The following is a 111,485-nucleotide window of genomic DNA, read 5'->3' on the forward strand; positions in this document are numbered from 1 at the left end:
ATCCGCCCCCGATCAGCGCTGCCATGGTGGCGGAATGGTGCGGCGTTCGAAACGGTCTGCGGTCCGAGAGCTTACCGCCCGATAATTGGCCGGCGATGGAATGGACCATCGACACCTCCAGCAGTTCCGCCGCCTCCAGTGGCGGCAGGATGGAAGGCAGCCGAGCGGCGAGCATGGACTTTCCCGAACCGGGCGGCCCGACCATCAGCAGATTATGACCGCCGGCAGCGGCCACCTCCAAAGCGCGTCGGGCGCTTTCCTGTCCCTTGATATTCATTAGATCGGGAAGGTTGACCGGATTGGTCCGGATGGCGGGCACGGGGCGCGAAAGCAGCTGCGTGCCGCGAAAATGATTGGCGAGCGCAATGAGGCTGCGCGGAGCGAGAATATCGATGCCGGCCCCGGCCCAGGCGGCTTCCGGCCCACTTTCAGCCGGGCAGATCAGACCCTTGCCGAGGGCGTTGGCACCGATCGCCGCCGGCAGCGCGCCGGAGACCATGCCGATGGTGCCGTCGAGATTGAGTTCGCCGAGAACCACATATTCGCCGAGCGCCTCTGCCGGTATGGCGCCCAAAGCGGCCATTAGCCCGAGAGCAATGGGAAGATCGAAATGCGATCCTTCCTTTGGCAGATCGGCAGGCGCGAGATTGACGGTCACCTTTTTTGCCGGGAGCGCCAGACCCGAAGCATGCAGCGCCGCCTGCACCCGCTCCCGGCTCTCCGCCACTGCCTTGTCCGGCAGGCCGACAATCTGGATGCCGACCTTTCCGGGTGCGACCATGACCTGCACCTCAACGGGCACACCCTCTATGCCCTGAAATGCAACCGTATTAACCCGTGCCACCATGGCCTGCCCCGCAAACCGGCCGCATCAGCAGAGCTTCATGCCCTATCACGACCACCCGCAAGCAACGTGCCACAGAGCAAAGAATAAAACAAGAACATCTGCAGAACAATTTCTCGCAGTCGATGTATTTTAGTTGTATCGAGTTGTACGCGCGGAACAAATCGGGAGCGATTGGAATCGCCTTAGAAATCCTGAGCGTCGCGTTTTTTCTCGATCGCGTCCCACAGCAGGCTCGCCACATCGGCGCCGCCGAATTTACGCACTTCGCGAATACCGGTCGGTGAGGTGACGTTGATTTCCGTTAGATAATCGCCGATCACATCGATACCGACGAAGAGGAAACCGCGCTCGCGCAGGGCAGGACCGATGCGGCGGCAGATTTCCTTTTCGCGCGCCGTCAGTTCCGTCGGCTCCGGCCGGCCGCCGGCATGCATGTTGGAGCGGGCATCGTTTTCTGCCGGCACGCGGTTGATCGCGCCGACCGGCTCGCCATCCACGAGGAGGATGCGCTTGTCGCCCTTGCGAACGTCCGGCAGGTATTCCTGAGCGATATAGGGTTCGCGGAACATCTGGCCGAACATTTCCAGCAGGGAAGAGAAATTGCGATCATCGCGTGCCGAATGGAAGACGCCTGCGCCGCCATTGCCATAAAGCGGCTTGAGGATGATATCGCCCATTTCGTTGCGGAAGCGGGCGATCTCGGAAACGTCCTTGGTAATCAGCGTCTTCGGCATCAGATCGGCAAATTCGGTGACGAAAATCTTTTCCGGCGAATTGCGCACCCAGGCAGGATCATTGACAACCAGCGTCTTGGGATGAATACGCTCCAAGAGATGGGTCGAGGTAATATAGGCCATATCGAATGGCGGATCCTGACGCAGATGGATGACATCCATGGTCGAGAGATCAACCCGCTCCGGCTCCGACAGGGAGAAATGATCGCCGTTGATATCACGCAGTTCCATCTGCTCGACGGTCGCGTAAATCTTGCCATCGCGCATGGAAAGGCGGTCGGGGGTATAGTGAAACAGCCGGTATCCGCGGGCCTGCGCCTCAAGGCTCATGGCGAAGGTGGAGTCGCCGGCAATATTGATGCCGGAAACATGATCCATCTGGATCGCGACGTTCTTGATCTTCGCCATGCACAGGTCCCTCTTGCAGCATGCGGACGCTTCGCCTGTCCGCCGTGCCCATTGCTCCGTCTTTTCAAGCTTCCCGGCAGGACCGGAAGAGACCCGGAAATGCTTCAGAAAACCCTGAAGATGTAGGGCAGCGACCATTCAAACGCAACTGCTGCAAGCGGTGGTTTGTGTGAGTTTTATTGAACCTTCACAATTCCGCCGGCGGAGCAGCATTGGCCCGCCGGCCGGAGGTGAAATCAGGGTTCAGGCCGCCAGCTTGTAGGAGCGGCCAGCAAACAGCTTGTTCTTTACACGATAGGCCAAAGCCAGTGCCGTGGGGAACGGACGGCGCATGAAGGCGACCTTGCGGACATAATGATCGACCCGCCAGGTGGCCCATGTTCCAGCGGGAAAATAGGCGACATCCCCCACCCTGAGGATGCTGACCGAACCGTCTTCGGAGGTGACATGCACCTCGCCTTCCAGAATATAGACGGTTTCATCCCAGCCGAAGAACCAGCGGAATTCACCCGCGGTGCAATCCCACATGGCAGTGCTGGAGGCGCGATCGCCACTTCGGGAGTGATCCGCAGCGCGTGCCTCAGGGTTGCCGGAGATGATCCATTCCGGATTGATCGGGGCCGGTTGAAGCCGCAGATCAGTGCAGGAGGCGCTGACGACCGCCTCGTCTTTTCGTCTGCGCAGGTAGGCCGGCAATATCGGCATCGTCCGGATTGCCATGGTTGCGGCCGCCGCGAACATCATTTTGAACGACATATAAGAAAACCCCCGTGAAATATTGGAGATTTTCTATCATCGGGATTGTAACAAAGCGGTTTTGACAATCGGCGCAATTTTAGTCATTGCGCCGATTTCTGCGATGCGCTCAGGCCGTCGCCAGCTGAGCGGCCGGCACACTAAGCTGCTCCGCTTTGCCGGCAATACGCTTGCCGGTTTCGCTGGAGAAGAAATGCAGCTTTTCCGGCGCGATCGTCACCGAAAGCGTGGCGGGAACGTCAACATCCGGCGGGAACGCAATCGTCAGGGTCTGGTCGCCGATCATGCCGTGGATGAGGCGCTGGGAACCCAGCTCCTCGACATAATCAACCCGGAGTGCAAAACACTGCTCACCTGCCGCAGCCAGTCGGAAATCCTCTGCGCGCATGCCCACCGTCACCGGCCCTGAGGTAGGCGCAAAGCCATTGAGCGCAAACAGCGACGGACCGATGGCAAGGCTATCGCCATGCAGTTCGGCCTTCAGCAGGTTCATGGCGGGGGAGCCGATGAAGCTCGCGACAAAGGTCGAGGCAGGGGTGTGATAGACATCGAGCGGCGCGCCGATCTGTTCGATGCGGCCACCATTCAGCACAACCAGACGATCCGCCAGCGTCATCGCCTCCAGCTGGTCGTGCGTGACGTAGATGGAGGTGGTGCCGAGGCGCTTCTGCAGACGCTTGATTTCACCGCGCATGGAAACGCGCAGCTTGGCATCGAGGTTGGACAGGGGCTCATCGAACAGAAAGGCGGCCGGCTTTCGCACGATGGCGCGCCCCATGGCGACACGTTGCCGCTGACCGCCGGAAAGGGCGCGAGGCTTGCGGTCCAGATAGGGCTCGAGTTGCAGCATGCGGGCGGCTTCAGCCACACGCGTATCGATCTCCGCCTTCGGTGTCTTGCGGTTCTTCAGCCCGTATTCCAGGTTTTCGCGCACCGACATATGTGGGTAAAGCGCGTAGTTCTGGAACACCATGGCGATATCGCGATCGGCTGGATCGGTCTGGTTGACGACCCGGTCGGCAATCTTCACCGTACCCTCGGAGATATCCTCGAGGCCGGCGACCATGCGTAGAAGCGTGGACTTGCCGCAACCGGAGGGACCGACGAGAACGATGAACTCGCCGTCCTTGATGTCGATATCGACATGATGCACGGCGCGTACGCCACCATGGTAATCCTTGCAGACCTGACTGATTTCTATCGCGGCCATTTCGGTCTCCTTATTTATCGCTTTCGGTGAGGCCCTTGATGAACCAGCGCTGGAAGATCACGACGATCAACACAGGCGGCAGCATGGCCAGAACGGCGAGCGCGAAAGCTTCGTTGTAATCGGGGATTTGCGAACCGACCCAGACCTGCAGGATCGACTTGATACCGCGCATCAGGGTGAAGAATTTCTCATCCGTCGTCATCAGCATGGGCCAGAGATACTGGTTCCAGCCATAAACGAACATGATGATGAAGATCGCCGCCATCATCGTGCGCGAGAGCGGGATGATGATATCGATGAAGAATTTGAACGGTCCTGCCCCGTCGATGCGGGCCGCCTCGAGCAATTCTTCCGGAATGGATTTGAAAAACTGCCGGAAATAGAAGGTGCCTGTCGCGGATGCCAAGAGCGGCACGATCAGTCCCGTATAGGAGTTCAGCAGACCGAGTTTGCTCATCACCTCGTAGGACGGCATGATGCGCACTTCGAGCGGCAGGAGCAGCGTGGTGAAAATAATCCAGAAGGCGAGCGTCGCAAAGCGAAAGCGGAAATAGACGATCGCGTAAGCAGCCGTCATCGACAGGACGATCTTACCGACGGCAAAACCGATGCCGAGGATGAGCGAGTTGATCACCATGTTGATGCCGGTGATCTGCCCCGTGAAGCCGCCCTTCTGCGTCAGCACCTTTTCATAGGTTTCGACGAAATTATCGCCGGGAACGATCGTCAGGCCGCTGCGGTGGATTTCCGCCGCCGTATGCGTGGAGGTCATGAAGGCCACGATAACAGGCAATATCAGGAACAGTGCGCCAATGATCAGCACCAGATGGTCGAGGGGTTTTGTCTTGTACATCGTCTTCTCCCTCAATTGTAATGGATGCGCTTCTCGATGAAGCGGAACTGGATGATGGTGAGGACGAAGACAACCAGCATCAGGATGACGGACTGGGCAGATGAACCGCCGATGTCATTGCCGCGGAAACCGTCCAGGAACACCTTATAGACCAGCGTGATCGGGTTGTTCGCGGCCTTGTCCTTCACCATCACGTCGATGACGCCGAAGGTATCGAATAGCGAATAGGTGATGTTGATGATGAGCAGGAAGAAGGCCGTGGGAGCCAGGAGCGGCATGATGACGGTCCAGAACCGGCGGAAGCCCGAGCGGCAGTCGATGGCGGCGGCTTCCCGCACGGAGACCGGAACGCCTTGGAGACCGGAGAGGAAGAAGATGAAGTTGTAAGGAATCTGCTTCCAGACCGCGACAACGATCATGGCAAAGGCCGTGTCGACATAATTGAGGCCGACCTTCATGTCCCAACCGAGAAACGCGGCCATCTTCACGAAGGGGCCGATATGCTGGTCGAAAAACATCATGCCGATCAGACCGGCGACCGGCGGCGCGATGGCGTAAACGGAAATCAGCACCGTCTTGTATGTCGAACTTCCGCGAATGACCGCGTCAGCCTTGACGGCGAGCAGCAGGCCGAGCGACAGCGAAAAGAAGGTGACCAGCACGGTGAAGACCACCGTGAATTTGGCGATGCTGAGATATTCGGGGCTGAAGATCGCATCCGAATAATTGGCAAGTCCGACGAAGGAAGCGCCGAAGCCGAACGGGTCTTCAATGTAGAATGACGAATGTATGGCCTGAACCGACGGCCAATAAAAAAAGATAAAAATCACCGCCAGCTGCGGCGCCAGAAACAGATAGGGCACAAAGGACGAGGAGAACTGCACGCGCTTCATGCCGGCTTCAGCAGCCTTCGCCGGTTTTCCCACCTTGTTGGATCGGCCAGCCAACAATGGGCTTGGTTGAGAGGATGTATGGGCCACGCTTGCGCTTCCTTATCCAGAAGCGAGCCTCCCTTCCGCAGAAAGGAGGCTCGGCAACTATCATTGATTTCAAACGAGGTTGATCAACCAGCCGTCTTGGCGAAGCGTGCCAGAAGGTCGTTGCCTTCCTTCTCGATGATCTCGAAAGCAGCCTTTGGCGTAACTTCGCCGGAGAAGATGCGGTTGTATTCGCGTTCCATCACGGCGCGGATCTGCGGGTAGAAGCCGAGGCGATAACCCTTGGACCATTCGCCGCCCGGCAGGGACAGCTGCTGGATGCCGACTTCGGCGACCGGCTTTTCCTTGTAGTAACCCTCAGCCTTGGCCTTTTCGTAAGCGGCCTTGGTGATGGCGACGTAACCGGTTGCCTTGTGGTAGAAGACCTGGATTTCAGGCGAGGTCAGGAACTGGAAGAAGTCCGCCACGCATTTGTTTTCGGCTTCAGACTTGCCCGACATTGCAAAGAGGGCAGCACCGCCGATGAAGGAGTTGGTGCCGGCACCCTTGATGGAGCCCCAGTAGGGGAGGAAGGTTGCCGAGAACGGCATGGTCGCCGTCTTCTGCAGGCCGCCGAAGGAGCCCGAAGAACCGATCCAGAACGCGACCTTGCCTTCTTCGAATGGCTTCTGGTTGTCGTTCCAGCCGGCGCCGTAATAGGCGAACAGGCCCTTGTCCTTCCAGTCCTTGAGCTTTTCGAACATCATGACGAGGTTCGGGTCGGTGACCTTGAGCTTGGTGTCGGTGACGCTGTCGTAACCATTGTTATTGGTGGCGAACTGGATGTTGTTGCGGGAGAAGAAGTTCTCCGTGAACTGCCAGGTCAGCTGCGCCTGTACCAACGGAATATAGCCGGCTTCCTTCAGCTTCGGCGCAATCTTTTCGAACTCTTCCCATGTCTTCGGGGCTTCAACGCCGGCCTTCTTCAGGGCTTCGTCGTTGACATACATGATCGGCGCAGAGGAGTTAAAGGGCATGCCGACGAACTTGCCGTCAGCGGCAGCGTAGAAATAACGCACACCGTTGATGAAGGCGTCACGGTCAAACTTGTAACCGGCCTTGTTGATGAGGTCTTCGGCCGGGATCACAGCGCCCTTGGCGTTGATGATGGTGGCGGCGCCCGCATCAAATACCTGGAGGATGTTCGGCTGTTCGCCAGAGCGGAAGGCCGCGATGCCGCTGGCCAGCGCTTCTTCGTAGGAGCCCTTGGAAACCGGCGTCAGAGCGCATTCCTTCTGGGCTTCATTGAATTTCTGCGAGACTTCGTTGATGACTTCGCCGTTACGGCCGCCCATGCCATGCCACCAGGTGATATTGGTCGCGGCCATGGAGGACGTTGCCGACATGCTGACGGCCACAGCGGCCATGGAAATCTTCTTGAACATTATTAGATCCTCTCCACCATTTATTGGGGTGAGGATGCGAATAGAGGGGTTCCATGACGCCTCTTTAACAGTTTCATGTCAGATTTATTACACCGTCTGCCGATAAACGCCGGTTCCTCAAAAATGTATTTCTCCGGCGTCCTTTCGCATTATCAGACGGGCCGGATTTCCAACCACCGTAGCGCCCTGCGGTACGTCGCGCGTCACCACCGAACCGGCACCGATGGTGATGCCCGCCAGAATGATCGCACCGCCGCCAATCCACACATCACGGCCGATCATGACAGGTTTTGCGATCTCAATCCCCTCGGCGCGCGGAACCGGGTCCAGATGGTGTTCGGCACAATAGATCTGCACGGTGGGGCCGAGCATCGCGCCGTCGCCTATTGTGACTTTCGCGGAATCGAGAATGGTGCAGCCGGCATTGAGATAGACATTCCTCCCCAGCTTGACGTTGAGGCCATAAGCGCAATGAAACGGTGCCTCTATAAATACCCCTTCACCAACAGAGGCAAAAAGTGCACGCAACAGCGGCCCGATAGCGCCGCGCTCGTCCGGCGGCATGGTATTGTGCTGGTGAACCGCCCGGCGCGCATGCCGGCGCAGCATATCCAGCTCGGCATCCATGCAGCTGTACCATTCGCCCGCGGCCATTTTTTCCCGCTCGGTAGACATTGCTTTCCCTCTCCCGCTCAAAAAGCGTCGATAAAGTGCTGCGGCAGACGTCGCGGCAAAACGGCGACAATATCGAAACGCAGAGAAAAGCGGCCGGCATCCTTGCGGCGGGAAAGCCAGAGATCGGCAGCCGCCCGGATGCGCTGCTGCGAATGGAAACCGACGGCATTGACCGCGCTGCCACCGGAAGCGCGGGCCTTGACCTCGATGATGGCGACGAGGTCCTTTTTGCGGGCGATGAGATCGATTTCTCCCAGTCGGGTTCGATACCGAATGGCAAGGATGCGATATCCCTTCAGCAGCAGATAAAGCGCGGCCCAATATTCGGCAGTATGGCCGCGCCGCTCGGCTTTGCGCCTTTTGTTGCTTCGCCCGTCAACGACCATCCGTTTCCTTCATATCCAGCAGCCTCTGATAAAGCTCCTTGCGCGGCAGGCCCGTCAGCTTCGCGGCTTCGCCGGCAGCCTTGGCGGCGGACATGGTGGCGACGAGATCCTTCAGCAGTTTCTCGACATCCTCGATATCGGGAATTTCGTCATAGGAGGGCGGTTCCACCAGCAGCACGATCTCGCCCTTCACCACGCGGTCGCCATCGTAATAATCCGCAAGCTCGCCCAGCGTACCGCGCCGGAACTCTTCGAAAGTCTTGGTCAGCTCGCGGCAGACAACGGCCCGGCGATCACGGCCCAACACCTCCGACGCCACCTTGACGGAGGCACTTATGCGATGCGGCGATTCAAAAAAGATCAGGGTCGCGGGGATTTTCGCCAATTCAGCAAATCGGTCGCGCTTGCCGCGATCCTTCACCGGCAGGAAACCCGCAAACAGGAAGGCATCGCTCGGCATGCCGGATCCGACAAGAGCGGCAAGCGGCGCAGAGGCCCCCGGCACCGGCACGACACGATGCCCGGCCTCGAGCGCCAGCTGGCCGAGGCGATAACCGGGATCGGAAACCAGCGGTGTTCCGGCGTCCGAGACCAGCGCCACGGATTTTCCGGCCGCCAGCGCGGCGATGAGCTTCGGCCCCGCTTCGTTGGCATTGTGTTCGTGATAGGAAAGCGGACGCGTGCGGATACCATAACGTTCAAGCAGGATGCGGGTGACGCGGGTATCTTCGCAGGCGAGAACATCGGCCGAGGCCAGTGTTTCCAGCGCGCGGAGGGTGATATCGCCGAGATTACCGATGGGAGTGGCGACGAGGTAAAGCGCCGGTTCCAGCGGCCGGGCCGGAATGGTGGCCGCTCCGATCCTGAATTCCTTCGCTGCCTGTCTGGCATCACTGTTCGATATTTCCTGCGTCACACGGCTTCCAATCATTCTGGCCGATCCCTGCCGGCCGGTCGCTCCGGTTTTCCCCTTTATGGGCAATAGAAAACCGGCGAACAAGCTCCATCGGCGCTCCCAACCTGTGGATCATGTTGTATAGCAGCAAAATGAGCCGAGGCAGATGCACTCGGCTCTTGCATTTTCTCCAATAACTCTGCCATTTTGCCCGTCCACATTGTCCGGCTTTTGCCGGTGAAGACTCTTCTTGCCGATCCGGCGGTGGCCGGTTCGCAACGGTTGAAAGCGGTAGCGTCCATGCGTATTACTCTTGAGCGGTCGAACCTTCTGAAATCGCTGAACCACGTCCACCGGGTCGTCGAGCGACGCAACACGATCCCGATCCTGTCCAACGTTCTGCTTCGCGCATCCGGCGCCAATCTGGACATGAAGGCGACCGACCTCGATCTGGAAATCACCGAAGCGACCCCGGCCATGGTGGAGCAGGCGGGTGCCACCACCGTTCCGGCACACCTGCTTTATGAAATCGTGCGCAAGCTGCCGGATGGTTCGGAAGTGCTTCTGGCGACCAACCCGGACGGTTCCTCCATGACCGTTGCCTCCGGCCGCTCGAAATTCTCGCTGCAATGCCTGCCTGAAGCGGATTTCCCTGACCTGACCGCCGGCACCTTTAGCCATACCTTCAAACTGAAGGCGACCGATCTGAAGATGCTGATCGACCGGACGCAGTTTGCGATTTCGACCGAAGAGACGCGTTATTACCTGAACGGCATTTTCTTCCACACCATCGAAAGCAATGGCGAGCTGAAGCTGCGCGCCGTCGCCACCGATGGTCACCGTCTGGCGCGTGCAGACGTGGATGCCCCCGCGGGCTCCGAAGGCATGCCGGGCATCATCATTCCGCGCAAGACCGTGGGTGAATTGCAGAAGCTGATGGACAATCCGGAACTGGAAGTCACCGTCGAAGTCTCGGATGCGAAGATCCGCCTGACGGTCGGCTCGGTCGTTCTGACCTCCAAGCTCATCGACGGCACCTTCCCGGACTATCAGCGCGTGATCCCCACCGGCAACGACAAGGAAATGCGCGTCGATTGCCAGACCTTCGCCCGGGCCGTGGACCGTGTTTCGACGATTTCTTCCGAGCGCGGCCGCGCCGTGAAGCTGGCGCTAACTGACGGCCAATTGACGCTCACCGTCAACAATCCCGACTCAGGAAGCGCTACCGAAGAAGTCGCCGTTGGTTACGACAATGATTCGATGGAAATCGGCTTCAATGCCAAATACCTCCTCGACATCACGTCGCAGCTTTCCGGCGAGGATGCAATTTTTCTGCTGGCAGATGCCGGATCGCCGACGCTCGTTCGCGACACGGCGGGCGATGATGCACTCTATGTTCTGATGCCGATGCGCGTTTAAACGGCTGTTTTTTGCCAATTCAATCAAAAACGCCGGTGGATTGCTCCCCGGCGTTTTTTGATTCGAGTAACGCGCATTTCAAACGAAAACCGAATTTTTCCAGTTACGACATTTTGCCTTGTTTTTGCGCCAAATGAGATCAACAGTGCGTAACCGTTTTTTGACAATGACCAAATTGTATCCGAGGGGAATCATGGCACTCAACCTGAAGCAACGCTTTGAACAGAAATTTGAGGAAGAAATTCGCTTCTTCAAAGGCATGGTCAGCCAGCCAAAAAAAGTCGGCGCCATTGTCCCGACATCGTCGATCACGGCCAAAAAAATGGCGAGTGTCATCAATCCCCATTCCGGCCTGCCGGTTCTCGAACTCGGTCCTGGCACCGGCGTCATCACCAAGGCCATTCTGGCGCGCGGCATCAAGCCGGAGAGCCTGACGGCCATCGAATATTCGACCGACTTCTACCATCAGCTGCTCAGAAGCTATCCGGGCGTCAATTTCGTCAATGGCGACGCCTTCGATCTCGATGCGACACTTGGCGAGCACAAGGGCCAGATGTTCGACAGCGTCATTTCCGCGGTACCGATGCTGAATTTTCCGATGGCTGCCCGCATCAAGCTTCTCGACGAATTGCTGAAGCGGGTACCGCACGGCCGCCCCGTGGTGCAGATATCCTACGGTCCGATTTCCCCGATCGTCGCGCAGCCGCATCTCTACCATATCCGCCATTTTGATTTCATCGTCCGCAATATTCCGCCGGCGCAATTGTGGACATATACGCGGGCCTGATCGCGTCTGCAGAATGAACAAGGCCGTCATTTCCCGGTCGTGACGAATGGTTAGGGTGTTGATTTGCCCTTTCCATCGCCCTTAAGGACCGATTGCCATGCATGCGCTTTACATCACCCACCCTCAGGTCAAGATCGATCCGACGGTTCCCGTTCCTGAGTGGGGACTTTCGGACAGGGGTGTCGAGCGGACGCGGGAGGCGAGCCACCTGCCTTGGGCGCGGGCGTTGCGGCGCATCGTTTCCAGCGCTGAAACCAAGGCGATCGAAACCGCGCGTATCCTTGCCGAAACATCCGGCGCGGAAATGGAGATCGTCGAGGCAATGCATGAAAACGACCGGTCGGCCACCGGCTTCCTGCCACCGCTGGAATTCGAGAAGGCGGCGGACTGCTTCTTCGCTCATCCTGAGGAGAGTTTTCACGGCTGGGAGCGGGCAATCGATGCGCAGGCGCGGATCGTCGGGGCTGTCAAAGCCGTTCTCGACCGACACGACCCACGGCAGCCGGTTGCCTTTATCGGCCATGGCGGTGTGGGCACGCTTCTGAAATGCCATATCGAGGGCCGTGGCATCAGCCGCGCCGAAGACCAACCGCCGGGCGGCGGCAATCTTTTCCGCTTTTCCATCGCCGAGTTTTCACTTGCAGCCGCGTCCCCCACATGCGACTGGACGGCAATGGAAACATGGCAGGGATAAGACAATGACCGCGCGCGAAAAACTCATCGTCGGGCTCGATGTTCCGACTGTGCAACAGGCCGAAGACATCGTTTCGAAAATCGGTGACGAAGTCCTTTTCTACAAGATCGGCTATCAACTGGTTTTTGCCGGCGGTCTCGAATTCGCGCGTGACCTTGTCCAGAGCGGCAAGAAGGTCTTTCTCGACATGAAGCTGCTCGATATCGACAATACCGTCGCCTCGGGTGTCGAAAACATCGCCCGCATGGGCATGTCGATGCTGACGCTGCATGCCTATCCCAAAGCCATGCGTGCTGCCGTCAAGGCGGCAGAAGGCTCCGGCCTCTGCCTGCTGGGTGTCACCGTGCTGACCTCGATGGACGACAGCGATCTGGCGGAAGCCGGTTACGCGTCCGACGCGCGGTCGCTGGTGCTGCGTCGGGCTGAACAGGCACGCGAGGCCGGTATGGGCGGTATTGTCTGTTCGGCGGAAGAATCGACCGCTGTGCGTGAAATTCTCGGCCCCGACCTTGCCGTGGTCACCCCCGGCATTCGCCCCGCCGGCGCCGATCTTGGCGATCAGAAGCGGGTAATGACGCCCTATGACGCCATCAAGGCCGGTTCGAGCCATCTGGTTGTCGCCCGCCCCATCGTCAGGGCGGAGGACCCGAAAGCGGCGGCCCGCGCCATTCTGGACGATATGCTGCGCGCCAGCTTTCCGGCCAATCAATAACAGCAACTGGAGGGAACAACATGCCCAAGGGATATTGGATCGCCCGCGTCGATGTGCGCGACGGTGAGCGCTACAAGGACTACGTCACCACGGCAAAGCCTGCTTTTGAGCGGTTCGGCGCCAATTTTCTGGCTCGCGGCGGTTCAGTGACCGAGCTGGAAGGCAAGGCGCGTGCGCGCAACGTCATCATCGAGTTCCCATCTGTCCAGCATGCAATCGACTGCTACAACTCCCCCGAATACCAGGCGGCGGCCAAAATCCGCCAGGAAGTCGCGGATGCGGAGATGATGATCGTCGAAGGAATCTGACGGTCATCAACCGCATTTCGCAAACTAGCCGCAGGCCTTGCGACAACCTCTCTTCACGTGCGCGTGGCTTTGGGCTAAGAGACTGAAAAACGCTTTATCGACAGCTTCTGAGGAGCCTCCCATGACCTTGGCCAACCTTCCACCCCTCGTCACCGTTTTTGGCGGTTCGGGTTTTGTCGGGCGGCATGTCGTGAGAATGCTCGCCAAGCGCGGTTATCGCATCCGCGTCGCCGTCCGCCGCCCCGATCTTGCCGGCTTTCTGCAGCCGCTCGGCAATGTCGGCCAGATTTCCTTCGCGCAGGCCAACCTGCGTTATCGCGATTCCATCATCAAAGCCGTCCAAGATGCAGACCATGTGGTCAATTGCGTCGGCATTCTCACCGAAAGCGGCCGCAACACTTTTGACGCCGTGCAGGAATTTGGCGCCAAAGCCATTGCCGAAGCGGCCCGCGACGCCGGCGCAACGCTGACGCATATCTCTGCCATCGGCGTGGAAGCAAATTCTCATACCGGTTATGGCCGCACCAAGGGCCGTGCCGAAGCCGCCATCCATTCCGTGCTGCCAAGCGCAGTGATACTGCGTCCTTCGATCATTTTCGGACCGGAAGACGATTTCTTCAATAAATTCGCCAAGATGGCCCGCAACCTGCCGTTCCTGCCGTTGATCGGCGGCGGAAAAACCAAATTCCAGCCGGTGTATGTCGAAGATGTTGCGGAGGCCGTTGCCCGCAGGGTCGATGGCAAGCTGAAGCCCGGCGCTATCTATGAACTCGGTGGTCCTGATGTGATGACCTTCCGTGACTGTCTCGAGGCCGTTCTTACCGCGACCTACCGCGAACGCCCATTCATCAACCTGCCTTTCGGCGTGGCCTCTATGATCGGCAAGCTCGCGTCTCTGGTGCCACTGATTACGCCACCCCTGACGTCCGATCAGGTGACCATGCTTAAAAAGGACAATGTCGTTTCCGCTGATGCCGAAAAGAACGGACTGACGCTGGAAGGCATCGGCATAACCCCCGTTCGCGTCGCTTCGGTTCTGCCATCCTACATGGTGCAGTATCGCCCGCATGGACAGTTTTCGAACGCCGGCAAGGCTGCCTGAGGTCAGGCACTTGATGGAAATCAAAAGCGGGAGCACATCCCGCTTTTTTTATGCATGTTATCGCAACCAAACCGCTTTCAATGCATTTTTACTGCCAAATGGCGTGGGAGGAAAATCAAGAACACAAGCTGCAGGAGCAGCGATATGGTTAACGGCGAAGCGCCGAAACCGGTAAGCGTGGCACAAGCGCAACTGTGGAAAAGACTTCGCATTAACCCGGTATTCAGCAAGCTCGTTTATTGATATTCGCCACATTCCAAACATATCCCGAACCCTCAATTCACACACGGCGGCACGATCCGCGCGAACGAACGTCTGAAAGGCAATCATAAAATGGGCAGATCTATCGCACTCTTTTTTGCGTGTGCGGCTTTGGTGGTTCTGGCGGGTTCTTTCATGGCGCCGGGTACGGTTGCAGCGGGCAAGAGCGGCTGCGCTCCCGCTTATGGCGTCGACCCTTGCGCAACGGCTTCGATCAGCGCCAACTGATCAGCCTTATATCTTTAAAACAAAAAAGCGCCTCCGGTCTTTCGGGGCGCTTTTTTATTTGGTCCGCTTGATTGAAGTCAGCCCATAACGAGCAGTGCGACGAGCCCAACTGCACCGATGACGATGCGCCACCAGGCGAAGGGCGCAAAACCGCGCCGAGAGACGAAATCCAGCAATGAGCGCACAACGAAGAGGCCGGAGACAAAGGCCGCGATGAAACCCACAGCAATCAGGGCGCTGTCATCAAAGCTCAGCGCATCACGGTTTTTGTAGAGATCCAGCACAAAAGCGCCAAGCATTGTCGGCATCGCCAGGAAGAATGAGAATTCAGCCGCCGAGCGTTTGTCCGTCCCCATCAGCAGCGAGCCGACAATGGTCGCACCCGAGCGCGAGGTGCCGGGAATCATCGCAAGGCACTGAAAAAGGCCGATCTTGAAGGCAAGGGACGGCGGATATTCCATGATGTCGGTATATTTTGGCTTCAGCGGCATACGGTCGACGGCAAGCAGAATAACGCCGCCGATGATGAGCATGACGCAAATCAACATCGGCGTTTCAAACAGCACCGTCTTGATGAAGTCGTGCGCCAGAGCCCCGATGATGGCTGCCGGCAGGAAGGCGAGGAAAACGGCCAGGACAAAGCGCCGCGCCTTCGCGTTTGTCGGCATGGCCATAGCGATCGAGACAAGCTTTTGAAAATAAACGAGAAGGATAGCCAGGATCGCGCCGAGCTGAATGAGAACGGCAAAGGTGTTACCCGGCGATTTAAAGCCAAGGAAATGCCCGGCCAGCAGCACATGCGCCGTGGAGGAAACGGGAATGAACTCCGTCAGACCCTCGATAATGCCCAGCAGAAGCGCGCTGATGATCGATTGGTCACCCATGAGATATCCTTTTTTCAGGGGGAAGCGGGAAGGGAAAGCAATTTCGTTAAACTTGTTTTAAAGTAGCCAAGCTCTTATAGCGTCTTGATGAAGCGAAACTGAAAAAGTTTTCCGGCAAATGCCGATCATAACAACCAATCGTAAAAATTGAGTACCGATGCCAACTCTCTACCACTCCCCGATGTCGACCGCGTCCCGGTTCGTTCGTCTGATCCTTGCGGAATACGGCTTCCAGACCGATCTCGTTGAGGAGCAGCCGTGGGAAAGACGGAGGGAGTTTCTGGCGCTCAATCCGGCCGGCACCCTGCCGGTCTATCTTGATGATAACATGCGCTCGCTCAGCGGCCCTTATGTGCTGGCTGAATTTCTGGACGAAACGCATGGCGTGTTGAAGCGCGACCGGCGGCTTCTGGCCGAAGACCCGTTTCAACGCGCGGAAATCCGCCGCCTGACGGAATGGTTTCTGCAGAAGATGGAAAATGACGTGACCCGGCCGCTGGTCCGCGAACGCGTTTACAAATTGCAGATGACGGCGGCGCAGGGTGGCGGACCGCCGGATTCCAAGCTGCTGCGCACCGCCCGCAACAATATTCGCCAGCATATCAAATATCTGGAATGGCTGGCGGGTTCGCGCACATGGCTCGCCGGTGACAGGCTGAGCTATGCCGATCTTGCTGCGGCGGCCGGTGTCTCGGTGCTGGATTATCTCGGCGAGATCAACTGGCTTGAAGCGCCGATTGCCAAGGAATGGTATCAGCGGGTGAAATCGCGGCCGTCCTTCCGGCCATTCCTCAGCGAGCGCATTCCGCGTCTTGCCCCCTCCTCCCACTATGCCGATCTAGACTTCTGAGGTCGGGCCTCCCGACTATTTGCTGTGGCCTGCGGCTCCGCCTATATATTTCACGGAATAACCCGCAGGAGGCACTATCATCGACGTTGCCAGCGACAAGCAGCGGATACGCGCACGCAAACTGACGGATTTCGTTCGTCAGGAGGCGCTTTCGCTTGGCTTCGATCTCTGTCGCATCACCGCGCCCGACAGTATTCCGCTTGCACCCGATCGGCTGCGGCAATTTCTCGACAATGGCTATCACGGCACCATGGCGTGGATGGCGGAAACCGAAGCTCGCCGGGCGGAGCCGAAAACACTCTGGGGCGATGTACGCTCCATTGTCATGTTCGGCCTCAATTACGGTCCCGATGAAGACCCGCGCGATCTCCTTTCGAAACCGGACAAGGCAGCAATTTCAGTCTATGCCCGCAATCGCGATTACCATGACGTTATCAAGGGGCGACTGAAGGAAATTGCCACGCGCTTTGCCGCCCGCGCCGGCGAGGATGTGAAGGTCTTTGTCGACACCGCCCCGGTGATGGAAAAACCGCTTGCCGCCGCCGCCGGTCTCGGTTGGCAGGGCAAGCATACCAATCTGGTCAGCCGCACCCATGGCTCCTGGCTGTTTCTCGGCAGCATGTTCACCACCGCCGAACTCTGTCTTGACGAGGCAGAGAAGGACCATTGCGGTTCCTGCCGCGCCTGCCTTGACGCCTGCCCCACCGCGGCCTTCCCTGCCCCCTACCAGTTGGACGCGCGCCGCTGCATCTCCTATCTCACCATTGAGCACAAGGGACCGATCCCGCACGAATTCCGGCCGATGATCGGTAACCGCATCTATGGCTGCGACGATTGCCTGGCCGCCTGTCCATGGAACAAATTCGCGGCCAGCGCTTCCGAGATGAAGCTGCAGGCGCGCGAAGATCTGAAGGAACCGTCTATCGCATTCCTGCTGACGCTGGATGATACCGCCTTTCGCAGCTTTTTCAGCGGCTCCCCCGTCAAACGCATCGGTCGCAACCGCTTCATCCGCAATGTGCTCATTGCAGCCGGAAACTCTGCCGACCGGCAATTTGTGGACCAATGCAAGGCACTTGCGGCGACCGATCCTTCGCCTGAGGTGCGGGGGATGGCCGCATGGGCACTGTCACGGCTTATGGACAGGGACGAATTCCGTACATACTCTGCCGGTCGCGCACCGGAGACTGATCCGGATGCGGAAATGGAATGGCAACTGGCAGAGGCATGACGCATGCATGTGATGATTTTCGGCGCGGGATATTCAGGGAAAGCCATTGCCAACGCGCTGAAAACCGAGGCTACAAGTATTTGCGGCACAACACGCAGCAGGGACAAGTTTGAAAACCTCGGTGCCGCAGGCATGAGGCCGTTGCTCTTCGACGGCGCCCATCTCAATGACGATCTCATCGCCGCAATGGGGAATGTCACCCATCTCGTACAATCCATCGCCCCGGGCAAGGACGGTGACCCGCTGCTTGCGCTTCTGGGCGACGACCTAAAAAAGCTCCTGCCCAATCTGAAATGGGTGGCTTACCTTTCCACCGTCGGCGTTTATGGCGACCATCAGGGCACCTGGGTAGACGAAACGACACCCTGCCGTCCCGTTTCCGCACGCTCTGTCGAGCGGGTGGCGGCTGAGGCCGCGTGGACTGGGGCAACCGAAAAAGCAGATGTGCCGCTTTCCATCCTGCGCCTTTCCGGAATTTATGGCCCGGGACGCAATACCTTCATGAATTTCGAGAAGGGAACGGCGCGAAGGCTGGTGAAGAAGGACCAGGTGTTCAATCGTATCCGGGTCGAGGATATCGGTGCGGCACTTGCTTTTTTGACGCAGAAAAATGAACGCGGCATCTTTAACGTGACGGATGACGAACCCTGCCCACCGCAGGATGTCGTAAGCTTCGCAGCTGAAGTGATGGGTGTTGAACCACCGGCTGAGCAGGATTTCGAGACCGCCGATCTGACGCCCATGGCGCGTTCGTTTTACGGCGAGAACAAGCGTGTTTCCAATGCCAAAATACGGGAGCTCGGCTTTGATTTCCACTTCCCGGAGTACCGGCAGTCGCTCCGACAACTTTGGAAAAATGGCCTCTGGCGCGGCTGAAAACAGCACCACGGAAAACGATGAAAAATCCATCCAACGGCGTTTTTGCGGATGGTTTTCATTGAATTTAAGCGAATTAAGACTTAATTAACTACGCAGAATCACTAAAATCCTAGTCATTGGAAAAATATTTCACTCACATTTCGTGAGGTAGATTCACGAAGGCGTGAGTTGCAATGACATTTCCATTCCGCATTGATTCTGCGGCATTTTTTTCAATTGTCTACACTGAGCTGTGTTGGGTGACTTTCCGGCTAACGATCACGAATATTACAGAATGTAACAGTTCGTGATTTGAGATCAGCTTTTTTTCGCCATTTTTCCCTCGCCCTACAATCTCGCATTAAAAGGCGTTCAGACCAGTTCATGGTCGTTTAGCAAGGGCACAATCAATCGGCGCGGGGCCGATTTTCAGGGAAGTACAGTTTGTTGAATATCCGTCGTATAACTTTCACCGCTGCAACTATTGCCGCCTGTTCCATCATTGCGCCTCTTCAGGCGAATGCGGCAAATGGTTGTGGAGGCGCATCGTGGTATGCGTTGTCCTCCAAGACTGCTTCAGGCGAGCGTATGAACGCCGCCAACCTGACCGCCGCTCACCGCTCCCTGCGGTTCGGCACCAAGGTCAAGGTAACCAACGCCCGCAACGGCAAGGCCGTCGTGGTGCGCATCAACGACCGCGGACCATTCATCAAGGGTCGCGTTCTCGATCTTTCCAAGGCTGCCGCCAAGAACATCGGCATGATCAGCTCCGGCACTGCCAAGGTCTGCTACGAGGTCGTCAAGGCCGATTGAGCCTTGCCCTCGCCGCCATTCGCGTCTACCAACCGGGCTAATCAGCAAGAAGAGGTAGACAATGCGTTTGGGCGGGCGTTTGGCCGGAGCAATCGAAGTATTGGCGGATATTGAGGGACGCAGGCGTCCCGTTGCCGATGCGCTGAAAGATTGGGGCCTCGCCCATCGTTTTGCCGGGTCCGGCGACAGGGCTGCCATCGGCAACATCGTCTACGACGCGCTGCGCATGAAACTGTCGCACGCCTGGTTGATGGATGACGATAGCGCCACCTCGCTTGGTTATGCTGTCCTGTTGCGGCAATGGGGCAAAAGCTTTTCGGAACTTTCGGCGGAATTCGACGGCGACAAGTTCGCCCCCGCCGCGCCCGACGCGGAAAGGCAGCAGGCCTTTCTCTCCCGTTCCCTCGACGATGCGCCGACCCATATTCAGGGCGACATACCCGAATGGGTTCAATCTTCCCTCGAAACGGCATTCGGAGAGCGCTGGCTCACTGAAGCGCAAGCGCTCAACGAGCGACCGACCCTTGATCTGCGTGCCAACACGCTGAAGGCGACCCGGGACAAGGTTCTGAAGGCACTTGAGGAAAGCCGCGCGGAAGCCACGCAGATTGCCCGACAGGGCGTTCGTATTCCCGCCGGCACAGGCCCCTCCCGCCTGCCGAACGTGACTGCCGAACTCTCCTTCCAGAAGGGCTGGTTCGAGGTGCAGGACGAGGGGTCGCAGATCGTCGCCGATCTTGCCGGTGCTCATGAAGGCGAACAGATCCTCGACTTCTGCGCCGGCGGTGGCGGCAAGACGCTGGCCATGGCCGCCAGCATGAACAATAAAGGTCAGGTCCACGCCTTTGATGCCGACCGCAAGCGGCTCGCGCCGATCATCGAGCGGCTGAAGAGGGCCGGTACGCGCAATGTGCAGGTGCATGACCGCGCCTCCGGCCTTGCCCCGTTCCATGAAAAATTCGACCGCGTTCTGGTCGATGCCCCCTGCACCGGCACCGGTACATGGCGCCGCCGTCCCGACACCAAGTGGCGGCTGACAGCGCGCAATCTGGAAGAACGCGTGCAGCAGCAGGGCGAGGCGCTTTCGCAGGCCAAAGGTTTCGTGCGCCCGGGTGGCGAACTGCTTTATGTCACCTGTTCGGTTCTGCCCGAGGAAAACGAACAGCAGGTCAAACGGTTCTGCGCGGAAAACCCGGAGTTTTCGATCGGTTCGGCTCTGGAGCGCTGGCAGTCGATTTTCGGCGGTAACGCCAACAAGCCGCATTCTTCCGATGGCAAAACAGTGACGCTGACGCCTGCAACCACAGATACGGATGGTTTCTTCTTCTGCTTGATGAAACGCAAAGCATAAAACAGGTTTTGCACGCAGCGATTTTACTTGGGAAATACCGAGCCGGCTTGTTTCAAAGCATTCTAAACTAGAATATTTGACACAAGTTTGTGATTGGGTCAGAACTCGCTGGCCGCAGCCTGAAGTCTTTTCATGGCTGCTCAAGGAGAGGGATCATGATCCGCAAAACAATTCTTAGCGCGTCTTTCGTGCTTCTGGCCGCATCGGCGGCTTTCACCGCGCTTCCCGCGCAGGCGGCCACCGACGCTGCCGCCGTTATCAAGCATTATGCCGATGTCGCGCATGCCAAATATGAGGATTCGCTGACCACAGCGAAGAAGCTGGACAAGGCCATCGATGCGCTGATTGCAACGCCGAGCGAAGAGACCCTCAAAGCCGCGCGCGAAGCTTGGATCAAGGCCCGCGTTCCCTACCAGCAGTCGGAAGTCTATCGCTTCGGCAATCCGCTTGTCGATGCCTGGGAAGGCAAGGTCAACGCCTGGCCGCTGGATGAGGGTCTGATCGATTATGTCGACCCCTCTTACGGCACGGAAAGCGACGAGAACGAGCTTTACGTCGCAAACATCATCGCCAATCCGAAGATCAAGATCAGCGGTGAAGAGGTCGATGCCTCCAAGATCACCCCGGAACTGATCGAAAGCCTGCACGAGGCGGGCGATGTCGAAGCCAATGTGACGACCGGGTACCACGCCATCGAATTTCTGCTCTGGGGCCAGGATCTGAACGGCACCGGGCCGGGCGCAGGCAACCGCCCCTACACCGATTATGACAAGGCAAAATGCACGAACGGCAATTGCGACCGCCGCGCCGATTACCTGAAATCCGCCTCCACCCTACTGATCAAGGACCTTCAGGAGATGGTGGATGCCTGGGCGCCGGAAGGTGAGGCCACGAAGACGGTGGAAGCCGATCCGAAGGCAGGCCTCACCGCTATTCTGACCGGCATGGGCTCCCTCTCCTATGGCGAGCTTGCCGGCGAGCGCATGAAGCTTGGCCTGTTGCTGCACGATCCGGAAGAGGAGCATGATTGCTTCTCCGACAATACCTATAATTCACATCTCAACGACGCCATCGGCATCGCTTCTGCCTATACGGGCGACTATACCCGCGTGGATGGTACGAAGATGACCGGCGCGTCGTTGTCGGAACTCGTTGGCGCGAAGGACAAGGCGCTGAACGACGAAATGACGGCGAAGCTGAACAAGACGCTCGACGCCATGCATGCAATGGAAAAGCGCGCCCAGACGGTCGAGGCCTACGACCAGATGATCGGTGAAGGCAATAAGGAAGGCAATGCCGTGGTTCAGGCGGCTATCGACGGTCTCATTGACCAGACGAAGACCGTTGAACGCGTCATCGCGGCACTCGATCTTGGCAAGATCGAACTCGAAGGCTCCGCGAGCCTCGACAATCCGAACGCCGTCTTCAAATAAGCGGCAAGGCGGGCCGCGATCCACTGTGGCCCGCCTACCAAATGTGCTTTCCGACTCCATGGAATTGTCGCTGTCGCCGATCCGCAAGCCGTTTTTCTTCGCCGGGGCAGTGTGTCTTGTGGCGTCGGTGACGCTTGCCGCGCCACTGCGTGACGACCTGACGGAGAAAGACCGAAGCCGCGTGCTGGCTGTCACTGCGCCGACGACCGATTTTACGAAGCCGGAGCCCTTCGAGGCTATGTCCGGCGGCGCGACCACCAGCACCGGCAAGGCCGATGGCAACGCATTTTCCCAACCTTCCGCCACAATGCCCTTCGAGCGGAAGCAGGATTTCAAGCTCGGCAACGCGCTGTTCCAGAAGCTGTGGGTCTCCTCCCCCTCCTCCACCCAGGCCTCGGACGGGTTGGGACCGCTTTATAATGCCCGATCCTGCCAGACCTGCCATGTGAAGGACGGCAGGGGTCGCCCGCCACTTGCCGGCGAAGACCCCGTTTCGCTGTTTCTGCGGTTGGCGCGACCGGCCCGGGACTGGAAGGAACGGGCAGCGATTGCGCGCCATGAGGTGCTGAATTTTCCCGATGAGACCTATGGCCGGCAGCTTCAGAACCTCGCCATACCTGGCCTTGCCGCCGAGGGCAGACCGGTCATCACCTACACTGAAAAGCCTGTGCGCCTTTCGGATGGCGAAGTGGTGACGCTACGCCAGCCCGCCTATTCCGCAGCGGACCTGAAATATGGTCCGCTAGGCGCCGATACGACGCTTTCAGCACGGATCGCCATGCCTACTCTCGGACTTGGCCTGATCGAGGCGATCAGCGAGGCCGATATTCTCGCCAACGCAGACCCCGATGACAAAAATGGCGATGGCATTGCCGGGCGGCCGGCATGGGTCAAGGACCATCGCACCGGTGAAGTGAAACTTGGGCGGTTCGGCTGGAAGGCGCAGAATGCAAGCGTGCGCGACCAGAGCGCCTGCGCCTTTTCCAACGATATCGGCATTTCCACGCCGGATGCGCCGAATGCCTATGGCGATTGCACCGAGGCCCAGAAGGACTGTCTGGCCATGCCAACAGGTGTGCAGCCACGGCTGGGGCCGGTGGAAGCGCCGGACCCGGTTCTTGATCTCGTAACTTTCTACGCGGAGAACCTCGCCGTGCCGCAGCGGCGCGATGCCGGCGATCGAACTGTTCTTCAGGGCAAGCAGCTTTTCTATACAGCCGGCTGCACGGCCTGCCACACCCCGAAATTCGTCACCCGCCGCGATGCCGCCGATCCCATGCATTCCTTCCAGCTGATCTGGCCCTACTCGGATTTTCTCCTGCATGACATGGGAGAGGATCTTGCCGATGGCCAGCAGGTGGGGGAAGCCAGCGGTCGGCACTGGCGCACCCAGCCGCTCTGGGGTATCGGCTTGACGCAGCGCGTCAATGACAACGGTTTTTACCTGCATGACGGGCGGGCGCGCAGCCTGACGGAAGCCATATTGTGGCACGGCGGTGAAGGGCAAAAAGCGCGCGATGCCTTTGCCGCCTTGCAAAAATCCGACCGGCAGGCTTTGCTGGCCTTTCTGGAGTCCCTTTGATGAAGATTTCCATGCGAAAAATTCCCGGCGTCATCTCCGTTCTGCTGCTTCTCACCACGCCGCCGGCAAGGGCGCAGGATGTGGAGCTATTACCGCCGCCGCCGCTTGACCCCGCGCAGGTGCGGGGCGTGATGGAAAAGGCGGTGAACGGCTTCATCCGCCCCGGTTATGACCACTTCCGGCAGTCGGCGCAGACTCTTGAAAGCAGCATGAAGGCCTTCTGCGCCGCACCCTCCAAAACGACGGAGGCAGCAGCGCAGGCGGCTTTTACTGAAACGGTCTTGAACTGGTCGACAATCGAGATCGTGCGTGTCGGCCCGGTGATCGAGAAGAACCGTTTCGAACGCGTGCTCTATTACCCCGACAAGAAGGGTCTCGGACTGAAGCAGGTGCAGCGTTACCTTTCGGAAAAGGATGAAAGCGTTACCACCGCAGACGGCCTGAAAGGCAAGAGCGTCGCGGCACAGGGGCTTGGCGCGCTGGAGTTCGTGCTTTACGGCACAGGCGCGGAAGAATTGCGCGACAAGAAAGGCGATTTTCGCTGCCGTTTCGGCGCCGCCATCGCCGGTAACATCGCCAACGTGGCGACGGAGCTTTCCGATAGCTGGAACGCACCTGACGGTGCGCAGAAAAACTGGACACAGCCGGGACCGGACAACCCCGTGTTTCGTGATGAGCGCGAGGCGCTGGTCGCCCTGCTCGGCATCCTCGTGCACGGCGCAGAGGCAATCCGCGACCAGCGGATCGAGACTTTCTACAAGGGACCGGACAAGGCGAAATTTCCCCGCACCGCCATTTACTGGCGTTCCGGCCTGACCTGGAAGAGCATTTCCGCCAACATCAAGGCCGTACAGACCCTCCTGCACACGGCCGATATGGTCGAACTTGTACCGCCCGATCAGCGCTCCATCGTCAACTCCATCGATTTCATCGCCAAATCGATGATCCGCGTTGCGGCAACGATCGACACCGATGTCGAAAAGGCACTGGACAAGGACGCCCAGCGTGCCAAGGTAGATTACCTGCTGCTCAACGGCAAAGACCTGATTTACCGCCTCAACGACCAATATGGCAGCGCCATCGGCCTGAGTTCCGGCTTTTCCTTTGCTGACGGAGACTGACTGATGATGTCAGGCAGCAAGCGGATGCTGATCGACCGGCGCAGCTTCATCAAGGCGGCGGGTATTCCCTTCCTTGCCGCCCTCGCCCCACGGTCGCTGCATGCGCTGGAACGCACAGACGCCGTCTTTGCCTCCGCCTTCCGCGGTCGCGACGGATCATACGGTATTGCGACGGTGAGCGAGCGCGGCGAGATCATCGATCGCGTTGCGCTTCCCGCCCGCGCCCATGGAATGGCGACGAGCCATGCGACGGGCATCACAGTGGCCTTTGCGCGCCGTCCCGGCACTTTCTTCATGGCCATCGATCCCGTGCGTCGTCAGGAACCTGTGGTGATGCACGCGCCGGAGAACCGCCATTTTTATGGCCATGGGCAATTCTCACCCGATGGCACAATCCTCTACGCGAGCGAAAACGATTTCGACGGCAATCGCGGTGTTATCGGGATTTATGACGCCCGCAACGGCTTTGTCCGCATCGGCGAATATGACGCACATGGTATCGGCACACATGACATGACGGTGAGCGATGACGGGCGGCTCATCGTGATCGCCAATGGCGGAATCGAAACCCATCCGGATTTCGGGCGCACAAAACTCAATATCGACACTATGCAGCCCTCGCTTGTCCTGCTGGATGCGGCGACCGGCCAGCTGATACAGAAACACGCCATGCCGGATCGGCTGCGACAGCTTTCCACCCGCCATGTCGATCTCGCTGATGACGGCCACATCTGGTTTGCATGCCAGTATGAGGGACCACGCAACGATCTTCCGCCGCTTGTCGGCCATTTCTCCCGGGGGGAGGATGTGACCTTCGTGGATTTGCCGGAAGAAACGACGATACGCCTTGCCAATTATGTCGGGGCCATCGCGGTCAACCGACGTGAAGGGCTGGTAGGCCTGACCTCGCCCAACGGCAACGCCGCCGTGACGCTCGATGCGAAATCCGGTCGTGTCGTTTCCGAGACGACCTTGCGCGAAGCGGCGGGCGTGGCCGCGGCAGCCAAGGGCATTGCGGTTTCCTCCTATGATGGATTCTTTCAATCCCGTCGCAGCGACGTGGCGTGGGATCAGCATATCGTGCGCATCGCGGGCTAAAATATTGAAAAGGCTTGGGAACAAAAGTCCGGGCCGCGCATTGGAGGCGTCATGAAAAACATCACCGTCTACATTGTTTTTATCGTCGCCGTTGTCGCCATCGGCGCTCTCATCGGCGTCAACAATGTGCCTGGTGAATGGTACCAGTCTCTGCAAAAGCCCTTCTTCAATCCACCGAACTGGATTTTTGGTCCGGTCTGGACAACGCTTTATGTGCTGATCGGCATCGCCGGCGCACGCACCTGGATCAGAAGGCCCACTGGCACGCGCATGCGGCTGTGGTTTACGCAGATGGTGCTGAACTTCCTGTGGTCACCGATCTTTTTCGGCATGCAAAGCCCCGCTGGCGCGCTCATCATCATCATTCCCATGCTGATCTGCGTCATCGCCTTTATGGTTCTGACCTATAGCCGTGACCTGACATCCACCTTGCTCTTCGCGCCCTATGCCCTGTGGGTTGCCTTTGCCACAGCGCTCAACGCAAGCATCGTCATGCTGAACTAATTGCCGCACTACCCTTGCCTTGCCTGCCGCCACGCGCCATGTCAGTTTGCGATGGGACTTAAAGCAGGCAGGTAGGCCATGGAGATCACGGATCCCGGCGATTTTCGTCAGCGGATAGAAAGAAGCTTTGCGCGGCAAGGCGTGGTGCAGGCCATCAATGCCGAGATAAGCCGCATCGAGCACCGGCTGGTGGAAATCGAGCTTCCCTTCCATGAAAAGCTGACCCAGCAGCACGGCATATTGCATGCGGGCGTGATAGCCGCCGGTCTGGATACTGCCTGCACCTATGCCGCCTACACGATAATCGAGCCGGAAGCCTCGCTTTTGACCATCGAGTTCAAGGTCAACCTGATGTCGCCGGGACGTGGTGAGCGGTTCCTGTTTCGCGGCGAGATCATCAAGCCCGGAAATAATCTGATCGTCGCCGATGGCCGCGCCTATGCGCTTTCGGATGGGGGGCCGGCGAAGCTGATCGCCTCCATGACGGGCACGATGATGGTGGTAAAAGGGCGCGAGGATATTACCGGATGAGCTACCGGCTTTCGCATGTTGCGGATAAATCCATTCTTTTCGTCATGGCGGCCTCCGCCGAATACGGCCCCCACCTGCAGGCGCGCATTACGCCCCTGATGACCGGCGTCGGCCCAGTGGAAGCTGCCATTTCGGTTACGGCCATTCTTGCTGGTCTCGATGCGGCTGACCATCTGCCCGACCTCGTCGTTTCGCTCGGTTCCGCTGGTTCACGGACATTGCAACAGACGGGCATCTACCAAGTGGCTTCGGTTTCCTATCGAGATATGGATGCATCCGCCTTTGGTTTCGCGAAGGGGCGCACGCCGTTTCTCGATCTGCCCGCCGAAGTTGCCCTGCCACTCCGGATACCCGATATTGCAGAGGCGAGACTCTCCACCGGCGGCAACGTCGTTTCCGGAGAAGCCTATGGGTTGATCGATGCCGATATGGTGGAAATGGAAACCTTTGCGGTCTTGCGAGCCTGTCAGCGCTTCGGTGTGCCGCTCATCGGCCTGCGCGGTATTTCCGATGGCAAGGCCGATGTGAACCATGTGGACGACTGGACGGAGTATCTTGATATCATCGACGAAAAGCTGGCAGACGCCGTCGACCGGCTCTGCCGCGCCATCGAGGACGATGTGATTGCCCTTTGAAACCTTGCGATTTTCGCAAATTTCCGCCGTTTGAAGCCCGCTTCCGGGTTGCCTAAAGCCCCGCTTTTCTTTAAAGGCTCGCCATGACCCAGATAGCCCATCCCGACAGCATTCTCATCATCGATTTCGGCAGCCAGGTGACGCAGCTGATTGCGCGCCGCATCCGCGAAGCCGGGGTCTATTGCGAAATCCACCCGTTCCAGAATGCCGCAGAGGCTTTCGAGAAGCTTCAGCCCAAGGGCGTGATCTTCTCCGGCGGCCCCGCATCTGTCACGGCGGAAGGCAGCCCGCGCGCACCGCAGGCGGTGTTCGACAGCAAGGTTCCGATCCTCGGCATCTGCTACGGCCAGCAGACGCTCTGCACGCAGCTCGGCGGCGTGGTCGAAGGTGGCCATGCGGCGGAATTCGGCCGGGCCGATATCGACATCAAGAAGGCGAGCCCGCTGTTCGACGGTTTCTGGGAACAGGGCAAGAGCTATCCTGTCTGGATGAGCCACGGCGATCGCGTCACGAAGCTGCCGGAAGGTTTCGAAGTTATTGCAACTTCCGAGAACGCACCTTTCGCCATCGCAGCCGACGAGGCGCGCCACTACTACACCACCATGTTCCACCCGGAAGTGGTGCACACGCCTGATGGCGGCAAGCTGCTCTCCAATTTCGTGCACAAGATCGTCGGCCTCAAATCCGATTGGACGATGGCCGCCTATCGCGCCGAAATGATCCGCAAGATCCGCGATCAGGTCGGCACAGGCCGCGTTCTCTGCGCGCTTTCCGGCGGCGTCGATTCCTCGGTTGCGGCCATCCTCATTCATGAGGCAATCGGTGACCAGCTAACCTGCGTTTATGTCGACCATGGCCTGATGCGGCTTGGCGAAAGCGAGCAGGTCGTCGGCATGTTCCGCGATCACTACAATATTCCGTTGGTGCACGTGGACGCCGCCGATCTCTTCCTCGGTGAACTCTCGGGCGTTTCCGACCCGGAAGTGAAGCGCAAGACCATTGGCCGACTGTTCATCGAGGTCTTCGAGGCCGAAGCGGCCAAGATTGCCGCCGATGGCAAGGGCGCACCGAAGTTCCTGGCGCAGGGTACGCTTTATCCTGACGTCATCGAAAGCGTGTCCTTCTCCGGTGGCCCCTCGGTCACCATCAAGAGCCACCACAATGTCGGCGGCCTTCCAGAGCGCATGAACATGCAGCTCGTCGAGCCGCTGCGTGAACTCTTCAAGGATGAAGTGCGCGCGCTTGGTCGCGAACTCGGCCTGCCGGAAAGCTTCATCGGTCGCCATCCCTTCCCCGGCCCCGGTCTGGCGATCCGCTGCCCCGGCGCGATTACCCGCGAGAAGCTCGATATCCTGCGCAAGGCGGATGCGATCTATCTCGACGAAATTCGCAAGGCTGGTCTTTACGACACCATCTGGCAGGCCTTTGCCGTGCTGCTGCCGGTGCAGACTGTCGGCGTCATGGGCGATTACCGCACCTATGACTTCGTCTGCGCGCTGCGCGCCGTAACTTCGGTGGATGGCATGACGGCGGATTTCTATCCCTATGACATGAACTTCCTCGGCCGCGCGGCGACCCGCATCATCAACGAAGTGCGCGGCATCAACCGCGTCGTTTATGACGTGACGAGCAAGCCACCTGGCACCATCGAGTGGGAATAGAATCATACTCGATACGGTGACGTTGCTGCCGCAACGCCACCGTATCGAAGGCAGTTTTAATGATGACGTCGCGACTAGTTCGCGGCGTTTCTGTTTTGTCGTGTGAGATAGATCACCTGGGCGGTCAGCCCGACCACGAGGATTGCCAGCAATCCCGCCTGAGCGCCGAGAAGCAGCGGCGATTTCAGGTCCGTAACTATCGGGTGACCATCGGGGACGCGACGTAGAATTTCGCTAACGGTTGGCACCATCAACAGAAACGCAGTGATGCTGAGACAGATGGTTTCAATATATCTGGCGATACGCGTTGAACCCAGGACGCGTTCTATTCCATAGCCCGCAAGCAGGAACAGGATAGTCAGGACGCCAACGCCGTAGCTGACCGGCTGATGCGCCACGAGGAAGACCGTTGCAGCGCCAATCAGCATGGAGACGAAATAGATTGCACCCGGCGTGGATCGGGGAACGATTCGACCGTGACGGGCAAACATGTAGATGGCCACAGGAATTGCCGGCAGGCTACCGAGCGTGTGGACCCAGCCGAGCGGAGAAATACCGAACATGCGAATTGCCTTTCTTTTCCGGGAGATGGGTGGTGCGGGACGCAGATTGTCATCGACATATCTACGAGCATAACGTCGTCAGTTGATTGGTGGGCACCTCGCTCGGGTCATGCGTCCACGCCCTTTACGAGGTGCAATTTCAAGCAGTAATGCGCTCCAGCATGGGGCGCGTTATCGCGGCAAAGGTCGCGGGATCGCCGTGCGCACGTGCCGAAAGCATTGCCCCGTGCACTGTCGCCATAAAGATTTCAGCATTGGCCCGCGCTGCTCCGGTCAGTACGACACGCCCCTGGGCAACGCCGCGCTGCAGGACGGCGGTAAGCCAGTCCGAGAGACCTCGGAAATGTGCGCGTATTTCAGTAACGACCGTTTCAGGGAGAATCGGTATTTCGCTGGCAAGAAGCGCACAGACGCAGAAGGGATGGGTCGCATCGGCGATGCATCCCTGCCAATAGCCTATATAGGCGCGAAGCTGTTCCAACGGATCGGAGATGTTTCGCTCCAGCTCGGCGATACCGGCTTCAGCCTCCAGCCTGTATTGCGCGACCAGTTTTTGGACCAGATTCGATTTGCTGGGAAAATGGTGGTGAATGCTTGCATTGCGAATACCCACCACGTGAGAAATATCGGCATAGCTGAAACTATTGTAGCCCCCTCTTATAATCAGCGTGCGCGCGCACTGGAGAATATCATCGGCTTTGCTTTGCGAAATTTTCATGCGCTTTACCTACCAACTAGTAGGTAGCGTGTCAACCGGGGTTATTTTGGGTGATTTTCCCTCTCCATTGCAGAACTGAATTGCCCGGCACTTGCGTAGTTTGTTCTATTTTTGTTCTTTTAATTTTTCGCGGCGATGATAATATCGCGGCCTTGGCATAGGCCGTGGAGCATCGTCGTGGATTTGGAGTTGACGGATAAAGGAGGGTCAAGGCAGCTTTTCCTTGAAGGGTTTGAGCTGGAGAAACCGCGCCGGATCAACCCACGATTCAGCAGCAAGGTCTTGATTGTGCTGAAACCGCCAGCAGCCTTGGCGGAGAGGATTTTCACCGATGCATCGTGCCACGCCGCAGGGCGGACAAAGCGTGAGGCCTGTCCGGCGGCGCTTCTGCATATCACCCTGCTCTGTATCGGATGTTTCGACACCGTTCCTCACGGCCTTGTAAACCGGATGAAAGCGGCACTGGGGGAGATAAGGGCGCGGCCGGTTCCGATCACGTTCGATGGGAGTTCGCTTTTCGGCAATCGCAACTGTCTGGTGCTAAACAGCCGCCGGGAGATGCTGGAGCTTAAAGCCTTGGCGAAGATGGTCCAGCGCGCCCTCTGGCGGGCAAATCTTCCCTATGTCGCCGCGTCACCATTTACGCCGCACCTGACCGCGATCTATGGCTGCGGGAAAATAGAAACCATGCCTGTTGAAAAGCCCTATAGCTGGCTGGCGGGCAGTTTCGAACTCATCTTCAGCCATAATGGGGAAACGCGGCACGAATCTCTCGGACGCTTCGGACTTTCGGCGAAAGCGGAGCGCTACGAGGAGCCCGAGAATCAATTATATCTACCGGAGAAAATATTCAGCATGCCGAAGCGGCAAATCCGCAAGATAGCGGCTCGATAAAGCGGGCCTGAAACAGCATGGCATCGATGCCTAAACTATCTGCTGCGTACTGAATGCCGTAGGCATGCGCTTGTCTGCAACAAGGGCGCAGTTCACATCACCGCAGCACCTGTCGAAACCAAGGGGATTCCGCTGCCCAGCGCAAGCGAGGCGATTTCGCCTCGCTATAAACGATAAGCAGCTTAGAGCTGGACCTTGTCGAAAGCCTTGCCGTCGATGCCGAGAGCTTCGAGATCGGCACGGGCGGGCTTGCGATGTGCGCGAACAGCGGCCGAAACCGAGAGCGCTGCACCGAGAACGGCGAAAGTTTCACCGAAGAAGTTACGCGATGTCTTTGCAACCTGACGCATTTTAATCTCCATCTTTGTTGTCCAGATAATGGGGATTTCATGCCTCTTCCACAACTCTTGATGTAGCAGGGAAGCCATGCAGCTTTGCTCGCGCTCGTTTGGATGCCAGCCACCTCGATTTTGCATAGCTCGTGCACGACGTTTGATCAATCGACCCAAGGCACCTCAGCCGCGGCTTGAATAAGACGGATATTTTGTTATGCCGGAAGGCTTGAAGACAAAGAGGCGATAGCATGACGGTCACGATTTACGGCATCAAAAATTGCGACACGATTAAGAAGGCGAGAAGCTGGCTGGAGTTGAACAACGTCGATTATTCTTTCCATGACTACAAGGCAGCCGGTATCGACCGCGCCCATCTGGAAACATGGTGTGATGCCGCTGGCTGGGAAACGGTTCTCAACCGGGCCGGCACGACCTTCAAGAAACTCGACGACGGCCAGAAGGCCGATCTTACGCGCGAAAGGGCCATCGGCCTTATGCTCGAGCAGCCCTCGATGATCAAACGTCCGGTGCTGGAAGCGAAGGGCGAGATAACGATCGGCTTCAAGCCGGACATCTACCAGACCCTTTTCGCCTGAACGCAGCCTGCCATGTCCAAAACGACCCGCGCCACCCAGATGCTGACGAAGGCCGGTATTGCCTTCACCGCCGTTACCTATGACTACGACCCGAATGCCGATCGCATCGGCCTGCAGGCGGCCGAGGCGATTGGCGAGCCGCCGCATCTGGTGCTGAAGACGCTGATGGCGGAGCTGGACGGCAAGCCCGTCTGCGTCGTCGTTCCTTCGGACCGCGAGGTCAGCATGAAGAAGCTGGCCGCCGCCTTTGGGGGCAAATCCGCCAGCATGATGAAACCCGCCGATGCCGAGCGGGCGACCGGCTATCATGTCGGCGGCATCAGCCCTTTCGGACAGAAGAAGCAGGTGCCGACAGCCATTGACGCCGAGGCCATGGCCCATGATTACGTCTACATGAATGGCGGGCAACGTGGTTTGCAGGTGAGGCTTTCGCCCCGCGACGCCCAGAGAGCGCTGAAGGCCATTGTCGCACCGCTGGTTGCGGAATGAGGTGCAAGAGGCGCTCCTGAAAGCATTTGGCTTTCGGAAGGAATGAGCTATGGTCGGCGCCTCCTATTGAAATAGACGAAGGCAGATCATGACCGTTTCCCCCATCGATCCCGTCAAACTGGAAAAACTCGCGGAAGTCGCCGTCAAGGTTGGTCTGCAATTGCAGAAGGATCAGGATCTGGTGATCACTGCGCCGCTGGCAGCCCTGCCGCTCGTCAGGCTTTTGACAAAACATGCCTATATGGCCGGCAGCGGGCTGGTTACCACTTTCTACTCCGACGAGGAAACCACGCTTTCGCGCTATCGTCATGCGAGCGACGCGAATTTCGACCGGGCTTCCGGCTGGCTCTATGAGGGCATGGCGAAAGCCTATGCCAACGGCGCGGCGAGGCTGGCGATTGCTGGCGACAACCCCATGCTGCTGGCAGAGCAGGACCCCGCCAAGGTGGCGCGCGCCAACAAGGCCAATTCCACCGCCTATAAGCCGGCGCTGGAAAAGATTTCCAACTTCGATATCAACTGGAACATCATTTCTTACCCCAATCCTTCCTGGGCAAAGCAGGTCTTCCCCGGCCTCACCGAGGATGAAGCGGTGCGCAAGCTCGCGGATGCCATCTTCGCCGCCTCACGGGTGGATGTGGCCGACCCCGTCGCCGCATGGGCGCAGCACAACGTCAATCTCGCCAAGCGCTCCGCATGGCTGAACGGCGAACGTTTCTCCGCGCTGCATTTCACCGGCCCCGGCACGGATGTGAAGATCGGTCTGGCAGATGGCCACGAATGGCACGGCGGCGCCTCCACGGCCAAGAACGGCGTGACCTGCAATCCGAATATTCCGACCGAAGAAGTCTTCACCACACCGCACGCCCTGCGTGTTGAGGGTTACGTTTCCAGCACCAAGCCGCTGTCGCATCAGGGAACATTGATCGATGATATCCAGGTGAAATTCGAAGCGGGTCGCATCGTTGAAGCCAAGGCTTCCAAGGGTGAAGCCGTGCTGAACAAGGTCCTCGACACCGATGAGGGCGCGCGGCGTCTCGGTGAAGTGGCGCTTGTGCCGCATTCCTCGCCGATTTCGGCGAGCGGCATCCTGTTCTACAACACGCTGTTCGATGAAAACGCCTCGTGCCATATCGCTCTCGGCCAGTGCTATTCGAAATGCTTCCTTGACGGCGCTTCGCTGTCGCAGGACCAGATCAAGGCGCAGGGCGGCAATTCCAGCCTGATCCACATCGACTGGATGATCGGCTCCAATAAGGTGGATATCGATGGCGTGAAGCCGGATGGCTCCACGGTACCTGTCATGCGCAAGGGCGAATGGGCCTGACGGCCCCCTACCTCGGCAACTGACTGCGCTGACTGAGCCAGATGCTGAAAAGTACGGCGATGAAACCGGCCATCTGCGCTGGCGCTAGGCTTTGACCGAGCGCCAGCCAGCCCAGTAGAGTTGCAACGACGGGGCTTAAGAAACCGAGCGATGCGGCCGCGGAAGGTTCGATGCGGGCAAGCCCACGAAACCACAGAAGGTAGGTAAGTGCCGCACCGATAAGGCCGAGATAGGCCATACCGAGAACATTGGCCGCCGTTGGCGCCGGCAGGGCCGGCTCAAGAAGATAAGCGACCGGCAAAAGAAGAATGCCCCCCGCCGTCAATTGCCAGGCGGTGAAGGTGAGGTTCGAGACCGGCGGGCGCCATTTGCGGGTCAGCACCGTTCCGAAGGCCATGGAGACGGCACCGGCAAGACCTGCGGCGACGCCGACACCATCCAGTGCCGCGCCGGGGGTCAGCACCAGAAGCGCGACGCCGGCAATGCCGAGAAAACCGGCGACGATGGCGAGCGGCCGCACCGGCGCAGCAAGAAACAGCCGCGACAGCCCGATGACGATGAGTGGTTGCACCGCGCCCACCGTCGCCGCGACACCGCCGGGCAATCGATAGGCCGAAACGAAAAGCATCGCCCAGAAGAACGAGAAATTGAGCGCGCCGAGAATGAAGCTGCGCGGCCACCAGATGCCCTGCGGCAGCTTTCGGACGAGAAGCAGCAGCAGGACACCGGCCGGCAAGGCGCGCAGCATCGCGACATGCAGCGGATATCCCTGCGGCAGGAATTCCGTGGTGACAAAATAGGTGGTTCCCCAGATGGCGGGAGCAAGCGCTGTCGCCAGCACATCGGCGACGTAGGTGGTATTTTTCTTCATTTCAAGAATCTCTATATCAAGATAAATTCAGCTTAGTCAATTTTATCTTGACGTCAAGATATCAATTGTTATGCCTTGGTGATGAGCAAGGAACCCATGGACCACGTCGACCATATTCTCACGCAATGGCGTAACGAACGACCCGATCTCGATGTCGGCCCCATGGGGTTGCTCGGCCGCCTGCACCGGCTCAGCACGCATCTTGGCCGCGAGGTAGAGGCGGTGCTCTTGAAACACGGCCTCTCCTCCTCCGCTTTCGACGTGTTAGCGACATTGCGACGCGCGGGCTCACCTTATCGGCTTTCTCCCGGCGAACTGCTGGCTATGACCATGGTCAGTTCCGGCACCATGACAAACCGGATCGACCAGTTGGAAAAAGCCGGATTGGTGGAGCGTATTCACAATCCGCAGGACCGGCGCAGCGTCTTGATATCACTGACGGATCGCGGCTTTGCCGTCGTCGAGGAGGCGGTTGGCGCGCACGTCGAAAACCAGCATCGTCTTGTCGCCCATCTCAGCGAAGAGGAGCGCGCAGCGCTTGACGGGCTGCTGAAGCGGTTCCTGCGAAACTTCGAGGACTAGTTTACGCTGCTGATGGGACCAGCGATCAAGCGGGCATGGGCGCTTGTTTCCGCAGAAAAAATCCTGTAAGCAATTTTCCATAAACCTGTACTACAGGTTGGAGGAAAAATGTTAAACGCCATTTCGCATGAATCCGGCCTCGTCAGCAGCACGATCGGCGCGATCACCCGTCATATCAGAGAGAACGAGCTGGCGCCTGGTGCGAAGCTGCCGAGCGAGCTTTCGCTCTCGCAACAACTGGGTGTCTCACGCACAGTCGTTCGCGAGGCGTTCCGCTCTCTATCCGCCATGCGGTTGATCGATGTCAGCGCGGGAAAGCGCGCCACCGTGGCGACGCTGGATCATGGCGCGATGTCGCTGATGTTCGAACATGGCATTCACACCGAGCAGATCAACATTCAGCAAATCTACGACGTCCGACGCACGATCGAAGTCAGAACCGTGACGCTCGCGGCACTAAGGCGAACGGATGCGGAAGCCCTTACGATCCTCGACCATGCCAACAATATGGAGCGAGATTTCGGCGACAATGATAAGGTGATGGAGCACGACCTTGCCTTTCACCTTGCTGTTGCCAAGGCCTCGAAGAACCCGGTTTTCGAACTCATTCTCGGCGCCTTCCAGAATGTGACGCGTCAGACCTGGCCGATCGGCTGGAAAAGCCGCACTTCCGACGCGCAGCGCCACGCCGCCGGTGAACTTCACATCGCCATCGGACAGGCCATCGCTGCGGGAGATCCACAAACGGCCTCGACGCTGATGGCGCGGCATTTCGATGAAAGCGTGCACGCGCTTCTGGCTGCTGGCATCGCCTGATTTTTCAATGCAGTTCCCGAGGGAACGCGACCTGCCTCTGGAGGAGACACTTCATGAAAATTACGAAACTCGAGACCGTCCGTGTGGCGGAACGGGCAAACCTGCTCTGGATTCTGGTCCATACGGATGAAGGCATCACCGGGCTTGGCGAAACCTTTTATGGCGCCGAGACAGTGGAAACCTATGTGCATGAATATATCGCACCCCGGGTGATCGGTCGCGATCCGTTGCAGATCGATCTTCTGGCGCAGGATCTTGTCGGTTATCTCGGTTTCCGCTCATCGGGCGCGGAAGTGCGCGGCAACTCGGCCTTCGATATCGCGCTGTGGGATATTTTCGGCAAGGCCACCAACCAGCCTATAGCCCAGTTGCTCGGCGGCTTCAGCCGCAGGGAAATCCGCACCTACAATACCTGTGCCGGCACCGAATACATCAAGAAGGCAACCGGCCAGCAGACAGCCAATTACGGCTTGTCCGGCGGCAAGGACTATGACGATCTGAACGGCTTCCTGCACCGGGCAGACGAGCTTGCCCATTCGCTGCTGGAAGACGGTATCACCGCCATGAAGATCTGGCCCTTTGATGCCGCAGCGGAAAAGACGCGCGGGCAATATATCTCGATGCCGGACCTGAAAAGCGCGCTCGAGCCGTTTGAAAAGATCCGCAAGGCGGTGGGCGACAAGATGGATATCATGGTGGAGTTTCACTCCATGTGGCAGCTTCTGCCAGCCATGCAGATCGCCAAGGCGCTTACCCCTTACCAGACCTTCTGGCACGAAGACCCGATCAAGATGGACAGCCTTTCCAGCCTGACCCGTTATGCCGCCGTGTCGCCCGCCCCGATTTCCGCGTCCGAAACGCTCGGCTCCCGCTGGGCTTTCCGCGATCTGCTGGAAACCGGTGCTGCCGGTGTTGTCATGCTTGATATCAGCTGGTGCGGCGGGCTTTCTGAAGCACGCAAGATCGCCTCCATGGCGGAAGCCTGGCATCTGCCGGTCGCGCCACATGATTGCACGGGCCCGGTGGTGCTCTGCGCCTCCACACATCTGTCGCTCAACGCGCCGAATGCGCTGGTGCAGGAAAGCGTTCGCGCCTTCTACAAGACCTGGTATCGCGATCTCGTGACCGCTTTGCCGGAAGTGAAAAACGGCATGATCACCGTGCCGCCGGGTGCCGGCCTTGGCATGGAGCTGCATCCAGATATCGAAAAGAGCTTCACCGTCAGCCGCCGCTTTTCGGATGCGACGTCGATCTGATCAGAACAGGCTGCCCTGGTTGCCAGGGTCCGAAGGAGCCGGCTTGACCGGCTTCTTTTTGGGCGCGACGGTGGCTTCCGGAGATGACGTCCCCTCTCCCGTCGTGATGGCGGAGACGCGACCGTCGGCAAACTCCATAGATACGACAGCGCCTGAAGCAATAGCTGCCGCGCGGGTCAAAGGCCGGTTCTCCTCGTCACGGATCACCGCATAACCGCGATTCAGCACGTTCTTGTAGGACAGCGATTGCAGGATACGATCATGGGCGGCGAGACCGGAACGGTTCTGCGCCATGCGGTGTAACACGGCGGTATCGGCCCGGCGCGACGCGGTGACGACCCGTTCCTTCTGCCGCTCCAGCTGGCCGAGCAGGCGGGCGGGGAGCGAACGCAATGCGGAATCGAAGGAATCAACGCGGCCTTTGCCCTGCAACAGGCGGCGCTCCACCAGGGTCTCGGCCCGGTGAATGCGCTCGGTAATCCGCTGCCTGTGATGTTTGAGACCGTTCAACAGGGTTTCCGGTCTGAGACCCGAGGCAGAACGTTCGAAGGCACGGCGCTTGTTCAGCGTCGTCAGTTCCAATCCACGACCAACACCGCTCGCGGCCTCGTCAAACCGGCGGCGCGGCAAAGCCAGAAGCTGATCGAGTGACGGCAGCGCCCGAACCAGAGCGCGCACGCCCTGACGGCGATTGTCCATCTGCCGCAAGACAGAACCGGAAAGGCGGGCAGCGAGGCCGGACAGCTGCGCTTCGAGTTCAGCCCGCACCGGCACCGCCATTTCGGCGGCTCCCGTAGGCGTCGGCGCGCGCACGTCGGCGGCATAATCGATCAGTGTCGTATCGGTTTCGTGTCCGACCGCGGAAATCAGCGGAATTTCGCTCTCGGCAGCGGCGCGCACGACGATTTCATCATTAAAGCTCCAGAGGTCTTCGAGGCTGCCGCCGCCGCGCGCAACGATCAGTACATCGGGGCGGGCAATCTCGCCACCGGGCTGAAGCGCGTTGAAGCCGCGAATGGCGTTCGCCACCTCTTCGCCCGAACCTTCGCCCTGCACCTTGACCGGCCAGACGACGACGTGGACCGGAAACCGATCCGAGATACGGTGAAGAATATCGCGGATGACCGCACCCGTGGGCGACGTGACGACACCGATGACACGCGGCATGAATGGCAGGGGACGTTTACGAGCAGGATCAAACAATCCTTCCGCCGCCAGCCGCCGACGTCGATCTTCCAGAAGCGCCATCAGCGCGCCGGCACCGGCAGGCTCCAGGCTTTCGATGACGATCTGGTATTTCGAGGAGCCGGGAAAAGTGGTGATCTTGCCGGTGGCGATCACTTCCATGCCCTCTTCCGGGCGGAACTTCAGGCGCGAGAAAGTGCCTTTCCAGATCACCGCATCGATGCGGGCGCGATCATCCTTCAGCGAGAAATAGGCGTGACCGGAAGAATGCGGACCACGATAGCCGGAAATTTCGCCGCGCACCCGCACTTGTTCGAAAGCCGTCTCCACCGTGCGCTTGATGGAACCCGACAGTTCGGACACCGAAAATTCGGCAAGATTGCTCAATGCGGCGTGGGAGAAGATATCACTCATGCCCTTTTGTAACCAAAAGTGGTCGATTCGGAAATGCCGGCCCAGCCCACCGATTTTAACGACGATGAAACCATATCCTCAACTAACGAGTTAGGAAAACAGGGATCAGAGGAGAAAACAAGGGTTCGTTAGGGAAGGAGACGCTACGTCTTGTTCCAGACCCGGCAACCAAAGAGGAGGCGGCATCATGATATTTCTAACCGCCACAGTGCTCGGCGTAACCGCAGTTGCGTTGCGTTCTGTCTTCAGCATCATTTTCATCTGCATGATGATCATCGGCGCTTACGGTGTCGCGATGGTGCTTTCTTCCACGGCCGTGCCGCTGGTGTCGCTGCTGCTGGCACTCGCCGGTTATAATTTTGGCGTCGTGGGTGTTGTTATAGCCCTTCTGGTGCTGCAGCGCCCGCGCTCCACACAGCCGACGCTTTAAAAGCCTGCACCCTTGAGACTTTCGCACTTCGCGCTGGCCGAGATTTTCGGATTGGCCGTCGATCTTGCCGTCACGTGCCTGCTTATTTTCTATCTCGGCGTCGATTCGCTGGCAGCCCGTTTGCCGGGTGCCGCTGCAGGACTTGCTACGAGCTTGCGGCTGAACCGTTCGAATGGCGACGAGCCGAACGGCTTTCTGAGGAATGCCTTCACGCTCATCTCCCGCATCGTCGGCGTTGGCATATTTGCTCTGCTTTTATGGCGCAACCCGCTGCTGCAACCACTCATCCCGCTTACCCTTTCGGCGATAGCAGCGCTTGTCCTGGCGCTCTACGGATATTTGCGGCTGCAAAGGCACCGGCGGGGTCCGGATTAAACGGTTTCCCACCCGTCCTTTTCCGCCGCCCGATAGATGGCGTCGATGAAAAGCTGGTTCTTCCTGGAATTTTCCAGAGTGACGACTTTGCCCTCGCCCGTCACCGCACGGGCAAAGGCCTCCGCCTCCAGCTTGTACTGTCGGCTATCCTGAAACCGGAAGACCTGCGACTGGTTATGGGCCTGATTGGTCAGTTCGACCTCTTCCGCACCCCAGCGATTGGCATTGAACGGTGATTTGACCTCGATGTAACCGTCGGTGCCATGAAAAACCATCAATTGACGGGCGGCAAGCTGGGTCGCCAGATAAAAGCTCAGCTCGAAACCGCCGAAATCGGCCCGGACGCTGGAATAGATATCGGTGCCGAACTCCCTGTCGCGCTCAACCGTGGCCTGCACGCGCTTTGGTTCGGCGCCGGTGGCAAAGCGGGTTACGATAGTCGGATAGACGCCGATATCCGGCAAGGCACCGCCGCCGAGTTCGGGAATATTACGCATATTGCCTGGATCACGATTGAAATAGCTGAAAGCGCCCTGCACATGTTTCAGCGTGCCAATGGCCCCCGACGCCAGCAATTCCTTCACCTTGGCCCAAACAGGGGAATAGGTGACCATGAAAGCTTCGGACACGATAACACCATTGCGGTCTCTCGCAGCAATGAGCGTATCGATCTCTTCTGCTTTCAACGCAATCGGCTTTTCGCAGAGAACATGTTTGCCGGCATCCGCGGCCTTGATTGTCCACTCCACGTGCTGCGCCGTAGGAAGCGGAATATAGACCGCATCGATCACATCCGATGCCAGCATCTCCTCATAGGAGCCGAAGGCGTGGGGCACGGAAAAACGCTCGGCAACCGCACGGGCTTTGGCGTGATCGCGGCTGGCAATGGCGCTGACCACGCAGTTCTGCGCATCCTGTATCGCCAGAATGACGTGGTCCTGAGCGATTTTCGCCGTCGAGATTATTCCGAAGCGCAGCATTCCATTCTCCCACTCTGCCATTCACCGGAACTTATCACCATCGTCCGGGCTGGCAAGCCGCCGGCACGCAAGAAATAAATTATGGCCGGATTTGTCCGTCATTTGTCGGGCTGTTTGCTTTTCTCCATACAAGAAAAGGAGAATTATGCTATTCATGAACTCACAGGAGAAACATGAAATGTCCTCTTCCAACACCGCACTTCTCGTCATCGACGTTCAGGAATCCTTCCGGCACGCCCCCTATTTCGAGGAAAGCGGGCTCGCCGCCTATCTGGAGAAGCAGCAGGCGCTGATCGATGGCGCCAAAGCTGCGGGTATCCCCGTCGTGCAAATCTTCCATGTCGATGGCGACCGTGCCTTCTCCAAAGACAGCGGCTATATCCGCGCGCTAGAGGGTGTGCGGATCGCCCCCGACGTGACCTTTCACAAGAACAGGCACTCGGCCTTCGCCGGCACCGGCCTCGAAATCTGGCTGACGCAGAGAGGCATCAACCGGCTGATCGTCTCCGGCATCCGCACCGAGCAATGCTGCGAAACCACGACGCGGCACGCCTCCGATCTCGGCTACAGTGTCGACTATGTTACCGAGGCGACGCTGACCTTTCCGATGACCCATGCCTCCGGCACCGTATTCAGCGCGGATGACATCCGCAAGCGGACCGAACTGGTGCTGGCCGGCCGCTTCGCGCGCATCGCCACAGTGAGCGACGCGCTCGCACCGTTGAAGGCAGCAGCCTGATGCAAAAAGACGGCACACGCGTCGTTCCCTTTTTCACGCTTGTGCCGCCGCATGCGTTACTGCTCGATATTGCAGGGCCTTTGCAGGTGGTCCGCTATGCCAATGACGAGCAGAGCGATATCTTCTTCGACTGCCGCTACATCGCGGCACAGGAGAAACAGCAATCCTCGATCGGCCTTGGCATTTGCGGGCTGGAGGCCCTGCCTGCCACCCTGCCGGACAATGCGTTTCTGCTGATCTCCGGCAGCACGTCGCGCTCCGGGAGCGAACCGGAGACCCGGCGTGAGCGGCAGGTACTGGCGGCATGGCTGCGCCGCGTCGTGCGTGTCGACACCACTGTCATTTCCATCTGCTCCGGCGCACTGCTGGCGGGCGAAGCCGGGCTTTTCGACGGACGGAGCTGTACGACACACAGCGACTGCATCGATGCGCTCCGCCGCATCGCGCCCCTATCCCAGGTCGCCGAAAACCGCCTGTTCGTCGAGGATGGCAACCGCTTTTCCAGCGCAGGCATCTCCACCGGCATCGACCTCATGCTGCATGTGGTTTCGCGGCTGACATCACCTGCCGTCGCGGCGCGCATTGCCCAAACCATGGTCGTTTACCTTCGGCGCAACGGCAACGATCCGCAGATTTCTCCCTGGCTCACCGGCCGTAACCACATGCATCCCGCCATTCACCGGGTGCAGGATCGGATCATGGCCGAACCCGGGCGGGACTGGTCGCTGGAACGGTTGGCCGATATCGCCGCACTCAGCGAAAGGCATCTGTCGCGCCTGTTTCGCGAGCATACCGGCATCAGTGTCATTGATTACGTCAATCTGACACGGGTCAACCTGGCTCGCGACATTCTTGCAAATAGCCGTCTCGATATGGAAGCCATCGCCGAGCGAGCGGGCTTTGCCTCCGCCCGGCATCTGCGACGCGTCTGGCAACAGCATAATCGTTATCCACCCAGTCACTATCGCGGCTTTCAGGCCTGATTTCGCGACCATCGCCTGCGGCCTGATGAGTACCATCAAATGAATTGAATGGTTATGCCGACGGGCAGTTGCTAACCTGCCGCAAAGTCAGCAACAGGAGCATTCCCGTGGAAAAACGAAGCCTTGGCCGGACCGGCCTCTCCATTGCGCCAATTGTCTTCGGCGGCAACGTATTCGGCTGGACGGCGGACGAAAAGACTTCCTTTGCGCTGCTCGACGCCTTTTTCGATGCAGGGTTTAACGCCATCGACACGGCGGATGTCTATTCCGCATGGGTGGACGGGCATGTGGGCGGTGAATCCGAGGTGATCATCGGCAAATGGCTGAAGCAGTCGAGCGTCAAGCGCGAGGATGCGGTTATCGTCACCAAGGTCGGGTTCGACAATCGAGGCCAGAAAACCGGGCTCAGCGCCAAATGGATCGCAGAGGCAGTCGATGCTTCACTGAAGCGGCTGCAAACCGACTATATCGACCTCTATCTCGCTCACAAGCCGGATGCCGACGTGCCGCTGGAAGAGACGCTTGCCGCCTTCGCAAAGCTGAAGGAACAGGGAAAAATCCGCGCCATCGGTTGCTCCAATTATTCCGCGAGCCAGCTTCGGGAGGCACTGGACGTGGCTTCGAAGAACGATCTGCCGCGTTATGATGTGCTGCAGCCCGAATATAATCTCTATAATCGTGCGGATTTCGAAGGTCCTCTTGCCGACCTTTGCATCGAGGAAGATATCGGCGTCATCAATTATTACAGCCTCGCCGCCGGCTTCCTGACCGGGAAGTATCGTGCCAAGGGCGATACGGAAGGTGTTGCCCGCAGCTATCGGGTGGGTGAATACGTCAACACACGCGGCCTAGCCGTTCTGGGGGCTATGGATGCGGTGGCGGCGCAGACCGGGGCGAAGCTCGCCGATATCGCGCTTGCCTGGCTGTTGCGGAAAAAGGCGATAACCGCGCCGATCGCCAGTGCCACCAGCCTGTCGCAGCTTGAAAGTTTCAAACGTGCCGTCGACCTGAAGCTGACGGATGAAATGATGGCCCTTCTCGACAAGGCTGGCGCATAAGATGGAGCTCACAATTCGCGACGCGCAGCAGTCCGACCGGGCAGAATGGCTGCGACTCTGGAACGATTACCTCGCCTTTTATGAGGTCGATCTTGCCGATGAGGTGACCGAGCATACCTGGGCGCGCATTCTCGATCCCGCATCCCGTGTTTCCATGCGGGTGGCCATGCTCGGCGACCGCATGGCCGGTTTCGCCATTCACCACTTCCATGATTCCACCTGGGTAAAGACGCCCGACTGCTATCTGGAGGACCTGTTCGTCGATGGCGAAATCCGCGGCAAGGGAACGGGCCGGGCGCTGATGGACGATCTGGTCACCATCTGCAGGGACAAGGGCTGGTCACGGTTGTACTGGCACACCGGCGACGACAACCACCGCGCCCAGAAGCTCTATGACAGCTACGTGAAAAGCGACGGCCATATCCGCTATCGCATCAAGTTCTGATCAACTCCTGAAGCGGAAAAAATCCACGAAAGCCCTCAGCGCCGGGCGCATTTGCCGGCGCGAGGGATAATAGATATAAAAACCATCGAAGGGTGCGCACCAGTCCTCCAGCACGCGGATTAGCCGGCCTTCCCTGATATCGTCTTCGACGCGCTGCTCGAAAACAAAGGCAAGCCCTGCGCCATCTATCGCCGCCCGACGGATGAGGCTCTGATCTGACAGGATCAGCGGTCCTTGAACATCAACCACCAGCGCCTTGCCATTTTTCTCCAGTTCCCAGCGATAGATAAGGCCACTGGCGAAGCGCCGGCGAATGCACCGATGCCGAATGAGATCCCTGGGATCGCGTGGCGGTGGATTTTCCGCAAAATAGGACGGAGAACCAATAATTGCGCCGCGCCATGCGCCGCTGGCCTTCACCGCAATCATATCCGCATCGAGGTGCTCCCCGAGCCGCAGACCGGCATCGAAACCCTTTGCGACAATGTCTTCGAAACGATCATCCGTTGAGATTTCGAGCGAAATATCGGGATAGAGCCGCAGGAACTCGCCCAGCCGCGGCACGATGAGATCCTCGGCGGCCAGTCTCGGCAAGGTGATGCGCAGTGGGCCGGCTGGTCTTCCACCATGCTCGGCAAGGGTCTCGATGACCGCGTCGATATCGGCAAGCGCCGGCCCCAGTGTTTCGAGAAGCCGTTTGCCCTCCTCTGTCGGCGAAACGCTGCGGGTGGTACGATGCAGCAGACGCAGGCCAAGGCTTGCCTCGAGCGATGAGACGGCATGGCTGACGGCGGAGGGCGCGATGGCGAGTTCAGCCGCAGCCTTGCGAAAGCTGCGGCCTTCGGCAACGGCGGCGAGAACGGCCAGTTGGGAGAGTTGCACACGGTTCATTGTTCTAAATTATAGAACAACCCACGCGGATTTGCAGCGATTATTTTCGTCACCGTGAGACGCTATTTTCTGATCACGCCCTGATGACGGGCGGTTCCTTATGGAAGGACTAACAAATGAAAAAAAGAACCCTTGGAAACAACCTATCCGTTTCGACGCTTGGCCTCGGCTGCATGGGAATGACCCATGCCTATAGCCCGACCGGCGATGAAAGCAGCGCAATAGCGACGCTGCACCGTGCCGTCGAACTCGGCGTCACGTTTTTTGATACGGCAGAGGTTTATGGGCCTTACAATAATGAGATTCTCGTCGGCAAGGGCTTGAAGCCCTATCGCGATAAGGTGGTCATTGCCACCAAGTTCGGTTTCAAAATCGACCCCACCAAACCCGCAGGACAGATGATGGTGGGCACCGACAGCCGGCCGGAGAATGTGCGCGCCGTCGCTGAAGCCTCGCTCAAGCGTCTTGACGTCGATGCCATCGATTTGTTCTACCAGCATCGTGTCGATCCAAATGTGCCGATCGAAGAGACGGTAGGCGCTATGGCGGAACTGGTACGGCAGGGCAAAGTGAAACATCTCGGGCTGTCCGAAGCAAGTGCTGAGACGCTTCGCAAAGCCCACGCCGTTCATCCGATTGCCGCCATTCAGAGCGAATATTCGCTGTGGACCCGTGACGTGGAGGAAAACGGCGTGCTGGATACCTGCCGTGAACTCGGCATCGGTTTCGTCCCCTTCAGCCCGCTCGGGCGCGGGGCTCTGACGGGCGCGCTGAAGTCACTCGACGGCCTCGCCGCCGATGATTTCCGTCGCGGCCTGCCGCGCTTCCAAAGCGAGAACTTCGACGCCAATCTGGCACTCATCCAGCTGCTGGAAGACATGGCGACGAAGAAGGGCGTTACCGCCGGGCAACTGGCGCTCGCCTGGGTGCTGGCGCAGGGCGATTTCATCGTTCCCATCCCCGGCACCACAAAAATCGCCAATCTGGAGAAAAACGTGGCGGCGGCGGACGTTTCGCTGACGACGGAGGAAGTTGCAAGCCTCGGTGCCCTGCTTTCGCCGGCAAAGGTTGCGGGGGAACGCTATCCCGAACGCATGTCGCAGATGGCCAATCGCTAAAAACAAAAAGCCGCGGTGGTTGCCGCGGCTTTTTCATTGCGTCATCGGGTGTCAGGCGCGCAGAACGCCACCTGTTGATTTCTCGACATTGCCGACGATCTTCGCCGTCAGCGCCTCGAAATCCTCATCGGTCAGCGTCTTGTCGACCGGCTGGATCTGAACTTCGATGGCAACGGACTTGCGGTTTTCGCCGAGCGATGCGCCCTCGAAAATATCGAAGACATTAACGCCGGTGATCAGCTTGCGGTCGGCGCTTGTTGCCGCCTTGATGATGGCACCCGCTTCCACCGACTTGTCGACCACGAAGGCGAAGTCGCGCTTGACCGCCTGGAAGGGTGAAAGCTCCAGCGCAGGCTTGGTGCGGGTTGCCTTCTTCTTCGGCTCCGGCATGGCGTCGAGATAGATTTCGAAACCACAATAGACACCGGAAACATCCAGTTCCGACAGAGTCTTCGGGTGGAACTCGCCGAAGTAACCGAGCACGACCTTCGGGCCCATCTTGATGGTGCCGGAGCGGCCGGGGTGATACCAGGAGGGCGCCCCGGCCTCGATCTGCACATTGGCCATAGGCAGGCCGCAGGCTTCGAGCACAGAAAGCGCATCGGCCTTGGCGTCATAGACATCCACCGGCTTGCCGCCACCCTTGGCCGCATTGGACCACATGCGGCCGCTGCCCGCCAGCGAGGCCGTGCCACGGCGAACACCGCCGGCAACCCGGCGCTGCTTATCAGGCGTATCACCCTCATAGGTGCCGGAAACCTCGAAGATCGCGACGTCACCATAACCCTTGTCGGCATTGCGCTGCGCGGCGGTCAGCAGGCCGGGCAACAGCGAAGGCCGCATGTCCGACATATCGGCAGCAATCGGGTTGGCAAGCTTCAGGGCCGGCGAACCGCCGCCGAATAGCTTCGCCTGCGCTTCCGGGATGAAGGACCAAGTGACGGCCTCCAGCATGCCACGGCTTGCCAGGGCACGGCGCGCGGTGCGGGTGCGGATCTGCAGCGTGGTCAGTATCCGACCGTTGACGGCACCGAAGCTTTCCAGCGGTTCCGGCTTGATATTGTCAACGCCATGAATGCGCATGACCTCTTCGACCAGATCGGCCTTGCCATCGACATCCGGCCGCCAGGATGGCACGGTGACGGATACGCGCTCGCCCGTTCCCTCGACGCCAAAACCGAGACCCTTGAGAATGGCGAGACTCTCCGCCGCCGAAACTTCCAGACCTGTCAGGCGCTTCACTTCCGCAAGCGGGAAATCCACGACCTTAGGCTCATAACCCTTGTAACCAACGACCTTCGCTTCGCCTGCAACGCCGCCGCAGAGTTCGAGAACCAGCTCGGTGGTGCGCTCAAGACCCGGAACCATATATTCCGGATCAACGCCGCGCTCGAAACGATAACGCGCATCGGTAATGATGCCGAGCGAGCGACCGGTCTTGGCAATGTTAATCGGATCCCAGAGAGCGGATTCGATCAGCACATTAACCGTGTTTTCGTCGCAGCCGGAATGTTCGCCACCCATGACGCCACCGATGGACTCAAGGCCTTTTTCATCGGCGATGACGACATTGTTCGGGCCGAGCTTATATTCGCGCTGGTCGAGCGCGAGGATCGTCTCGCCCTCTTTCGCGCGGCGCACGGTGAGATCGCCTTGGACCTTGGCGGCGTCGAAGACGTGCATCGGCCGGCCCTGATCGAAGGTCATGTAGTTGGTGATATCGACCAGCGCGTTGATGGGGCGCAGGCCGATCGCCAGAAGACGCTGCTGCATCCATTTCGGGCTTGGGCCATTCTTCACACCGCGCACGATGCGCAGCGAGAAGCCGGGGCAAAGCGCCGGATCATCCAGTTCCAGCTTAACATCGACGGGCGTTTCGCCTTCTACCTTGAAGGACGGCGCAGGCTTCGTCTTCAGCTTGCCCAAACCGGACGCGGCGAGATCGCGGGCGATGCCATAGATAGAGGTGCAGTCGGGGCGGTTCGGCGTCAGATTGATCTCGATGACCGGGTCGTCCAAGCCGGCATAGCTGGCGAAGGACGTGCCGACTGGTGCATCTTCAGGCAAGTCGATAATGCCGTCATGATCGTCGGAAATGTTGAGCTCCTTTTCGGAGCACATCATGCCGTGGCTTTCGACTCCGCGAATCTTGCCGACGGCGAGGGTGACATCGATGCCTGGGACATACACGCCTGGACGCGCCAGCGCGCCAACCAAGCCGGAGCGCGCGTTCGGTGCGCCGCAGACGATTTGCACCGGCCTGCCGTCACCGGCATCCACCATCAACACCTTGAGGCGGTCGGCCTCGGGGTGTTTTTCGGCGGAAATCACCTTGGCAATGACGAAGGGCTTGTAGGCCGCCTTGTCGTCAACGTCCTCGACCTCAAGGCCGATTGCCGTCAGCCGCTCGCAAATCTCGTCCAGCGTCGCATCGGTATCGAGATGCTCTTTCAGCCAGGAAAGAGTGAATTTCATGTCTTTGCTCCTTGGCTAACCGGATTAAACGCTCAGACCGCCGAACAGCGTCGGCATGTCGAGCGGGCGGAAGCCGTAATGGGTCATCCAGCGGACATCGGCGTTGAAGAAATCACGCAGGTCCGGCATGCCGTATTTCAGCATGGCGATGCGGTCGAGGCCCATGCCCCAGGCAAAGCCCTGATATTCATCCGGGTCAAGCCCGCCAGCACGCAGCACATTGGGGTGCACCATGCCGCAACCGAGGATTTCCATCCAGTCCGTGCCTTCGCCGAACTTCACGATCGGGCCGGAACGGTCGCACTGGATGTCCACCTCGAAGCTCGGCTCCGTAAAGGGGAAGAAGGACGGGCGGAAGCGCATCACGACACTATCGACCTCGAAGAAGGTCTTGCAGAACTCTTCCAAAACCCAGCGCAAATTGCCGACATGCGCCTTCTTGTCGATGACAAGGCCTTCGACCTGATGGAACATCGGCGAATGGGTCGCGTCGGAATCCTGGCGATAGGTCTTGCCGGGAATGACGATGCGGATCGGCGGCTTCTGGCTTTCCATGGTGCGGACCTGCACCGGCGAAGTGTGCGTACGCAGCACCTTGCGCTCACCTTTTTCATCCGGCTGGAAGAAGAAAGTGTCGTGCATTTCGCGGGCCGGATGGCCTTCCGGGAAGTTCAGAGCCGTAAAGTTGTAATAATCGGTTTCGATATCGGGGCCTTCGGCGATCGAAAAACCCATATCCGCGAAGATGGCGGTGATTTCATCGACGATCTGGCTGATCGGATGAATACGGCCACGCTCGGTCGGAGACTGGCGAACCGGCAGGCTGACATCAACGGTTTCGGCCTTGAGGCGCGCAGCGATTGCGGCATCTTTCAGCGCGTTCTTGCGCTCTCCGATGAGATCGGTGATTTCGGTCTTAAGCTGGTTTATCGCGGCGCCGCGAGTCTGACGCTCTTCCGGCGTCATGCTGCCAAGCGTCTTCAGAAGCTCCGACACCGAGCCTTTCTTGCCAAGCGCGGAAACACGGACGGCTTCGATGGCTGGCTCATCGGCAGCAGTGGCGATCTCCGACATCAATTGCGATTTCAAGGTATCAAGTTCAGTCATCTTTTCCTGCCTTGCCGGATTTTGTAACAGCGGCGTCGGTGTTCACAGCATTCATCAGATAGTCGGTCGCCATGATAAAGCGTCGCAGATCACTACCCATCCGCACGCGCCCGATCAACCGGGCAAGCGGTAAAAAACGCCCGAGAATGCGGGTCAGGCGGCTTAATTCTTTGACTGCCCGCGGTGGGGCGTTTTCCAGCCAGCGCGCAAAGGCAGCGTCGCGCGTTTCAGGCGCATCACAGGCGCGGGTGGCGACCTGCAAAAACAGCAGCCAGATATCGCGGGCCTGGGCAGTCGCAAGCGGCATCACATCCTGAGGGCGCTCCTCGAAATCCATGAAACCGACACGGCCATCCGCCAGAAAAAAGTCCCGGACGTGCGGGCGGCCGTGGCAGAGACCGGCGGCATGCAACTCGCCGAGCGCTTCCGCGGATTTGACCAGCAGCGCGTCATGTTGTGCAGGATCGGACGCCTTCAGCGCATCCATACGCTCCATCAGCGTCGGACCAACGTCTCCCAGCACCACCGCCGTCCGGGACGAATAGACCAGCGGCGGAACAGGGAAGCCGCGTTGCTGGAACTGTTGCAATGTTTCCAGTTCCCGCTGCATGAGGCCCGCGCCGTCAAGCGGTTCTGACGGGCGAAGAAATGCATAGGGCAGTAGCTTCGACAGCAGCTTCTGCATCTTCATCCACCAGGTAACGCGCTCCGTACCCTGTCGTTTGATCCACACCGTCAGCCGCGACAGCTCGACCTTCTGGATGCGACGGTCGCTTTTCAGGAGGACGCGCATCAGGGTCGCGATGTCATCGTCGTCGAGATGAACGCGAAAACCTTCCGCTTCAGCAACCTCACTTTTATTGACCAGCATTTCGTCCACCAAGGGTTTCGCTTCAAACGGCGTGAATACTCCAACTCTTCTAAATTTCTAAATTAAAAAACACCGATAGAAATGTATGGCAGCTGAAAACAAAAAACCCGCGCCGGTTTCCCGACGCGGGTTCAAATGAACAACAGTTTGTCCGCGCCGTAATTACTTTACAGCGGTTTCAAACTCGTTGGTCGTACCGGCATCCTTGAGGTACTCAAGCGCCTTCTTCGCTGCTTCAACGAGCGCGCCGAATGCTGCCGGCTCATGAATAGCCATGTCGGACAGAACCTTGCGGTCGACTTCGATGCCAGCCTTGTTCAGGCCATCGATGAAGCGGCCGTAGGTCAGGCCGAATTCGCGAACAGCAGCATTGATACGCTGGATCCACAGAGCGCGGAAGTTGCGCTTGTTGACCTTGCGGTCGCGGTAAGCGTACTGCTTGGAACGATCCACGGCAGCCTTGGCTGCGCGGATGGTGTTCTTGCGGCGGCCATAGAAGCCCTTGGCTGCCTTGAGTGTCTTGGTGTGCTTGGCGCGGGAAGTTACGCCACGTTTTACGCGTGCCATGTCATGATCTCCTTAAAGTGTCCAAAAGTGCGGAAAAGTCTCAGAGACCGTTCGGCAGGTAGTTCTTGACGACTTTTTTGCCGTCAGCGTCGGCGAGAACCATGGTTCCACGCGCATCGCGAATGAACTTGTTGGTACGCTTGATCATGCCGTGGCGCTTACCGGCGGCGGCTGCAACAACCTTGCCGGTGGCGGTGATCTTGAACCGCTTCTTTGCAGCGGACTTCGTCTTCATCTTGGGCATTTTGCTACTCCGTTTTTGTATCGAAACAGGCAGACGAGGCCTATTTCAAGCTATTCAGGAACGGCCACGGCATGCCCTGCCGGACCGTTCGGACGCGCGCTTATAACCGCAGTCGGCTAAAAGCGCAACGGGGAATGAGAATTTCCCTTGCGGTGAGATACGCGCCAGTGATGTGGACGCGCAAAAGGTTATTTCGGGGCGAGAACCATCATCATCTGACGGCCTTCCAGCTTCGGCTCGGCCTCCACCTTGGCAATCGCCTGGGTGTCTTCCTTTACCTGGAGGAGAAGCTTCATGCCGAGTTCCTGGTGGGCCATTTCGCGGCCGCGGAACTTCAGCGTTACCTTCACCTTGTCACCGTCTTCAAAGAAGCGGCCCATCGCCTTCATCTTCACGTCATAGTCATGCGTGTCGATGTTGGGGCGCATCTTGATTTCTTTGACTTCGACGATCTTCTGTTTCTTGCGCGCTTCAGCGGCCTTTTTCTGGGTCGAGTACTTAAGCTTGCCGAGATCGAGGATCTTGCATACCGGCGGCTCAGCGTTCGGCGAAATCTCGACGAGATCGAGACCGGCCTCTTCCGCCATTTTCAAAGCCTGATCCGTCGGCATGCTACCGAGGTTCTGGCCCTCTTCATCAATAAGCTGAACTCTGGGAACCCGAATTTCCCGGTTGGAGCGCGGCCCCTCCTTGACGGGGGCATCGGCTTTGAAAGGTCTGCGAATGGTCGTATTCTCCTGATCTGTTTCTGGATCACGTCAACAAAAAACAGCTTGTTTGGTACAAGTGGCGGAAATGTCGTTATTGCCGCGGCGAAGTCAATAGCATATCTGCCCGAAAAGATCACCTGTTGCGACGGATTTTGCAAATACGCCGCCGATATTGCAGGAAAATCAGGAGAACTGCATATACATGACCGAACAAGCCATTGAATTTCTGCATATAGGAACGGGCGACGACGCCCGCAACATTGCTTTCCTCCATCGCCCCGCAACATCGCAACAGGACGCGCCGACGCTCGTCTGGCTGGGCGGATACCGTTCCGACATGACGGGCACCAAGGCGGTTGAGCTCGATCGCTTTGCAGCGGAAAGCGGCCTTGCCTGCCTGCGGCTCGATTATTCCGGGCACGGGGCGTCCGGCGGCGACTTCAATAAAGGCACGATCTCGCGATGGCTCGAAGAGGCACTTGCGGTTGTGCGTGCAAAGGCGTCGTCGCGTGTCGTTCTCGTCGGCTCATCGATGGGTGGATGGATTGCGTTGCGCATGGTCGAGGAGCTGCGCAAGGCGGGTGACGCGCCATCGGTAGCCGGCCTGGTTCTCATTGCGCCTGCGCCTGACTTCACGCAGGAACTGATAGAGCCTAGCCTTACGGATGCGGAAAAAACCTCTCTCGCAGAACGGGGTTACTTCGAGGAACATTCGGACTATAGCCCCGAGCCCAACATCTTCACCCGCGCGCTGATGGAAGACGGAAGGCAGAACCGGGTACTCACCGGCATCATCACCACGGGCTGCCCGGTTCATGTTCTGCAGGGCATGCGCGACCCTGACGTTCCCTATCAGCATGCTCTGAAGCTTATCGAACATCTTCCCGCCGACGATGTGGTGCTTACCCTGATCCGCGACGGAGACCATCGGCTTTCCCGTCCGCAGGATATCGAACGCATGCTCGCGGCGGTCAAAGCCCTTACAATATAGGCATTTGCGCAACGCTCTTAACCATATTCGACGAGTCTTGCGCATCGCCGATTGCTAATGATTGACTCAACCCCCCTATCCCTCTTAACTTTTCGTTAAGAATTAAGGGACGGGTTTGATGATGAACGCACCGCTGGCGCGTGCGCTGCTGTTTGCAGTTGCTGCCGGGCTAATGACTGCTGCCTCCGCCATGGCGGAAATCAAGGGAAGCCCTTCCATGGTGACGGGCGGTATTACCTCCCAGCCGATCGGCCATTATGAGTTCTGTCAGAAATATGCCGACGAATGCAACATTCGCAGCAAGGTGACGCCGCCGCCGCGCGTCACAGAATATGGCTGGGGCGTCATTCGCGAGATCAATACGACGGTCAACACCACCATCGTTGCGATGACCGACCAGGAAATCTACGGCAAGGACGAGGTCTGGGAATATCCGACGACCGCCGGCGACTGCGAGGATTTCGTACTGCTGAAGCGCAAGAAGCTGATCGAGCGCGGTTTTTCCGTGGCCGATCTCCTGATCACCGTCGTGCGCAAGCCTGATGGAGAAGGTCATGCCGTGCTGACGCTCCGCACCACTGATGGCGACTACATTCTCGACAACCTCACCGACGATGTGAAGCTGTGGACAGACACCAACTACACCTATCTGAAGCGGCAGGCGTCCTTCAACACGGGCCGCTGGGTGTCCATCGAGGATGGCCGAGACGTTCTGGTCGGCGCGTTGCGCTGACCCTTGAAATTCCGTGTCTGAGAGATTGGAGCCCGCCGTCGCGGGCTCTTTCTTTTTCACGCGTTGCCGATGAGTATGCCCGCCGCTAGCACCAGCGAACCACCCAGCACCACCTGAAATACGGCGCGAAGAAACGGCGTTTCCATGAAACGGTTCTGAATGAAGGCGATGGCCCAGAGTTCCACAAAAACGACGATTGCCGCAATGGCAGTCGCTGTCCAGAAATGCGGAATGAGATAGGGCAGCGCGTGGCCAAGACCGCCAACGGCCGTCATGATGCCCGAGGCCAGGCCGCGCTTTAGCGGTGATCCGCGGCCAGAAAGCTTGCCATCGTCGTGAGCGGCCTCGGTGAAGCCCATGGAGATACCCGCACCGACGGAGGCGGAAAGACCGATGAGAAAGGTTTGCCAGGTATCCTGTGTCGCAAAGGCGGCCGCAAATATCGGTGCGAGCGTGGAGACCGAGCCATCCATCAGACCGGCGAGGCCGGGCTGCACATAGGTGAGAAGAAACTGCCGCTTTGCGGTTTCCTCCTCTTCCGTCCGGCCGTTTTCATCAAGATGTTTTTCTTCGAGCATCTGCGCAATGTCTTCGTGACCCCGCTCCGCCTCGGCCAGATCACCCAGGAGCTTGCGAGTGGACGCATCCGTGGTGCGCTTGACAGCTTCATCATAAAAGCGGATCGCCTGGGCTTCCATCAGTTCGGCCTGAGCGCGGATTTTCTCAAGCGACAGGTTCTTCACCAACCAGTCCGGCGTGCGCTCGTAAAAGCCGCGCACGTGTTCGCGTCGGATCAGTGGAATGGTTTCACCGAAACGACGGCGATGCATGTCGATCAAGACATTCCGATGCTGCTGCTCGACCTCGGCCATGTCGTCGAAAACTTTGGCCGATTGCGGATATTGCGCCCGCAGATGATCGGCATAGGAGCGGTAGATGCGGGAGTCGTCCTCTTCCGACGAGATGGCGAGAGCGAGGATTTCCTGTTCTTCAAGCGAGGAAAAGGGACGTTTGGACAGGGAAAAAAGACTGCGAAACATGGCTAAAACCTTTTTAGAATAATTCTAAATACATCTGCTCGCCGTCCGGATCAAGCCATTTTAGAATTATTCCAATAAGGCAAAGGGTCGCATTGCAGACAGCGGTACTGGGGGTTAAATTTGTCAAAAGGGAAAGACGATGCAGGATCAAATTGCAGGGCGAGCTGCCCACAAAGCGGAAATTCAGGACAGGGCAGAAAAGGCCATGGCCGAGATCGGCATCGATGCCGCTTTCATCAACCTGCTGGTGGAGACCTTTTACAGCCGCGTTCTCGACCACAACACACTTGTCCCCGTTTTTGATGCGCGACTTGCAGGGCGCTGGCCGGAGCATATGGCCAGGATGAAACAGTTCTGGACGGCTGTCGCCCTCAAGAATGGCGGCTATGGCGGCAAGCCCGTGCAGGCACATCTGGGGGTGCAAGGAATGTCGGCAGACCTTTTTCCGCAGTGGCTCGCACTTTTTTCAGCAACGCTCGATGATATCGCACCAAGCAGGAAGGCCCATGACTGGTTCATGGAAACGGCGGAACGCATCGCCAGAAGTCTGACTCTTTCGCTGTTTTATAATCCTGCCATGGATGACCCGACGTTAAAGCGCAGCATGCTCTAGAGCGGAGTAAGATCCGCAAGCAATCGTCAAGCACAAAGGAAGATCACGCAGGTTTCAGACATTCCCTCTTGATGGCCGCAGGGATAAATGTTTAGTAGCCGGCGGGAGGCGTACCGTGCGGTTCGCCCGTTACATGCATAGACATCAGGGCTTATCGACATGGATCGCAGATCATTTATCCGCAAGGCAGGCGCTGTCGGCGCCGGCGTCACCGCAACGGCGCTTGCCGCTCCGGCCATCGCACAGGAAAACCCCAAGATCACCTGGCGCATGACGTCGTCCTTCACCAAAGGCCTCGACATTTTGTTCGGCGCGGGCCAGATCGTTGCCGATCATGTCAGGGAAGCCTCCGGCGGCAACTTCGTCATTCAGCATTTTGCCGGCGGCGAAATCGTTCCGGCGCTGCAGGCAGCGGATGCGGTGACGGCGGGAACCGTCGAAATGGCGCATACCTGCTCCTATTATTATGTCGGCAAGGACCCGACCTTTGCGCTCGGCACTTCGGTCCCCTTCGGTCTCAACGCCCGCCAGACGAATGCCTGGTTCAACCAGGCCGGCGGTAATGAACTGCTCAATGAATTCCTTGCCCAGCACAATATCTACTCGATCCTGCTCGGCAACACCGGCGCCCAGATGGGCGGCTGGTTCCGCAAGGAAATCAACACGATCGACGACCTCAAGGGTCTGAAGATGCGTATCGCCGGCCTTACCGGCCAGGTGATGCAGAAGGTTGGCGTGACACCGCAGCAGATCGCCGGCGGCGATGTCTATGCCGCTCTGGAAAAGGGCACGATCGACGCCACCGAGTTCGTCGGTCCCTATGACGACCAGAAGCTTGGTTTCTACAAGGTCGCGAAGTACTATTACTATCCGGCATGGTGGGAAGGCGGCCCGGCCGTGCATGCTTTCGTGAACCTGCAGAAGTTCAACGATCTGCCTGAGAACTACAAGCGCATCCTGAAAGACGCCTGCGCCGCCGGCAGCGCCAGCATGCTGGAGCGTTATGATGCCCGTAACCCGAAGGCGCTAAAGGAACTCGTGGCGCAGGGCGCCATTCTGCGCCCCTTCAGCCAGGAAATTCTAGACGTCTGCCATAAGGCAGCGCTGGAAACCTATGCGGAGATTTCGGCCAAGAACGAAAGCTTCAAGAAGATCTACGAAAGCCAGCAGGCCTTCAAGAAGGACGCCTATCTCTGGGCCCAGATCGCCGAATATACCTATGACACCTACATGATGATCCAGCAGCGTAACGGCACGCTCTGATCAACAATCATTTTCCGACGATCTTAAAAGTTTCTTCGGGCTTCGAACGGTCATCCGGCATCTGCCGGGTGGCCGTTTTGTTTGGCGAGACCAGCTTCCACACCTCCCTTTCGCGCCAGTCGATCGGGCTCATGCCAGTGACACGACGGAATTCCCGGTTGAAATTCGACTTGGTCTGGAAGCCGGCGGACAACATGATCGCCGTCACCGATTGCTCCGTTTCCTCCAGCAATCGGCAGGCTTCGCGGATCCGGAGCTGATTGACATATTGCGAGACATTGACGCCAAGAGAGCGATTGATTGCCGCCGAGATGTGCCGGCTTGGCAGGCCAAGGCGTCTTGCGAGCCGGGACAGGTTGAGGTTCTCGTCACGGTAAAGCGCTTGCGTCTCCATCAGCCGGTCGACCCTTGCGACGATATCCCGGTCCTGTTCGGATGGTTCTGCCGGCGGCGGTAAGTCCGAAACCGGCTCTGTCGCCGTTTGCGGCGCTTTGCTTTTGCCAGCGAGAGCCGCCATGAGACCGATCAACAACAATCCGAAAAGATTGGCATTGCTGACGAGTGCGGCGACATTCTGCCCCTCCGCCCATGCGAAATCAAAAAACACCAGCAGATCGAAAAGAGCAGAAACACAAAGAGCAACGGCAGCGATGATGAGCGCCCGGTGCGCCGATGCGACGCTGGCAAATTGCGCTTCGTCCAGCCCATCGGGGCCCTTTCTTCCGAGCAGAAGCAGAGCGACGGCGTGGCCGACAAAAACGGCGATCAGCGCCAGGTCGATCGCTGCCGGAAATATGAATTCCAGAACGACGATCAATAGCGGCGATAGGGCCAGACTGGCGAACATCGCCCTCCGGCTCTTCGCAACCGCTCCCATCAAGCCGCGAAAAGCAACGTAAATCAGAGGTGGCAGGCAGGCGGCAAGGATCGGCAGAAGGTAACGCATTTCGCTGATGCCATAACCCCAACGCAGCCCGACGAGGACGGATTGCACGGCGCAAAGGGCAATGGAAGCCAGAAACGCCCGGTTGGTCCGCACATCGTCTCCACTTCGAAGGAAGACGATGAACATGACGACCAGCAGAAGCGCCACGACGAAAGGCAGCGGAATGAAAAGCACGGATCAATATCCCCTAAGGCAACGGCATGTCTGCCTCTCATGGACCAGATCGCGTTTCTGTACGACCTGAAACACGATCAAGGACGCGTCTACGGGCAAAAATTACGAGATGTTGATGGCACTTGCAAACCGGAGACACTTTCCATGACACCAAAAATGACGCTTGCCGCCATCCTCCTCAATCTCGCTTTCATGCCACCGGCTTTCGCCTCTGATGATGTCGGGCTGGCGGCCATCACTGTTCCCTCGACCGCTCGTAGCCAGGATCTCGATGTCCAGATCTGGTATCCGGCCGCCGGCAACGGAACAGCTGGCTATTCCGGTGATAATCGTATCTTCCAAGGCGCTCCCGTACAAAAAGACGCGTCGATAAAGGAGGGGCGGTTTCCCCTCGTGCTGATTTCACACGGATCGGGATCGCGCGCGGAGGGCATGGCCTGGATCGCCGCAAAGCTTGCGAGCGAAGGTTTCATTGTCGTCGGGCCTAATCATCCCGGTACGACCAGCGGCGATTCCACGCCCGCGGATACACCGAAAGTCTGGGAGCGAACCAACGATCTCTCCACCATCCTTACCGCCCTCACGACACGAGGAAAATGGTCGAGCGTAATCGACCCCAGCCGGGTCGGCGTTCTCGGATTTTCACTGGGCGGCAGCACCGCCATGGAGATTGCCGGCGCGAGGGCCGATCTTGGCGCCTATGTCCGATATTGTGAAGACAATGCCGCGATGATGGATTGCCAGTGGTTTGCCGGCGGCCGGGGTTACCAGAACGACAAACCCGTGAGCGTACCGAAGCTTGATCTGCGATCTCTGGACAAAGCCCGTTTCGAGCAGCAGAACCGCGACACGCGTATCCGCTCCGCCGTTCTCGTCGATCCCGGTCTGGCGGTGGCATTCAAACAGGAGAGCCTGGCGAAGATCGACATTCCGCTCGCCTTCGTAAACCTCGGCAGCAAGGGCCAGATTCCGGTAGCCGTGCTTTCGGATAAACTGGCGAAGGACGTCCCCGGCGCCACCTACCATCGAGTGGACGGGGCAAACCACTTCAGCTTCCTGCCATTGTGCAAACCAGATGCGGATGCGTTTCTGAAATCCGTCGGCGAGCGGGATCCGATCTGCGAACCGGCCGGGCCGCGAGATCGTGCCAATATCCACGCGGAACTCGAGAAGATCATCATCGACGCCTTCAACCGGACGCTGAAGCCCGGACAATAAGCGGCTGCAATGCTCTAGCCGATTCGCTTGTAAAACAAGGTTGTGCCGCAATAACGGCCATCAGGAAACAGGGCGTAATCGGGAATGACGCCGACCCGCTCCCAGCCGAGACGGGGATAGATCGCTTCGGCATCACTGCCGGTGGCCGTATCCAGCACCAGAAGGGTACGGCCACGAGCCGCCGCTTCCTGCTCCACTTTTTCCATAAGCTTGCGGGCAAGACCAAGGCCGCGCGCCGAGGGATGCACGAGAAGCTTCATCAGGTCGCCGCGATGCGGCTGGTTGGGTTTGGACGCAAGGCCGACCTGAACGGTGCCCATCACCCTGCCATCCACTTCCGCCACAACGTGGATGGTACCACCCTCGCCCACATTATCCGCCACGGCTCGCCAGAAAGGTTCCGCATCCGGCGATGAAAACGGCAACATGAAACCGACGGATGCACCGCCCTTCACACATTCGGCAAGGACGTCGCAAAGTTCTGGAAGGGCATCAATCGTCTCCTGACGATTCAATACGCGGATAGCGGTCATATGAACTCCTATGGGAAATCAGCGCTGTCTTTGATCCAGCACGACGGCATAACGGGCGGGTTTTTCGGTAGGATTGTGAAAGACATGCCCCTCGCCCACCGGCATGAACAGGCAATCTCCGGGCTCCATCAGGTGCAAGACGCCGCCGCTCGTCATTTCCAGAACGCCCTCGAAAAGCCAGACATATTGAGTCATGCCTCGGCTTGCCGCATGCGGCGGAAATCCGACGCGCGCGCCTGGGGGAAACTCGACCTCAACGATATCAACATCGGACCCCACCCGTGGCGGGGAAATGGCGCGGCGGACATAACCGGTCTCCGGGTCTTTCCAGAGCTGCTGGTCGCGCTTCTTCACCAGCGGCGAAACAGCCTCTTCATTTTCCGCGAAGAAACCAGAGAGCGAAAGGCCGAGTGCCGCACAGATGCGCGCGAGCAACGCCGCCGTGGGGCTCGCCTCTCCACGTTCGATACGGGAAATCATGGCGCGGCTGACGCCTGATTCGGAGGCGAGCCTGTCAAGCGTCAGGCCGTTTTCAGCCCGCAATGTTTTGATACGCTCGCCGATCGAACGTTCGAGTATCTGATCTTTGTTTTCCATCATATGAGACTATGATTCCCATATGATGGAGTCAATATCCACGATAGTAGAAATTTTCGCTGCGGCCTGTCCGCTTGGCGGTTGACAGCTCAGGCGCCGACCTGAGCGATCCAGTCGTTCAGATTATAGTAGTTTGTTACTCGGCTAACCTTCCCATCCTTCAGGTCAAAGAATGCTCCGGCCGGCAGTACATATTTCTGGCCATCTGCTTCCGGCAACCCCTCATCGGTCGCGAGATATTCGCCGTTCACGACGAATTCAGCGGATGCGCGCTTGCCGTCTTCGCTTGCCATGATCACCATGTCGGTGAGGTTTTCGCGGTAGCAACGGTTCATATGATCCATGAAGGAGGCAAAGGCGGCCTTGCCGGTCTGGCGCTCGCCCTGATTGATGTCATGCACTACCTCGTCGTGAAGCAGAGCCAGGAAGGCATCCATGTCCTGACGGTTGAAGGCATCGTAATAGGCGCGGATGGTGTCAGCAGCGGTCATCATCTTCTCCGTTCATGCTTGCGCGGGTCTTCCATGACGGTATAACCAGTGCAACCGAGAGTGAAAATGCCCATGACCGTCGAAATCAAGTCTCTTTCCGGCATCGACGCCGCGCATCATTTCGATGACCTTGCGCGTCTACGGATCGAGGTGTTTCGTGCTTTTCCCTATCTCTATGACGGCTCGCTGGAGTATGAGCGCAAATATCTTGCGACCTATGCCGATACGGAGGGGGCGCTCTTCGTGCTGGCGCTCGATGACGGCAGAGTGGTCGGTATGTCCACCGGCATGCCGATGGCGGCGGAGACCGATGAGGTGAAGGCGCCCTTCGTCAAGGCGGGTTACGATCCTGACCGGATATTTTACTTCGGTGAAAGCGTGCTGCTTCCCGGTTATCGCGGCCACGGCGTCGGCGTGCGCTTCTTCGAGGAACGGGAGGCACATGCAAAGCGGCTCGGCTTCGACCGCTGCACCTTCTGCGCGGTCGAAAGGCCCGTCAATCATCCGCGCCGGCCAGTAGATTATGTGCCGCTCAACGCCTTCTGGGAAAAACGCGGCTATCGCCATCACCCCGAATTGCGCACCAGCTTCACATGGCAGGACCTCGACGAGGACAGCGAAAGCGCAAAACCGCTGTCCTTCTGGATGAAGAACATTGCTGGAGACGAAAACGAATGACCCGGTTAGCCGCCAGCCAATATGCCATCGAACTGATCGAAACATGGGAGGCCTACGCCGCGCATCTTTCCGCGATCGTCCGCGAGGCCAAGGGTAAGGGCGCGGAACTGCTGCTCCTGCCGGAATATTCGGCCATGGTGCTAACAGGACAATTGCCGCCCGACGCCCGCTCCGATCTGCACCGCTCCATCGAAGAGATACAGCCGCTTATTCCCTCCTGGGTGGAGCTCTGCGAAGAGCTGGCGCGGCAACACCAGATTCTGTTCCAGCCCGGCAGCGCGCCGGTGAAGGACCCCGATGGCAAGTTCCGCAACCGGGCTTGGCTCTTTGGCCCTGATGGCCTGATCGGTTATCAGGACAAGCAGATCATGACCCGCTTCGAGCGCGAGCAATGGAACATCCATGCCGGTGTCGAGGGTTTGAAAGCCTTCCACACCCCCATCGGCAGGCTCGGCATATTGATCTGTTACGACAACGAGTTTCCGATGCTCGGCCGCAGGCTTGCGGAGCTTGGCGCGGAACTGGTTCTTGCACCAAGCTGCACCGACACTTTGGCCGGGGCTTACCGGGTGCGCATCGGCGCGCAGGCCCGAGCGCTGGAAAATCAATATGCCGTTCTTTCTTCCCCAACGGCGGGCGAGGCTCCGTGGTCTCCCGCCGTCGATGAGAATCGCGGGCGGGCCGCCCTGTACGTGCCATCCGACTACGGTATGCCCGCATCCGGCATTATCGCGGAAAGCGAAAACGACGCGGTGACGCAGAGCACGCTGCTGATCGCCGATATCGATCTTGCCGCTGTGGCAAGGCTCCGCACCGAGGGGCAGGTTGCCACCCGCCGCGACTGGCCGGAGCAATTTGCGGTCTGAAAGCTTATTTTAAAGGGCTTTTAACCAAATTCCCGCTTTGCGGCATGACAAGCCCCTGCTATAGCGCGGAACATGAGCACAAATTCGACCCGCACGCCCCTGGACCATATCCGCAACTTCTCGATCGTTGCCCACATCGATCACGGCAAATCAACGCTGGCCGACCGGTTGATCCAGTCGACGGGCGGCCTCGCCGAACGCGATATGTCGGAACAGGTTCTCGATTCGATGGACATCGAGCGCGAGCGCGGCATCACCATCAAGGCCCAGACCGTGCGCCTGCACTACAAGGCGAATAACGGCGAGACCTATGTGCTGAACCTTATCGACACGCCCGGCCATGTCGACTTTGCCTATGAGGTGTCCCGCTCGCTTTCGGCCTGCGAAGGCTCGCTGCTGGTGGTCGATGCATCGCAGGGTGTGGAAGCCCAGACGCTCGCCAACGTCTATCAGGCAATTGACAATAATCACGAGCTGGTCACGGTTCTCAACAAGATCGACCTGCCGGCGGCCGAACCCGACCGCATCAAGGAACAGATCGAGGAAGTCATCGGCATCGATGCTTCCGATGCCGTGATGATTTCAGCCAAGACCGGTCTTGGTATTCCCGATGTTCTGGAAGCCATCGTCAACCGTCTGCCGCCGCCGAAGAGCGAAGTCGGCGAAAACGGGCCACTGAAGGCGCTGCTGGTCGACAGCTGGTACGACACCTATCTCGGCGTCATGGTTCTGGTGCGCGTCATCGATGGCGTGCTGAGCAAGGGCCAGCAGATCCGCATGATGGGTTCGGGCGCGAAATACGGCATTGAGCGTGTCGGCGTGCTGACCCCGAAGATGGTCAATGTCGATAGCCTCGGCCCCGGCGAGATTGGCTTCATCACCGCCTCGATCAAGGAAGTGGCCGATACACGCGTTGGTGATACCATTACCGACGACAAGCGCCCGACGGCGCAGGCCCTGCCCGGCTTCAAGCCCGCGCAGCCCGTGGTGTTCTGCGGCCTGTTCCCGGTCGATGCTGCCGACTTCGAAGACCTGCGCGCAGCGGTGGGCAAGCTTCGCCTCAACGATGCCTCTTTCTCCTTCGAAATGGAATCGTCCGCCGCTCTCGGTTTCGGTTTCCGCTGCGGTTTCCTTGGCCTGCTGCATCTCGAAATCATTCAGGAACGCCTTGAGCGCGAGTTCAATCTCGATCTCGTCGCAACAGCGCCTTCGGTCGTTTATGAAATGACGCTGACGGATGGCACGGAAAAGGAACTTCACAACCCGGCCGACATGCCCGACGTGGTGAAGATCAAGGAAATCCGCGAGCCGTGGATCAAGGCGACGATCATGACGCCCGACGAATATCTCGGCGGCATCCTGAAACTCTGTCAGGACCGGCGTGGCCTGCAGACGGAGCTGACCTATGTCGGCAACCGCGCGATGATCACGTATGAATTGCCGCTCAACGAAGTGGTGTTCGATTTCTACGACCGTCTGAAATCGATCTCCAAGGGATACGCGTCGTTCGACTACAACATCATCGACTATCGCGAAGGCGATCTCGTCAAGATGTCAATCCTCGTCAATGGCGATCCCGTCGATGCGCTTTCCATGCTGGTGCACCGCTCGGCGGCCGACCGGCGCGGGCGCGGCATGTGCGAAAAGCTGAAGGAACTCATTCCCCCGCACATGTTCCAGATCCCGATCCAGGCGGCCATCGGCGGCAAGGTCATCGCCCGCGAGACCGTGCGTGCGTTACGCAAAGACGTGACGGCGAAGTGCTACGGCGGCGACGCGACACGCAAGCGCAAACTTCTGGACAAGCAGAAGGAAGGCAAAAAGCGCATGCGCCAGTTCGGCAAGGTGGAAATTCCGCAGGAAGCCTTTATCGCCGCTCTGAAGATGAACGACGAATAAGCCGCATCATCTGCCGTTATTATTGAAGGGAGGCTCACAGCCTCCCTTTTGCGTTTGAAGGCCCATCCTCAAGCGTGCAGCTTCGCACCCTTGGTGATCTTGTCGACGATCTTCTTGTCAGCCCTCAGCGCCATGCCGACCACCTTGGCATCATCGGGGGAAAATTTCGAAAATACCTGGCGGTTGGCGGCATCGTGGCCGGTCGAGAACATTTCCTCGATGTAGAGCGAAGTCGTGACGTCACGCTCGAGCGCACGCTGGTGGATTTTGCGCAACGCCTCCTGATCCGTGGCCATGACGACGATGGGCTGGATGGACAGGGGATTGTAGACGTTGCCCGCTGCGTCGAGGTATGGTTCCCCGATGATCTCCCGGGTCTGGGCGACAATGCCAGACATGAGGAACGCGGTAACGTTCAGTTTTTGCCATACGGCAAGGTCATCACGAAGAATGATGGCGATCTTGGTGTCAAACATGCGAACTCAATCTGGCTGTGGTTACGAAAGAGAAGCGATCCTAGCGCCTCAGAGCAGCAGCGATCTTGAACGTTCGTGCAAATTCGAAGGGATCGTGCAGGCGCGCTCGAGCGAGGGCATAGAGCGTATAGACGCGCGCTTTCACGGCAACGCCTATGCACCACATCGCCACGATACCTATGCGCTCGGCGTCACGCTTTCCGGCGTCCAGACCTTTTCCTATCGCGGATCATCGCATTTCAGCATGCCTGGAAATGTAATCGTGCTGCATCCCGACGAAGTGCACGATGGCGGCGCAGGCACGGACGAAGGCCTGCACTATCGCATGCTCTACCTTCCGCCGGAGAAAACGACGGAGGCGGGGTATAACACGCTGCCTTTTGCCCAAAGTGCCGTCATCGAGGACGAAGAATTCCAGCAATGCCTGACCGAGGCGCTCGGCAATCTGGACGGCGAACCTGGCAGTCTGCTGCTCACCGACTGGCAATCGCGGCTTTCGGATCTGCTCTGGAAACATTCGAACGGAAGCGCTAGGCCCATCAAGTGCATCGACCGTGCAGCCGTTCTGCGATGTCGGGACTATCTGCTGGAGAACAGCGCCGACACCGTTGGGTCACAGGAGCTGGAAGACATAAGCGGGCTCGACCGCTTCGCGCTCTTCCGGCAGTTTCGCTGCCTGTTCGGAACCAGCCCGCACCGTTATCTCATCATGCGCCGATTGCAAAAATGCAAGGACATGATGCGCGCGGGTACGAGCCTTGCCGAAACGGCGTTTGCCTGCGGTTTCGCGGATCAGGCGCATTTCACCCGGCATTTCAAGAATGCGTTCGGCATGCCGCCGGGACGCTGGCTGAACCTTATTTCGTCCTAGCGGATTTCCGGAAACAGGATTGATCGGTGCGCCGCAGCGCCCGCCATGGCGCCATCGCCCACCGCAAGGGCGACCGAGCCGGCCGGTCGTGCGACATCACCGCAGGCGAAGATGCCGCGAACGGTGGTCTGTTTCATCGGGTCCGTCACGATTGTCGATCCCATTGGTCCCTCCTCAATCGCGCAGCCGAGGTTTTCGATCCATGGCGCAGTGATGTGCAATTTCGGCTGGGTGAAAAGACCGGCTAAAGTGATGCTGCGGCCGTCCGCCAGAACGACATCCGCATGGCCAGCAATCTCCGTGATGCGGGTTGTTTCTACCCGGACATCGCGCGCGACCAACAGCGCATGCTGATCCGTATCCGGCTCGAATATGCCATTGGTGAAAAAGGTCGTCTCGCCCCAGTCAGGAAGCATCAATGCGTGGTGGATGGCCATAGGTGAAGCGGCGATGACGCCGATTTTTCCCTGGTCGAGTTCATAACCATGACAATAGGGGCAATGGAAGACCGCAGAACCCCAGCGCTCCTTCAGCCCGGCGATTTCCGGAAGTTCATCGGTCACTCCCATTGCAAGGATAAGCCGATCCGCCCTCTCCCGACGGCTGCCGTCGATCTCGATGATGAAATCGCCAAAGGACCCGTCGGCATCACTCACCGTGCCCTCGACCCAATGTATCGTCCGGTAACGTTCGATCTGTCGGCGTGCCTGGGCGATAATCTCACCCGGCGCCTTACCATCCTGCCCGAGGAAACCGTGGGAATGGCTGGCGAATCGGTTTCTGCGCTCGCCGGCATCCACGATCAGGATGTTCTTTCTGGCTCGGCCAAGCTGAAGGGCCGCAGAAAGGCCGGCATAGCTGCCGCCGATAATGATCACGTCGAATTTCATAAAGCACCCATTGTTCAGGGAATAAAGCGGAAGCGCTATTAATTTCATGAAACTTATATTGTTACGTGATTTTCGAAGTCAATAGTCACGCAACTTATATTGTTACGTCGCGTCGAGCCTGATAGCGTCGAGAGAAATGGATGGGGTGAGCAATGAGACACGACACGCGCCTTTCTCGGGTGCTGCATATTCTGATCCATATGGAAAAACACGAGGGCGCGGCGACCTCCGAAAGCATCGCGGCAATGTTGCAGACCAACCCTGTGGTGGTGCGTCGCACGATGGCGGGCTTACGGGAGCACGGTTACGTATCGTCGGAAAAAGGCCATGGCGGCGGGTGGGTGCTAGCACGGCCGCTTAGCGAGATCACGCTGCTCGACATCTATCGGGCACTCGGCGCACCGGAGTTGTTTTCGATAGGACTGGCCGGTGATAATCCGAATTGCGTCATCGAACAGGCGGTCAACGCTGCACTTTTCGACGCCATGAACGAGGCCGAAACCATCCTGTTGTCCCGCTTCGGAAGCATCTCGCTGTCGGTACTCGCGGAGGAGTCGATCAATCGCTGGTCGAAGCTGTCCAACTGCCCCTCCGCCATGGAGCAGCTTTAAGCGCGATTGGCTTCGCACAAAGAAAAACCGCCCGCTGAAAAGCAGGCGGTTTTATCATATCAATCAACCCGTTAAGGCTGGGTCTGCGTGCCACCCGTATTCGGGCTTGCCGGTGCCGTGTTGTTCGCCGGCGGCGTTGCAGGCGTAGTCGGAGCCATCGGCGCCGGGGCCTGATCCGTTACCGCTGGCGGCGTGGTGGAGGACGTCGTTGCCGGATCAGTGGTCGGACCGCTCATTTGCGACCAGGCAAAAACGCCGACCAGAACGACAACGATGATCGCCAACCACGGCACCCAGGACGACGACGTGCTGGCACGTGGTTCATTGCTGATATTCAGTTCCGGACGGAGATCGCGGTCCGGACGCGGGTTGTTGGGGTCGAATGTCATGGTGTTTCCTCCTCTTCATTCTGCGGAGAAAACGACGTTCACGGCATTTTGTTCCGATTTCCTTCAAATGCCAATAAACGGGGATGGCCAGTCACTCACCGAAGGGCATCCGCAAGCACCGTCATGACCTGCGAGCCGGCCATTTGCGACACGTTGAAACGCATGAAACCAGAGGCGTTCTGCGACGAGCTGAAGACGTTACCGGGGGCCAGCACCACCTGCCGCGCAAGCGCCCGCCGCGCCACATCGGCGGCATCGATCCCTTCCGGCAGGCGACACCACAGGAACATGCCCGCCTGCGGCTCGATCCACGGCACACATCCGATCGATCGCAGACGGGCCGCCACCTCCGGCACCGCTGCCGCAAGACGCTGCCTGAGTGCCTCGACATGCTTGCGGTAACTTCCGTCCGTCAAAAGCGACAGAACAAGCGCCGCCGAAAAATGTGTTCCGCCGAAAGCGGTGGCGATCTTGAGATCGGTCAAAGCCTCCACCCATGCCTGGGGTGCTGCGATGAAACCACACCGCACGGAGGCGGACAGCGTCTTGGAAAAGCTGCCGATCTGGACGACGCGGTTCAGACCGTCAAAAGCCGCCAGCCGGGGAGCCGCTTGCGTTTCGAAATCGGCAAAAATATCATCCTCGATGATGGTCAGGCCCGCCTGTTCGGCCAGCATCAGCAGGCGATGGGCGGAAACAGCGGATAGTCTTGCGCCGGTCGGATTATGGATCGCGGAATTGGTAATATAAAGCCGCGGCTGATGGTCTTTCAGCGCCTGCTCGAAAAGCGGCAGATCAGGACCAGCAGGCGTATAGGGCACTCCGACGATCTTCACCCGATGCGCCCGCAGCAGGGCGTGGAAATTGAAATAACAGGGGTCATCGACGACAACCGTATCCCCCGGCTGCAACAGGAAACGGCAGAGAAGATCGATTGCTTGCGTGCCGGAATCGGTGAGCATGATCTGGCTCGCAACCGCCTGCACACCGTGTTCGGCCAGCCGGCGTGACAGAAGCTGACGCAACGGCAACAGCCCCACCGGGCTGCCGTAATCCGTCAGCAAGGCGTCATCGGCGCGGGCCAGACCCCGCATCGCCCGCCGCAAGGCCTCCTGTGGCATCCACGATGCCGGGAGCCAGCCGCAACCGGGCTTGGCGAGCGCGGACCCGTCATCCAGCGACTGCCGTGACACCCAAAGAGGGTCCACCGCCCTGTCGAGCCGTGGTTCGATATCCGCAAGGGAGAGCGGCGCGAGCGGGCCGGCAACAAAAAAGCCGGAGCCGGGGCGAGAGCTTATCGTTCCGTCCGCCACAAGCCGGTCATATGCCTCCACAATGGTAGAGGTGGAAAGCTGCATGGTCTTTGCGAGTGCCCGCACGGACGGCAGGCGAGCGCCCGGAACGAGACTACGCGCGGCGATGCGCTGGCGGATATTCGCCATTACCTTTTCGATGCGCGTTCCCGCCGCGACCTGCACGTCCACATACATCTCCAACCGTACTGCTTTGCATACCATAACAGTTTATTGATATTGTATCGGATTGTCGCTGTTCCTGCCAGCCGTTCCGAACCAATAAAGGCGAAACGCAGGAGATGATCATGGACAAGACGACAAGCGGCTGGCTGAACGGGCTGACGGGCGTGGTGATATTCAGCGGGTCTCTGCCCGCGACACGCCTTGCGGTAACGGGTTTCGACCCGGTTTTCCTGACCGCCGCGCGCGCCAGCATTGCGGGCCTGCTGGCGCTCGCATTGCTATATCTGTTCAGGCAGAAGCGACCGGCGCGCGGTGATCTGACATCACTCTTTATTGTCTCGCTTGGCGTCGTGGTGGGTTTCCCGCTCTTAACCGCGCTCGCCCTGCGGCACGTCACTTCCGCACATTCCATTGTCTTCATCGGGCTGCTGCCGCTTGCAACTGCCGTCTTTGCCGTGTTGCGTGGCGGGGAACGCCCGCGCCCCGTTTTCTGGCTGTTCTCCTGTCTCGGCAGCGCGCTGGTTGCGGGTTTCTCCCTGTCGAATTCGTTTGCCGCCGGGATAGAAGCCTCGCTTGCCGGCGATCTTCTGATGCTTGGTGCAATCATCGTCTGCGGGCTTGGTTATGCGGAGGGCGCCGCCCTTTCCCGCAAGCTGGGCGGCTGGCAGGTGATTTCCTGGGCGCTGGTGCTTTCCCTCCCCGTGATGCTGCCGCTTGGCTTTTTTACCGGGCCGGAAACCCTTGGCGGCATAGACCCGCAAGCCTGGGGCGGGCTTGCCTATGTCTCGCTGTTCAGCATGCTTATCGGTTTCATATTCTGGTATCGCGGACTGGCGCTCGGCGGCATCGCTGCGGTGGGGCAGCTGCAATTGCTCCAGCCCTTCTTCGGGCTCGCGCTCGCCGCAACCCTGCTGCACGAGGACGTGAGCCCGGCCATGATCGGCGTTACGCTGGTGGTGGTGCTGTGTGTTGCCGGCGCGCGAAAATTCGCACGCTGATCATCAGCTTGAACGACGGCCCACCCAGCGATGCCAGGATTCCTCACTGCCATTGAAGACATTGAGATCGATGCGGCCATCAACGCCATGCGAGAGGCCGGAGCCGGAATATTGCCAGAACAGCCACTTGCGGCCGGGATAGACCACTGACGGATGCTGGGCGACGGCGCGCAACCAGAATGGATAATCCTGGAACTCGCCCTGGAGGTTGTCCTTGTAAAAATCGGGCGCCGTATAGATGATCGGCCGCTGGCCGTAATGGCGCTCGAGCTTGTCCATGAAGACGCGCATCTTTTCTAGAACACGCTCACGGGAATGGCGCATCTTGCAGCTTGATTCGCCGTTATATTCCACGTCGATGACCGGAGGCAGCGCGTCCGGATCGCGCGGTACGTTGCGAATGAACCAGTCGGCCTGTTCGCTGGCGTTGCGGCACCAATAAAAGAAGTGGTAAGCGCCACGGCGAATTCCCGCCTCCTTCGCGCGCTGCCAGTTGGTGCGGAACATCGGATCGAGATGATCGCCGCCATCCGTCGCCTTGATGAAGGCGAAGTTCGCGCCGCGGGTGCGCAGCAGCGGCCAGTCTATATTCGCCTGCCAGCGGGAGACATCTACCCCATGGACCTGGAAATGGCGCGGCTGAACCCGGCCGAAATTGATGGGCTTGGCGTCGCTGAAACTGGAGCGGAAGATGCGGGAACGGATCTGCACGCCAGCGCTCGCCGCCGGAGCCGCAGCCATGGCCAATTGCACCGGGCGCTCCATGGGCCGTTCGGCCGGCTGCACCATTCCGGTCTGCGAGGGAACCGGCAGACGGATTTCCGGCGCACTCTGCGGCAGGGATGCCCTTGGCGTGACGGCGGAAAAGGCCTTGGGCTCATCAGGCACTGGCCCACCCCATGCCAGAACTTCCTGACGTGGCTGTGCTGAAATGGGCTGGGTGCCGACGCTTGCCTGCGGCACCGGCGCGGATTGCTTGACCGAACTTGTGGTTTCCTTCGACGGCAAGCCGGCCATCAGGCTTTCCGGCCCGGAACTGGACGTGCAGCCCCCAAGCAGAAGGCAACCGAAAAGAAGTGCTGGCACAGCCGATGAACGCATGAGAACCCGTACGCAAAACAAATCGGGGGCACTCAGACGCCACCCGCAAACCTCGAAAGACAAATGCTAACGGAAGATTATCAAAAAAGACTGAATCTTATCTTTACGCCGGCATCTGCCAATACGCCCGTCATTTATGACAGACGAAACGCTTCGGGTTCTCGCGCAAGGGCGGCGTTCAGGCCGTCATGGTAGTCAGATCAACGGTGTCGGCACCGACAGCGTTTCTCTTGATCGATTCAATCGCATGGATAGCCGATGCCTTCGCCTTATATCCTTCCGACGAAAACATCGTCTCACCATTGGATGCCTTGAAGCGGAAGCGATATTCGCCGGCTTTGTCCTGATAGATCTCGAATTTATACATGATCTTTGCGCCTCTGTTGCAAATCGGGGTGAACCCGCGGCGATCATGAGCAGACCCCGTTCAATTCGCAACCAAAAATCGCTGCGGTCAGATCAGCCGGATCCAGGCACGGGCTATTTCCAGGCCGGCCGTGTTGGCCATCTGCGCCCGCGGGCCACGGTGGTGACCGTAATTTTCAAGCCAGCCCGGCGACATTCTTTCGACGGAAACCGGAAATGTCCGGCACCACTCGTCGACAACATCGGTGGAAGCCTCGAAATGAAACTGGGTGCCATAGGCCGCGCGGCCGATACGAAAGGCCTGGTTTTGTGTCATGGCATTGCTCGCAAGGCGCGTGGCACCAGGCGGAAGCGTAAAAGTATCGCAATGCCATTGAAAGATCGGGAAGGTCTGTTGCTGTCCGGCCAAAAGCGGATCGGAAGCGCCCTCCCGCGTCAGCGACACATCCTGCCAGCCAAATTCCGGCGGGCCCGAGAGAATATTTTCTCCGCCATAGGCGCGCGCCAGCAACTGGCTGCCGAGGCACACGCCCAGCACCGCCTTACCCGCATCACCAAATGTCTTCATCAGCCGCGCCAGATCCGGGAGATAGGGATAGAGCACATCGTCCAACGCGTTCTGTTCGCCGCCTAGAACGATAAGCGCATCATGATTATCGGCATCTTCAGGAAGAGGATCGCCCGCATAGGCGCGGATGACGTGGATTTCTGCTGCCGCCTCTTGCAGGGCAATGCCGATTTGTCCATGCGGCGTACCCGCCATGTTTTCTATGATTGCTACGCGCATAAGACCTCTTGGCGGCGACGATGGACTCAATCGGCAAAGATTGCCGATCAAATCCAGCTTTCACCACGGGAAAAATCGATTTTCAAGAGCGTAACGTCGTCTGCAAGGCGATAGCGGGCAGCCTCACGACTTAGGCCTTAGAATTCACGGGCCATCCTGGCGTCCACCGAATGACGGTTGCCGCCGCGCACGGCGAAAAACAGGAAGATCGCGGCCCAGAGAATCGACTTTTCCGCGCCGCCGAGGCCTTCCGCCTTTACGATACCGTGAAAATAGACCGTAACCAACAGGACGATCATGGCCGCGAAAGATGCCGGCCGGGTGAACAGGCCGATAGCAACCAAAATGCCGCCGAAAAATTCCGTGGCGGCAAGCAGCGGCGACCAGAAGACGCCAGGGTAAAAGCCGAGGCTCTCCACCATGCCGACAGCGCCGAAAGGATTGACGATCTTGCCAAAGCCATGGGTGACAAGAAGAAACCCGGCGGCGACGCGCAGAATGGTCTCAACCAGATCATGGGTCGAATTATAAAGCGGCGCCACCGCCGGCAAGAAAAGACGCTGACGATTATTCTCGAACTGGGCCATAGGATCTCCACGTTTCAGCCTTCGACAGCTTCTCTGTTTGCAAAGCCACATGATAAGAACAAGCATGCGCCCGGTAAAAACATGAGTAACAAAGTTGACATTATCGTGAGCATTATTGCGCTGAAGGAGATCAGGGATGACCCAGACCAAACCCCGCATAACCATTCGCTACTGCACGCAATGCAACTGGCTGCTTCGCGCAGGCTGGATGGCGCAGGAAATCTTGCAAACCTTCGCTTCTGATGTCGGCGAAGTCAGTCTCGTTCCCTCGACCGGCGGCCTGTTCGAGATCACTGTCGATGGGACGACCGTATGGGAACGCAAACGCGATGGTGGTTTTCCCGGTCCCAAAGAACTCAAACAGAGAATCCGTGACATCATCGACCCGGAGCGCGACCTCGGCCATGTCGACAGAACGAATCGTGAGGGCCTCGACACCTGACCCGGCGACATGTTTCAACAGCTCTGATTAAGTTTTTTCGCTTTAAAATCAATGATCGTCATAAAAGTTCAAAAAGTCTGTTGACACCGGGCGGCTGCCCTCGTACATCGCTCTCCGTCGCCCAGATGGCGGAATTGGTAGACGCGCCAGCTTCAGGTGCTGGTACTCGAAAGGGTGTGGAGGTTCGAGTCCTCTTCTGGGCACCATTCCATTTTTGATCTTAGCCAGATCAAATACTTAGCCGAAAAAAAGCAACATATAGCCGACCGGTAAACACCGGGAAGCGTGTTGCTTTTTTCGTCTTCTTCACTTTCAGAAAAGCTCAAAACCGGCGACTTCCGTTTCCATCGGAAGGCCAACCGGCCTGTCAGAATTGTGCAGTGACGTGCCCTGTCAGGGCTGAGCGTCCTTGTCGCCACTATTTTGCGAATGTTGTTCGCAATTCGGCGTACAGGACAGCACCGTGCGCTCCGTCTGACGGAACACGCGAACCGTATTGCCCTCGTCGATGGAGACGAGGATGCGTTCATCCACGATCGGATTGCCTTCGGCATCGAGAAGTACAAGGTTGGTCGTTCCGAAACTGCGGCCCGTCAGAACAATCGTGGTGGAATCGGCCACCGTGGCGTCTGCGACCTTGGAGTTCCCGACAATGACCTTGCTCACGGGACGGTCGAGGCGGAGAACGCGGGCGTGATTCATCGACACGCGCAATAAATCGTCCTGAGCAAAAACAGGCTGCGCCGCAGCTCCAAGAATTGCGGACAAGCCGACCATGATTTTCGCCAGTTTTCCGGATGTCACGCGTTTGGCCCTTGCTCATTATCCGCACAGTTTATTGCGCCACAGAATGCGCGGTTTTAGTGAATGAAGGGTTAAATAGCGAGTATCCGCTGCGCAGATGATAACCATGTGTAACAAGATGATATTTTAACGCCTCTTCACCCGCTTCAAAACTGAACATGTGCGCCTCCATGAAACGACGCTTACAAGGAAAAGAGAAGGGATCAGGTTTAAAATACATTCGTTTATCAGCGAATGTAGAAATGTATAAATTACTTTTCGTTTTTATTTACCAAGAGAAACTCATCCTGCCGTTTACTTTGAGTTAATCGTTTTTTTTAAGCGCTTGGAAATCGCTCGGCTGTAGTTTGAAGGCAACCGAACAACGGAGAACAGTTGTCGGCGTGCTGAACCAAACAAGATTTAGGAGAGACCTTATGACCAAGATTTTCGCTCGTTTCCTCAAGGACGAATCCGGCGCGACCGCCATCGAATACGGCTTGATCGCTGCCCTCATTTCTGTCGCCATCATCGGCGGCGCATCAACGCTCGGTGGCAAACTCAAGGACACGTTTACCTTCATTGGCAAGTCGTTCACAGACTCCAAGGCTGCCACCGGCGGCGTCTAATCATTTTAAGCATGCTGCAGGTGGTGACGGCACACAAGTGCCGACATCACCTGTATTTTCGTTTTATCGGCACTACAAAGTCTGTGAGGAAGGCTGTCTATGATTGTCGCGGCAATTTTTCTTATCCTTCCGCTTTGCCTTTGTTTCGCTGCTTTAAATGACCTTTTTAGCATGACGATCCCAAACGTGATAACCGTTGTGCTTTTATTGTCTTTCGTTTTTATCGCTCCTTTCACAGGAATGGACATTCAGACGTTTGGCTTGAGTTTGGCGGGTGCTCTGATTGTATTTCTGGGCTGTTTCGCGCTCTTTGCCGCCAATGTCATGGGCGGAGGAGATGCCAAGCTGTTGACGGGAGCGGCGGTTTGGTATGGCTTCAACGTTTCGCTCGTGGAGTTTCTTCTTGCCGTAACACTGGTCGGCGGAGCACTGACAGTCGGTATTCTGCTTCTCCGATCTCGCTCACAAGAAATCATGGCTTTCGGGATACCAATTCCGGATTCTCTTATGGTCGCGCAGAAAATACCTTACGGAATTGGTATTGCGATTGCAGGATTTTTTACCTACGGCGAAGCACCTCTCGTCAAAGCAGCAATCACAAGTCTTTTGTAATTTTATAAATCTCAATTTTTATTAGAAGCTTGTTAACCACAAACTTCAGGACAATATTAACCATAAATATACCACTCGCACACCATCCTAGAGGAAGAAGAGTCTGATTCCCTCAAGGATCGAGCATGAAATCGTCGCGTATCGTTATTCTTTCCGTTGCCCTGGTGGCCGCCGGTCTTGCCGGCCTTGTCGCCATGCAGATTTCCGGCGCAAAGCAGGTCATCGAAAAAGCGGAAACGATCATCCAGAAAGAACCGACGGTTAACGTTCTCGTTTCTTCGGTCAATCTGCCGGTCGGTAGTCGCCTGAACGACAGTTCCGTGCGCTGGACACCCTGGCCACAGGGTAATGTGGTGGATAGTTTCATCACGGAAGCAAAAAGGCCTGACGCCATCACCGAACTCGCGGGCGCGGTTGTGCGGCTGCCCCTGTTCGAAGGTGAACCGATCCGACCGGAAAAAGTGGTCGATTCCAGCACTCGCATCATGTCTTCGCTTTTGCCGGCCGGCAAACGCGCCGTGGCTACCGAGATTTCAGTCTCGACCGGTGCGGGCGGCTTTGTGCTGCCGAACGACCGGGTCGATGTCATCATGGTCCGCAAGGGCGACGGTGGTAATTTCCTGACCGAAAATGTCTTGAACAATGTCCGTGTTCTGGCGATCGATCAGCAGATCAAGGAAGGCGAGGACGGCACGTCGGCGGTGGTCGGCGCAACCGCTACACTGGAGCTGACCCCTGAGCAGGCCAAGATCATAACCGTGGCGCAACAGATGGCAGATCGTCTCACGCTCGCCTTGCGCTCCGTCGCCGATGCGCAGGAAAACGACACGCTTTCGGCCGACCACCTTCTCAGCGGAAGTTACGGGCAACCGGAAATTCAAGTAATCAAATCCGGCTCGATCGTGAAGAACGGTCAAGGAGCTTCACAATGACCGGAAAGCTCATGAAGACACGCCTCAAACAACATTTGCGTTCATCCATGGCGGGTGGACTTGTGTTCTGTCTGGCCTTTTCGGGCGTTCCTGGCCAGCATTTTCCCAAGTTTCTGAGCATCAGTGAAGCAGAAGCGCAAAGTGCCAGCATCGTGCGGATTACAGAGAGCGGCGCGGGCATTCGCAAGCGCCTGAAACTCGGGTTGAACAAGGCACTGGTCATTGATTTGCCGGAGGATGCCCACGACATTCTGGTCGCTGACCCAACCCTTGCCGATGCGGTTACTCGGACATCAAGACGTATCTATCTCTTCGGTAAGACGGTAGGGCAGACCAACATCTTCATTTTTGGTGACGGCGGCCGGGAAATCGTCAGTCTGGATTTAGAAGTTGAGCGCGATATCTCCGGGCTGGAGGCCAATATCCGCCGCTTTATTCCCGATTCAGATATCAAGATTGAAATCGTTTCGGACAATATTGTTCTTACCGGTTCGGTACGCACGCCGCAGGACTCCGCACGCGCCGTTCAACTTGCCGACGCCTTTTTGAAAGGCGGCGAAGCCACGACCCGTAACATATCGCTGACCGGCGGGGACAATGGCGGAGATGCGGCAATTTTTGCCGAGCGGCGTCAGGTCTCCCAAATCGTCAACATGCTGACGATTGAAGGTGAAGATCAGGTGACGCTGAAAGTCACGGTAGCCGAAGTCAGCAGGCAGGTTCTGAAGCAGCTCGGTTTCAATGGCTCGATTAGCAGTTCGACAAGCGGCAACGGTTTCTCATTCGCCAATCCATCGAACCTCGGCAATGCCATTGGCGGCGCTTCACGAATCGCAAGCGGCGCTATCGGCTCCGGGTCCATGGGCTTCGCGACGTATCTCAATGCGATGGAGCAGGCGGGCGTGGTGCGTACCCTCGCTGAGCCAAGCCTAACCGCCATTTCAGGCGAACAGGCGAAGTTCTACGTCGGGGGAGACTTCCGTATGGCGGCAGAACAGGAAGTCGACATCGACAAGGATACCGGAAGGCCGACGATTACGCGGACAACCAATACAGTCGATTACGGCATTACGCTCAACTTCAAGCCGGTGGTGCTCTCGCCAGGCCGAATTAGTCTTAAAATCGAAACCAATGTTTCCGAACCGACTTATGAAGGCAATGTCGTAACCGGTAATGCGGGCGGCACGATCCCAGGGTCGACCTATATGTCAGTGCGAAAGCGCGAAACCTCCACAACGGTCGAGCTTCCCTCCGGCGGATCGATCGTGATTGCCGGTCTGGTTCAGGATAATGTCCGGCAGGCCATGTCCGGACTTCCGGGCATTTCGAAAATCCCGATCTTCGGTACGCTTTTCCGCAGCAAGGACTTTCTGCGCAACGAAACGGAACTGGTCATCATCGCGACGCCCTATCTGGTGCGACCCGTTGCCCGTAATCAGATTGCCCGGCCGGATGACAACTTCAACCCGGAAAACGATGCCGCCATGTATTTCATGAACCGTGTCAACAAGGTCTATGGCCGCAAGGACCAGGTTCAGGCAGCTCCCTATCAGGGATCAGTGGGGTTCATCTACAAATGACCATGCACGCACTCAACCTTCTTTCCCCAGCGAGCCACACCCGGGCAGGAAACGCCATGCAGGAAAACTCTTCCGCTTTTTCCCTCCACCTGCCTGCAACAAAAGCCGGTCTCATCGCCGTAGTCGCGCTTGCCGCCGGCCTGCTGCAGGGCTGCGCGCGTGATCCGATGACCACCAATGCCATTCCCGACGACTATCGCACGCGCCACCCGATTACCCTGTCGGAAGCCGAACATTCGCTTGATATTCCGGTTTCGGCGGGTGACAGCCGTTTGACCACGGCCATGGCGGATAATATCCGTGGCTTCGCCCAGAATTATGCGTCGATGTCGACGGGCGTCATCAACATTCAGATGCCTTCAGGATCGCCCAATTCGGCAACGGCAGCAAAAATTGCGAAACAGATTCGCTCTACGCTGTCCGGCGCAGGTGTGGCTGCCGGAAAGATCATGCAAACACGCTATGCCGCTTCTCCGAATGGCGACGCCGCACCTATCCGTTTGAGCTATATCGCCGTTACCGCGATGACCGGCCAATGCGGCCAGTGGCCCGAGGATCTCTCCGACAATACCTTCGCCAACAAGAACTGGTACAATTTCGGGTGCGCCTCCCAAAGCAATCTCGCTGCGCAGATCGCCAATCCGATGGATCTGGTGGGACCGCGCGGCATGAGCCCGATCGATGCCGAACGCCGTGCGGTTGTCATCGATAACTATCGCGGCCAGCCTTCGACGGCGCCCACGAATTGATGCGGGTCCAACATTTGTCACGGCAGGAAAAACGATGAGCGCTGTAGAATACGACATCAAGCCAAGCGTCGGCGCAGAAGCCGACCCGCCGCTGCGCGCTTCGGATATGGATCGCCTGCGGCCGCTGCCCCGCATTTCCATTCACGCCTTCTGCGTCAGCGACGGGATGCAGAGTGTCATGGATGCGCTGTCGAGTGACAGGCGCATGAGCAAGGTCACTCTGCGGGTGACAAAGGGTGATATCAATGCGGCGGCCACGATGTTTTCCGCATCGCCCACACCCAATCTCATTATTCTTGAAACGGCAAGCGCAACCACCTCGCTGCTGGGCGATCTCGCGCCACTGGCGGAGGTCTGTGATCCGTCCACCCGTGTCATCATCATAGGCCGGCACAACGACATTACGCTTTATCGCGATCTTATCCGCAACGGCATTTCCGAATATCTCGTCGCGCCGATCAACATGGCCGATCTGCTCGGTTCGATCGCCGCGATCTTCGTCGATCCCGAAGCCGAACCGCTCGGCCGCAACATCGCCTTCATTGGTGCCAAGGGCGGAGTTGGTTCATCAACCATTGCGCACAATTGCGCCTTCGGCATTTCCAATCTGTTCTCGACGGAAACCATTCTGGCGGATATGGATCTTGCCTATGGAACGGCCAATATTGATTTCGATCAGGATCCTACTCAGGGCATGGCGGAAGCAGTCTTTTCACCGGAACGACTGGACGAGGTGTTTCTCGACCGTCTTCTGACGAAATGTTCCGATCACCTGTCGCTTCTTGCGGCGCCGTCCCTACTCGACCGGACCTATGATCTCGATCGCCAGGCGTTTTTGCCGATCCTCGAGGTCTTGCAGCGCAGCGCGCCCGTCGCTGTTCTCGATCTTCCCCACCAATGGTGCGACTGGACCCGGGCAGTCCTTGCGGAAGCTGACGAGGTGGTCATCACGGCGGTTCCCGATCTTGCCAATCTACGCAACACGAAGAACCTTTTTGATGCGCTGATCAAGCTGAGACCCAACGACAAATTACCGCATCTCGTTCTCAATCAGGTCGGGATGCCGAAACGTCCGGAAATTACGCCGGCGGATTTTCTTGAGCCATTGGAAATCGAGCCGATCGCGATCATCCCCTTCGACGCTCAATTGTTCGGAAATGCCGCCAATAGCGGACGCATGATCAGCGAGATGGATGAAAAATCCCAGACTGCGGAAACCTTCTCGCAGATCGCGCACACCATCACAGGTCGCTCCGTCCTGCGTAAAAACAGGCGCGGCGGTCTGGAAAAACTGAAGAATATTCTCAAGCGCAAGTAGGTCCTCTGCCAGCGCCCTTAGACGGAAAAGCCGATGTTCGGAAAACGCGGGCCCGAAGGCCCAGCCAGAAGCGCGAAGCCGGAACCTGTCGCACCTGTATCCATGCAGGTGGCGGCGGTGCCTGAGCCTCGCTCTCCTGCGATTGACACGCTCGAGCCCGGCCAATCGCCTGTTACCCGTCAGGTGACGGGCGCACCCCTCGCACAGAAAAAACGTGCTCGCACGGAAGACTATTACAACACCAAGGGCCAGGTATTTTCTGCCCTTATCGATACGATTGACCTTTCGCAGCTCGCCAAGCTCGACGCGGAAAGCGCGCGCGAGGAAATTCGTGATATCGTCAACGATATCATCACGATCAAAAATTTCGCCATGTCGATTGCCGAGCAGGAAGAGCTGCTCGAAGATATCTGCAACGACGTGCTGGGTTACGGGCCGCTGGAGCCGCTTCTCGCACGCGACGACATTGCCGATATCATGGTCAATGGTTCCGGCCAGACCTTCATCGAAGTCGGCGGCAAGACCATCGAATCAGATATCCGCTTTCGTGACAATGCGCAGTTGCTCTCCATCTGCCAGCGCATCGTCAGCCAGGTCGGTCGGCGTGTGGACGAATCGAGCCCCATATGCGACGCGCGCTTGCCGGACGGATCGCGTGTAAACGTCATCGCACCGCCGCTCGCCATCGACGGACCGGCGCTGACAATCCGAAAATTCAAGAAGGACAAGCTGACCCTCGACCAGCTCGTGCGTTTCGGAGCGATCACGCCGGAGGGCGCGACATTGCTCAAGATCATCGGTCGTGTCCGTTGCAATGTCGTCATCTCCGGAGGCACCGGCTCCGGCAAAACCACACTCCTCAATTGCCTGACGAGCTTCATCGACAAGGATGAACGCGTCATCACCTGCGAAGATACCGCCGAACTGCAGCTGCAGCAGCCGCATGTGGTGAGGCTCGAAACGCGTCCGCCGAATATCGAGGGTGAAGGCGAAATCACCATGCGCGATCTCGTCAAGAACTGCCTTCGCATGCGGCCCGAGCGTATCGTCGTCGGTGAAGTGCGTGGGCCGGAGGTGTTCGACCTGCTCCAGGCCATGAACACCGGTCATGACGGCTCTATGGGAACGCTGCACGCCAATACGCCGCGTGAATGCCTCAGCCGTATCGAATCGATGATCGCCATGGGCGGCTTCACGCTCCCCGCCAAGACTGTGCGCGAAATTATCTCAGGATCGATCGATATCGTCATTCAGGCGGCCCGCCTGCGTGACGGTTCGCGGCGGATAACGCAGATCACCGAAGTAATCGGCATGGAAGGCGATGTCATCGTTACCCAGGATCTGATGCGATACGAGATCGAAGGCGAAGATGCGCAGGGCAGGCTGATCGGCAGGCATGTATCAACCGGTATCAGCAAACCGCATTTCTGGGATCGCGCACGCTATTACGGCGAGGACAAGCGTCTGGCGGCCGCGCTCGATGAGATGGAAAAGACATCCTAAGGGAAAGCACCGCCATGGACCCGACAATAGCGTTACTTGCCGTCCTTGTCGCCATCTCGGCAGGAGCGCTCGCCTATGTCTTTCTCTTCCAGCAGATAGAGGTCGAAAAAAAGACCACCAGTCGCTTCAAGCGAGTACAGGCCGCTGAGACGGATCACGTCAATATCAAGGCCGCGCGCGATCGGGTCCAAGAACTCAGCAAGCGCCGCAAATCCATGCAGGACAGCCTGCGGGATATGGAAAAGAAACAGAATGAGAAGGCGAAAAAAGCAAAGAATGTCAGCCTGCGCGATAAGCTCGTGCAGGCAGGGCTGACAATTTCCGTTCGGCAGTTCCATCTCATGAGCGTCGGCGCAGGCGCCTGCGCAATCCTTATCGCGCTAGTGTACAATCTTTCATTGATGATTTCCCTGCTTATTGGCGGCGTTGCCGTTCTGGGGCTGCCAAGATGGGTCTTGGCGTTCATTTTGAAACGGCGGCAGAAAAAATTTCTTGAAGAATTCCCGAATGCGCTTGACGTCATGTGCCGTTCGATCAAATCCGGTTTGCCACTGAACGATGCCGTGCGGCTTATCGCCTCCGACGGGCAAGAACCCGTGAAAACGGAGTTTCAGCGGGTGGTCGACGCGCAGCAGGTCGGTATCGGGATTCCACAGGGGATAGAGCGCATGATGCTGACGATGCCGCTCTTCGAGGTCAGCTTCTTCAGTATCGTTATCAATATTCAGGCACAGGCAGGCGGCAATCTTTCGGAGGCCCTGTCCAACCTTTCCAAGGTCTTGCGCGACCGCAAAAAGATGCGCGCCAAAGTGAATGCCTTGTCCATGGAGGCGAAGGCATCCGCCGTCATCATCGGCGCATTGCCTTTCATCGTGATGATGCTGGTACATTTTACATCACCTGATTACCTCTCGATACTTTTCACAGATATGCGCGGACACATCATTCTGGGGGCATCCGCATTCTGGATGCTCATCGGGATTTTCATCATGCGGCAAATGATCAATTTCGATATTTGAGGGGCGATCATGACCGGAAATTTCTTCTCAGGCCTGACGAACCCACAGACGATCATCGCCATTCTTGTGACGCTCGCGGTTTTTGCGACCCTTTATACGCTGATCATGCCTTTTCTGGAGCGCAAAGATCTTGCCAAGCGCATGCGGGCCGTCTCGTCGGAGCGCGACCTCATTCGCAGCCGGGAGCGCGAACGCCTTGCGACCGCGACCCGCGAAGGCAGAACATCGCTGCGCAGTAACAATAATAAATCCGCCCGGCGCATCGTAGAGAAATTCAATCTTCGGGAGGTACTTGTCGATCAGAACACAATGACCAAGCTGCGCGCCGCCGGTTTCCGTTCTCAGAATGCGCTCAATACATTTCTTGCTGCCCGATTTGTGTTGCCGTTCATTTTCCTCGCGATCGCATTTACCTGGGTTTTCATTCTCGGAAATCTCGCGGACAAAGCTTTTGTCGTTCGGCTGATGGCTGTGCTTCTTTTCGGCTATATCGGTTTCTACGCCCCCAATATCTATGTTTCGAACCGCATGACCAAGCGGCAGGCGTCAATCAAGCGTGCCTGGCCGGACGCGCTGGATTTGATGCTGATCTGCATCGAATCAGGTGTGTCAATGGAAGCGGCTATGCGCCGTGTGGCGGAAGAAATGGGTGAGCAGTCACCTGAACTGGCAGAAGAGATGATCCTGACGACAGCGGAGTTGTCTTTCCTCCAGGACAGGCGCACGGCGCTAGAGAATTTTGGTATGCGCACCCAGTTGGACGGCGTCAAAAGTGTGGTGCAGGCGCTTATCCAGGCGGAACGCTATGGTACCCCGCTCGCTCAGGCGCTGCGTGTTCTTGCACAGGAAGGCCGCGACGAGCGCATGAATGAGGCCGAGAAAAAGGCGGCTGCTCTGCCGCCGAAATTGACCGTGCCGATGATCATATTTTTCCTGCCGGTCCTCATCGCGGTCATTCTCGGCCCGGCTGGTATTCGCGTTGCCGACACGTTCTGACGTAGAAAAAGCACTACGGATTTATGCAAAGCGGGAATTACCTACCTGCCGGGCTCTGCTGTAAATTTCTCAGAAAAATACATTAACCAGCCGGCTTGCCGTCTTTCTTCGCAAGCTGCTGCCAGGAATTCTGCTGTGAAAGCATCGCACGCAGATAACTGAGGTTAGCCTGAGCCTGCTGCGCGGAGAGTTCCTGCACCGCAATGCGTTCTGCTTCCGCAAACCGGCCCTGCAGACCTACCACAAGCGCAAGGTTCTGGCGGACGCGGCTATCGGCGCCCGGCTGGGCGATGGCCGATTGCAGATAGGTTTCAGCAGTACGCGGATCGCTCGACAGAACATAGGACATGCCGAGATTGGACAATACGCTCGGATCGTTCGGCTTGAGATCAAGTGCCTGACGATATCTGGAGCGTGCCTCATTGGAACGTCCGAGCTGGTCGAGCACGGCTCCCTCGGCGGAGTAGAGCCGCCAGTCGGGGCGATCAGGTGTCTGCGCGCGCTGGATGGTCGAAAGCGCCTGCTCCAGCTGACCAGCAGCCGCCTGCGACTTACCATAGGCTGCAAGCACTTCACGGTCGGCGGGATTGGCAATGGCGATCTGCTGCATGACCGCAAGGGCCTGGGTATTCTTACCGGTCATCATCAGTACGCTGGCATAATTCATGCCGACGGACTTGTCCTTGGGGTTGCGTTCATAGGCTTTGCCGGCGGTTTCTTCCGCCTGCCGTAGCTGCTCCATGTTCAGGTGGTCATAAGAGCGCGTGGCGGCGGGAATGGAGCCGGTGGACATGCGATCCGGCTTGTTGGTGCTCGCACATCCGGAAACGGCCAAAACCAGCGCTGCAAGACATACGCCCCGCAGCAACCCTGTCCGGCCTGTCTCACCCAAAGAAAATGCAGTCATGGCAGCGCCCCCGCCCGAGAATGATCGATCTTGCGCCCGACACACGACAGACTCACATGACGCAACTTTCGCTTAAGCAATAATCTGTTAACCCTAACAGAGCGTTAATCGCACCGATCCTCGACATTTACGGAAGCATACCATGGCGCCCTATCAGTTCATCGAACGCCCCACCCCTTTCAGCTCGAAGGCCGGCAGCACTTTGCCGGTTTTCGCCGTCACGCCCGCCCATATCGAACAGGGTGCCATAGACCCGGTCGCCCTGGACTGGGCCAAAAAGGCGGGGTTCAAGGCGGAAGCCGGCGCGGTTCTGCTCGTTCCTTCCGCTGATGGATCGCTGGGCGGTGTCCTTCTCGGCCTTGGTGGCAATCCTTCCGAAATTCCCTTTATCACCGGCAAACTCGCCCGTGAGCTGCCGGAGGGCGAGTGGCACATCGAAACCGCGCCCCTGACGGCCAATCGCCTCGCGCTCGGTTTCGGCCTCGGCAGCTACCGCTTCGACAAATACAAGACAACCAAGACCAGCGGGGCAAAGCTTCTCATTCCGCAGGACGCCGAAGACGGCGAGATCAAACGCATTCTGGCAGGTGTGTTCCTCGCTCGCGACCTCATCAATGTTCCGGCCAACGACATGGGACCGGACGAGCTCGAGATCGCCTTCCGGGCGCTTGCCGCCCACTACAAGGCCAAGGCGAACGTTACCACCGGCGATGATCTGCTGAAGGAAAACTTCCCGCTGATCCATGCTGTCGGCCGCGCCAGTGAAAGCGCGCCGCGCCTTCTGGAGATGAACTGGGGCAAGAAGGGCAATCCGCGACTGACACTGGTGGGCAAGGGTGTCTGCTTCGATACCGGCGGTCTCGACATCAAGCCAGCGTCATCCATGGCGTTGATGAAGAAGGATATGGGTGGGGCCGCCAATGTTCTCGGCCTTGCGCTGATGATCATGGATGCGAAGCTGCCGGTCGATCTGCGCGTTCTCGTGCCGGCGGTCGAAAATTCCATTTCCGCCAATGCCTTCCGTCCAGGCGATATCTATAGGAGCCGCAAGGGACTGACGGTACAGATCGACAACACCGATGCGGAAGGGCGTCTCGTTCTGGCGGATGCTCTGGCCTATGCGGACGAGGATGCGCCTGATCTGATGATCGACATGGCGACGCTGACGGGAGCAGCCCGTGTGGCGCTGGGTCCCGATCTGCCGCCCTTCTATACCGATGACGACGATCTGGCGCATGATATCGCTGAAGCCAGCATCGATACGGATGACCCGCTGTGGCGAATGCCGCTTTATATGGGATATGACAAGGATATCCGCTCGCGCGCAGCCGACATCACCAATGCGCCTTCGGGTGGCATGGGTGGATCGATCACCGCCGCCCTGTTCCTGAAGCGCTTCGTCACCAATACCAAACGCTGGGCGCATTTCGACATCTACGGCTGGTCACTTAGCGAACGACACCATTCGTCGATTGGTGGGGAAGCACAGGGCATCCGCGCACTCTTCCATTACATCGCACATCAATTCGCAAAGTAATCCGCTGAACGCGGATCGGGTTTCGACGGGCGCTTCCTCAACCGGAGCGCCCGGGCGCCTTAAACCAGAACCTTTTGTTCCTTGTGGTCTTCCTCGCCGAAGAACTTCAGGTAACGTTCGACTTCAGCCGGATCGCCGGTGGCCTTTTGCGGATTATCCGAGAGCTTCACAGCCGGTCGGCCATTGGCGTCGCTGACCTTGCAGACGATGGAAATCGGCTTGAGGCTGGCTATTGTCTTCGGCGCACAGCCGGCAAAATCATTGGTAAGATTGGTGCCCCAACCGAAGCTCATGCGGACGCGGCCTTCGAAGTGGCGGTAGGTATCGACGATGGCGTCGACATCGAGACCATCGGAAAAGATCAGCATCTTCTTGCGCGGGTCGCGGCCCATCTTCTGCCACCACTCGATGATCTTTTCGCCGCCTTCGATCGGCGGCGCGCTGTCCGGACGGAAACCGGTCCAATCCGCCACCCATTCCGGCGCGTTGCGCAGAAACGCCGCGGTGCCGAAAGCATCCGGCAGCACGATCAGCAGGTTGCCCCCATAGAGCCGGTTCCAGTCCTTCAGAACCTGATAGGGGGCGGCGGCCAGTTCCTCGTTCGTCTGCGCCAGGGCCGCAACTACCATCGGCAGTTCATGCGCGTTGGTGCCGACAGCTTCAAGATCGGAATCCATGGCGAGCAGGACATTGCTCGTACCGGTAAAGGCAGGGCCGATGCCTTCCTTCAGCGCCTCGACGCACCAGCGCTGCCACAGGAAGCTGTGGCGGCGACGGGTGCCGAAATCAGAGATGCGCAGGCCCGGCAATTCCCGCAAACGTTCGACCTTCTCCCACATCTTGGCCTTGGCGCGGGCGTAGAGGACATCCAGCGTGAAATAACCGAGCGAGCGCATGGCGCTGCGCGAACGCAACTCGTTGATGATCGCCAGCGCCGGGATTTCCCAGAGCGTCGTATCCATCCAGCGGCCATGGAAATTCAACTCGTATTGCCCGTCGCGCTTGAAAAGCTCGTATTCCGGCAATTGATAACTGGAAAGCCAGGAGAGGAATTCCGGCTCGAAAATCTGCGAGCGGCCGTAGAACGTATTACCCGCAAGCCAGATATTCTCCTTCTTGGAGAGACGCAGGGTGCGCGCGTGATCGAGTTGTTCGCGCAGTTCCCTCTCGTCGATCTCTTCCGCCAGCCGCACCGTCTTGGTGCGGTTGATCAGAGAAAACGTCGCATCGACCTCCGGATAAAGCTTCCAGATCATCTGCAACATCAAGAGCTTGTAGAAATCCGTATCGATCAGGCTGCGGACGATCGGGTCTAGCTTCCAGGTATGATTGTGGACACGGGTGGCTATATCGGTCTTCGTCATACTTGCATTCCCCAATATCGGCCAATGGTCAGAAAATAGCCGATCTCACTCCGCACCCCTGCAGGTATCAACCTGTCACGCGCAAGATTTATCTGAAAAAGCGATAACAAGTCCAGAGCGCCGGCGGCGGCAAATGCCTCACATGCCTGCTCGCGGGTCGATTTCCCGAAACCGCATTGTCGTTTTCGGCCCGGCGCTCAAGCGAGGCCACTTCAGAAGGTCGGGTCCACGGGATTGATGCCGGGATACCAGTCCTTGGAAACCGGATTTCTGCCGCCGAAACTGGAAATACCGTTTTCATCGGTGCAGCGATACCCCTGAACAGGAAGACCGCGGCTGCCGAAAACATCCCGGTAGGGACCTCGAGAGTATCCGGTCACGCCAAGTTCGCTATGGCAGTTATAGCGAACCTTGGGCTGCAGCGTTCGCGGGTCCTTGACGCCCGGCAGGTTTGCATAGGCATCCGGTGCGGGGGCAAAACCATTTTGAAAAACGGTCTGCGCCTGCGCCGAGGCGCTCAGCAAAACCGCTGTGACGATCGTTGCCAGTCGTGTTGCCGTTCTCGTCTTCATCGTTGCCAGTACCGTACCATCATCCAACCGATGTAGGCGCCGGCGGCTCTCCCACAAAGGGCCGGGCAGGCACATTTTCGTGAAAGCCGCTGTCTCAGCCTTCCAGGCGGCGGAAAGCCGTTGGCTTTTCATAAAGCCAGCCGATGCGCTCGATGGCCGCGTCAAGGTTTTCGCGTGCGACGTTCATCGTATGGCCATTGGCATGCAACAACGTTTCCTCGTTTTCCATGAGGCCGACATGGCCCTTCCAGAAAACGAGATCGCCGCGGGTCAATTCATCACGCTCGATTTCCACGCCCAGTGACTTTACCTGCATATCCGTGTCGCGCAGAACCCGGCGGCCAGTCATCGCCATGGAAAGTTGCACAAGGCCGGAGCAATCGATGCCGAAACCGGAGCGGCCACCCCAGAGATAGGGTGTTTCGATAAAGCGCAGAGCGACCGCTACATAGTCTTCTTCAAGCGCCGCACCGACGGCCCGGCAATGGGCGGCAATGATGCCCTCGCCTTTTTCGGTCATCAGGTAGCGGGTGCCGCGCGTCTCCCCCTCGCCGACAATGCGGATCAGGCTGCCCATGGACAGCGCCGCCACCGGCGGTTTGCGCAACTCCGCCGAGGGATAAAGGAATGTGCGCGGCGCGATGATCTGATGTGTGGCGGCGGCAACGTCACCGATAGCCGATTCCGGCATATAACCGGCATAACCATCAGCATCCGCCTGCACCCACGCCCAGCCATTCGCCCTGTCGAAAACACGCACCGTTTCGCCACAGAGAAGTTCTGTGTCTATTCCGGTGGCGAGATCAGGCGTCGGCCGCAGACCGATGACAGGTGCGATGACCTGTGCGGGCGCACCACTGACGAAACGTTCGGCCTCTACCACACCCTGTAATTTCGCATCGGCGAGATCGGGGCGAAAGACATTCAGGCGGCGGTCGAGCATCATGGGTTCACATCCAGGGGTTAGATCTTGCGTGCCTGATCAATAATCAGATCGCCGAATTTTTCCAGATAGAGCGCACCGGCGACGGTGCGTTTTATCACGACATTGCGCCTGTCCCGCTCATCCCGAACCCGGTCTACCAATCCCAGCGCTCCGAGACTGTCGAGTGCACGGGTGATAACCGGCTTGGTGACACGTAGCGTGGCGGCGAGACCCCGAACGGTGTGCGGCGGCGGCACGAGATAAATCTGCAGCAGGATGGCCGTCTGACGCAAGGTCAAATCCGGCTGATCGTCAATGACCTGCGCCGCGGATACGCGGTGCCAAAGCCCCAAGGCCTCCGTGGGCGACAATTGTGCAGGCAAGTCGGTGACCCTTCCCGTCGTTGTTCCACTGTTTTCATGCAACGCAGTGGAAAACTCAAGAACCATCCGCACAAACAAAACCGCCGCGCGGCGCAGACCTTGGAAGATCGCGCGGCGCGGCGGCGTTTATTGACCCGTTTTCCAGGCTTTTACGTCCCCTCTGGACTTGCCAGATGAGAAGCAGGAAGCGTGCCAGTTTTATTGCGGCGCACAAAATAAAAGGAAAACAGCCACTTGGAGCAAATATCCATCTTTGTGGCCAAATTTTCCTCAAAGAATAAACAGCAACAAAAAAAGGCAGTCGGAGAGATGATGCTCAAAAAATGCCTTCCGCCTCAGCGGCGGAAGGCAGGGATGAACGGAGATCAGATTTCCGCACCGCGCGCCGCGTCAGCCGCATCGGCACTTTGCTGCCGGTTATGCCGGATCGACGACCAGAGCGAAATGCCGATCAGGGTCGCGCCACCAAGACCGGTGATGACCTCCGGTATATGGAACATGGTCTGCACATACATGATGACCGACAGGATGAGGATAGCGTAGAACGCGCCGTGTTCCAGATAGCGATACTCAGCGAGGGTTCCCTTCTCCACCAGCATGATCGTCATCGAGCGCACATACATCGCGCCGATGCCGAGGCCGATGGCGATGATGAAGAGGTTCTGCGTCAGTGCGAAAGCACCGATTACACCATCGAAGGAGAAGCTGGCATCCAGCACTTCGAGATAAAGAAACGCGCCGAAGCCGCCCTTTGCAGCGCCTTCCAGCATTTCCTGGCTGCGATCGAGAATGCCGCCGACAACTTCCACCAGAAGGAAGGTCAAAAGACCCCAGATCGCCGAGTGGAAGAAGGTGTTAGCCGCAACCGGACCGAGTTCGGGATTGTCGCTGGCGCCAATGATGCGGGAAAAGACCAGCATCACAATAAGCACAAAAGCGATCTCGATGCCCTTGACGGAGGAATAGGTCGCAGCCTTTTCCTCGATCCAACGCACCCAGTGCACATCCTTCTCATGGTCGAAGAAGAAGTTAAGACCGACCATCATCAGGAAGGTGCCGCCGAAAGCCGCAATCGGCAGATGGGCGTCACGCATGATTTCCGCGTAGCGCTCCGGCTGCGTGGCCGCCATCACGAGTGCCGTCCAGGGGCCGACATTGGCGGCAACGACGACAATGAGCAGCGGGAAGACGATACGCATGCCGAAAACAGCAATGAGAATACCCCAGGTCAGGAAGCGATGCTGCCAGACCGGTGTCATGTCCTTGAGCTTGTTGGCATTGACGATTGCATTATCGAAGGACAGCGAGATTTCCAGCACGGCAAGCACCGCGCAGATGAAGAAGATCGTCGCTGTGCCACCGATCGTGCCGGTCATTTCCCAGCCGAGGTAACCGCCAAGGATCAGACCCACGACGGTGACGATAAATGCCCACTTGAAGTAGGAAAGCGTGGTTTTCTGGGCGGCGCTCATGTCCGGTCTCCTCCGATAACGATGAGGTTCACGGACCGACGCAGGACGTCAGGCCGCACGCGAAAAGCACGCGCGCGAAGCACATTCAGGTTTTTCATAGTTTTTAATCCGCCGGCCAATTTTGCAGGCGGTACCGACATCGCGAGAGCGCCGTAAAACTCTCGCCAGAGGGGCCCGGCACCTTTGTTTCCTCTGCCCTTGCGAGACAAATCATCGCAGGACCCCTTCTTACTTCCTGAAGATCACGCCTTCGTCAAGTCCCGTGATTGTCACCACAGCGTACTGGAAAGATCAAACCTGCTCCGAAGCCAGTCCTTCGGCGGTTTCGCGACGTCGCTTGAGTGTATTTTCGCGGAAGAAAATATAAAGTCCGGAAAAAACAATCAGGCCTGCGCCGACAACGATACTGGTCTGCGGCACATCGTTGAAGAACAGCCAGCCGAAGACCACCGCCCAGAGCAGCAGCGTATATTGCAGCGGTGCGACGGTGGCGGCGTCAGCGAGCTTCAAGGCCCGGTTCACCAGTACATGCGCCGCCATGGCGACCACGCCAAGCAGGCTGAGAAACGCCAGATCGAAGCTGGACTGGACCGGCATCCAGCCAGAGGGGGTCATAAACACCGCAAAGATGCCCGCAAGCCCTGCACCGATGATCTGCCAGAAGGCGAGCACGGTATCCGGCGTGTTACGCAATTGGCGACCGGACAACATCATGAAGGCGAAGGCAGCACTGCCGAGAATGGAAAAGAGCGCCGCGGAAGTGAGGCTTGCCGAACTGGGTTTGAGCGCGATGAGAACACCGACAAATCCGATGGCAATGGCCGTCCAGCGGCGCCAGCCAACCTTCTCTCCAAGCAGAAACGGTGCCAGGGCGGCCACATAGATGGGCGCTGCCAGCCAGTAGGTCATCACATCCGCCAGCGGCAGGCTCGCCACTGCGAAATAGAAACAGAAAAGTTCAGCTGTTGAGAAGAACACGCGCGCCACCTGAAGGCCGGGCCGCTCAATGTTCACGAGGCCGGAAAGGCCTGCCCTCCAGACGATCGGAACGAGAATGACAAGCGCTGCCGCACTTCTGATAAGGATGACCTGACCTTGGCTATAGGTCGATACAAGCCATTTTCCCATGGCGTCGTTCAATGCAAAAAGCAGCATTCCAAGCAGCATGACGGCCACGCCGAGGCCAGTCGGCGAAAGCTTTCTTATCATAGTCGACATGTCAGATTCCGATTTCTCCCAATAGCTGCATTGGTCGTCCAGCCGGCAGCCATTTGTCAAGCCCGGAACCAGCCGGCATCAGCAATTAATAGTACTAATAAAAAGAGCGGCTAATCTCAGATGAAGATTCGCCGCTCTTCCCCGACCAGTTCCTGGAGAAAATCGACGACCGTGCGGACACGGACCAGCTGGCGGGCAGATTCGTGATAAGCCGTCCAATAGGAGCGGCTGATACCGAGATGCGGCATGATCCGCATAAGTTCAGGATATTGCCCGGCTATGTAATTGTGCAGGATGCCGATCCCTGCTCCGGACCGCACCGCCTCCGTCTGGCCGGTGGCACTCGATATCTCGAAGGCCGCGTCCCAGTCGCGCATGATCTCGCCGGTATAGTTGAGCGAGGGTGAAAAAATCAGGTCCTCCACATATCCGATCCGCCGATGGCGCTTCAGCGCCTCAATATCACCCGGTGTTCCGTAGTCGGCCAGATAACGCGCCGAGGCATAGAGGCCCAACGAATAGTCGGTGAGTTTCGAAAACATCAGCCTGCCCTGCTCCGGCCGCTCGATGGTGATAGCGATATCGGCCTCGCGCTGCGACAGGGAAAAGGACCGCGGCACCGGCACAAGCTGGATTTTCAGGTCGGGATAACGGGCCGTCAGTCTGCCAAGCCTTGGCGCAAGGAAGGATACGCCGAGGCCATCGGGTGCGCCGATGCGCACCGTTCCCGCCACAGCCGTATCGACACGACCGAGATTTGCCTGGGCATTCAGCATTTCGGTTTCCATGCGTTCGGCCCCAGCAAGAAGGCGCTGGCCCTCTTCCGTCAACTCGCAGCCATTGGTGCTTCTCAGGAAAAGCTGTGTGCCGATTGCCGTTTCCAATGCGGAAATACGGCGGCTGAGGGTGGCGTGATTTACACCGAGCTTTCTCGCCGCCGAAAGAAACTGGCCGCTTCGCGCGACGCTCAGAAACAACCGCACATCATCCCAGTTCACAGCACCCTCCTTATGTCTATTTTTGCACAATTGATGCTTATTTCAGGCGATTGATTTGTGCAAATCGAAAGGTAATGCTGCATCATCATATTCTGGAGGAACACCCATGAAGGAAATCGGTCATTTCATTAATGGCAAGCATGTGCCGGGCACCAGCGGCCGCACATCGAATGTCTACAACCCGGCGACCGGCGAAGTGCAGGCGACCGTGGCACTTGCGAGCGACGCCGAACTGCGTGCCGCCGTCGAAAGCGCCAAGGCGGCACAGCCGAAGTGGGCCGCCACCAACCCGCAGCGCCGGGCTCGCGTCTTCTTCAAATTTGTCGAGCTTCTGAACCGCGACATCAACGAGCTGGCAGTGCTGCTTTCCAGCGAGCATGGCAAGACCGTCGAGGATTCCAAGGGCGACATCATCCGCGGTCTTGAAGTCTGCGAATTCGTCTGCGGCATCCCGCATCTGCAGAAGGGGGAATTTACCGAGGGCGCAGGTCCGGCCATCGACATGTATTCGATCCGCCAGCCGGTCGGCATCGGCGCGGGCATCACCCCGTTTAACTTCCCCGGCATGATCCCGATGTGGATGTTCGCGCCGGCGATCGCCTGCGGCAATGCCTTCATCCTGAAGCCTTCCGAGCGCGACCCCTCGCTGCCGATCCGCCTTGCTGAACTGATGATTGAAGCCGGTCTTCCGGCCGGCATCCTGAACGTCGTCAACGGCGACAAGGGTGCCGTCGACGCCATCCTCACCGATCCCGATATCGGCGCGGTTTCCTTCGTCGGATCGACGCCAATCGCCCGTTACGTCTATGGCACCGCCGCCATGAACGGCAAACGCGCACAGTGCTTCGGCGGCGCAAAGAACCACATGATCATCATGCCGGATGCCGACCTCGATCAGGCGGTGAACGCACTGATGGGCGCCGGTTACGGTTCGGCCGGCGAACGCTGCATGGCCGTTTCCGTTGCGGTTCCGGTTGGCGAAGAGACGGCCAACCGTCTCGTTGAAAAGCTCATTCCGCAGATCGAAAGCCTGAGAATCGGCCCCTATACAGACGACAAGGCCGATATGGGTCCGCTCGTCACCAAGGAAGCACAGACGCGCGTCAAGGGCCTGATCGACAGCGGTGTCGAACAGGGTGCGAAGCTGCTGGTCGATGGCCGCGATTTCAAACTGCAGGGCTATGAAGACGGCTATTTTGTCGGCGGTTGCCTGTTTGACCACGTCACCCCTGACATGGACATCTACAAGACGGAAATCTTCGGACCGGTTCTGTCCGTCGTTCGCGCCAAGAATTACGAAGACGCGCTGGAACTACCCATGAAGCATGAATATGGCAACGGCGTAGCCATCTTCACCCGTGACGGCGATGCGGCCCGCGATTTCGCAAGCCGCGTCAATATCGGCATGATCGGCATCAACGTTCCGATCCCGGTTCCGCTTGCCTACCACTCTTTCGGCGGCTGGAAGGCTTCGAGCTTCGGTGATCTCAACCAGCACGGCACGGATTCGATCAAGTTCTGGACGAAGACCAAGACGATCACGTCGCGCTGGCCGTCCGGCATCAAGTCGGGTGCCGAATTCGTCATGCCGACGATGAAATAATCCCAGCCAGACGGTAGACAAAATAAAAGCCCCGTTGTTATCGCAGCGGGGCTTTTTTCTGGCGCTCGGAAGAGCGACTGAGAAGCATGCGTGACGGTCAGTTCGTCGGTCCGTCGTTGAAACCCACCTCATCCACCAGCTCCGAAGCCTCCTTGCGGTGGGCGGCTATGTCCGTCAGCGGCAGCTTGTCTGGGTTGATTGGGCCGAAACCCTTCACGACGTCGGAAGGCTCCGCGCCGGGCAGCACCGGATATTCAAAGACCTGCTTGGCGTAGATTTCCTGCGCTTCCCGCGATGCCAGGAATTCCATCAGCTTCAGCGCATTGTCCTTGTTGGGCGCATATTTCGTCAGCGCCATTCCGGAAATATTCACATGCGTGCCGCGATCACCTGCATTGGGGAAAATCACGCGCACGGAGCGCGCCCATTCCTGCTCCTCCGGTTCGCGATCATTGGTCAGCATCAGACCGACATAATAGGTATTGCCGAGTGCGATATCGCATTCGCCGGAAAAGATCGATTTCGCCTGGCTGCGGTCAGTTCCATCAGGCTTGCGGGCAAGATTGTTCTTCAGGCCAGTCAGCCATGTGCGGGTGTAATCGACGCCGTGGTGGGCGATCATCGAGGCAATCAGCGCGATATTATAGGAATGCTGGCCATCACGAATGCAAATCTTGCCCTTCCATTTAGGATCGGCAAGCTCCTCATAGGTGATGTCCTTCTGGGTCACCCGTTCCTTCGACGCATAGACAACGCGTCCGCGTGTCGTCAGACCAAACCATTCGCCCTCGGGATCACGCAGATTGGCGGGAATGTCCTTTTCGACAACGGGATCATTGAGGACCGGCTGGGTGACCTTGCCCTCTTTCGCCTCGACGAGACGGGCGATATCGACCGTCAGGAGCACATCTGCCGGTGAATTGACACCCTCTGCCTGAATACGTTCCACCAGCCCCTTGTCGAGAAACAGGACGTTCGTCTCGATCCCTGTCTCCTTGGTAAAGGCATCGAGCAGCGGCTGGATCAGTTCAGGTTGGCGATAGGAATAGACGTTAACTTCGCCCTCTGCCCGGGCGGCAGGCGCGAAGGAAAGGATCGTCAGCCCTGAAAAAACGGCAGCGGAAAAGTAGGATTTCAAGCTTGCCATTAAGAATGCCTCCATTACATTCGATTCTTGACTTGTTTGTTCATGAATCATGAGGGCGGTCAACACGGCTGTTTGAGAAATCTCGGATGGAAGCCAGTTTTTTCAGTTTCTGGAATTGTTCTAAACTGAAAAAGAGACTATATAACTCCACATTGAGAGTTAGGAGACCAGCATGCGTTTGACCAAACAGACCAACTATGCCGTTCGCATGTTGATGTACTGCGCTGCGAATGAAGGCAAGCTGAGCCGCATTCCAGAGATCGCCAGAGCTTACGGTGTATCTGAGCTGTTCCTGTTCAAGATCCTTCAGCCGCTCAACAAGGCGGGCCTTGTTGAAACCGTGCGCGGCCGCAATGGCGGCGTGCGCCTTGGCAAACCCGCCGACAAGATCAGCCTGTTCGACGTGGTCAGGGTGACGGAAGACAGCTTTGCGATGGCTGAGTGCTTTGAGGATGGCGCCGTGGAATGTCCGCTCGTGGACAGCTGCGGTCTGAACTCGGCGCTGCGCAAGGCGCTAAATGCCTTCTTCGACGTGCTCACGGAATATTCGATCGACGATCTCGTCAAGGCGCGTCCGCAGATCAACTTCCTGCTCGGGATCGATACGGAAATGCCAAAGATTGCCGCACTTCCGGCGGCCTGATCGTCCTTTGATCTATCCCGCAATCATCAAGCCCTTGGCCATAGGTCAGGGGCTTTTTTTGTTGAATAGGCATGAAATCTAATATTTTCAGCCCTGCGTGTTGACGTCACGGAACGAAGCGGCGCATTTGGTCCCCGAGCTTTTTCAAGCAACCAACCAGCGTCGCAATGATCATCAAGCCTGAATTCCATACATTTGCCCTCACCGCCCTTATCGGCAGCATGGGCGCATTGCTTGCAAGCCTCCTCAACGTTCCCGCCCCCTTTCTTTCGGGACCGGCGCTCGCTGTCACCATGACAGGGCTTGCAGGCGTAAAGCTTGGAATTCCCACCTTCATCCGCAATGCCTGTTTCGTCGTCGTCGGCATTTCCATGGGAACGAGCGTTACCCCCTCGGTCCTCGATGCCGCAAAGACATGGCCCTTGAGTTTCGGCGTCGTGCTCGTTGCCGTCGTGATCATGCTCTATGTCGCCTACTGGATCCTGCATTACGGTTTCGGTTACGACCGGACGACGGCAATGCTGGGCGCCTCCCCTGGTCATCTCAGCTACATCATCAGCCTCGGCGCCGAGACGAAAAGCGACCTTGCGACCGTCAGCATCGTGCAAAGTGTGCGCGTGCTGGCACTGACGCTTTCCGTGCCGCTGATCGTCGAGTATTTCGATCTGGTCAGCACGGAACCGTTGATTACAAATCCGCCAATGGGCGTGCGTACGCTAGCGCTCACCATCGCCGCCTCGCTTCTGACCGGGTGGCTTTTCCTGCGCTGGAAATTTCCCGCCGCGCTGCTGCTTGGCGGCGTTGCGATCTCCATCGGCACGCATATTACCGGCCTCACCGAAGGCGGTGTGCCCACCTGGCTGAGCCTACCGGTCTATGTGCTGATCGGCTGCCTGATCGGCACGCGCTTTTCGAATGTATCCCTGATGGAGGTGCGAAAGGGCTTTCTGGCCGGCTTCGTGGTCACCATTGCCGTGATGGTAATCGCAGGCAGCATTGCCTGGCTGATTTCGCATGTGACAGGCGTTCCGCTCAATGCCGTCGTGATCGCCTATGCGCCTGGTGGTCTTGAAACCATGGCGGCAATGGCCGTGATGATGCATGCCGACACCGCCTATGTCGGTTCGCATCATGTTATCCGGCTTCTGTTCCTGTCCGTGCTCATGCCGCTCGTCATGGGCAAGGATGCCCGCAAGCGGGACGACGACGCCTGACGAGGGCCGGCTATCCGTACCCTCAGGAGCCATTGATGTGAAAATCTGGATGGCGTGCAACCTTTTTTCGTTCCGGCCGTTAATACTCTGCCGCAATTGCGGCGGCGATCTTTCGCCTGTTCGACAGGCTGACCCCACCGGAGGACTATTTATGAACCGCTTGATGACGTTGACGGGCGCCGGACTTGCGCTTGCTTTTTCTGTTTCCCTCGCGCAGGCGCAGGTGGTGGTGTCGTCGAAGATCGACACGGAGGGTGGCGTGCTGGGCAACATCATCCTCGCGGTTCTCAACCAGAACAAGATCGAGACGACGGATCGCATCCAGCTCGGCGCCACCCCTGTGGTCAGAAAAGCGATCACCGCGGGCGAGATCGATATCTATCCCGAATATACCGGCAACGCAGCCTTCTTTTTCTCCAAGGCGGATGACCCGCTCTGGAAGGATGCCGCCAAAGGGTATGAAGAGGCAAAGAAGCTTGACTATGACGCGAACAAGATTGTCTGGCTGACGCCATCGCCGGCCAACAACACCTGGGCGATCGCGCTGCGTAAGGATGTTGCCGACAAGAATAATCTGAAGACGCTTTCCGACTTCGGCAAATATGTCGCAGATGGCGGTACGGTGGTTCTTGCCGCCTCCTCCGAATTCGTCAATTCCGCCGCCGCCCTGCCTGCGTTTCAGACGACCTATGGTTTTAACATGAAACCGGATCAGCTGATCACGCTTTCCGGCGGTGACACCGCGGCGACGATCGCGGCGGCCGCGAACCAAACGAACAACGCCAGTGCAGCCATGGTCTATGGCACGGATGGCGGCATCGCGCCTTCCGGCCTTGTGGTTCTGGAAGACGACAAGCATGTGCAGCCGGTCTATCAACCCGCGCCGATCATTCGAGAAGAGGTTCTGAAAAAGCACCCCAATATCGAAGAACTGCTGAAACCCGTGTTCGAAAAGCTTGATCTCGCGACCCTGCAGGATCTGAATGCCCGCGTGCAGGTGGGTGGCGAGCAGGCGAAAACCGTGGCGCTCGACTTTCTGACCAAGAACGGCTTCGTCAAGTAGCGGCTCATGACGCCGGAGGAGGATCATGGGGGCGGAAGCGTTCTCATGATCCGATCCCAACTCAGGGTACAGGGGGCAGGAATTGACGAAATGGCCTGACAAGGTGGGCGTGCTGATTTCGTGCCTGCTTCTTTATGCGCTTCTTGCATCACCCTTCATGACGTTTCGTGCCAACCGGATCGTTCAGGGGGAAACAAGAACAATCTTCGAGTCCCTCCCGTCAACAGCCGCGACACTCCTTGCGGCCATCATTATTCTTGCGACCGTCATCGCCTTTTTCCGCTTTCCCGCACGGCTGAAACTCGCAACTGCTCTGGCAGGTCTTGCCGCGCTCTCGGTTTTCGTCGGACAGGCTGCCTCCTTTCTCACGCCGGAAGGAAACAGTTTCGCCCGCGTCTCGCCGTCGAGCGGTTTCTGGTTGCTCTTTGCCGGGCTGGCTTTGCTCGCCACGGACTGCATCGCGCGTCTTGAGCCAAAACCCGCCATCCGGATCCTGTTGTTGCTGCTGGCGACCGCCGCACTTTCCGCAGTGCTGGCAAGCGGTCTCTGGAGCGAACTCTCCATCATCAAGGAATATACCGGCCGGGCCGACATATTCTGGACCGAGGCCGTGCGGCATGTGGAGCTCGCCATGGGTTCGCTGATCGCGGCGACCGTCGCGGGTATTCCGCTCGGCATCCTCTGTTACAAGGTCGAGCGCCTGCGGGCAGGGGTTCTCAACAGTCTCAACATCGTCCAGACCATTCCCTCCATTGCCCTGTTCGGCCTTCTGATCGCGCCGCTCGGATGGATTGCGGCCACCGTGCCGGGCGCGGCGAGGATCGGCATTGCCGGCATCGGCATGGCGCCGGCCTTCGTGGCGCTGTTTCTCTATTCGCTGCTGCCGGTCGTTTCCAATACAGTGGTCGGTCTTGCCGGCGTTTCCCAGGCGGTCCGGGAAGCAGCGCGCGGGCTTGGCATGACGCCTGCGCAGCGGATGCTGCGGGTGGAATTTCCGCTCGCCATGCCGGTCATCCTCACCGGCATCCGCATCGTTTTGGTGCAGAATATCGGGTTGGCGACAATCGCAGCCCTGATCGGCGGTGGCGGATTTGGCGTTTTCGTGTTTCAGGGCATCGGACAGACAGCCATGGATCTCGTGTTGCTAGGCACCGTGCCGACGGTTCTCCTCGGCTTTGCGGCCGCAATCACACTCGACGCCCTCATAGATAGCAATCTCTTCAGCGCAGGCAGAAGGCAAAGAGCATGATCGAGATCGACACCATCACCAAACGATACGGCGACACGACCGTCGTGGACCAGGTATCATTGACCGTCGCACCGCGCACCGTCACCGTCATCGTCGGCACCTCAGGGTCGGGGAAAACTACGCTGCTACGCATGATCAACCGGCTGGTGGAGCCGACCTCCGGCGCAATCCGGATCGACGGAGAGGATGTCAGCGCCATACCCGGTTTCAAGCTACGCCGCCAGATCGGTTACGCCATCCAAGGGCATGGGTTGTTTCCTCACCGGACGGTGGCGGAAAATATCGCGACCGTGCCGCAGCTGATCGGCTGGGACCGCAAGCGCATCAAGGCCAAGATCGATGCGCTCATGCATCTTTTCCAGCTTGATCCCGGGCTCTATGCGGATCGTTTTCCGCATGAGCTCTCAGGCGGCCAGCAGCAGCGTGTCGGTGTGGCCCGCGCACTGGCCGCGGAACCGAACATTCTCCTGATGGACGAACCCTTCGGCGCGCTGGACCCGGTGATCCGCGCCAAGGCTCAGAACGACCTTCTCGATATCCAGAAGAAACTCGGCGTCACCATCGTTCTCGTCACCCACGATATGGACGAGGCTTTCCATCTGGCCGATCGTATCGCGGTGATGGACAAGGGCCGCATCGTGCAGGATTGCCCGCCAGCAGAGCTGGTGCTGAAACCGGCAACGGATTTCGTCCGCACCATGATCGGCGAAAACGAACGCGCGCTGAAACTGCTCTCGGTTCTCTCGGTCGCCGAGATCGTGGAGCCGGGAAGTGCGGAAGGTGTGCCGCTCACCGAAGACACCAGCCAGCGCGATGCCCTGTCTGCCATGTTATGGGCGGGCTGCGATGTCCTGCCTGTGATAAAAGACGATGGGCAGCCCGCGGGCCGGGTGCGGCGTGACGTTCTTCTCCAGCGTGCCACCGGCGCCCCATGAAAAACGTCTTTTCTTTTCTCTCTCTCGGGCTTCTGGTGCTGGTGCTGATCATCTTTCTTGCAGCACCGCAAATATTCGCGCCGATCTTCCGCCCTCTCGTGCAGGCCAATGCCCCCGCCATCTACACGCAGGCCAATCTCTTATCCCTGACACTCTCACATCTGAGCACTGTTGCGATCGCGACCGGACTGGCGACGCTCACGGCGGGGGCGCTTGCGGTTCTCGTCACCCGGCCTTTCGGGGCGGATTTTCTGCCGCTGTCGCGCAGCATCGTCAATATCGGCCAGACCTTTCCGCCGGTGGCGGTTCTGGCACTCGCCGTACCATTAATCGGGTTTGGCGAGAAACCCACGCTTATTGCACTGTTCCTCTATGCGCTTCTGCCGGTGTTCGAAAATACGCTGACGGGAATCACCACCCTGCCCGCCACGGTGATGGATGCCGCCAGAGGCAGCGGCATGACCGGCTGGCAGCGGCTCATCAAAGTGGAGCTGCCGCTTGCCCTTCCTGCCATTCTCGCCGGTGTCAGGCTCTCGGCGGTCATCAGCCTTTCCACCGCGACCATCGGTTCGACCGTTGCCGCCCGCACGCTCGGCGAAGTGATCATCGCCGGCCTGCAATCCAACAATCTCGCCTTCATTCTCCAGGGCGGTTTGATCGTTGCGGCGCTGGCGATCCTGATCCACGCTGGCTTTTCCGCACTGGAAAGGTCCGCAGCCCGCAAAACCGGCCACTGACACAGGGCGCCGCCCAAATTTAATGTTCCCGCCACCCGCCGCTCATGGTAGGGGCTGAGCGTTGCAACAGAAATATCAGAGGTTCGGGTGACACAGGCAATTGTCGTGATGGGAGTGAGCGGCTCCGGCAAGTCCACGGTCGCGGAAGCGGTGGCTGAGAAACTGGGCGTTGCCTTTATAGAAGGCGACAAGCTGCACCCGAAATCCAATGTCGATAAAATGTCCGAGGGCATTCCGCTGACTGACGAAGACCGCTGGCCGTGGCTCGATCTGATCGGTGCGGAACTGCGCAAGGGCAGCGACGGCAAGGGTGTCGTGGTTTCCTGTTCGGCCCTCAAGAAAATCTATCGCGACCGCCTTCGTGAGGCGACCGGTGGTCCACTCGCTTTCGTTTATCTCGATGGCAGCCTGGAACTTCTCAGCCGGCGCATGGGTGAACGCAAGGGCCATTTCATGCCGCTCTCGCTGCTTCAGACCCAGCTTGCCACGCTGGAAGTGCCGACCGGCGAACCGGGCGTCGTCACCGTCAATATCGACACCACACCGGAAGAAATCACCGCAAATGCACTGGCCGGCCTGAAGACGGTAACGTTCTAGAGGCCGAGTTTATCTCTCAGCCCGTACCACCATGCACCAAGTACGGTCAGCGGCACGCGGAACGTCTTGCCGCCGGGGAACGGGTAATTCGGCAGGGAACTCCAGATATCGAAACGTTCGGCGTGGCCCGCAACGGCCTCGCCCAATATCTTGCCGAGCAGGTGGGTGGTCGTGACGCCATGGCCGCTATCGCCGTGTGAGAAATAGATATTGTCCGAAAGCCTGCCCATATGAGGGATGCGCGTCAGGGTCAGCGCGAAGTTGCCACTCCAGGCGAATTCGATCCTGGTCTTTTCCAGTTGCGGAAAGGTCTTCAGCATATTCGGCCGGATCACACCCGTCAGGTCGGTCGGGTCGCTGCCGCCATAACCGATGCCGCCACCGTAAAGCAGGCGATTATCCGAGGTGCGGCGATAATAATCGAGAATGTAATTGGCATCCTCGACGCAATAATTGGCGGGCAGAAGGGCCTCGATCAGATCCGCATCGAGCGGCTCCGTCGCCATGACCTGACTTGAGACCGGCATCATCCGCTCGCCGATTTCCGGCAGCAAAGTGCCGAGATAGGCGTTGCCGCAGACGAGAACATATTTCGCCTTCACGCTGCCCGTTGCCGTGCGCACAATGGGATTGACGCCCTGCTCCACCGCGATGACGCGCGAATTTTCGAATATGCGGGCTCCGAGGCTCTCGGCCGCCGCCGCCTCGCCCTGCACCAGATTGAGCGGATGGATGTGGCCACCGAAGCGGTCGATCATGCCGCCGGCATAACGGTCGGTCTTCACATAGTGGCCGACATCCGCTTTGGAGACCATTTCGAGGCCGCCATGACCGTGCTTTTCCCAATGGGCTTTGTGAGCTTCCATTTCGTGAATCTGCTTCGGCGTAAAGGCCGCGAAGAAGCCGCCATCGACGAGATCGCAGTCGATGGCGTATTTCGCGACGCGACCGCGGATGATCGCGCCGCCTTCCAGCGACATTTCTCCGAGCTTCACCGCTTTTTCGTGGCCATAACGTCGGGCGATTGTTTCGAGATCGCGGCTATAGCCATTAACGATCTGGCCGCCATTGCGGCCCGAAGCGCCGAAGCCGACCCGCACACCTTCCAGAACGATGACCGAATAGCCACGTTCACTGAGTTCCAGCGCTGCGGAAATGCCCGTGAAACCGCCACCGATGATGCAGACATCGGTTTCCAGCGCGCCTTCGAGCGTCGGTCGCACGGTTTTGACATTGGCGGAGGCCGCGTACCATGACGATGTATGGCCGGGATTGGGAATGTTCGTTACCTCAGCCATCTCACACCGTCCTGATATAGGCGTCATATTCGACGTCGGTTACACGCAGGGAAAATTCGGAAAGCTCCTGCTGCTTGCAGGCGGAAAACAGCGTCCGGTACTTCTGGCCAAGCGTTGCATAGGCAAAGCTCGACCGTGTGAAGCGCTGCAACGCATAGTCCCAGTTGGTGGGAAGCGGTTCGTGATTGATGGCGTGGCTGTCACCGGCGATCGCGCCGCCCGGCTGGCGCTTCTCCTTCATGCCGGCAAGCGCGGCGCTCAGGATCATCGCAAGTACCAGATAGGGATTGGTATCGGCACCGGCCACCCGATGTTCGATACGCGTCGCGACCTTGCTGGCAACGATGACGCGCACGGCCGCCGAGCGGTTATCGATGCCCCAGGAGGCGTAGGTCGGTGCGTGTTCGCTGGGGGTCAGGCGACGATAGGAATTGGCATGGGGCGCGAAGATCGCCATGCTCTCCCCCATGTTTTCCAACAGGCCGCCGACCGAATGCATCAGCGCATCCGACGGACCGTCTTCCCCGGCATAGATATTCCTGCCGTCCTTATCGAGAACGGAAAAATGCACATGCATGCCGTTGCCGGCCTGCAATCCATAAGGCTTGGCCATGAAAGTGGCGTCGAGTTCATGCCGCCGCGCCACACCCTTGACGATACGTTTCAGGAAAACGGCGAAATCGGCGGCCTGCAGGGCATCCGGGACGTGGTTGAGGTTGATCTCATATTGCCCGGGACCATTCTCCCGCAGCGTCGTATCGGCAAGCACGCCCTGGGCACGGCAGGCCGTCGCGATATCATGAAAGACATCCTCGAAATCCTGCAATTCGGAAATGGACAGAACCTGCGTCTGGCCGGTGTGCCAGCGCCCCTCACGGCTATGCGGAGGGCGCACCGGATCAAGCGCCGAACGAACGGGATCGATCAGGTAAAATTCAAGTTCAGTGGCCACGACCGGCGTGAGGCCAGCCCTTTTATAGGCGCCGAGAACCTGCGACAGAACATGACGCGGATCGCCATAAAAACCTGATCCATCCGGGTTTTTCATCGCCAGCAGAACCTGGGCGGTCGGACGGCCAAGCCAAGTCACCCGCGACAGCGTGCCGGGAACGGGGAAACAAAAGCCATCCGGATCACCCGTCCCTTCGGCAAGACCTGCGGCGTGCACATCCCGGCCCCAGATATCCAGCGCATAGACGGATCGCGGGATCGCCATTCCCTTTTCAAGCACGTCGATTGCCCGCTCGCGCGGAATCCATTTGCCGCGCGGAACGCCATTCGCGTCTATGACGAAAGCTTCGAGAATTTCGATATCGGGATTATCGGCGAAAAATTTCTTTGCGTTTTCAATATCATACATCATGCACCAGCAAGCCGTTTCCATCTCGTTTCATGCGCAGCGAGTTTCGCTAACGAAAGTCGTCCTGCTGCTGATAGATGAGAAACCTCGCCACCATGATGACGTTTGCCCTTTTTCCCCTTTGCATGGGACCATGTTACGTGGCCCGTTCCAGGAAGGCCAGCGGATTTAGAGCGGCGGAGATAAAAATGGAATCGCTCCGCCTCTCTAAGTTTTTGTTTGAGCATCGGATTTTACGAAAACCACGCTAAATTTTTCGGGCCGATGCGCCAGCCATCAGGGATTGAACCTTTCCGGACGATAGGCATCAATCGCGATAACGGGCGCTTCTCCGAGCATGGTTTCGGCCAGAACACGGCCGGTGATCGGCCCAAGGGTGAGACCATGGTGGGCATGGCCGAAGGCGAACCACAGGGTTTTATGGCGCGGCGCCTTACCGATGATCGGCATCATATCGGGCGTGCACGGCCGCGCGCCCATCCACGGCTCCGCATCCAGCCTACCGCCAAGGGGAAAGACGGTGCGGGCAACCCGTTCCGCCCGCTCGATCTGCACGGGGGATTTCGGCGCATCGCGTTCGGCAAATTCCGCACCGGTCGTCAGGCGAATGCCTTTTCGCATCGGCGCCAGGAAATAACCGCGCTCGGCATCGATCAGCCAGTTGTTGAGCTTTGTGCCCTGCTGTGGTGCATAATGCATGTGATAGCCGCGCTTCACACCGAGCGGGAAGCGATAGCCCAGCCTTTCCGTCACCGTGTCCGCCCAGGGCCCCAAAGCGACGACAGCATGTTCGGCCTCCACAGCGCCGGTTTCGGTGCGCACCGTCCAGCCGCTTGTCGTCTGGCTGAGGGTGGAGGCATCCCCGCGAACAAAGGTTCCGCCGAGACTTTCAAACAATTTGACATAGGCAAGCGTCAGCGCGTGTGGATCGCGGACTGACCAGGGATCATTCCATTTCAGGCTGCCGACGAAATCCCGGCTGAGATGCGGTTCGGCCGTGGCCAGTTCGTTGGCATCGAGCTTCGAGTGCGAAATGCCATGGTCACGATTGAGACGCTCGGCCACGGCATAGTCGGCGTCCCGCCTTGCGGCGGTCCTGTAGGCCGTCATCCAACCGTTTTTCACGATCAGATCGCCAGCTTTCGCTTCGTCGATCAGGATACTATGCTCAGAGACCGAATGCTCGATCAGCGGTGTATAGGCAAGGGTAATCGCGGCATGTCGCGATGCTGCGGAATGATACCAGTAGCGGCCAAGGAAAGGCGCAATCCTCGGCAGTGCGGAGAGCCGATAACGGACATCGATCCTGTTGTTCAACGAATAGCGCAGCAGCAGCGTAAGGTCGTGCGTGAAACCATAAGGTACCACGCCCTCCCTCTGGATCAGCCCGGCATTGCCGAAAGAGGTCTCTTCGCCCGGTCCGCGCCGGTCGACCAGCACCACCGATTTGCCCCTTCGGGCCAGTTGCAACGCGACGGAGACCCCGATGATCCCCGCTCCCAAAACGACCACATCCGCTGCCATCGCAATCAATCCGTTTCCATGTCACGTCCATCGCAACATGGGTCGGCATTTTCCGCGAAGCAACAGAAAAATCATCGTCTTAATGGAAAGGTGATGCGTCTTACTGGCTGACCGCTTTCGTTTTCACTGCCTCAATGTTGAAGGCGGCAGCCAGCAGCGCTTTGGTGTAGTCCTGCTGCGGATTGGCGAAAATCTCCGCCGCCGGACCGCTCTCCACCACCTTGCCATGGCGCATGACGATCAGGTCATTGGCGAGCGCCTTCACCACCTTCAGGTCGTGGCTGATGAAGAGGTAGGCGAGTTCATGCTTCGCCTGGAGATCGCGCAGCAGATCGACCACCTGCGCCTGCACACTCATATCGAGCGCGGACGTCGGTTCGTCCAGCATGACGAAACGCGGTTTCAGCACCATGGCGCGTGCAATGGCGATGCGCTGGCGCTGGCCACCGGAAAATTCGTGCGGATAGCGCCAGCGGGTCGCCGGATCGAGGCCCACTTCTTCCAGTGCGACCGCAACGCGGGTGTCACGCTCGTCAGCGGAGAGAGACCGCTCATGGACCTTGAGGCCTTCGGCGATGATTTCGCCCACCGACATGCGCGGGCTGAGCGAACCATAGGGGTCCTGAAACACCACCTGCAGCCGGTTCCTCAGTGGCTTCATCATTTCATAGGAATAGTGGTCAATCGACTGGCCGATGAAGCTGATACGCCCTTCAGAGGCGATCAGCCGGGAGAGAGCGAGACCGAGCGTCGTCTTGCCGGAACCGGATTCACCCACAACGCCAACCGTCTGTCCGGCGCGCAGGGTAATATCGATGCCATCGACCGCCTTCACATGGTCGACCACCCGGCGCATCAGCCCCGCCTTGATGGGGAACCAGACCTTGATATCGTCGCCCTGCATGACCACCGGTTTGGTCGCATCGGAATGCGGCGGCTCGCCCTTCGGCTCCGCCGCCAGAAGATGGCGGGTATAGGCGTGCTGCGGATCGTTGAAAACCTGCTCCACGGTGCCGGTCTCGACAATCTTGCCCTTGGTCATGACGCAGACGCGGTCGGCAAATTTGCGGACAATGCCGAGATCGTGGGTGATGAACAGCATGGACATGCCGTGCTTCGTCTTGAGGTCGCTCAGAAGTTCGAGGATCTGGGCCTGAACCGTCACGTCGAGCGCCGTCGTCGGTTCGTCGGCGATCAGCAGTTTCGGCCGGTTGGCAAGCGCCATGGCAATCATCACGCGCTGCCGCTGGCCGCCGGACAATTCATGCGGATAGGCCTTCAGGCGCCTTTCCGGTTCGCGGATACCCACCTGCAGCAGCAGCTCCAGCGTGCGCGCCCGCGCCTGCGCTCCGGTAATTGCCTGATGCAGTTCCAGAATCTCGCCGATCTGCCGCTCGATGGTGTGGAGCGGGTTGAGCGAGGTCATCGGCTCCTGGAAAATCATGGTGACGTCGTTGCCGCGGACCGCACGCAGGGAGCGTTCCGGCAAAGTCAGCATATCCTTGCCGTCGAACAGGATTTTTCCCGATGGATGGCTTGCCGCCGGATAGGGCAGCAATTTGAGAATGGAGTTCGCCGTCACGGACTTGCCGGAACCGGACTCGCCAACGAGGGCGACGACCTCACCCGGCATCAGATCGAAAGAAACGTGATCAACGGCTATGCTGGTCGCGCCGCCCTGGTGGAAAGCGACGGAGAGATCACGGACGGAGAGAAGGGGTTGGGTCTTTATTTCCGTCATGGCGATCACCGGAACGTCTTGCGTGGATCGAAGGCGTCGCGCACCGCTTCACCGACGAAAATCAACAGTGAGAGCATGATGGACATGGTGAAAAACGCAGTGAGGCCAAGCCAGGGGGCCTGAAGGTTGTTCTTGCCCTGCGCGATCATCTCACCCAGCGACGGCGATCCCGGCGGCATGCCGAAGCCGAGGAAATCGAGCGAGGTCAGTGTGGTGATCGATCCGGAAAGGATGAAGGGCAGGAAGGTCAGTGTCGCCACCATGGCGTTTGGCAGAAGGTGGCGGAACATGATCGTCCAGTTGCCGACGCCAAGCGCACGGGCGGCGCGGACATATTCGAAGTTTCTGGCCCGCAGGAATTCGGCGCGGACAATACCGACGAAGCCGACCCATGAAAAAAGCAGCATGATGCCGAGTAGCACGAAGAAGCCCGGCGGCAGGATGGCCGCGATGATGAGCAGGATATAAAGCACCGGCATGGACGACCAGATTTCGATGAAACGCTGCAACAGCAGGTCAGTCCAACCGCCGAAATAACCCTGGATCGCGCCGGCGGTGACGCCGACAAGGGCCGACGCAATGGTCAGCGTCAGACCGAACAGCACGGAAATACGGAAACCGTAGATCATCCGCGCCGTGACATCGCGGGCCTGATTGTCCGTTCCGAGCCAGTTGAGGTTGCCGAGGGTGCAGCCGGGATCGGCATTGCCTTGCGGATAGGCCGAGCAGCGGTCTTTTTCGTCCATCAGCCAGAACGGCGCGGTAGGTGCCGAATGGGGAATATTGGAATTGACCGTCTGATAGGAATAACGGATCGGCGGCCAGATCATCCAGCCATTGGCGTTGATCTCGTCCTGAATGAAGGAGGATTTGTAATCGGTCTGGGCAAGGAAGCCGCCGAATTTTTCCTCCGGATAATCCACCATGACGGGCACCAGCAGCTCGCCCTTGTAGGAGGCAAGGACGGGTTTGTCATTGGCGATGAATTCCGCGATCAGGCTCAGGAAAAACAGGATCAGGAACAGCCAGAAGGACCAATAACCGCGCCGGTTCGCCTTGAAATTCTGCCAGCGGCGTTTGGTGGTCGGCGAAAACCACGGGCGCTTCGGCTTTTCTATCGTTTCGGCTGCGGCGGTATGGGCAAGCGTCATCACACGTCCCTCCGCTCGAAATCGATACGCGGATCGATCCACGTATAGATAAGGTCGGAAATGAGGCCGACCACGAGGCCCATCAGCGAGAAGATGAAGAGCGTGCCGAACACGATCGGATAGTCACGGTTGACGACCGAGAGATAACCGAGGCGGCCAAGGCCATCGAGCGAGAAGATATTCTCGATCAGCAGCGATCCGGTGAAGAAGGCCGAGATGAAGGCGCCCGGAAAACCGGCGATCACGATCAGCATCGCATTGCGGAAGACATGACCATACAGAACCTTGCGCTCGGTGAGCCCCTTGGCGCGGGCGGTGATGACATATTGCTTCTTGATCTCGTCGATAAAGGAATTTTTGGTCAGAAGCGTCGTTGTCGCGAAAGCCGAGAGCGACAGCGCAATGAGCGGCAGGGTCAGGTGCCAGAAATAGTCGATGATCTTCTGCCACCAGTTCAGCTGATCAAAATTATCCGACACCAGACCGCGCAGCGGAAACCAGTCGAAGAACGATCCGCCGGCGAATAGCACGATAAGCAGGATACCAAACAGGAAGCTCGGCACGGCATAACCGATGATGATGATGCCGGAGGTCCAGACGTCGAAGGTCGAGCCGTCGGACACGGCCTTCTTGATGCCGAGCGGAATGGAGATGATGTAGGAAATAATCAGGATCCAGAAGCCGAGCGACGCGGACACCGGCAGCTTGTCGATGATGAGATCAATGACAGAAGAATTGCGGAAGAAGCTGTCGCCGAAATCGAAGCGGATATAATTCCACATCATTTCGAGAAAACGGGTGAGCGGCGGCTTATCGAAGCCGAACTGCTTTTCGAGCTTGGCGATCAGTTCCGGATCGAGACCCTGCGCGCCACGATATTTCGAACCGCTGTCATCGAAACCGCCGGACTGGCCCATGAGATCGCCGCCGCCCGAGAGCCGGTCGGAGGCGCTGTCGCCCTGCCCGGTCAACTGCGCCACGACCTGTTCTACCGGGCCGCCCGGCGCGAACTGGATGACGAGAAACGAAATGCCCATAATGCCGATGATGGTCGGGATCATCAGCGCCAGACGTCTAAGGATATAGGCGCCCATCAGCCTCTGCTCCCGGCCGATACGTCAGCGGTTTTCGTTTCTGTCAAACCCGGTCCTTTCCTGAAAGCGCTGCCTGCGCTTTAAGCGATTCGTCTCGCCCTATGTGAATCAAGCCTTCGGTGCGAAAGCAAGGCCAGCGTCAGTTCGCGGCCTGGCTGGACCACCAGGCCTCCGGAAAACCCACGCCATATTCGGGCAGGTTTTCAGGCCGATTTAGGGTGTTCCAGTAGGCGATGAACATCTCGCCACGGTAAAATTGCGGAATAACATAGCTGTTTGCCAGAAGCACCCGGTCTAGCGCGCGGGCGGCGGCCACCTGCTCATCCCGGTTGGGCGCAAATATAACCTTCCGGACCAGAGCATCGATGGCGGGGTTCTTGATGCCGGCAATATTGTTGGACCCTTGCCGGTCGGCGGCGGCCGAGCCCCAGAAATCCGCCTGTTCGTTTCCGGGGTTCGCGGAAGTCGCCCAGAGCTTGACGATCACGTCATAATCGAAGCTGCGGGTGCGGTTGGTATATTGCGAGGCGTCGACTGTCCGGATCGTCGCGTTGATGCCGATCTTCTTGAGGTTCTGGACATAGGGAAGGATGGTTCTTTCCATGCCGGCGGAATCGATCAGAAACTCCATATCGAGCGGCTGTCCGGTTTTCGCATTGACCATGCGGTTGCCGCGCAGCTCGTAACCGGCCTCCTTCATCAGCCTGACCGCCTCGCGCAGATTGTCGCGCTGCTTGGCGGGGTCGCCTGCCACGGGGTTGCGATATTCTGTCGTGAAGACCTCCGGCGGAACCTGATCCTTCAGTTCCTGAAGAATTTCCAGCTCTCGCCCGGTCGGAAGGCCGGAAGAGGCCAGCTCGCTGCCCATGAAGAAGCTGTTGATGCGCTGGAACTGGCCGTAAGCCAGCGTTCGGTTCAGCTCCTCGAAATCGAAAGCGTAGTTGAGTGCCTTGCGCAGGTTCGGGTTCTGGAATTTTTCGCGGCGCATGTTCGGCACAAAGGCCTGCATGATGCCGACGGAACGATAGATATTCGGCAGTTCTTCCTTCTTGACGCGGCCTTCCTTGACGGCCGGGAAATCATAACCCGTGACCCAGCGGCTGGAGGAGGCTTCCTGCCGGAAATCGACGGTGCCGGACTTGAAGGCCTGGAATTCGACATCCTGATCGGCGAAGAAGGTGTAGGCGATGGTTTTGAAATTGTTCAGCCCGACATTCACGTTGACGTCCTTGCCCCAGTAGTCGTCGCGGCGTTCATAAGTAATTGTCGAGCCGGGAGAGACTGAGGCAATCTTGTAGGGGCCGGAACCCATCACCGGCTCCAGCGTGCCACGCGATATGTCGCGCGGCTTGCCATCCGGGCCGGC

Annotated in this window: 118 protein-coding genes and 1 tRNA gene (2 of these 119 running past the window's edge); 64 read left to right on the plus strand and 55 right to left on the minus strand. The window is 58.3% G+C overall.

Annotated elements, in window-relative coordinates; all coding sequences use genetic code 11:
* The 10 genes from ACFVTJ_RS15605 to rsmI form a co-directional block, all read right to left on the minus strand.
* Positions 1-847, minus strand: the 5' portion of a protein-coding gene (locus tag ACFVTJ_RS15605; protein WP_386908834.1) for a YifB family Mg chelatase-like AAA ATPase. The gene continues 686 nt to the left of window position 1, outside the view; the window shows 847 of its 1,533 coding nt (coding positions 1-847); its start codon is at positions 845-847; its stop codon lies off the left edge, out of view.
* 182 nt (positions 848-1,029) lie between these two features.
* Positions 1,030-1,989 carry a glutathione synthase gene (gene gshB, locus ACFVTJ_RS15610; protein WP_386908836.1) on the minus strand — a complete coding sequence of 320 codons (960 nt, stop codon included), beginning with the start codon at positions 1,987-1,989 and terminating at the stop codon, positions 1,030-1,032.
* 243 nt (positions 1,990-2,232) lie between these two features.
* Positions 2,233-2,745 (minus strand): cupin domain-containing protein, encoded by a 513-nt coding sequence (locus ACFVTJ_RS15615; protein ID WP_386908838.1) that lies wholly within the window; start codon positions 2,743-2,745, stop codon positions 2,233-2,235.
* Positions 2,746-2,854: 109 nt separating this feature from the next.
* Positions 2,855-3,955: a sn-glycerol-3-phosphate import ATP-binding protein UgpC gene (locus ACFVTJ_RS15620; protein ID WP_386908840.1), complete on the minus strand. Its 1,101-nt coding sequence runs from the start codon at positions 3,953-3,955 to the stop codon at positions 2,855-2,857.
* 10 nt (positions 3,956-3,965) lie between these two features.
* Positions 3,966-4,808 (minus strand): sn-glycerol-3-phosphate ABC transporter permease UgpE, encoded by an 843-nt coding sequence (gene ugpE, locus ACFVTJ_RS15625; RefSeq protein ID WP_386908842.1) that lies wholly within the window; start codon positions 4,806-4,808, stop codon positions 3,966-3,968.
* An 11-nt stretch (positions 4,809-4,819) separates the two neighbouring features.
* Complete coding sequence (locus ACFVTJ_RS15630) at positions 4,820-5,788, minus strand: sugar ABC transporter permease (protein WP_386908844.1); 969 nt, start codon at positions 5,786-5,788, stop codon at positions 4,820-4,822.
* Between the two features lie 83 nt (positions 5,789-5,871).
* Positions 5,872-7,170 (minus strand): extracellular solute-binding protein, encoded by a 1,299-nt coding sequence (locus tag ACFVTJ_RS15635; protein WP_386908846.1) that lies wholly within the window; start codon positions 7,168-7,170, stop codon positions 5,872-5,874.
* A 117-nt stretch (positions 7,171-7,287) separates the two neighbouring features.
* Positions 7,288-7,845: a sugar O-acetyltransferase gene (locus ACFVTJ_RS15640; RefSeq protein WP_386908848.1), complete on the minus strand. Its 558-nt coding sequence runs from the start codon at positions 7,843-7,845 to the stop codon at positions 7,288-7,290.
* Positions 7,846-7,862: 17 nt separating this feature from the next.
* The gene (locus ACFVTJ_RS15645; RefSeq protein WP_386908850.1) at positions 7,863-8,231 is read right to left on the minus strand and encodes a YraN family protein; all 369 of its coding nucleotides are present in this window, start codon (positions 8,229-8,231) and stop codon (positions 7,863-7,865) included.
* Entirely contained in the window at positions 8,221-9,162 is a 942-nt protein-coding gene (rsmI, locus tag ACFVTJ_RS15650; RefSeq protein WP_386908852.1) for a 16S rRNA (cytidine(1402)-2'-O)-methyltransferase, read from the minus strand. Before rsmI ends, ACFVTJ_RS15645 begins: the two co-directional genes overlap by 11 nt.
* A gap of 264 nt (positions 9,163-9,426) precedes the next feature.
* On the opposite strand from rsmI, the gene dnaN reads away from it, so the two are divergent.
* The 6 genes from dnaN to ACFVTJ_RS15680 all read left to right on the plus strand — a co-directional run bounded on the left by dnaN (position 9,427) and on the right by ACFVTJ_RS15680 (position 14,148).
* Entirely contained in the window at positions 9,427-10,545 is a 1,119-nt protein-coding gene (gene dnaN, locus ACFVTJ_RS15655) for a DNA polymerase III subunit beta (protein ID WP_386909231.1), read from the plus strand.
* A 193-nt stretch (positions 10,546-10,738) separates the two neighbouring features.
* The gene (gene pmtA, locus ACFVTJ_RS15660) at positions 10,739-11,332 is read left to right on the plus strand and encodes a phospholipid N-methyltransferase PmtA (protein WP_386908854.1); all 594 of its coding nucleotides are present in this window, start codon (positions 10,739-10,741) and stop codon (positions 11,330-11,332) included.
* 97 nt (positions 11,333-11,429) lie between these two features.
* Positions 11,430-12,026, plus strand: a complete 597-nt coding sequence (locus ACFVTJ_RS15665) for a histidine phosphatase family protein (RefSeq protein WP_386908856.1) — start codon at positions 11,430-11,432, stop codon at positions 12,024-12,026.
* Between the two features lie 4 nt (positions 12,027-12,030).
* Positions 12,031-12,738, plus strand: coding sequence for an orotidine-5'-phosphate decarboxylase (gene pyrF / locus ACFVTJ_RS15670; RefSeq protein WP_080811010.1), 708 nt, complete (start codon positions 12,031-12,033; stop codon positions 12,736-12,738).
* Positions 12,739-12,758: 20 nt separating this feature from the next.
* On the plus strand, positions 12,759-13,046 hold the full coding sequence (locus tag ACFVTJ_RS15675; RefSeq protein WP_386908858.1) for a DUF1330 domain-containing protein: 288 nt from the start codon (positions 12,759-12,761) through the stop codon (positions 13,044-13,046).
* A gap of 121 nt (positions 13,047-13,167) precedes the next feature.
* Positions 13,168-14,148 (plus strand): complex I NDUFA9 subunit family protein, encoded by a 981-nt coding sequence (locus tag ACFVTJ_RS15680; protein ID WP_386908860.1) that lies wholly within the window; start codon positions 13,168-13,170, stop codon positions 14,146-14,148.
* Between the two features lie 566 nt (positions 14,149-14,714).
* On the opposite strand, the gene ACFVTJ_RS15685 is transcribed toward ACFVTJ_RS15680, so the two are convergent.
* The gene (locus tag ACFVTJ_RS15685) at positions 14,715-15,521 is read right to left on the minus strand and encodes an undecaprenyl-diphosphate phosphatase (RefSeq protein ID WP_386908862.1); all 807 of its coding nucleotides are present in this window, start codon (positions 15,519-15,521) and stop codon (positions 14,715-14,717) included.
* A gap of 157 nt (positions 15,522-15,678) precedes the next feature.
* Between ACFVTJ_RS15685 and ACFVTJ_RS15690 the strand changes: the two genes are divergently transcribed.
* The 13 genes from ACFVTJ_RS15690 to guaA all read left to right on the plus strand — a co-directional run bounded on the left by ACFVTJ_RS15690 (position 15,679) and on the right by guaA (position 29,189).
* On the plus strand, positions 15,679-16,371 hold the full coding sequence (locus tag ACFVTJ_RS15690; RefSeq protein WP_010970800.1) for a glutathione S-transferase family protein: 693 nt from the start codon (positions 15,679-15,681) through the stop codon (positions 16,369-16,371).
* A gap of 79 nt (positions 16,372-16,450) precedes the next feature.
* Positions 16,451-17,602 (plus strand): tRNA epoxyqueuosine(34) reductase QueG, encoded by a 1,152-nt coding sequence (gene queG, locus ACFVTJ_RS15695; protein WP_386909233.1) that lies wholly within the window; start codon positions 16,451-16,453, stop codon positions 17,600-17,602.
* A 3-nt stretch (positions 17,603-17,605) separates the two neighbouring features.
* On the plus strand, positions 17,606-18,478 hold the full coding sequence (locus tag ACFVTJ_RS15700) for an SDR family oxidoreductase (RefSeq protein WP_386908864.1): 873 nt from the start codon (positions 17,606-17,608) through the stop codon (positions 18,476-18,478).
* A gap of 426 nt (positions 18,479-18,904) precedes the next feature.
* Positions 18,905-19,273 (plus strand): septal ring lytic transglycosylase RlpA family protein, encoded by a 369-nt coding sequence (locus tag ACFVTJ_RS15705; RefSeq protein ID WP_063949493.1) that lies wholly within the window; start codon positions 18,905-18,907, stop codon positions 19,271-19,273.
* 61 nt (positions 19,274-19,334) lie between these two features.
* The gene (locus ACFVTJ_RS15710) at positions 19,335-20,624 is read left to right on the plus strand and encodes an RsmB/NOP family class I SAM-dependent RNA methyltransferase (RefSeq protein WP_386908866.1); all 1,290 of its coding nucleotides are present in this window, start codon (positions 19,335-19,337) and stop codon (positions 20,622-20,624) included.
* Between the two features lie 155 nt (positions 20,625-20,779).
* Positions 20,780-22,057 (plus strand): imelysin family protein, encoded by a 1,278-nt coding sequence (locus ACFVTJ_RS15715; protein WP_386908868.1) that lies wholly within the window; start codon positions 20,780-20,782, stop codon positions 22,055-22,057.
* A gap of 58 nt (positions 22,058-22,115) precedes the next feature.
* Entirely contained in the window at positions 22,116-23,639 is a 1,524-nt protein-coding gene (locus tag ACFVTJ_RS15720; RefSeq protein ID WP_386909235.1) for a di-heme oxidoredictase family protein, read from the plus strand.
* The gene (locus ACFVTJ_RS15725; RefSeq protein ID WP_386908870.1) at positions 23,639-24,760 is read left to right on the plus strand and encodes an imelysin family protein; all 1,122 of its coding nucleotides are present in this window, start codon (positions 23,639-23,641) and stop codon (positions 24,758-24,760) included. The genes ACFVTJ_RS15720 and ACFVTJ_RS15725 overlap by 1 nt, the downstream gene beginning before the upstream one ends.
* A 3-nt stretch (positions 24,761-24,763) precedes the next feature.
* Positions 24,764-25,858, plus strand: coding sequence for a DUF1513 domain-containing protein (locus ACFVTJ_RS15730; RefSeq protein WP_386908872.1), 1,095 nt, complete (start codon positions 24,764-24,766; stop codon positions 25,856-25,858).
* Between the two features lie 51 nt (positions 25,859-25,909).
* Complete coding sequence (locus ACFVTJ_RS15735) at positions 25,910-26,362, plus strand: TspO/MBR family protein (RefSeq protein WP_386908874.1); 453 nt, start codon at positions 25,910-25,912, stop codon at positions 26,360-26,362.
* 78 nt (positions 26,363-26,440) lie between these two features.
* Complete coding sequence (locus tag ACFVTJ_RS15740; protein ID WP_153776387.1) at positions 26,441-26,893, plus strand: PaaI family thioesterase; 453 nt, start codon at positions 26,441-26,443, stop codon at positions 26,891-26,893.
* A complete protein-coding gene (locus tag ACFVTJ_RS15745; protein ID WP_386908876.1) occupies positions 26,890-27,528 on the plus strand; it encodes a 5'-methylthioadenosine/S-adenosylhomocysteine nucleosidase in 639 nt (212 codons plus the stop codon). The genes ACFVTJ_RS15740 and ACFVTJ_RS15745 overlap by 4 nt, the downstream gene beginning before the upstream one ends.
* 83 nt (positions 27,529-27,611) lie before the next feature.
* The gene (gene guaA, locus ACFVTJ_RS15750) at positions 27,612-29,189 is read left to right on the plus strand and encodes a glutamine-hydrolyzing GMP synthase (RefSeq protein WP_386908878.1); all 1,578 of its coding nucleotides are present in this window, start codon (positions 27,612-27,614) and stop codon (positions 29,187-29,189) included.
* Between the two features lie 74 nt (positions 29,190-29,263).
* Here the strand turns inward: guaA and ACFVTJ_RS15755 are convergent, their stop codons facing one another.
* Positions 29,264-29,752: a hypothetical protein gene (locus ACFVTJ_RS15755; RefSeq protein WP_386908880.1), complete on the minus strand. Its 489-nt coding sequence runs from the start codon at positions 29,750-29,752 to the stop codon at positions 29,264-29,266.
* Between the two features lie 139 nt (positions 29,753-29,891).
* Entirely contained in the window at positions 29,892-30,470 is a 579-nt protein-coding gene (locus tag ACFVTJ_RS15760) for a TetR/AcrR family transcriptional regulator (RefSeq protein ID WP_386908882.1), read from the minus strand.
* 177 nt (positions 30,471-30,647) lie between these two features.
* Here ACFVTJ_RS15760 and ACFVTJ_RS15765 point away from each other — a divergent pair, with 177 nt between their 5' ends.
* A complete protein-coding gene (locus ACFVTJ_RS15765; protein ID WP_386908884.1) occupies positions 30,648-31,364 on the plus strand; it encodes a 2'-5' RNA ligase family protein in 717 nt (238 codons plus the stop codon).
* A 182-nt stretch (positions 31,365-31,546) separates the two neighbouring features.
* On the opposite strand, the gene ACFVTJ_RS15770 is transcribed toward ACFVTJ_RS15765, so the two are convergent.
* A complete protein-coding gene (locus tag ACFVTJ_RS15770) occupies positions 31,547-31,714 on the minus strand; it encodes a hypothetical protein (RefSeq protein WP_003503889.1) in 168 nt (55 codons plus the stop codon).
* A 233-nt stretch (positions 31,715-31,947) separates the two neighbouring features.
* On the opposite strand from ACFVTJ_RS15770, the gene ACFVTJ_RS15775 reads away from it, so the two are divergent.
* From ACFVTJ_RS15775 to ACFVTJ_RS15785, 3 genes are all read left to right on the plus strand, one after another.
* Positions 31,948-32,295 carry an ArsC family reductase gene (locus ACFVTJ_RS15775; protein ID WP_386908887.1) on the plus strand — a complete coding sequence of 116 codons (348 nt, stop codon included), beginning with the start codon at positions 31,948-31,950 and terminating at the stop codon, positions 32,293-32,295.
* 12 nt (positions 32,296-32,307) lie between these two features.
* A complete protein-coding gene (gene ybaK / locus ACFVTJ_RS15780) occupies positions 32,308-32,784 on the plus strand; it encodes a Cys-tRNA(Pro) deacylase (RefSeq protein WP_386908889.1) in 477 nt (158 codons plus the stop codon).
* Positions 32,785-32,872: 88 nt separating this feature from the next.
* The gene (locus ACFVTJ_RS15785; RefSeq protein WP_386908890.1) at positions 32,873-34,111 is read left to right on the plus strand and encodes an aminopeptidase; all 1,239 of its coding nucleotides are present in this window, start codon (positions 32,873-32,875) and stop codon (positions 34,109-34,111) included.
* Positions 34,112-34,118: 7 nt separating this feature from the next.
* Here ACFVTJ_RS15785 and ACFVTJ_RS15790 read toward each other — a convergent pair whose 3' ends face one another.
* Positions 34,119-34,982: an EamA family transporter gene (locus ACFVTJ_RS15790; RefSeq protein ID WP_386908892.1), complete on the minus strand. Its 864-nt coding sequence runs from the start codon at positions 34,980-34,982 to the stop codon at positions 34,119-34,121.
* Positions 34,983-35,063: 81 nt separating this feature from the next.
* On the opposite strand from ACFVTJ_RS15790, the gene ACFVTJ_RS15795 reads away from it, so the two are divergent.
* The 3 genes from ACFVTJ_RS15795 (at position 35,064) to ACFVTJ_RS15805 (ending at position 37,636) form a co-directional block, all read left to right on the plus strand.
* Positions 35,064-35,564, plus strand: a complete 501-nt coding sequence (locus tag ACFVTJ_RS15795; protein WP_386908894.1) for a MarR family winged helix-turn-helix transcriptional regulator — start codon at positions 35,064-35,066, stop codon at positions 35,562-35,564.
* 108 nt (positions 35,565-35,672) lie between these two features.
* On the plus strand, positions 35,673-36,380 hold the full coding sequence (locus ACFVTJ_RS15800; protein ID WP_386908896.1) for a FadR/GntR family transcriptional regulator: 708 nt from the start codon (positions 35,673-35,675) through the stop codon (positions 36,378-36,380).
* A gap of 53 nt (positions 36,381-36,433) precedes the next feature.
* Positions 36,434-37,636 carry a mandelate racemase/muconate lactonizing enzyme family protein gene (locus tag ACFVTJ_RS15805; protein WP_386908898.1) on the plus strand — a complete coding sequence of 401 codons (1,203 nt, stop codon included), beginning with the start codon at positions 36,434-36,436 and terminating at the stop codon, positions 37,634-37,636.
* Here ACFVTJ_RS15805 and xseA read toward each other — a convergent pair whose 3' ends face one another.
* Positions 37,637-39,235: an exodeoxyribonuclease VII large subunit gene (gene xseA / locus ACFVTJ_RS15810; RefSeq protein ID WP_386908900.1), complete on the minus strand. Its 1,599-nt coding sequence runs from the start codon at positions 39,233-39,235 to the stop codon at positions 37,637-37,639.
* Between the two features lie 187 nt (positions 39,236-39,422).
* On the opposite strand from xseA, the gene ACFVTJ_RS15815 reads away from it, so the two are divergent.
* Complete coding sequence (locus tag ACFVTJ_RS15815; RefSeq protein WP_386908901.1) at positions 39,423-39,665, plus strand: hypothetical protein; 243 nt, start codon at positions 39,423-39,425, stop codon at positions 39,663-39,665.
* Between the two features lie 12 nt (positions 39,666-39,677).
* Positions 39,678-40,040, plus strand: coding sequence for a hypothetical protein (locus tag ACFVTJ_RS15820; RefSeq protein ID WP_386908902.1), 363 nt, complete (start codon positions 39,678-39,680; stop codon positions 40,038-40,040).
* Here the strand turns inward: ACFVTJ_RS15820 and ACFVTJ_RS15825 are convergent.
* Positions 40,037-41,020, minus strand: coding sequence for a Gfo/Idh/MocA family protein (locus tag ACFVTJ_RS15825; protein ID WP_386908904.1), 984 nt, complete (start codon positions 41,018-41,020; stop codon positions 40,037-40,039). The genes ACFVTJ_RS15820 and ACFVTJ_RS15825 overlap by 4 nt on opposite strands.
* A 178-nt stretch (positions 41,021-41,198) precedes the next feature.
* Between ACFVTJ_RS15825 and ACFVTJ_RS15830 the strand changes: the two genes are divergently transcribed.
* The 4 genes from ACFVTJ_RS15830 (at position 41,199) to ACFVTJ_RS15845 (ending at position 44,245) form a co-directional block, all read left to right on the plus strand.
* Positions 41,199-41,759, plus strand: a complete 561-nt coding sequence (locus ACFVTJ_RS15830; RefSeq protein WP_386908906.1) for a cysteine hydrolase family protein — start codon at positions 41,199-41,201, stop codon at positions 41,757-41,759.
* On the plus strand, positions 41,759-42,742 hold the full coding sequence (locus ACFVTJ_RS15835) for a GlxA family transcriptional regulator (RefSeq protein ID WP_386908908.1): 984 nt from the start codon (positions 41,759-41,761) through the stop codon (positions 42,740-42,742). Before ACFVTJ_RS15830 ends, ACFVTJ_RS15835 begins: the two co-directional genes overlap by 1 nt.
* A gap of 107 nt (positions 42,743-42,849) precedes the next feature.
* Positions 42,850-43,800, plus strand: a complete 951-nt coding sequence (locus tag ACFVTJ_RS15840) for an aldo/keto reductase (protein WP_386908910.1) — start codon at positions 42,850-42,852, stop codon at positions 43,798-43,800.
* 1 nt (position 43,801) lies between these two features.
* On the plus strand, positions 43,802-44,245 hold the full coding sequence (locus ACFVTJ_RS15845; RefSeq protein ID WP_386908912.1) for a GNAT family N-acetyltransferase: 444 nt from the start codon (positions 43,802-43,804) through the stop codon (positions 44,243-44,245).
* Here the strand turns inward: ACFVTJ_RS15845 and ACFVTJ_RS15850 are convergent, their stop codons facing one another.
* Positions 44,246-45,136, minus strand: a complete 891-nt coding sequence (locus tag ACFVTJ_RS15850; protein ID WP_386908914.1) for a LysR family transcriptional regulator — start codon at positions 45,134-45,136, stop codon at positions 44,246-44,248. It abuts the gene before it with no gap.
* Between the two features lie 116 nt (positions 45,137-45,252).
* Here ACFVTJ_RS15850 and ACFVTJ_RS15855 point away from each other — a divergent pair, with 116 nt between their 5' ends.
* A complete protein-coding gene (locus ACFVTJ_RS15855; RefSeq protein ID WP_386908916.1) occupies positions 45,253-46,254 on the plus strand; it encodes an aldo/keto reductase in 1,002 nt (333 codons plus the stop codon).
* A gap of 51 nt (positions 46,255-46,305) precedes the next feature.
* Here ACFVTJ_RS15855 and pheT read toward each other — a convergent pair whose 3' ends face one another.
* The 6 genes from pheT to infC form a co-directional block, all read right to left on the minus strand.
* Positions 46,306-48,729, minus strand: coding sequence for a phenylalanine--tRNA ligase subunit beta (gene pheT, locus ACFVTJ_RS15860; RefSeq protein ID WP_386908918.1), 2,424 nt, complete (start codon positions 48,727-48,729; stop codon positions 46,306-46,308).
* Between the two features lie 24 nt (positions 48,730-48,753).
* On the minus strand, positions 48,754-49,836 hold the full coding sequence (pheS, locus tag ACFVTJ_RS15865) for a phenylalanine--tRNA ligase subunit alpha (RefSeq protein ID WP_386908920.1): 1,083 nt from the start codon (positions 49,834-49,836) through the stop codon (positions 48,754-48,756).
* Positions 49,829-50,707, minus strand: a complete 879-nt coding sequence (locus ACFVTJ_RS15870; RefSeq protein ID WP_386908922.1) for a lipopolysaccharide kinase InaA family protein — start codon at positions 50,705-50,707, stop codon at positions 49,829-49,831. Before ACFVTJ_RS15870 ends, pheS begins: the two co-directional genes overlap by 8 nt.
* A gap of 162 nt (positions 50,708-50,869) precedes the next feature.
* Positions 50,870-51,274: a 50S ribosomal protein L20 gene (gene rplT, locus ACFVTJ_RS15875; protein WP_003507464.1), complete on the minus strand. Its 405-nt coding sequence runs from the start codon at positions 51,272-51,274 to the stop codon at positions 50,870-50,872.
* A gap of 40 nt (positions 51,275-51,314) precedes the next feature.
* On the minus strand, positions 51,315-51,518 hold the full coding sequence (rpmI, locus tag ACFVTJ_RS15880; protein WP_035264590.1) for a 50S ribosomal protein L35: 204 nt from the start codon (positions 51,516-51,518) through the stop codon (positions 51,315-51,317).
* A 188-nt stretch (positions 51,519-51,706) separates the two neighbouring features.
* Positions 51,707-52,243 carry a translation initiation factor IF-3 gene (infC, locus tag ACFVTJ_RS15885; RefSeq protein WP_386909237.1) on the minus strand — a complete coding sequence of 179 codons (537 nt, stop codon included), beginning with the start codon at positions 52,241-52,243 and terminating at the stop codon, positions 51,707-51,709.
* Between the two features lie 187 nt (positions 52,244-52,430).
* Here infC and ACFVTJ_RS15890 point away from each other — a divergent pair, with 187 nt between their 5' ends.
* Together ACFVTJ_RS15890 and ACFVTJ_RS15895 are read left to right on the plus strand one after the other, a co-directional pair.
* Complete coding sequence (locus ACFVTJ_RS15890) at positions 52,431-53,219, plus strand: alpha/beta hydrolase (protein WP_386908925.1); 789 nt, start codon at positions 52,431-52,433, stop codon at positions 53,217-53,219.
* Between the two features lie 118 nt (positions 53,220-53,337).
* The gene (locus ACFVTJ_RS15895) at positions 53,338-53,952 is read left to right on the plus strand and encodes a transglutaminase-like cysteine peptidase (protein ID WP_386908927.1); all 615 of its coding nucleotides are present in this window, start codon (positions 53,338-53,340) and stop codon (positions 53,950-53,952) included.
* Positions 53,953-54,008: 56 nt separating this feature from the next.
* Here ACFVTJ_RS15895 and mbfA read toward each other — a convergent pair whose 3' ends face one another.
* A complete protein-coding gene (gene mbfA, locus ACFVTJ_RS15900; RefSeq protein WP_386908929.1) occupies positions 54,009-54,992 on the minus strand; it encodes an iron exporter MbfA in 984 nt (327 codons plus the stop codon).
* Between the two features lie 139 nt (positions 54,993-55,131).
* Between mbfA and ACFVTJ_RS15905 the strand changes: the two genes are divergently transcribed.
* Both ACFVTJ_RS15905 and ACFVTJ_RS15910 read left to right on the plus strand, forming a co-directional pair.
* On the plus strand, positions 55,132-55,605 hold the full coding sequence (locus ACFVTJ_RS15905) for a group III truncated hemoglobin (protein ID WP_386908931.1): 474 nt from the start codon (positions 55,132-55,134) through the stop codon (positions 55,603-55,605).
* A gap of 159 nt (positions 55,606-55,764) precedes the next feature.
* A complete protein-coding gene (locus tag ACFVTJ_RS15910) occupies positions 55,765-56,868 on the plus strand; it encodes a TRAP transporter substrate-binding protein (protein ID WP_386908932.1) in 1,104 nt (367 codons plus the stop codon).
* A 7-nt stretch (positions 56,869-56,875) separates the two neighbouring features.
* On the opposite strand, the gene ACFVTJ_RS15915 is transcribed toward ACFVTJ_RS15910, so the two are convergent.
* Complete coding sequence (locus ACFVTJ_RS15915) at positions 56,876-57,988, minus strand: helix-turn-helix transcriptional regulator (protein ID WP_386908933.1); 1,113 nt, start codon at positions 57,986-57,988, stop codon at positions 56,876-56,878.
* Positions 57,989-58,132: 144 nt separating this feature from the next.
* Here ACFVTJ_RS15915 and ACFVTJ_RS15920 point away from each other — a divergent pair, with 144 nt between their 5' ends.
* Positions 58,133-59,206: an alpha/beta hydrolase family protein gene (locus ACFVTJ_RS15920; RefSeq protein ID WP_386908935.1), complete on the plus strand. Its 1,074-nt coding sequence runs from the start codon at positions 58,133-58,135 to the stop codon at positions 59,204-59,206.
* Positions 59,207-59,220: 14 nt separating this feature from the next.
* On the opposite strand, the gene ACFVTJ_RS15925 is transcribed toward ACFVTJ_RS15920, so the two are convergent.
* From ACFVTJ_RS15925 to ACFVTJ_RS15935, 3 genes are all read right to left on the minus strand, one after another.
* Positions 59,221-59,739, minus strand: coding sequence for a GNAT family N-acetyltransferase (locus tag ACFVTJ_RS15925; protein ID WP_386908937.1), 519 nt, complete (start codon positions 59,737-59,739; stop codon positions 59,221-59,223).
* Positions 59,740-59,757: 18 nt separating this feature from the next.
* Complete coding sequence (locus ACFVTJ_RS15930) at positions 59,758-60,339, minus strand: helix-turn-helix domain-containing protein (RefSeq protein WP_386908939.1); 582 nt, start codon at positions 60,337-60,339, stop codon at positions 59,758-59,760.
* 86 nt (positions 60,340-60,425) lie between these two features.
* Positions 60,426-60,827 carry a ketosteroid isomerase-related protein gene (locus ACFVTJ_RS15935; RefSeq protein ID WP_386908941.1) on the minus strand — a complete coding sequence of 134 codons (402 nt, stop codon included), beginning with the start codon at positions 60,825-60,827 and terminating at the stop codon, positions 60,426-60,428.
* Between the two features lie 72 nt (positions 60,828-60,899).
* Between ACFVTJ_RS15935 and ACFVTJ_RS15940 the strand changes: the two genes are divergently transcribed.
* The 3 genes from ACFVTJ_RS15940 (at position 60,900) to lepA (ending at position 64,270) form a co-directional block, all read left to right on the plus strand.
* Positions 60,900-61,505, plus strand: a complete 606-nt coding sequence (locus ACFVTJ_RS15940) for a GNAT family N-acetyltransferase (RefSeq protein ID WP_386908943.1) — start codon at positions 60,900-60,902, stop codon at positions 61,503-61,505.
* Positions 61,502-62,371 (plus strand): carbon-nitrogen hydrolase family protein, encoded by an 870-nt coding sequence (locus ACFVTJ_RS15945; RefSeq protein WP_386908945.1) that lies wholly within the window; start codon positions 61,502-61,504, stop codon positions 62,369-62,371. Before ACFVTJ_RS15940 ends, ACFVTJ_RS15945 begins: the two co-directional genes overlap by 4 nt.
* A 72-nt stretch (positions 62,372-62,443) precedes the next feature.
* Complete coding sequence (gene lepA, locus ACFVTJ_RS15950) at positions 62,444-64,270, plus strand: translation elongation factor 4 (RefSeq protein ID WP_020808457.1); 1,827 nt, start codon at positions 62,444-62,446, stop codon at positions 64,268-64,270.
* 68 nt (positions 64,271-64,338) lie between these two features.
* Here lepA and ACFVTJ_RS15955 read toward each other — a convergent pair whose 3' ends face one another.
* On the minus strand, positions 64,339-64,746 hold the full coding sequence (locus tag ACFVTJ_RS15955) for a DUF2000 family protein (protein WP_386908947.1): 408 nt from the start codon (positions 64,744-64,746) through the stop codon (positions 64,339-64,341).
* Between the two features lie 94 nt (positions 64,747-64,840).
* Here ACFVTJ_RS15955 and ACFVTJ_RS15960 point away from each other — a divergent pair, with 94 nt between their 5' ends.
* Positions 64,841-65,617 carry an AraC family transcriptional regulator gene (locus ACFVTJ_RS15960; RefSeq protein WP_386908949.1) on the plus strand — a complete coding sequence of 259 codons (777 nt, stop codon included), beginning with the start codon at positions 64,841-64,843 and terminating at the stop codon, positions 65,615-65,617.
* On the opposite strand, the gene ACFVTJ_RS15965 is transcribed toward ACFVTJ_RS15960, so the two are convergent.
* Entirely contained in the window at positions 65,614-66,507 is an 894-nt protein-coding gene (locus tag ACFVTJ_RS15965) for an NAD(P)/FAD-dependent oxidoreductase (protein WP_386908951.1), read from the minus strand. The genes ACFVTJ_RS15960 and ACFVTJ_RS15965 overlap by 4 nt on opposite strands.
* A 152-nt stretch (positions 66,508-66,659) precedes the next feature.
* On the opposite strand from ACFVTJ_RS15965, the gene ACFVTJ_RS15970 reads away from it, so the two are divergent.
* Positions 66,660-67,118 (plus strand): Rrf2 family transcriptional regulator, encoded by a 459-nt coding sequence (locus ACFVTJ_RS15970; RefSeq protein ID WP_386908953.1) that lies wholly within the window; start codon positions 66,660-66,662, stop codon positions 67,116-67,118.
* A gap of 71 nt (positions 67,119-67,189) precedes the next feature.
* Here ACFVTJ_RS15970 and ACFVTJ_RS15975 read toward each other — a convergent pair whose 3' ends face one another.
* The gene (locus ACFVTJ_RS15975) at positions 67,190-67,507 is read right to left on the minus strand and encodes a hypothetical protein (RefSeq protein WP_386908954.1); all 318 of its coding nucleotides are present in this window, start codon (positions 67,505-67,507) and stop codon (positions 67,190-67,192) included.
* A 95-nt stretch (positions 67,508-67,602) separates the two neighbouring features.
* The gene (locus ACFVTJ_RS15980) at positions 67,603-68,997 is read right to left on the minus strand and encodes a PLP-dependent aminotransferase family protein (RefSeq protein WP_386909239.1); all 1,395 of its coding nucleotides are present in this window, start codon (positions 68,995-68,997) and stop codon (positions 67,603-67,605) included.
* A 110-nt stretch (positions 68,998-69,107) separates the two neighbouring features.
* Between ACFVTJ_RS15980 and ACFVTJ_RS15985 the strand changes: the two genes are divergently transcribed.
* Positions 69,108-69,983, plus strand: coding sequence for a DMT family transporter (locus tag ACFVTJ_RS15985; protein ID WP_386908956.1), 876 nt, complete (start codon positions 69,108-69,110; stop codon positions 69,981-69,983).
* Between the two features lie 3 nt (positions 69,984-69,986).
* On the opposite strand, the gene ACFVTJ_RS15990 is transcribed toward ACFVTJ_RS15985, so the two are convergent.
* The 4 genes from ACFVTJ_RS15990 to ACFVTJ_RS16005 all read right to left on the minus strand — a co-directional run bounded on the left by ACFVTJ_RS15990 (position 69,987) and on the right by ACFVTJ_RS16005 (position 72,824).
* Positions 69,987-71,084, minus strand: coding sequence for a GH25 family lysozyme (locus ACFVTJ_RS15990; protein ID WP_386908957.1), 1,098 nt, complete (start codon positions 71,082-71,084; stop codon positions 69,987-69,989).
* A gap of 178 nt (positions 71,085-71,262) precedes the next feature.
* Positions 71,263-71,451, minus strand: a complete 189-nt coding sequence (locus tag ACFVTJ_RS15995; protein ID WP_386908958.1) for a YegP family protein — start codon at positions 71,449-71,451, stop codon at positions 71,263-71,265.
* A gap of 87 nt (positions 71,452-71,538) precedes the next feature.
* Positions 71,539-72,237: a type 1 glutamine amidotransferase gene (locus tag ACFVTJ_RS16000; RefSeq protein ID WP_386908960.1), complete on the minus strand. Its 699-nt coding sequence runs from the start codon at positions 72,235-72,237 to the stop codon at positions 71,539-71,541.
* A gap of 137 nt (positions 72,238-72,374) precedes the next feature.
* Positions 72,375-72,824 carry a DoxX family protein gene (locus ACFVTJ_RS16005; protein ID WP_386908961.1) on the minus strand — a complete coding sequence of 150 codons (450 nt, stop codon included), beginning with the start codon at positions 72,822-72,824 and terminating at the stop codon, positions 72,375-72,377.
* 136 nt (positions 72,825-72,960) lie between these two features.
* On the opposite strand from ACFVTJ_RS16005, the gene ACFVTJ_RS16010 reads away from it, so the two are divergent.
* Together ACFVTJ_RS16010 and ACFVTJ_RS16015 are read left to right on the plus strand one after the other, a co-directional pair.
* A complete protein-coding gene (locus ACFVTJ_RS16010; protein ID WP_386908963.1) occupies positions 72,961-73,266 on the plus strand; it encodes a SelT/SelW/SelH family protein in 306 nt (101 codons plus the stop codon).
* Positions 73,267-73,385: 119 nt separating this feature from the next.
* Positions 73,386-73,472: transfer RNA gene (locus ACFVTJ_RS16015), tRNA-Leu, on the plus strand.
* Positions 73,473-73,659: 187 nt separating this feature from the next.
* Here the strand turns inward: ACFVTJ_RS16015 and ACFVTJ_RS16020 are convergent.
* Positions 73,660-74,043, minus strand: a complete 384-nt coding sequence (locus ACFVTJ_RS16020; RefSeq protein WP_386909241.1) for a pilus assembly protein N-terminal domain-containing protein — start codon at positions 74,041-74,043, stop codon at positions 73,660-73,662.
* A 58-nt stretch (positions 74,044-74,101) separates the two neighbouring features.
* Positions 74,102-74,230: a hypothetical protein gene (locus ACFVTJ_RS16025; RefSeq protein WP_386908965.1), complete on the minus strand. Its 129-nt coding sequence runs from the start codon at positions 74,228-74,230 to the stop codon at positions 74,102-74,104.
* Between the two features lie 256 nt (positions 74,231-74,486).
* On the opposite strand from ACFVTJ_RS16025, the gene ACFVTJ_RS16030 reads away from it, so the two are divergent.
* From ACFVTJ_RS16030 to ACFVTJ_RS16070, 9 genes are all read left to right on the plus strand, one after another.
* Positions 74,487-74,678 carry a Flp family type IVb pilin gene (locus tag ACFVTJ_RS16030; RefSeq protein ID WP_386908966.1) on the plus strand — a complete coding sequence of 64 codons (192 nt, stop codon included), beginning with the start codon at positions 74,487-74,489 and terminating at the stop codon, positions 74,676-74,678.
* 99 nt (positions 74,679-74,777) lie between these two features.
* Positions 74,778-75,290: a prepilin peptidase gene (locus ACFVTJ_RS16035; protein ID WP_386908968.1), complete on the plus strand. Its 513-nt coding sequence runs from the start codon at positions 74,778-74,780 to the stop codon at positions 75,288-75,290.
* Between the two features lie 125 nt (positions 75,291-75,415).
* The gene (cpaB, locus tag ACFVTJ_RS16040) at positions 75,416-76,222 is read left to right on the plus strand and encodes a Flp pilus assembly protein CpaB (protein ID WP_386908970.1); all 807 of its coding nucleotides are present in this window, start codon (positions 75,416-75,418) and stop codon (positions 76,220-76,222) included.
* A complete protein-coding gene (locus tag ACFVTJ_RS16045) occupies positions 76,219-77,802 on the plus strand; it encodes a type II and III secretion system protein family protein (RefSeq protein ID WP_386908972.1) in 1,584 nt (527 codons plus the stop codon). Before cpaB ends, ACFVTJ_RS16045 begins: the two co-directional genes overlap by 4 nt.
* A gap of 56 nt (positions 77,803-77,858) precedes the next feature.
* Complete coding sequence (locus ACFVTJ_RS16050) at positions 77,859-78,551, plus strand: CpaD family pilus assembly protein (RefSeq protein ID WP_386908974.1); 693 nt, start codon at positions 77,859-77,861, stop codon at positions 78,549-78,551.
* Positions 78,552-78,585: 34 nt separating this feature from the next.
* Positions 78,586-79,869 carry a CpaE family protein gene (locus ACFVTJ_RS16055; RefSeq protein WP_386908976.1) on the plus strand — a complete coding sequence of 428 codons (1,284 nt, stop codon included), beginning with the start codon at positions 78,586-78,588 and terminating at the stop codon, positions 79,867-79,869.
* 33 nt (positions 79,870-79,902) lie between these two features.
* Positions 79,903-81,372: a CpaF family protein gene (locus ACFVTJ_RS16060; protein ID WP_386908978.1), complete on the plus strand. Its 1,470-nt coding sequence runs from the start codon at positions 79,903-79,905 to the stop codon at positions 81,370-81,372.
* A gap of 14 nt (positions 81,373-81,386) precedes the next feature.
* Complete coding sequence (locus ACFVTJ_RS16065; protein ID WP_386908980.1) at positions 81,387-82,391, plus strand: type II secretion system F family protein; 1,005 nt, start codon at positions 81,387-81,389, stop codon at positions 82,389-82,391.
* A gap of 9 nt (positions 82,392-82,400) precedes the next feature.
* On the plus strand, positions 82,401-83,387 hold the full coding sequence (locus ACFVTJ_RS16070) for a type II secretion system F family protein (protein WP_386908982.1): 987 nt from the start codon (positions 82,401-82,403) through the stop codon (positions 83,385-83,387).
* Positions 83,388-83,469: 82 nt separating this feature from the next.
* On the opposite strand, the gene ACFVTJ_RS16075 is transcribed toward ACFVTJ_RS16070, so the two are convergent.
* On the minus strand, positions 83,470-84,294 hold the full coding sequence (locus ACFVTJ_RS16075; RefSeq protein ID WP_386908984.1) for a tetratricopeptide repeat protein: 825 nt from the start codon (positions 84,292-84,294) through the stop codon (positions 83,470-83,472).
* A 142-nt stretch (positions 84,295-84,436) separates the two neighbouring features.
* Here ACFVTJ_RS16075 and ACFVTJ_RS16080 point away from each other — a divergent pair, with 142 nt between their 5' ends.
* Positions 84,437-85,831 (plus strand): leucyl aminopeptidase family protein, encoded by a 1,395-nt coding sequence (locus ACFVTJ_RS16080; RefSeq protein WP_386908986.1) that lies wholly within the window; start codon positions 84,437-84,439, stop codon positions 85,829-85,831.
* A gap of 59 nt (positions 85,832-85,890) precedes the next feature.
* On the opposite strand, the gene pncB is transcribed toward ACFVTJ_RS16080, so the two are convergent.
* The 7 genes from pncB to ACFVTJ_RS16115 form a co-directional block, all read right to left on the minus strand.
* Positions 85,891-87,195: a nicotinate phosphoribosyltransferase gene (gene pncB, locus ACFVTJ_RS16085; RefSeq protein WP_386908988.1), complete on the minus strand. Its 1,305-nt coding sequence runs from the start codon at positions 87,193-87,195 to the stop codon at positions 85,891-85,893.
* A 212-nt stretch (positions 87,196-87,407) separates the two neighbouring features.
* Positions 87,408-87,767 carry a hypothetical protein gene (locus ACFVTJ_RS16090; RefSeq protein WP_386908990.1) on the minus strand — a complete coding sequence of 120 codons (360 nt, stop codon included), beginning with the start codon at positions 87,765-87,767 and terminating at the stop codon, positions 87,408-87,410.
* A 94-nt stretch (positions 87,768-87,861) separates the two neighbouring features.
* Positions 87,862-88,713 carry a C40 family peptidase gene (locus ACFVTJ_RS16095; protein WP_386908992.1) on the minus strand — a complete coding sequence of 284 codons (852 nt, stop codon included), beginning with the start codon at positions 88,711-88,713 and terminating at the stop codon, positions 87,862-87,864.
* A 17-nt stretch (positions 88,714-88,730) separates the two neighbouring features.
* Positions 88,731-89,075 carry a MarR family transcriptional regulator gene (locus ACFVTJ_RS16100; protein WP_386908994.1) on the minus strand — a complete coding sequence of 115 codons (345 nt, stop codon included), beginning with the start codon at positions 89,073-89,075 and terminating at the stop codon, positions 88,731-88,733.
* 365 nt (positions 89,076-89,440) lie between these two features.
* Positions 89,441-90,547, minus strand: coding sequence for a DUF475 domain-containing protein (locus tag ACFVTJ_RS16105; protein ID WP_306018145.1), 1,107 nt, complete (start codon positions 90,545-90,547; stop codon positions 89,441-89,443).
* A gap of 291 nt (positions 90,548-90,838) precedes the next feature.
* A complete protein-coding gene (locus tag ACFVTJ_RS16110) occupies positions 90,839-91,765 on the minus strand; it encodes a DMT family transporter (protein WP_386908997.1) in 927 nt (308 codons plus the stop codon).
* Positions 91,766-91,881: 116 nt separating this feature from the next.
* Complete coding sequence (locus tag ACFVTJ_RS16115; protein WP_386908999.1) at positions 91,882-92,763, minus strand: LysR family transcriptional regulator; 882 nt, start codon at positions 92,761-92,763, stop codon at positions 91,882-91,884.
* A 106-nt stretch (positions 92,764-92,869) separates the two neighbouring features.
* Between ACFVTJ_RS16115 and ACFVTJ_RS16120 the strand changes: the two genes are divergently transcribed.
* Positions 92,870-94,366 carry a CoA-acylating methylmalonate-semialdehyde dehydrogenase gene (locus tag ACFVTJ_RS16120; RefSeq protein ID WP_386909001.1) on the plus strand — a complete coding sequence of 499 codons (1,497 nt, stop codon included), beginning with the start codon at positions 92,870-92,872 and terminating at the stop codon, positions 94,364-94,366.
* 97 nt (positions 94,367-94,463) lie between these two features.
* On the opposite strand, the gene ACFVTJ_RS16125 is transcribed toward ACFVTJ_RS16120, so the two are convergent.
* A complete protein-coding gene (locus ACFVTJ_RS16125; RefSeq protein WP_386909003.1) occupies positions 94,464-95,513 on the minus strand; it encodes a Fe(3+) ABC transporter substrate-binding protein in 1,050 nt (349 codons plus the stop codon).
* Positions 95,514-95,685: 172 nt separating this feature from the next.
* Here ACFVTJ_RS16125 and rirA point away from each other — a divergent pair, with 172 nt between their 5' ends.
* From rirA to ACFVTJ_RS16160, 7 genes are all read left to right on the plus strand, one after another.
* On the plus strand, positions 95,686-96,156 hold the full coding sequence (gene rirA, locus ACFVTJ_RS16130) for an iron-responsive transcriptional regulator RirA (protein ID WP_386909005.1): 471 nt from the start codon (positions 95,686-95,688) through the stop codon (positions 96,154-96,156).
* Positions 96,157-96,323: 167 nt separating this feature from the next.
* Positions 96,324-97,370 (plus strand): AbrB family transcriptional regulator, encoded by a 1,047-nt coding sequence (locus ACFVTJ_RS16135; RefSeq protein WP_386909007.1) that lies wholly within the window; start codon positions 96,324-96,326, stop codon positions 97,368-97,370.
* Positions 97,371-97,521: 151 nt separating this feature from the next.
* The gene (locus ACFVTJ_RS16140) at positions 97,522-98,433 is read left to right on the plus strand and encodes an ABC transporter substrate-binding protein (RefSeq protein ID WP_386909009.1); all 912 of its coding nucleotides are present in this window, start codon (positions 97,522-97,524) and stop codon (positions 98,431-98,433) included.
* A gap of 82 nt (positions 98,434-98,515) precedes the next feature.
* Positions 98,516-99,682, plus strand: a complete 1,167-nt coding sequence (locus ACFVTJ_RS16145) for an ABC transporter permease (protein WP_386909011.1) — start codon at positions 98,516-98,518, stop codon at positions 99,680-99,682.
* Complete coding sequence (locus ACFVTJ_RS16150) at positions 99,679-100,617, plus strand: ABC transporter ATP-binding protein (protein WP_386909013.1); 939 nt, start codon at positions 99,679-99,681, stop codon at positions 100,615-100,617. Before ACFVTJ_RS16145 ends, ACFVTJ_RS16150 begins: the two co-directional genes overlap by 4 nt.
* Entirely contained in the window at positions 100,614-101,354 is a 741-nt protein-coding gene (locus tag ACFVTJ_RS16155; protein WP_386909015.1) for an ABC transporter permease, read from the plus strand. The genes ACFVTJ_RS16150 and ACFVTJ_RS16155 overlap by 4 nt, the downstream gene beginning before the upstream one ends.
* Positions 101,355-101,462: 108 nt before the next feature.
* A complete protein-coding gene (locus tag ACFVTJ_RS16160) occupies positions 101,463-101,951 on the plus strand; it encodes a gluconokinase (RefSeq protein ID WP_386909243.1) in 489 nt (162 codons plus the stop codon).
* Here the strand turns inward: ACFVTJ_RS16160 and ACFVTJ_RS16165 are convergent.
* The 7 genes from ACFVTJ_RS16165 to ACFVTJ_RS16195 all read right to left on the minus strand — a co-directional run.
* Positions 101,948-103,249, minus strand: a complete 1,302-nt coding sequence (locus ACFVTJ_RS16165; RefSeq protein ID WP_386909017.1) for an NAD(P)/FAD-dependent oxidoreductase — start codon at positions 103,247-103,249, stop codon at positions 101,948-101,950. The genes ACFVTJ_RS16160 and ACFVTJ_RS16165 overlap by 4 nt on opposite strands.
* 1 nt (position 103,250) lies before the next feature.
* Positions 103,251-104,612, minus strand: a complete 1,362-nt coding sequence (locus ACFVTJ_RS16170; RefSeq protein WP_386909019.1) for a glutamine synthetase family protein — start codon at positions 104,610-104,612, stop codon at positions 103,251-103,253.
* A gap of 273 nt (positions 104,613-104,885) precedes the next feature.
* Positions 104,886-106,133: an NAD(P)/FAD-dependent oxidoreductase gene (locus ACFVTJ_RS16175; RefSeq protein ID WP_386909021.1), complete on the minus strand. Its 1,248-nt coding sequence runs from the start codon at positions 106,131-106,133 to the stop codon at positions 104,886-104,888.
* A 100-nt stretch (positions 106,134-106,233) separates the two neighbouring features.
* The gene (locus ACFVTJ_RS16180; RefSeq protein WP_386909023.1) at positions 106,234-107,874 is read right to left on the minus strand and encodes an ABC transporter ATP-binding protein; all 1,641 of its coding nucleotides are present in this window, start codon (positions 107,872-107,874) and stop codon (positions 106,234-106,236) included.
* Positions 107,875-107,879: 5 nt separating this feature from the next.
* Positions 107,880-109,025, minus strand: coding sequence for an ABC transporter permease (locus ACFVTJ_RS16185; protein ID WP_080833080.1), 1,146 nt, complete (start codon positions 109,023-109,025; stop codon positions 107,880-107,882).
* Positions 109,025-110,119, minus strand: coding sequence for a microcin C ABC transporter permease YejB (locus ACFVTJ_RS16190; protein WP_020812944.1), 1,095 nt, complete (start codon positions 110,117-110,119; stop codon positions 109,025-109,027). Before ACFVTJ_RS16190 ends, ACFVTJ_RS16185 begins: the two co-directional genes overlap by 1 nt.
* 139 nt (positions 110,120-110,258) lie before the next feature.
* Positions 110,259-111,485 carry the 3' portion of an extracellular solute-binding protein gene (locus tag ACFVTJ_RS16195; RefSeq protein ID WP_386909026.1) on the minus strand. 618 nt of this gene lie beyond the right edge of the window, so 1,227 of the gene's 1,845 nt are visible here — the last part of the coding sequence; the start codon falls outside the window, past its right edge; the stop codon is at positions 110,259-110,261.

Source organism: Agrobacterium sp. NPDC058088, from assembly GCF_042885035.1.
GTDB lineage: Bacteria > Pseudomonadota > Alphaproteobacteria > Rhizobiales > Rhizobiaceae > Agrobacterium.

Coding starts and splice junctions, on each gene's coding strand:
- gshB (WP_386908836.1), bottom strand. CDS start 1,989: ATGGCGAAGATCAAGAACGTCGCGATCCAGATGGATCATGTTTCCGGC.
- ACFVTJ_RS15615 (WP_386908838.1), bottom strand. CDS start 2,745: ATGTCGTTCAAAATGATGTTCGCGGCGGCCGCAACCATGGCAATCCGG.
- ACFVTJ_RS15620 (WP_386908840.1), bottom strand. CDS start 3,955: ATGGCCGCGATAGAAATCAGTCAGGTCTGCAAGGATTACCATGGTGGC.
- ugpE (WP_386908842.1), bottom strand. CDS start 4,808: ATGTACAAGACAAAACCCCTCGACCATCTGGTGCTGATCATTGGCGCA.
- ACFVTJ_RS15635 (WP_386908846.1), bottom strand. CDS start 7,170: ATGTTCAAGAAGATTTCCATGGCCGCTGTGGCCGTCAGCATGTCGGCA.
- ACFVTJ_RS15640 (WP_386908848.1), bottom strand. CDS start 7,845: ATGTCTACCGAGCGGGAAAAAATGGCCGCGGGCGAATGGTACAGCTGC.
- ACFVTJ_RS15645 (WP_386908850.1), bottom strand. CDS start 8,231: ATGGTCGTTGACGGGCGAAGCAACAAAAGGCGCAAAGCCGAGCGGCGC.
- rsmI (WP_386908852.1), bottom strand. CDS start 9,162: ATGATTGGAAGCCGTGTGACGCAGGAAATATCGAACAGTGATGCCAGA.
- dnaN (WP_386909231.1), top strand. CDS start 9,427: ATGCGTATTACTCTTGAGCGGTCGAACCTTCTGAAATCGCTGAACCAC.
- pmtA (WP_386908854.1), top strand. CDS start 10,739: ATGGCACTCAACCTGAAGCAACGCTTTGAACAGAAATTTGAGGAAGAA.
- ACFVTJ_RS15665 (WP_386908856.1), top strand. CDS start 11,430: ATGCATGCGCTTTACATCACCCACCCTCAGGTCAAGATCGATCCGACG.
- pyrF (WP_080811010.1), top strand. CDS start 12,031: ATGACCGCGCGCGAAAAACTCATCGTCGGGCTCGATGTTCCGACTGTG.
- ACFVTJ_RS15675 (WP_386908858.1), top strand. CDS start 12,759: ATGCCCAAGGGATATTGGATCGCCCGCGTCGATGTGCGCGACGGTGAG.
- ACFVTJ_RS15680 (WP_386908860.1), top strand. CDS start 13,168: ATGACCTTGGCCAACCTTCCACCCCTCGTCACCGTTTTTGGCGGTTCG.
- ACFVTJ_RS15685 (WP_386908862.1), bottom strand. CDS start 15,521: ATGGGTGACCAATCGATCATCAGCGCGCTTCTGCTGGGCATTATCGAG.
- ACFVTJ_RS15690 (WP_010970800.1), top strand. CDS start 15,679: ATGCCAACTCTCTACCACTCCCCGATGTCGACCGCGTCCCGGTTCGTT.
- ACFVTJ_RS15700 (WP_386908864.1), top strand. CDS start 17,606: ATGCATGTGATGATTTTCGGCGCGGGATATTCAGGGAAAGCCATTGCC.
- ACFVTJ_RS15710 (WP_386908866.1), top strand. CDS start 19,335: ATGCGTTTGGGCGGGCGTTTGGCCGGAGCAATCGAAGTATTGGCGGAT.
- ACFVTJ_RS15715 (WP_386908868.1), top strand. CDS start 20,780: ATGATCCGCAAAACAATTCTTAGCGCGTCTTTCGTGCTTCTGGCCGCA.
- ACFVTJ_RS15720 (WP_386909235.1), top strand. CDS start 22,116: ATGGAATTGTCGCTGTCGCCGATCCGCAAGCCGTTTTTCTTCGCCGGG.
- ACFVTJ_RS15725 (WP_386908870.1), top strand. CDS start 23,639: ATGAAGATTTCCATGCGAAAAATTCCCGGCGTCATCTCCGTTCTGCTG.
- ACFVTJ_RS15730 (WP_386908872.1), top strand. CDS start 24,764: ATGATGTCAGGCAGCAAGCGGATGCTGATCGACCGGCGCAGCTTCATC.
- ACFVTJ_RS15735 (WP_386908874.1), top strand. CDS start 25,910: ATGAAAAACATCACCGTCTACATTGTTTTTATCGTCGCCGTTGTCGCC.
- ACFVTJ_RS15740 (WP_153776387.1), top strand. CDS start 26,441: ATGGAGATCACGGATCCCGGCGATTTTCGTCAGCGGATAGAAAGAAGC.
- ACFVTJ_RS15745 (WP_386908876.1), top strand. CDS start 26,890: ATGAGCTACCGGCTTTCGCATGTTGCGGATAAATCCATTCTTTTCGTC.
- guaA (WP_386908878.1), top strand. CDS start 27,612: ATGACCCAGATAGCCCATCCCGACAGCATTCTCATCATCGATTTCGGC.
- ACFVTJ_RS15755 (WP_386908880.1), bottom strand. CDS start 29,752: ATGTTCGGTATTTCTCCGCTCGGCTGGGTCCACACGCTCGGTAGCCTG.
- ACFVTJ_RS15760 (WP_386908882.1), bottom strand. CDS start 30,470: ATGAAAATTTCGCAAAGCAAAGCCGATGATATTCTCCAGTGCGCGCGC.
- ACFVTJ_RS15770 (WP_003503889.1), bottom strand. CDS start 31,714: ATGCGTCAGGTTGCAAAGACATCGCGTAACTTCTTCGGTGAAACTTTC.
- ACFVTJ_RS15775 (WP_386908887.1), top strand. CDS start 31,948: ATGACGGTCACGATTTACGGCATCAAAAATTGCGACACGATTAAGAAG.
- ybaK (WP_386908889.1), top strand. CDS start 32,308: ATGTCCAAAACGACCCGCGCCACCCAGATGCTGACGAAGGCCGGTATT.
- ACFVTJ_RS15785 (WP_386908890.1), top strand. CDS start 32,873: ATGACCGTTTCCCCCATCGATCCCGTCAAACTGGAAAAACTCGCGGAA.
- ACFVTJ_RS15790 (WP_386908892.1), bottom strand. CDS start 34,982: ATGAAGAAAAATACCACCTACGTCGCCGATGTGCTGGCGACAGCGCTT.
- ACFVTJ_RS15795 (WP_386908894.1), top strand. CDS start 35,064: ATGAGCAAGGAACCCATGGACCACGTCGACCATATTCTCACGCAATGG.
- ACFVTJ_RS15800 (WP_386908896.1), top strand. CDS start 35,673: ATGTTAAACGCCATTTCGCATGAATCCGGCCTCGTCAGCAGCACGATC.
- ACFVTJ_RS15805 (WP_386908898.1), top strand. CDS start 36,434: ATGAAAATTACGAAACTCGAGACCGTCCGTGTGGCGGAACGGGCAAAC.
- xseA (WP_386908900.1), bottom strand. CDS start 39,235: ATGAGTGATATCTTCTCCCACGCCGCATTGAGCAATCTTGCCGAATTT.
- ACFVTJ_RS15815 (WP_386908901.1), top strand. CDS start 39,423: ATGATATTTCTAACCGCCACAGTGCTCGGCGTAACCGCAGTTGCGTTG.
- ACFVTJ_RS15825 (WP_386908904.1), bottom strand. CDS start 41,020: ATGCTGCGCTTCGGAATAATCTCGACGGCGAAAATCGCTCAGGACCAC.
- ACFVTJ_RS15830 (WP_386908906.1), top strand. CDS start 41,199: ATGTCCTCTTCCAACACCGCACTTCTCGTCATCGACGTTCAGGAATCC.
- ACFVTJ_RS15835 (WP_386908908.1), top strand. CDS start 41,759: ATGCAAAAAGACGGCACACGCGTCGTTCCCTTTTTCACGCTTGTGCCG.
- ACFVTJ_RS15845 (WP_386908912.1), top strand. CDS start 43,802: ATGGAGCTCACAATTCGCGACGCGCAGCAGTCCGACCGGGCAGAATGG.
- ACFVTJ_RS15850 (WP_386908914.1), bottom strand. CDS start 45,136: ATGAACCGTGTGCAACTCTCCCAACTGGCCGTTCTCGCCGCCGTTGCC.
- ACFVTJ_RS15855 (WP_386908916.1), top strand. CDS start 45,253: ATGAAAAAAAGAACCCTTGGAAACAACCTATCCGTTTCGACGCTTGGC.
- pheT (WP_386908918.1), bottom strand. CDS start 48,729: ATGAAATTCACTCTTTCCTGGCTGAAAGAGCATCTCGATACCGATGCG.
- pheS (WP_386908920.1), bottom strand. CDS start 49,836: ATGACTGAACTTGATACCTTGAAATCGCAATTGATGTCGGAGATCGCC.
- ACFVTJ_RS15870 (WP_386908922.1), bottom strand. CDS start 50,707: ATGCTGGTCAATAAAAGTGAGGTTGCTGAAGCGGAAGGTTTTCGCGTT.
- rplT (WP_003507464.1), bottom strand. CDS start 51,274: ATGGCACGCGTAAAACGTGGCGTAACTTCCCGCGCCAAGCACACCAAG.
- rpmI (WP_035264590.1), bottom strand. CDS start 51,518: ATGCCCAAGATGAAGACGAAGTCCGCTGCAAAGAAGCGGTTCAAGATC.
- ACFVTJ_RS15890 (WP_386908925.1), top strand. CDS start 52,431: ATGACCGAACAAGCCATTGAATTTCTGCATATAGGAACGGGCGACGAC.
- ACFVTJ_RS15895 (WP_386908927.1), top strand. CDS start 53,338: ATGATGAACGCACCGCTGGCGCGTGCGCTGCTGTTTGCAGTTGCTGCC.
- mbfA (WP_386908929.1), bottom strand. CDS start 54,992: ATGTTTCGCAGTCTTTTTTCCCTGTCCAAACGTCCCTTTTCCTCGCTT.
- ACFVTJ_RS15905 (WP_386908931.1), top strand. CDS start 55,132: ATGCAGGATCAAATTGCAGGGCGAGCTGCCCACAAAGCGGAAATTCAG.
- ACFVTJ_RS15910 (WP_386908932.1), top strand. CDS start 55,765: ATGGATCGCAGATCATTTATCCGCAAGGCAGGCGCTGTCGGCGCCGGC.
- ACFVTJ_RS15920 (WP_386908935.1), top strand. CDS start 58,133: ATGACACCAAAAATGACGCTTGCCGCCATCCTCCTCAATCTCGCTTTC.
- ACFVTJ_RS15925 (WP_386908937.1), bottom strand. CDS start 59,739: ATGACCGCTATCCGCGTATTGAATCGTCAGGAGACGATTGATGCCCTT.
- ACFVTJ_RS15930 (WP_386908939.1), bottom strand. CDS start 60,339: ATGATGGAAAACAAAGATCAGATACTCGAACGTTCGATCGGCGAGCGT.
- ACFVTJ_RS15935 (WP_386908941.1), bottom strand. CDS start 60,827: ATGACCGCTGCTGACACCATCCGCGCCTATTACGATGCCTTCAACCGT.
- ACFVTJ_RS15940 (WP_386908943.1), top strand. CDS start 60,900: ATGACCGTCGAAATCAAGTCTCTTTCCGGCATCGACGCCGCGCATCAT.
- ACFVTJ_RS15945 (WP_386908945.1), top strand. CDS start 61,502: ATGACCCGGTTAGCCGCCAGCCAATATGCCATCGAACTGATCGAAACA.
- lepA (WP_020808457.1), top strand. CDS start 62,444: ATGAGCACAAATTCGACCCGCACGCCCCTGGACCATATCCGCAACTTC.
- ACFVTJ_RS15955 (WP_386908947.1), bottom strand. CDS start 64,746: ATGTTTGACACCAAGATCGCCATCATTCTTCGTGATGACCTTGCCGTA.
- ACFVTJ_RS15965 (WP_386908951.1), bottom strand. CDS start 66,507: ATGAAATTCGACGTGATCATTATCGGCGGCAGCTATGCCGGCCTTTCT.
- ACFVTJ_RS15970 (WP_386908953.1), top strand. CDS start 66,660: ATGAGACACGACACGCGCCTTTCTCGGGTGCTGCATATTCTGATCCAT.
- ACFVTJ_RS15975 (WP_386908954.1), bottom strand. CDS start 67,507: ATGACATTCGACCCCAACAACCCGCGTCCGGACCGCGATCTCCGTCCG.
- ACFVTJ_RS15980 (WP_386909239.1), bottom strand. CDS start 68,997: ATGTATGTGGACGTGCAGGTCGCGGCGGGAACGCGCATCGAAAAGGTA.
- ACFVTJ_RS15985 (WP_386908956.1), top strand. CDS start 69,108: ATGGACAAGACGACAAGCGGCTGGCTGAACGGGCTGACGGGCGTGGTG.
- ACFVTJ_RS15990 (WP_386908957.1), bottom strand. CDS start 71,084: ATGCGTTCATCGGCTGTGCCAGCACTTCTTTTCGGTTGCCTTCTGCTT.
- ACFVTJ_RS15995 (WP_386908958.1), bottom strand. CDS start 71,451: ATGTATAAATTCGAGATCTATCAGGACAAAGCCGGCGAATATCGCTTC.
- ACFVTJ_RS16000 (WP_386908960.1), bottom strand. CDS start 72,237: ATGCGCGTAGCAATCATAGAAAACATGGCGGGTACGCCGCATGGACAA.
- ACFVTJ_RS16005 (WP_386908961.1), bottom strand. CDS start 72,824: ATGGCCCAGTTCGAGAATAATCGTCAGCGTCTTTTCTTGCCGGCGGTG.
- ACFVTJ_RS16010 (WP_386908963.1), top strand. CDS start 72,961: ATGACCCAGACCAAACCCCGCATAACCATTCGCTACTGCACGCAATGC.
- ACFVTJ_RS16020 (WP_386909241.1), bottom strand. CDS start 74,043: ATGGTCGGCTTGTCCGCAATTCTTGGAGCTGCGGCGCAGCCTGTTTTT.
- ACFVTJ_RS16025 (WP_386908965.1), bottom strand. CDS start 74,230: ATGTTCAGTTTTGAAGCGGGTGAAGAGGCGTTAAAATATCATCTTGTT.
- ACFVTJ_RS16030 (WP_386908966.1), top strand. CDS start 74,487: ATGACCAAGATTTTCGCTCGTTTCCTCAAGGACGAATCCGGCGCGACC.
- ACFVTJ_RS16035 (WP_386908968.1), top strand. CDS start 74,778: ATGATTGTCGCGGCAATTTTTCTTATCCTTCCGCTTTGCCTTTGTTTC.
- cpaB (WP_386908970.1), top strand. CDS start 75,416: ATGAAATCGTCGCGTATCGTTATTCTTTCCGTTGCCCTGGTGGCCGCC.
- ACFVTJ_RS16045 (WP_386908972.1), top strand. CDS start 76,219: ATGACCGGAAAGCTCATGAAGACACGCCTCAAACAACATTTGCGTTCA.
- ACFVTJ_RS16050 (WP_386908974.1), top strand. CDS start 77,859: ATGCAGGAAAACTCTTCCGCTTTTTCCCTCCACCTGCCTGCAACAAAA.
- ACFVTJ_RS16055 (WP_386908976.1), top strand. CDS start 78,586: ATGAGCGCTGTAGAATACGACATCAAGCCAAGCGTCGGCGCAGAAGCC.
- ACFVTJ_RS16060 (WP_386908978.1), top strand. CDS start 79,903: ATGTTCGGAAAACGCGGGCCCGAAGGCCCAGCCAGAAGCGCGAAGCCG.
- ACFVTJ_RS16065 (WP_386908980.1), top strand. CDS start 81,387: ATGGACCCGACAATAGCGTTACTTGCCGTCCTTGTCGCCATCTCGGCA.
- ACFVTJ_RS16070 (WP_386908982.1), top strand. CDS start 82,401: ATGACCGGAAATTTCTTCTCAGGCCTGACGAACCCACAGACGATCATC.
- ACFVTJ_RS16075 (WP_386908984.1), bottom strand. CDS start 84,294: ATGACTGCATTTTCTTTGGGTGAGACAGGCCGGACAGGGTTGCTGCGG.
- ACFVTJ_RS16080 (WP_386908986.1), top strand. CDS start 84,437: ATGGCGCCCTATCAGTTCATCGAACGCCCCACCCCTTTCAGCTCGAAG.
- pncB (WP_386908988.1), bottom strand. CDS start 87,195: ATGACGAAGACCGATATAGCCACCCGTGTCCACAATCATACCTGGAAG.
- ACFVTJ_RS16090 (WP_386908990.1), bottom strand. CDS start 87,767: ATGAAGACGAGAACGGCAACACGACTGGCAACGATCGTCACAGCGGTT.
- ACFVTJ_RS16095 (WP_386908992.1), bottom strand. CDS start 88,713: ATGATGCTCGACCGCCGCCTGAATGTCTTTCGCCCCGATCTCGCCGAT.
- ACFVTJ_RS16105 (WP_306018145.1), bottom strand. CDS start 90,547: ATGAGCGCCGCCCAGAAAACCACGCTTTCCTACTTCAAGTGGGCATTT.
- ACFVTJ_RS16110 (WP_386908997.1), bottom strand. CDS start 91,765: ATGTCGACTATGATAAGAAAGCTTTCGCCGACTGGCCTCGGCGTGGCC.
- ACFVTJ_RS16120 (WP_386909001.1), top strand. CDS start 92,870: ATGAAGGAAATCGGTCATTTCATTAATGGCAAGCATGTGCCGGGCACC.
- ACFVTJ_RS16125 (WP_386909003.1), bottom strand. CDS start 95,513: ATGGCAAGCTTGAAATCCTACTTTTCCGCTGCCGTTTTTTCAGGGCTG.
- rirA (WP_386909005.1), top strand. CDS start 95,686: ATGCGTTTGACCAAACAGACCAACTATGCCGTTCGCATGTTGATGTAC.
- ACFVTJ_RS16135 (WP_386909007.1), top strand. CDS start 96,324: ATGATCATCAAGCCTGAATTCCATACATTTGCCCTCACCGCCCTTATC.
- ACFVTJ_RS16140 (WP_386909009.1), top strand. CDS start 97,522: ATGAACCGCTTGATGACGTTGACGGGCGCCGGACTTGCGCTTGCTTTT.
- ACFVTJ_RS16150 (WP_386909013.1), top strand. CDS start 99,679: ATGATCGAGATCGACACCATCACCAAACGATACGGCGACACGACCGTC.
- ACFVTJ_RS16155 (WP_386909015.1), top strand. CDS start 100,614: ATGAAAAACGTCTTTTCTTTTCTCTCTCTCGGGCTTCTGGTGCTGGTG.
- ACFVTJ_RS16160 (WP_386909243.1), top strand. CDS start 101,463: ATGGGAGTGAGCGGCTCCGGCAAGTCCACGGTCGCGGAAGCGGTGGCT.
- ACFVTJ_RS16165 (WP_386909017.1), bottom strand. CDS start 103,249: ATGGCTGAGGTAACGAACATTCCCAATCCCGGCCATACATCGTCATGG.
- ACFVTJ_RS16170 (WP_386909019.1), bottom strand. CDS start 104,612: ATGATGTATGATATTGAAAACGCAAAGAAATTTTTCGCCGATAATCCC.
- ACFVTJ_RS16175 (WP_386909021.1), bottom strand. CDS start 106,133: ATGGCAGCGGATGTGGTCGTTTTGGGAGCGGGGATCATCGGGGTCTCC.
- ACFVTJ_RS16180 (WP_386909023.1), bottom strand. CDS start 107,874: ATGACGGAAATAAAGACCCAACCCCTTCTCTCCGTCCGTGATCTCTCC.
- ACFVTJ_RS16185 (WP_080833080.1), bottom strand. CDS start 109,025: ATGACGCTTGCCCATACCGCCGCAGCCGAAACGATAGAAAAGCCGAAG.
- ACFVTJ_RS16190 (WP_020812944.1), bottom strand. CDS start 110,119: ATGGGCGCCTATATCCTTAGACGTCTGGCGCTGATGATCCCGACCATC.